Consider the following 111,579-nt stretch of genomic DNA (forward strand, 5'->3'; position numbering starts at 1 on the left):
CGCTGCGCAGTTTCTGTTGCAGTTCGGGGTCGAGGTTCTTGCGCCAGACCATCGGCGACTCGGGAATGTCGGGCGAGGTCCAGACCACACGCAGGTCCTCCTGCTTCACCTGGCCGCTGTTGATCGCGCCGGTGAGGATGCGGTCTGCCACGGCGGCAGCGTCGACCTTGCGGTTGGCCACGGCGAGAATGCTGGCGTCATGGGAGCCGGAGAAGATCACCCGCGAGAACAGCGCCTGCGGGTCATGGCCGGCCTGTTCCAGGCCCGCCTTGGGGAACAGGTGCCCCGACGCCGAGCTTGGGTCGACGAAGGCGAAGGTGTGGCCCTTGAGGTCATCGAGGGTGCGGATTTCGCTGTCCTGGCGGGCGATGATCAGGCTGTGGTAGGCGCTGCTGGCGGTTTTCTTGGTCACGGCCACGGCGAAGGCTTCGGCCCCGGCCACCTGGTTGGCCAGCACGTAGGAGAACGGGCCGAGGTAGGCGACGTCCAGCTTGCCGGCGCGCAGCGCCTCGATCACACCGTTGTAGTCGGTGGCGACGAAGGGTTTCACCGGCATGCCCAGGCGTTGTTGCAGTTGGTCGAGCACCTGCTGGCTGCTCTTGATCATCGCCTGGGAATCCTCTGAGGGGATCAGGCCGACGGTGAGTGATTGCTGGGCGTGCACCGCCGGCGCGAGCAGCAGCGGAACCAGGGCGAGCCGGGCAAAGCAGAACAGACGGGCGAAGGGAGTCATGGGGGTTACCGGAGGGGTTGTGATCGGTAACGCCAAACTAGGGCTGTCATGTGACAGTCACCGCATCAGTTCAATATCGCTTTCCCCAGCCAATCATTCAAAGGATCTATGGATGTCCACGGCCCGCCTGCGCACCTTTCTCGCCGTCGCCCGCCATGCCAGTTTCAGTGCCGGTGCCCGCGCCATCGGCTTGAGCCAGCCGACCGCCACTAACCAGATCCAGGGGTTGGAGCGGGAATTCAACGTCGAGCTGTTCCATCGGCGTGGCCGGCGCATCGAACTGACTGACGTGGGACGGGCACTGCTGCCCATCGCCCAGCAGCTGTCGATGCTCGAGACCGAGGCGTCGGGTTTGCTGAAGGACTCGGGCAAGCTCAATCGCGGGCATTTGAAGATTGGCGCGGTGGGGCCGTTTCATGTGATCGAGATGGTCGACCACTATTGCCGGAAGTACCCGCAGATCGAGGTGTCGATCCGCATCGGCAACTCGGCGTCGGTGCTCGAAGACCTGGAAAACTATGTGATCGATATCGGTGTGCTGGCGGGGTTGCACGACGACCCTAACTTCGTGGCGCACCGTTACGCTCGCCACCCGGTGGTGCTGTTTGCCCATGTCGAGCACCCCCTTGCCCGCCATGACGCAGTGCCGTTGCAGGCTTTGCAAGGCCAGCGCCTGCTACGCCGCGAAAGCGGTTCGACCACGCGACTGGCGCTGGAGCGGGCACTGGAGCGTGCGCAGGTGTCGCCGAAAGTTGCCATGGAAATCGGTAGCCGCGAAGCCTTGCGCGAGGCGGCGATACGCGGGATCGGCATCGGCGCGGTGTCTGAGGCGGAATACATCGCGGACCCGCGGCTCAAGATGATCCGCATCGCCGGGGACCCGGTTCACACTGAAACCTACCTGTATCACCTGGTTGAGCGAAGCAATAACCAGATCGTGAAGTCGTTTCAGGGCTGCTTGAAACCGCAGATGAAATCTTTGCATGAGTGAGCTTGAGTGTTTCCAATAAGCAGACTAATACTTAGGCACTGCCGGAAGAGGGATGGTCATGCAGATTCGATTCGTTGTGGTGCCCGCGGTCCCTCGTCAGAAAGAGGTATTTCCTCGACGCATCGGCTTTCCCAGCGTGCTGGGGGAGGGGTATGACCTGTATGACACGCAAGACAAGGTTCGCTTGAGCCTGAATTTCCCGACGCGTGCTGAGGCGGAATTTGATTGTGCATGCCGCAATGGTTGCCAGGGTGCGGATGAGCAGAGTGTGGTGGGGACTGCTTGAGGTGGAGGCGTTGCGGGAGATGCTGGAGTCGACTTTGATTCAGGTGCAGATGCCGGCTGAGCCCAGGACCTTGCACTAGGGCTTGAGTGATGTGTTGTCTGGGCTGGCCCTATCGCCGGCAAGCCGGCTCCCACAGGGATATTCAGCGACCACGCGCTCGGTGTGGGAGCTGGCTTGCCAGCGATAGGGCCAGCCCAGGCAACGGAACATTCAGGGAGATCGAACAATGACCACAGACGACACCCACGTCACCGTCGGCAAAATCGGCCTGATGGACGAGAAACCCATGATGATCTGGGCTGCTCACTACCTGAGTGCCATGGCCAAGGCACTGATGGATGATGCCGAGTTGGGGATGATGCATTGAGTGATGCGTTGGCTGGGCTGGCCTCTCGCGGATGAATCCGCTCCTACAACGTCCGCGCGGTCTTTGTAGGAGCGGATTCATCCGCGAGAAGCCAGCCCAGCCAATACAAATCCCAAAGCAATTGAACTGCTCCAACCCCACCCATGTCGCATCCTTTAACCCCCGTAAAAAAGGATGTTGGCAATGAAAACCATCACTCGACTGTTCACCGGCCTGGCTTTGGTCGGCGCACTGGGCGCCTCTGCAGCCTGGGCCGATCAGCCCGGCGCCGACTGGACCGTGACCAAGGACCAGGCCGAAGCCACGCTCAAGGGCGCAGGCTACACCCAGATCACCAAGATCGAAGCCGATGACGGCCATTGGGAAGGGGAAGGCATGAAGGCGGACGGCAAACGCTACGAATTCCACGTCGATCCGCACAGTGGCGCCATCACCAAGGATGAGGTGGATAACTGACAGCCCGTCGGGTGCGTGCAGTCTGGCCACAGCCGCACGCACCCAGGGGTAGTTAAACGGTTTGTGCGCGAGGCACCTGTACAGTCGCTTTCTTCAGATCACCGCCCACCTGCTCCTGAACCTTCGACACGATATAAGCCCCGATCGGAATGGCCGAAGTCGCCGCCGGCGAGGGCGCGTTGCAGACATTCACGCTGCGGGCCGTATTGACGAACAGGAAGTCATCGATCAGCTTGCCTTCATTCGATACCGCCTGGGCCCGCACACCGGCCGGGTAGGGCTTGAGGTGTTCCTTGTTCAAGCTCGGGCAGTACTTCTGCACGGTCTTCAGGTAGGCCCCCTTGAACAGCGAGTTCTTCATCTCCACCAGCCCCGGGCGCAGATTGTCGCGCAGCACTTTGCGGATGCCGCGATGCCCGAGCATGCTGCCCAGGTCGCTCAGGGAAATATCGGACTTGCGATAACCCTCGCGTTTCATGGCTAGCACGGCGTTCGGCCCGACGGTGACGGTGCCGTCGATCATCCGCGTCAGGTGCACGCCCAGAAACGGCATGGACGGGTCCGGGATCGGGTAGATCAGGTGGTTGACGATCTGGTTGTGCTCCGGCGGCAGCAGGTAGTACTCGCCCCGGAACGGGCAGATGGTGAAGCTCGGTTGCACACCCAGCATGCGCACGACACGGTCGGCCATAAGGCCCGAGCACGAGACCAGGTAGCGGGTGGTGTAGGTGCCGCGGTCAGTCTTGACGACAATCGAGTCCGCCTGTTCGACCAGGCCGGTGACCTCGGTGTCGAACTGTACTGTGCCGCCTTTCTTCTGGAACTCCCGGCTCATCTGCGCAGTCACGGCGGCATAGTTCACGATGCCGCTGGAGGGCACGAAAATGCCGCCCAGGCCCACGATATTGGGCTCGCGCTCGCGCAGCTCGCCGGCCGACAGCCAGTAACGCTCCAGGCCATTGGCCTCGGTGCGCTCCCACAGGGCGCGCATGCGCTCCATCTCCAGCTCGTTGGTGGCGACCAGTAGCTTGCCGCATTCGTCATAGGGAATGCCGTGTTCATCGCAGAAGCGTTTGGTGGCCTTGTTGCCTTCCAGGCAAAACTTCGCCTTGAGGCTGCCGGGCGTGTAGTAGACGCCGGCGTGGATCACGCCACTGTTATGGCCGGTTTGATGCTGCGCCGGGCCGCTCTCCTTTTCCAGGAGCAGCATGCGTGCGTCCGGGTACTGATCGGCCAGTTGCATCGCCGTCGACATGCCGACGATGCCACCTCCGATGATCACGAAATCGTACATGGGTCTGTTCCTTGCCGATGGCCTCGGCGTGCGAGCGCCGAGGCCATGCGCGCATCAGTTGGAGGTCTGGCCGCGGTGGTGTTCCATTTTCGGGAAGCTGAAGTAGCCACGCTGGCGCATCAGTTCGCGGCGCAGGCCAGGGTGAGCGACGAAGCGGTCACGGCCATGCAGCCAGAACAGGTTGTTGATCAGCAGGAACGAGCCGACTGCCACCGGGATCGACACCTTGCTCGCGCTGTTTTCCAGCGACTCGCCCAGCTGGAACAGCCAGGTACCTTCCTCGTAGTTGTCCGGCTGCACGAACTGGTCGATGTAGCGCATGGTCGGACGGCCGACCGAGTCGGTATCGAACACGGCGTGGAACACGTCCTCGCGGGTGTTCTTGCTCGGCGGTGCAGTCCAGCGCATCACGCGGCGGGCCAGCGGGTGCTTGTAGAAGGTGTCCAGGTCGGCCCAGTCGTCCAGGTGCTGCAGCAGCGAGTTACCGCCTTCCATGTTCTGCTCATCGATCTTCATCATCAGCACGTAGTCGGTGATCTGGTTCACGAAGGTGCCGTCGTTGTGCAGTTCCATCACCCGGTGGGGCTGGCGCAGGTAGCTGTCGGAATTGTCGACGTTCTCGACCACGAAGCGCGCATAGAACTGGCCGCTCATGGCATCGAAGTTGGAACGGCCCAGCAGGTGCGCCACGGCAGTGGAGATCTTCACCATGTCGTCAGCCTGGGCGACGCTGTCCAGGCCCTCGGGCACGACCAGCAGGCCGCCGGTGCTGCGGTCGAGCAGGGTGTTGACGATGACCGGGCGCAGGGTGCCCTGGCAGATGTCGTCTAGGATCTTGCCCACCTGGAAGCGCAGGAACGATTTGTACTCCAGCGCCTGCACGGGCCATTCAGCCACCGCGGCGACGAAGGCGTCGACCGTTTCCTTGGCCAAGCGCAGCTCCAGCAGGCGCTCGGACTGTGGCGTCGATTGCAGGGTGAAGCCGTGCAGCAGGGCAGGCTGCTCGAGTACGGGCATATCGATCTGGGTGATGGCGTTCATGGCGACTCCTGAAATCAAGCGGACGAGGAGGTGGGTTCAAGTGGTGAGGTAAAAATATCGCCGAAACATCAAAATGTCTACATTTTTAAAAAACGTATTCAGAAAATGTTTTTATTCACGATCTGCCCTGCTGGATGGAGTTCGGTATGATGGGGCGCGCTTAGCAAGAGAACCCTCTGGATGGACCTGACCGATCTCGCCGAAACCACCTCCGATGCCGCCTATTCGCGCTTGAAGACCGACATTCTCCGTGGCGCCTACCGCCCCGGAGAAAAGCTGTTGATGAGCGCCTTGAAAGACCGCTACGCCGTCGGCGTGGGGCCAATGCGCGAGGTGCTGGCGCGGTTGGTGGGTGAGCGGCTGGTCAGCGCCATCAACCAGAAGGGCTATCGGGTGGCGACCATGTCGCTGGACGAGATGGTCGATGTCTATAAAGCTCGGGCCCATCTGGAGGCCATGATTGTCGGGCTGGCGGTAGAGAAGGGCGATGAAGCCTGGGAAGCGTCCATCGTGGCCAGCGCGCACACCCTGTCGAAAGTGGTCGAACTGCACACCCCGCAGGAAATGGTCGATGTCTGGGATGCCCGGCACAAGGCGTTCCACAATGCCATTGCCAGTGGCTGCGGCTCCAAGAGCCTGCTACAGGCGCGGGCGTTTCTCCAGGATCAGGCCGAGCGTTACCGGCAGATCTGGCTCAAACGCACCGTGCTGTCCGAAGAAGCCTTGCGCCTCAAGCGCGAAGAGCACGCCGAACTGGTCAGCACCATCCTCGGGCGCGATGCGCAAAAGGCCAGCAAGATGATGCTGGAGCACTTGATGACGCCCGTCCCCATCATCACCCGCATCATCGAACGCGAAGCCGGCATTCTCTAACGTTGCATTCCATTCCTGGCGTGAACCCTCGCGCCTGATTCCCCCCCCCGATGACCTTGATGGCGAGCACCGGATCTGATCCGGCGCTCGCTCGTGTGTGTTCGCGCTGCTTGACTCGTGAAAATTATCATGTATTTTTTCATGAAAAATAAGTCCAATATTTTCACGGCGGTGCCGAGCAATGACGATGCATGAAGAGGTTGAAGCCCTGGCGATCCTCATTCACGACCTGCGCAAGTTCAAGAACCTGACACTGGGCGAGCTGGCCGAACGGGTGGACCGTTCGGTGGGCTTCCTTTCCCAGGTGGAGCGGGGTGTCTCGCGGCCTACCGTGGCAGACCTGACCGCCATCAGCGAAACACTCGGTGTTTCGACGGCGTACTTCTACAACCTGAGCAAGCCTCGCGAAGTCAGCTGGGTGACGCGCCCCCACGAGCGGCGCACCTTGTACCTGGCCTCGGGCATCACCGATGTGCTGGCCTCACCGACCATCGCCGGCGCCTTCTCGATGCTCGACAGCCGCCTCGAACCAGGTGCCTCCAGCGGCGAGCAGTACCTGAGCGACCGTTCGGAGCAGGGCTGTTTCGTGCTCGAAGGCGAACTGACGGTCTGGCTGGACGACGGCGACGCCGTGACCCTGCAGGCCAACGACAGCTTCCAGCTGCAACCCCACGCGCATTTCCGTTACGCCAACCTGACGGACAAGCTCACCCGCGTGCTCTGGGTCTTCAATTGAATTCGTTCACATAACAAGGATAAGAAGATGACTGTCATCTTTCCGGATCTGTTGACTGAAGTACGCGCCTTCCGTGCAGCACACCCAGATGTGCGCTATGTCGACCTGATTGCATTGGATATTCCCGGGCATTTCTATGGCAAGCGCTACCCCATGGACATGCTGGAAAAAGTGGCCGCAGGCACCCCGCTGAAGCTGCCGCAGAACTGCGTGCTGCTGGGCACCCAGGGTGGCCTCTACCCGATTGGCGACTATTGCTTTGCCGACGGTGACCCGGATGCGCCACGGCGCCTGGTGCCGGGCACCTTGAAACCGGTGCGCTGGGAGAAAGAAGTGATCGCGCAGATGCTGATCACCTCGGACGGCACCGCCAAGCCTATCGAGTTCGAACCCCGTGAAGTGCTTGCGCGTGTGATCGAGCGCCTCGCCCGGCGTGGCATCCGCCCGGTGGTGGCCTTCGAGCTGGAGTTCTACCTGTTCGACCGCAAGCTCAAGGATGGCCTGCCGCAGTTCCCACGCGACAGCGCGACCGACGATGAAGACGACCAGCCGAACATGCATATCGAACGGCTGTCGCGCTTCTCATCGGTGCTGCACGAGATGGTCGATGTGGCCAACGAGCAGGGTGTACCGGCGAACGTGATCACGGCGGAACTGGGCCCTGGCCAGTTCGAGATCAACTTCTCCCACAGCGACGACCCGCTGAGTGCGGCGGACTGGTCGGCGCTGTTCTGCCGCAGTACCCGCGGTGTGGCGATGAAACATGGCCACCGCGCAAGCTTCATGAGCAAGCCGTACTTGGATGCCCCGGGCAGTGGCATGCATGTGCATGTGAGCCTGTACGACAACGACGGCAACAACATCCTTGCCGGCCGCGAGCAGCGCAACCTGCGCCATGCGGTGGCGGGGTGCCTGGAGCTGCTGCCGCACTGCATGCCGATCTTCGCCCCCAACCACAACGCCTATCGCCGCTACGGCGCGATGGTCAACGCAGCAAGCCGGGCGAGCTGGGGCTTTGAAGACCGCGATGCGTGCATTCGCATCCCTGAGTCCGACCCGCGCAACCTGCGCATCGAACACCGCCTGGCCGGCGCCGATGCCAACCCGTACCTGGTGCTGGCGGCGATTCTGACCGGGATGGAGCATGGCCTGGATCGCGGCGTCGAGCCGATCGCCCCGTTGAACGACAACCGCCAGAGCGGCATCGACTTCCCCAAGGATGCCCTGAGCGCAGTGGCCGCCATGCGTCACCACCCGGTGGTCAACGAAGGGCTGGGCAGTGAGTTCGTGATGGTCTATTGCGAGAACAAGCGCCAGGAACAACTGGATTTCCTGAATGAAATCAACGCACGCGAATACCGCTGGTTCATGTAATTCGCGCTGCACCCTCTAACAACAAGTTTGACCCTGACTTGCAAGAGTGATTTGCCGGAGGATGGATATGCCACGTGTGCCAGTTATCGGCATTACTGCATGCACCCGCATGATTGAGCAGCATGCAACCCAGACGATCAGTGAGAAGTATGCGCGCGCTGCCGCCAATGCAGCGTGTGGTTTGCCTATCGTGATTCCCAGTCTCGCTGAGTTGATGGACACCGCCGACATACTCGACACGGTGGATGGGCTGATCTTCACCGGTTCGCCGTCCAATATCGAACCGTTCCACTACAACGGCCCGGCCAGCGCGCCGGGTACCCATCACGACCCTCTGCGCGATGCCACCACCTTGCCGCTGATGCGTGCGGCCATCGCGGCAGGTGTGCCGGTGCTCGGCATCTGCCGTGGCTTCCAGGAAATGAACGTGGCGCTGGGTGGCACCCTGCACCAGAAGGTGCACGAAACCGGCGTGTTCATGGACCACCGCGAAGGCAAGGACGAGCCCGTGGCCAAGCAATACGGCCCGCGCCACAAGATGCATATCCAGCCTGGCGGGCTGATGGACCGCATGGGCATTCCGGCGGTCATCGACGTCAATTCCATCCATGGCCAGGGCATCGATGTGCTGGCGCCCGGGCTGCGGGTAGAAGCCATTGCACCCGACGGCCTGGTGGAAGCGATTTCGGTCGAACACGGCAAGGGGTTTGCCCTGGCGGTGCAATGGCACCCGGAGTTCCAAGTCATGGACAACCCGCATTACCTGACGATCTTCCAGTCATTTGGCAAAGCTTGCCGGCATCGCTCGGTATTGCGCCAATTGATGTTGAAGTCGGCCTGAATTTCGGCCGCCCGAATATAAAAAGTTTCCCGCAGTTCGACTGCTTAATTTGATGGAGATAAGTCAATGAGTGATAAGAATTCGCAGACCCTGGCCTGGCAGGCCATGAGCCGTGACCACCACCTGGCACCGTTCAGCGATGTCAAGCAACTGGCCGAGAAAGGCCCACGCATCATCACCTCGGCCAAGGGCGTGTACCTGTGGGACAGCGAAGGTAACAAGATCCTCGACGGCATGGCCGGCCTGTGGTGCGTGGCCGTCGGCTACGGCCGTGATGAACTGGCCGAGGTGGCCAGCAAGCAGATGAAGGAACTGCCGTACTACAACCTGTTCTTCCAGACCGCGCACCCGCCGGCGCTGGAACTGGCCAAGGCGATTGCCGACGTGGCGCCCGAGGGCATGAACCATGTGTTCTTCACCGGCTCCGGCTCCGAAGGCAACGACACCGTGCTGCGCATGGTTCGCCATTACTGGGCGATCAAGGGCAAGAAGGACAAGAAGGTCATCATTGGCCGCATCAACGGCTACCACGGCTCTACCGTGGCGGGCGCGGGCCTGGGCGGCATGAGCGGCATGCACGAGCAGGGCGGTCAGCTGCCGGATATCGTGCACATCCCGCAGCCGTACTGGTTCGGTGAAGGCGGCGACATGACCGAGGCCGAATTCGGCGTGTGGGCGGCGCAGCAACTGGAAGAGAAGATCCTGCAGGTCGGCGTAGACAAGGTCGCCGCCTTCATCGCCGAGCCGATCCAGGGCGCCGGCGGCGTGATCATCCCGCCACAGACCTACTGGCCGAAGGTCAAGGAAATCCTCGCCAAGTACGACATCCTGTTCGTGGCCGACGAAGTGATTTGCGGCTTCGGCCGTACCGGCGAGTGGTTCGGTACCGACTACTACGACCTCAAACCCGACCTGATGACCATCGCCAAGGGCCTCACCTCCGGCTACATCCCCATGGGCGGCGTGATCGTGCGTGACACCGTGGCCCAGGTGATCAGCGAGGGCGGTGACTTCAACCACGGCTTCACCTACTCCGGCCACCCGGTGGCGGCGGCGGTGGGCCTGGAAAACCTGCGTATCCTGCGCGACGAGAAGGTCATCGAGCAGGTTCGCGAAAAGACCGCGCCCTACCTGCAACAGCGCCTGCGCGAGCTGGCCGACCACCCCCTGGTGGGCCAGGTGCGCGGCCTGGGCATGCTCGGCGCAATCGAGCTGGTCAAGGACAAGGCCACCCGCACCCGCTACGAGGGCAAGGGCGTCGGCATGATTTGCCGCCAGCATTGCTTCGACAATGGCCTGATCATGCGCGCCGTGGGTGACACCATGATCATCGCGCCGCCGCTGGTCATCAGCCTCGAAGAGATCGACGAGCTGGTGGAAAAGGCCCGCAAGTGCCTGGACCTGACCTACCAGGCCATCCGCTAAGGGCAAGGCACTTCGGCAGGGCGCCATTGCCTGCCGAAGTGCCTGCGGGGCACGCGCTTGATTTGTGGATTTATTCAGGTATTTTCCATGCCAATCATTCCGCTACCTCTGGCCGCGCCCGATCATGGTTCACGAAGAAATTGAAGAACTGGCAACACTGCTTCGCGACCTGCGCAAGTTCAAAGGCCTGACCCTGGGCGAACTGGCCCAGCGCATCGGCCGTTCGGTGGGTTTTCTCTCCCAGGTCGAACGGGGTGTGTCGCGCCCCACCGTGGCGGACCTGACGGCCATCAGCGAAGCACTCGGTGTCTCGACCGCCTACTTCTACAACCTCGACAAGCCCCGCGACCTCGACTGGGTCACGCGCCCGCATGAGCGGCGCACGCTGCATCTGGCCGGGGGCATCACCGACGTACTGGTATCACCCACCATCACCGGCGGGTTTTCCATGCTGGACAGCCACCTCGAGCCGGGTGCCAGCAGCGGTGAGGAATTTCTCAACGACAGCTCGGAGCAGGGCTGCTTCGTGCTCGAAGGTGAGCTGACCGTGTGGCTGGACGAAGGCGAACCGGTGACCCTGCGTGCCAATGACAGCTTTCAGCTGCAATCTCATGCCAGTTTTCGTTATGCCAACCTCACGGACAAACCCACTCGCGTGCTGTGGGTGTTCAACTAAACCCCACCTTCGCTAATGGTGCTTACGCCGCACCCCTGTGATGAGGAAACCCGCAACGAAGCCCAGGGCTGCGGCAGCCACCAGGATCACGGCGCTGTTGTTCAAGCGCTGCCATCCCACCGGCTGGCGGCTTGTGGACGGGATTGGCGGGCTCTGTGCCAGGCGGGTCACCGCTGACGCCACCCTCTGCGGCTCGAAGGGCGCACTGGCCTCCATTCGGGAGAGCTGCAACGAGGTGCCATCAACCAGCTTCAAGGCCAGGCCTTCGATGGTCCCGGCCACACGCTCCGGGAACACCGGTTCGCCTTGGGCATCCAGGCTGTCGTAGATGAACCGGTTGCCTTCCAGCCACCCCACCGCCGTCAACAGCTCCGGGCCAAGGTAATACTTGCCGTCCTGGAAGAACCCCGGGAACTGGTGGGCGCGCTCGAGGTTCTCCACGCAATAACGTTCGCCCCGTTTCATACCTGTGGCTGAGTCGATCATGGTGCAAGCTCCTTTGTGCAAAACGCCAAGGGGGTATGCAGGGGAAGCCTGCTTGCACCTCAAAGTTCAGCACAACCTGTTCAACGGCTCGCAAGGCTGGCGCCGCTAACGCCAGCTGCCGGAAATAAGCCCCCGTGAGGTCAACACGGCCGGTGATCTTGGCCTAGAGTTAGCGGCACGGCAGATGGCGCAATGAAATTATCCAGCGGCGCCACAACTATTTCCCTCGGCGGGTGTCATTTTCCGAAGCTGGCTTCTTTATCGGAAGCCGAAACGGCCTTTTCAGGAGCGAAGCGCACATGGCAGCACTGCAGAACAGTACGTTGGAAGCGATTGTCGGCAACCAGGCCCAGTTGGTGGGAGACTGGCTTGCGGCGCTGGAGGCTAACGGCGCGACCCGTAATATCCGCGAGCAGGACCTGCGCCAGGAGACCCGCGAATTCCTTCAGCTGGTGGTCGAAGGGCTGCGCGAGGAAAGTGGCAGCGAAGTTGGCGCCGAAGGCTGGGAGCAAACCCGCCGCTTCCTGGAAAAACTGTCCGCCAGCCGTGCCCAGGTCGGCCAGGAATCGCACCAGACCGCCTATTTCATCTTTGCCCTCAAGGGCCCACTGTTCACCCTGCTGCAGGCCCATTACCGCGAGCAGCCTGCGCTTCTGGCCGAGCAACTCTGGGAGATTTCGCAGTTGCTGGATGCCTTCGGCCTGCACACCATCCGCACCTATCAGAAGAACCGCGAGGCAGTCATCAAGCGTCAGCAGGAAGAACTGCTGGAGCTGTCCACCCCGGTGGTCAAACTCTGGGAAGGGGTACTGGCCCTGCCGCTGATCGGCACGCTCGATTCGCAACGCAGCCAGACGGTGATGGAATCGCTGCTGCAGCGCATCGTCGACACCGGCTCCGAGATCGCCATCATCGATATCACCGGGGTGCCTACGGTCGACACCCTGGTGGCCCAGCACCTGCTCAAGACGGTGACCGCCATCCGCCTGATGGGCGCCGATTGCATCATCAGCGGCGTGCGCCCACAGATCGCCCAGACCATCGTGCACCTGGGCCTGGACCTGGGCACGCTGACCACCAAGTCCAACCTGGCCGACGCCCTGAAGCTGGCGCTTGCCCGCCTGGGCACCACGGCTGGCGAGAAGGGGTAAGCGATGGAGCGCATTCCCATTCTGCAAATGGGTGAGTTCCTGTTGGTGACCATCCAGGTCGACATGCACGACCAGCTGGCGCTGCAACTGCAGGACGACCTCACCGACCGCATCGACCACACCTCGGCCCGTGGCGTGCTGATCGACATTTCCGCACTGGACATGGTCGATTCGTTCATCGGCCGGATGATCGCCAGCATCTCCGGCCTGTCGCGCATCATGGACGCCGAAACGGTGCTGGTCGGCATGCAGCCGGCAGTGGCGATCACCCTGGTGGAGCTCGGCCTGACTCTGCCGGGGGTGAGCACCGCGCTCAATGTCGACCGCGGCATGCACCTGCTGCGCCAGCGAGTGGGCCGCCAATGACCATTCGCCAAAGCGGCAGCCAACCGGTGCGCATTGAGCAGGACGTGGTACTGGCCCGCCAACTGGCGCGCAAGGTCGCCAGCGACTGCGGCATGCGCCTGGTCGACCTGACCAAGCTGGTCACGGCCGTCAGTGAACTGGCCCGCAACACCGTCGTGTATGGCGGGGGCGGGGACATGGACTGGGAAGTCATCGAAGAAGCCGGGCGGGTCGGTCTACGCCTGGTGTTTCGCGATGAAGGCCCGGGCATCGCCGACGTCAGGCTGGCCCTCACCGATGGCTGGACCTCGGGCGGCGGCCTGGGCCTGGGGCTGACCGGCGCGCGCCGGCTGGTCGACGAGTTCGAGCTGGACACCGCTCCCGGGCAAGGTACCCGGGTAACGATCACCCGATGGACGTGAACCTGGCCGCGAGCCTGACCCAGGTGTTGCGCCTCGACGATGCCAGCCAGGTCGGGCATGCCCGGCGAGTGGTGCAGAAGCTGGCCGAACAGCACGGCTTCGCCCCCACCGACGCCGGCCGCGCCGCCATCGTCGCCACTGAGCTGTCCAGCAATGTGCTCAAGCACGCCGAACAGGGCGAACTGCATGTGCGGGTGCTCGCCCATGGCGAGCAGTGCGGCATCGAACTGGTGGCGGTGGACCGTGCCAAAGGCTTCGACCTGCCCAGTTGCCTGGTCGACGGTTATTCCACCGGCGGCACCCAAGGCATCGGCCTGGGCGCGGTTAGCCGCCTGGCGCAGGTGTTCGACGTGCATGCCGACGCTGGCGGCGCCGTGGTGCTGGCACGCCTCTACCCGCAAGAGCATCCGGCCCGGGACCTGCGCATCGGCGTGAGCCACCATTCCCTGCATGACGACCCGGCCTGCGGGGATACCTGGCACGTGGCCCTTGGCGAGCAACGCCTGAGCGCATTGGTGATCGACGGTCTGGGGCATGGCGAGGAGGCCGAGCGCGCCGCCAAGGCCGGCGCCCACGCATTTGCCCAAGATCCGTTCCGCGCACCGGAGCAATTGCTGGGCGAACTGCACCACGCCATGGCCGGCACCCGCGGCGGCGCCGTCGCGATTGCCCAATACCAGGGCGTGAGCGACAAACTGGACTTCATCGGCATCGGCAATATCGGCGCCACTCTGGTCGGCGGCGAGCGGCCGCGGGGCTTGGCCTCGCACCCGGGCATCGTCGGCGGGCAATACCGCAAGGGCCAAGTGTTCGACTACGCTCACGTGAAGGGAAATCTGTTGATCATGTTCAGCGACGGCCTGCAGTCCCGTTGGAACCTACAAATCTACCCTGGCCTGGCGCACCGCCACCCGGCGGTGATCGCTGCCGTGTTGCATCGCGACTTCTGCCGAGGGCGGGACGACGTGACGGTGCTGGTCATCGACCTGGAGACCGTGCATGGCTGACTCGATACCCACCAACAACCCCGAGCAGGCCGCGCTCGTGGCCCGCTTGCAGGCCGAAAACCAGGCCCTGCGCGGCGAGTTGGAGGAAACCAACCAAGGGGTGCTGGCGCTCTATGCCGAACTGGATATCCAGGCCGAGCAGCTGCGCCAGGCGTCGGACCTGAAAAGCCGCTTTCTCTCCTACATGAGCCACGAGTTTCGCACCCCGCTGGGCTCGATCCTGAGCATCACCAGCCTGCTCGCCGACGAGGTGGATGGGCCGCTGAGCAAGGAGCAGCAACTGCAGGTGGCCTTCATCAGCACGGCCACGCGCGAGTTGAGCGACATGGTCGACGACCTGCTGGACCTTGCCAAGATCGAGGCCGGGCGCATCACCATCTCGCCGGCCTGGTTCGACATGCTCGACCTGTTCGCCGCCTTGCGCGGGATGTTCCGCCCGATCGTCGACACCGGCTCGGTGGACCTCATCTTCGAAGAGCCCGAGGGGCTGCCGCGCATGTACACCGATGACAAGAAGCTGGCGCAGATCCTGCGCAACTTCATATCCAATGCGCTGAAATTCACCACCCGCGGCGAAGTGCGGGTATCGGCGCAGTTGCACGGCAGCGAGCAAATCCGCTTTGCCGTCAGCGACACCGGCATCGGCATCGCCCCGGAGCTACTGGGCGGGCTGTTCGAAGACTTCGCCCAGCTCGACTCGCCCCTGCAGAAACGCCTGCGCGGGACTGGCCTTGGCTTGTCGCTGTGCAAGCGTTTCGCCGAGCTGCTGGGCGGCGAGGTAGGCGTGGACAGTGCGCCGGGCGTCGGTTCGTCGTTCTTCGTCGTTCTGCCGCTGGCGCTGGCCCAGGAGGGCGCCGATGAACACTGACGCGCGCCTGCTGATCGTCGACGACAACGTCGCCACCCGCTATGCGTTGCACCGCCGTCTGGCCATGCACGGCTACCATGTGCAGGAGGCCGGTACCGGCGGCGAGGGGCTAGCATTGATCCGCAGCGAGCCGTTCGATGCGCTGATCTTGGACGTCAACCTGCCCGACATGAGCGGCTTCGACATCGTGCGGCTGTTGCGTGCGCAGCCGTCGACCGCCTTGCTGCCGGTGATCCACGTGTCGGCGGCGTCGATCCAGACCGGCGACATCATCACCGGGCTCGATGCCGGTGCCGACGCCTACCTGGTGCATCCGGTCGACCCGGATGTGCTGGTGGCCACCCTGCGCACGCTGCTGCGGGTACGTGACACCGAGCGGGCACTGCGCGACAGCGAGGCCAACTTCCAGGAGATCTTCACCAATGTATCGGCACCGATCGCCGTGCTCGGCACCGGGCTCAAGGTGCAGGAGTGCAACCATGCGTTTGCCCGCCTGATCCAGGACAACCGCAACCCCGACGCCCTGCAGGAGTGCTTTGCCGATGGCCAGCAAACCATGCTTGCCGCCTTGCGCCAGCACTTGGTAGACGGCCAGCGCTGGCGAGGCACTCTGGCCATGTGCGTGGGAGGCGTGCCACGCGACACCGAATGGCAGCTTTCGCCCTATCGGGCGCCGGGGTTGTGCCTGGTGTTCGTCGAGGACGTCACCGAGCACCGCCACCGTGAGCGCTCGCACCTGGCCCGCCTGGACGACGCCAACACCCAATTGGCGCGGGAAATGGCCCAGCGTGAACGCACCGAAGCTCAGCTGCTGCAATTGCAGAAGATGGACGCCCTGGGCAGCCTCACAGGCGGCATCGCCCATGATTTCAACAACCTGCTGACCGGCATCATCACCAGCCTGGAGTTGATCCGCAAACGGGTAGAGCAGAACCGTCTGGAGAAGGTGCCCAGCTACGCCGATGCGGCGCTCAGTTCCGCCATGAGCGCCGCCTCGTTGACCCACCGTCTGCTGGCCTTCGCCCGCCAGCAACCCCTGGACACCCGACCGGTGGACATCAACGAGCGAGTGCGGTCGCTGGAAGAGTTGATCACCCGCACCATCGGTGAACGCATCGTGCTGGCGCTGGAACTCTCGAACGAAACGATCATTGCTCTGGTCGACCCAATCCAGCTGGAAAGCGCCGTGCTCAACCTGGTGATCAATGCCCGCGATGCGTTGGGCAAGGGTGGGCATATCTGGGTGAATACAGCGGCCGCGTGGTCACACGGTGATCCCAACCTGCAGGATGGCCCTTACGTTTCGGTAACGGTGCGCGATGATGGCAGCGGCATCGCGCCGGAGCTGCTGGAGAAGGTGTTCGACCCGTTCTTCACCACCAAACCGGTCGGGCAGGGCACGGGGCTGGGGCTGTCGACCATCTACGGTTTCGCCCGCCAGTCGGGCGGGCATGTGGCGATTCGCAGTGTGCCGGGCCAAGGCACCGAGGTCACCTTGATGCTGCCGCGCAGCAGCCAGCAGGAGGTCAGCGAGGTGCGCAGCCCGCAACTCGACCAACGCGGCGCCGGCGAGCATGTGCTGGTGGTCGAGGACATGGCCGCGGTCAGGCTGTCGGTGGCCGAGGTGCTGATCGATGCCGGTTACCGCTGCACCCTGGCGGAGACCATCGAGCAGGCGCTCGACCATTTGCGCGAGGATGTCGGTATCCAACTGCTGCTGACCGATGTCGGGCTGCCCGGCATCAGCGGCCGCGAGCTGGCCGACATGGCCCGCACCTACCGCCCGGGGTTGCCAGTCCTGTTCATGACCGGCTACGCAGAAACGGCGCTGGACCGTCAGGCGTTCCTCGATACCGGGATGGACCTGCTGACCAAACCGTTCCAGATCGGCGAGCTGCTCGACAAGGTGCGGCGCACCCTTGGGCAGGTGCATTGAAAGGCGCTTTCGCCCCAGTCTGACGTAGGTTTCAAGGCGCGGAACGACCGCAATCAGCGTGCAGTCCATACCTAGGGTCTGTATGAAAAGTCTTGAGACGAAGGTCAGGCAAGGCGAAAACAGCCGAGGAAGCGGAGTTTACGGGTTGTAAATGAGCATTCCGAGGCTGTTTTCAACGCAGCATCACCGAGTATCAAGGCTTTTCGTACAGAGCCTAGTCAGGGCATCACTCTCGCGGGGCACTGCGCACATGACCTTCATCGTCTGGTTCGCCATGCTGGGCGCGGTGCTGTTGCTGCTCGCGCTCTCTTCTTCCTATCTGCGCTGGATGCCCGTCACATCCTCGGTGGTATGCCTTGGCCTGGGCATTGCGCTCGGTGGGGCAGGGGTGGGTTTGCTGCACCTGGATCTGGGCAAGGCCAGTGGCTGGATGGAGCATCTGACCGAAGTTGCGGTGTTGTTCTCTTTGTTCTTCAGCGGCCTGAAACTGCGGTTGCCCTTGCGCGACCACCGTTGGCGGATCGCCGTGTGCCTGGCCGGGCCGGTGATGCTGGTGTGCATTGCCGGTGTCAGCCTGGTGCTGCACTACGGCTTGCACATGAGCTGGGGTGTTTCGGTGCTGATCGGGGCGATCCTGGCCCCCACCGACCCTGTGCTGGCCACCCTGGTGCAGGTGGTCGACGCCCGCGACGCCGACCCCGTGCGCTTCAGCCTGTCGGGGGAGGCCGGGCTCAATGACGGCGTGGCGTTTCCCTTCGTCATCCTCGGCTTGCTGTTGCTGCAACCTTCCGGGGAGGCCTGGCTGGCCGACTGGCTGCTCAAGGATGTGCTCTGGGCGGTGACGGCGGGCCTCGTGTGCGGTTACTGGATGGGGCGTGGCCTGGGCAAGCTGACCCTGTACCTGCGCCTGCGCAACGACGACAGCACCGTGTCGCCCAACGACTACCTTGCCCTGGCCTTGATCGCGCTGGCCTACGTGGCCGCAGAGCTGATCCACGGCTACGGCTTCCTGGCCGTGTTCGCGGCGGGGCTGGGGTTGCGCCAGGCGGAAGTGCAAACCTCCAGCAGCCCACAGGAGCCGGCGGCCGAGCATCTGGTGCAACCCGTGGTCGGGCACCAGCATGTCGCGCCGGAGCTGGCGGTGAAGGGGGACGTGAAGGACCTGGACGATTCCCAGATTGCCGCGGGCATCATGCTGGGCGACATGCTTGCGTTCGGCAGCCTGGTCGAGCGGGCCATGGAGGTGTTTCTGGTGACGCTGCTGGGTGTCGTGCTGCTGGAGCATTGGGACTGGCGCGCCGTGATGGTCGCTGGCGCGCTGTTTCTGGTGATCCGGCCCTTGGGCGTCATGCTCGCGCCGCTGCGAGGCCTGCTCAATGCCCCTCAGCGCGGCCTGCTGGGGTGGTTCGGCATTCGCGGCATCGGCAGCTTCTACTACCTGTTCTACGCCGTGAACCATGGCTTGCTGCCTGCCGTTGCGGTCGAGAGCACCAACCTGGTGCTGTCGGTCGTGGCCTTGAGCATCCTGCTGCATGGGCTGAGCGTGCAGCCGTTGCTGGCCCGCTATGAATCGCGCAATGGCAAAGGGTGAGCGGTTACAGCAAGGTGTCGAGGGTTATCGGGAAGTCCCTCACGCGTTTGCCGGTCGCATGGTGGATCGCATTGGCAATCGCAGCCGCGACCCCGACGATACCGATCTCACCCACGCCCTTCGAGCCCAGTTCGTTGACGATGTCGTCGTTTTCTTCAACGAAGATCACTTCGACATCGCCACAGTCGGCATTCACCGGGATGTGATACTCGGCCAGGTTGTGATTGAGGACACGGCCCAGCGCGTGATCGGTCAGCGTCTGCTCGTGCAAGGCCATGCCTCCCCCCCAGACCACGCCGCCCAGAATCTGGCTGTGTGCCGTTTTCGGGTTGACCACTCGCCCGGCAGCGATCGCGCTGACAACGCGGGTGACCCTGATCGTGCCAAGGTCCTCATCGACCTGCACCTCGATGAACACTGCCGAATGGGTCGCCGTGGCGAACGGCTTGCGCCTGGCGCTCGGTTCGGCGTCGATCTGCGCCTCGAACGCCTTCTCGGTGGAGCCTGCCACGATATCCGACAGGGCAAATCGGTGGCTTCCCGCCTGCAGGTAGCCGTCGGCGAACACGACCTGCTCGCGTGGCGATGCCGCCACTTCGGGGTAGGCCTGGCGTGCCTGCTCCAGCACCTGGGCACGCAACACCAGGCACGCCTGGCGCACCGCCGAGCCCACGGACGACACCGTGAAGGAGCCGCCCTGCAGCGGCGCCGTGGGCAGTGAGGAATCGCCCAGTTCAAAGGTGACGTCCTGGACCTTGGCACCGAGGGCGTCGGCCGCGATCTGCGTCATCACGGTGTAGGTGCCGGTACCGATATCGGTGGTCGCGCTGCTGACGGTTACCTGCCCCTGCGCATCGATGCGCGCCTTGGCACTGGCCTTCATCTGCAGCGCTTCCCAGACACCGCCCGCCATGCCCCAGCCGACCAGCTGATTGCCTTTGCGCATGCTGCGCGGCGCAGGGTTGCGGGCGTCCCAGCCGAAATGCGCCGCGCCTTGCGCGTAGCACGCCAGCAGTTCCTTGCTGGAATAGGGTTTGCCGGTGTTGCCGTTGCTGGCCGCAAAGTTGCGCCGGCGAAGTTCCAGCGGATCGATGGCCGCCATGCAGGCCAGTTCGTCCATGGCACATTCCAGGGCAATCATGCCCGACGCAGCACCCGGTGCGCGCATGTCCAGCGGGGTGTACACATCGAGCGGAGCCAGGCGGTAGCTCAGTGCCACGTTGTCGCACGCATAGAGCATGCCGCTCCATTCCACCAGGTGCTCGGTGAAGTCTTCGAAGCGCGAGGTCTGCCCCACGGCATCGTGGGCGATCGCCAGCAATCGCCCGTCGGCATCCGCACCCAGGCGCAGCCGCTGCTGGGTGCGTGGCCGATAGCCGAAGGTGAACATCTGCTGACGGGTCAGGGTCACGCGTACCGAGCGCTGCAGGTGCAACGCCGCCATCACGGCCAGCGGCAACTGATACTGCGGACGCAACCCGGAGCCGAAGGCGCCGCCGACGAATGCCGCCAGGACCCTGATCTGCGCTTTGGGCAGGCCGAACACTTTGTGCAGGTAATCCTGGCAGTTTTGCGTACCTTGGGTCTTGTCGTGAATTTCCAGCGAGCCGTCGGCCTGGTAGAGCACCGTGGAGGCGTGCGGCTCCATCGGGTTGTGATGCTCGTTGGCCGTCAGGTAGGTGGCGTCTATCGTTACCGCTGCGTTGGCGTAGTGCTTGGCAAAATCGCCACGCGGGGGAGGCGTCTTGGCGGGCGCCTGATGGGTCTGGTCGAGTGCACTGAGCAAATCGGTGTCGTGCGCTTCTTCGCCGTATTCGACGGTGATCAACGAGCCCGCATATCTGGCCAGCTCGAGGTTGTCGGCGAGCACCAGGGCCAGTGGTTGTCCGCTGTAGAGAACCCGGTCGTTGAACAAGGGGCGGAAGGCCGCCCCCTTGGCCGAGTCGGCATCTTTGTAGTCGTCGTCATAGCTGGAGATGTGCGGGCGATGTTCATGGTCCAGCACGGCGACTACCCCCGGCACTTTCAGGGCCTGGGAACTGTCGATCCTGAGCACGCGGCCCCGGGCGATGGTGCTGGACACCACGCTGCCATGCAGAAGCCCGGCGTGCGGATGTTCGCCGGCATAGCGTGCCTGGCCGGTCACCTTGGCGACGCCGTCCACACGGTCCAGCGGCATGCCCACCACGCAATGCTTGTCGTTCATGATGTTGCTCCTCTGGCGGCTGCCTCACCCAGCGCACGCACGATTGCCCGCTGCGTAAGCTGCACCTTGAAACCGTTCTGGCTCAGCGGCTGGGCCCCCTGCAGCAGGGCATCTGCCACGCAGGCGAACAAGGCGACAGAAGCCGCCTGGCCCTGCAGGGTCTGCTCCACGGCAGGGTCGCGCCAGGGTTTGTGTGCCACGCCACCGAGCGCCAGGCGTGCAGCCCGGATCACCCCGCCCTGGATGTGCAAGGCGGCCGCGACCGAGACCAGGGCAAACGCATAGGACGCACGGTCGCGAATCTTCAGGTAGCGGTAATGGGTTTCGAATTGCGGCGGCGGCAGCTCGATGGCGGTCACCAGTTCATCCGTGGCCAGTTGAGTGTCTCGCTCCGGGGTGTCGTGGGGCAGGCGATGGAAGTCGGCGAAGGCGATCTGCCGCTTGCCGGCACGGCCCTCGACGTGGATCACCGCCTCGAGCGCCGACAGCGCCACGCACATGTCCGAGGGGTGAGTCGCGACACAGGCCTCGCTGGCGCCCAGAATGGCGTGGATGCGATTGAGCCCGGTGCGTGCCGGGCAGCCGCTGCCGGGTTGGCGCTTGTTGCAGGGCGTGCCGGTGTCGTAGAAGTAGTAGCAACGGGTGCGTTGCAGCAGGTTGCCGCCCACGCTGGCCATATTGCGCAACTGTGGTGAAGCCCCGGCCAGGATGGCTTCGGACAACAGGGGATAGCCTCGTTCGACCAGGGCGTGCCAGGCCAGGTCGGCATTGCTGACCAGCGCGCCGATCAGCAGGCCGCCGTTCGCGGTCGGTTGGATAGCATCAAGTCCAAGCCCGGTGATATCGATCAGGCGCTCGGGGCGAACCACGTTCTCTTTCATCAGGTCGACAAGGTTGGTGCCACCGGCGATGAAGCGTGAAGTGGGGCTTGCCAGGCTCAAGGCTTCGCCCACCGAGGCCGCTTTGTGGTAGCTGAAAGGGGTCATGGGCGTGAGCCTCCTTCACTGTCGGCCTTGGCGCGCGTTGCCGGCAGTGCCGCTTCCACGGCTGCGACGATATTGCTGTAGGCGCCGCAGCGGCACAGGTTACCGCTCATCTGCTCGCGTATGGCATCGCGTGTTGTGGCCCGGCCTTCTTGTGCAAGGCCGATAGCGGAGCAGATCTGCCCTGGGGTGCAGTACCCGCACTGGAAGGCATCGTGAGTGATGAACGCCCGTTGCATGGGGTGGAGCTCGTCGCCGCGTGCCAGCCCTTCGACCGTGACCAGCTCGGCCCCATCGCACATGATGGCCAGGGTCAGGCAGGCGTTTACCCGCCGTCCATCGCGCAACACCGTGCAGGCGCCGCATTGGCCGTGGTCGCAGCCTTTTTTCGTGCCAATCAGATCAAGCTGTTCGCGCAGCAGGTCAAGTAGCGTCGTCCACGGGTGAACGTGCAGGCACCGGGGTTGGCCGTTGAGTGTCAGGCGGATGGCATGCGCTTGGCCGCTTGGGGGGGAGAGTGCGGGCATGGCAGGTCCTCACGGTTTGGGGGTGCACAGTGGTCTGTGTCTATGGGCTGCGACTTGCGGGATTGGGCAAACGTTCAGCCTTTGCGCCGAAACGCAGGTCAGTTCGCCCAGGCGCATTCACTCGTCGGCCACGAGGAACCTTGCGGCACGGGTCGGCTTCACAACCGCATCTACTGCCCGATCAGGATGCAGCCCCATGCTCGACATTGACACCAACGACGTGCCTGTGCAGACCCTGTATTTCCAGGACGACGGCGCGACCCCGAACAGCCGCCTTGCGGTGCTGCTCTACCGGTTGAAGCTGGCCACGTCAGCCGACCCTGCCAGCGCCTTCGAGGCCTTGTTTGCCGCTCACCGCTGGACGCCGCTCTGGCGTGACGGCATTTTCGACTACCACCACTTTCACCCCAATGCCCACGAGGTCCTGGGCATTGCCCGGGGCCGGGCACGGGTGACCCTGGGGGGCGAAGCGGGGCAGACGCTGAGCGTGAACATGGGCGACGTGCTGGTGTTGCCAGCGGGCACCGGGCATCGCTGCGTCGACGCCAGTGATGACTTTCTCGTGGTGGGTGCCTACCCGCAGGGGCAAGAGGATTACGACATCCAGCGGCCAGATGCTGCGGCCCACAAACAGGCGCTGGCGCGTATTGCCGCGGTGCCGCTGCCAGAACAGGACCCGGTCACCGGGGCGCACGGTGCAGTTACAACGCAATGGGCCAATGACCAGCGAGAGCACGAGCATCCGTAGGGTGAACAGTCGCAGGGCGCGGGGCATGCGGGCGAGTTTAGGCGAATCTGGTTAGCGCAGCATTACCTTGAGCCTGGATTCGACAGGCACTTGTGGCGCGAACGCGGAGCGCAAGATCACCCAGAACCTCGCCATGTCGGGGTTGCTCAAGCATGCTTTCGACAAGGCGTCATCACCAACAACCGCAGTGGCGACATCCTCAAGCAGGCGCGCTCACACCTCAATCGTGCCGTCCTTCGCGAGGGGCGGCGTTGGTGAGGAGTGTGCTGGCGCTGGCCGGGTGATTGGCCAGCTGGTCGCTGAGGTCCCAGATTTCGAGCATCTTGCCGTATTCGAAGGCATGCAGAGGGTCGGCCTGCAACCACAGCGCGAAGGCCGCATGGTCTTCAGCGCTGCACCCCTCGTCATGCAGGCGCAGGCACCAACTGGCGGCTTCGGTGATGACAGTGTCGAGTGACTGAGCAGGAGGGCGCGGCTTCATCTTCAGCTACCTGGGTGACCGGACCGCCACAGTAAGCAAGCAATTGCCAAAAAATCGTTAAAAAAACATCATCAAATTCCAAGCTCTGGCCCCAGAGATGACCATTGGCGTGGATGGCTTTATCCTGCACGCCTCTAAGATGCAGGGATTGCCCATGCTTTACGTCGTCATGCTCGGGGGGCGTCACCCGGGCGCCAAGATTGAAGTCCACGATGTGGTGTTCGCCCACGCCGCATCGCTCGAGGCGGCTTACCCGCAATTGCGCAGCGCCTGGTTCGGGGCGGCCAAAGGGTTGCATATCGATTCCTGGCTGGAAGTGCAGGGCGTGGATGGCTATCGCGTTGAACTGCGCCAGGAGCGGCCAGCGGCGGGTGCGCAGCGGTTGTACTTCATCAATCTTGGGGGCTATGAAAAACAGGTGTTCGGGGAAGCCCACCGGTATCTGCTGGTGGTGGCTGCCAACAAGGCCGAGGCCAAGGCATTGGGCAAGAAACGCATGCAGGCGGGTTGGCTGAAGCCGCATACCGATGCCTTGATCGATGTCGACGATTGCCTGGCGATCGACCAGGTTGCAGGCGCTTTCGTGCACCTGCTCGAAGGGGAGCATGCCGATACGGTGGTCAGGAGCGATTACATCCTGCTCTGACGGATGCCCGGTGGGCGGGCTGGCTTCATCGTCGGCAAGCTGGCTCCCACAGGTACAGCGCTAACTTCAAGAGCAGCGCCGTCCCTGTGGGAGCTGGCTTGCCGGCGATGAGGTCGCTAGCCTCTCAACCAAAGGCCGGGTCGTACGCCACGGCGCCTGCAGGTACATCCCCGGCAAATGGCAACGCCATGAAGTACTCCGCCGGCACGCCGGGATAGCTCAACTGCGGGTAGGCCTCGAAGCCGAAGCGCTGGTAATACGCAGGCTCACCCAGCAACACCATCCCTTCGGCCCCGCGCTCGCGCATGCAGGCAATCGCTTCGCGCATCAAGGCCGCCCCCACTCCCTGCCCCTGCCGGTCCGGCGTCACGGCAATCGGCCCGAGGCCAAACCACTCCGTGACCTGCCCCTCGATCCTGACCGGTGAAACACTCACTTGCCCGACCAGCACGCCCTCATCTTCGGCCACCAGGGAGAGCACCAGTGCGCCATGGGCGCGCAGGCGTTCGATGATCAGGTGCTCGGTGGGCGCCTGGCCGGGGGCGTGATGGGGGTGGTCGGTGAAGGCCTGCAGGGTGAGGCGGGCGATGGCGGGGTAGTCGGTGGGTGTTTCGGGGCGAATGAGCATGGCGGCTTCTCGTTGTGGAGCGCGTGACTGATCGGGCCTAGGCCGGCAATCAGTATGCCATGGTGAAGCAGCGCATCCCTGCGCTCGGTCAAACGATCAGAAGCTGTACTTGGCCGTGAGCATCAGGTTGCGCGGCGTGCCCCAAGTGTCGCCGGCATAGTCCACGGAGCCGGCAATGGCGGAATAGTACTTGCGGTCGAACACGTTGTTGGCGTTGAGCTGCAGATCGAGGTGCTGGTTGACCTGGTAGCCGGCCATCAGGTTGGTGATGGCGTAGGAGCCCTGGATCAGGCGGTACTCGCTGCCATCGGCGACGGTGAAGTCGTTGTAGATGCGGCTTTGCCAGGTGACGTTGCCGCCGATGCGGGCTTTTTCCAGCGGGCCCTGCAGGCGGTAGGTGGTCGACAGCTTGAACATGTGCTCAGGGGTGTCGGTGTCGAAACGCTGGTTCTCGTTGGCAGGGTTGGCCGCGTCCTTGAGGGTGTGGACGCGGGCGTAGGTATAGCCGGCGCCGACCTGCCAGTTCGGCGTCAATGCACCTTGCAGCTCCATGTCCACGCCTTGGCTGCGCACTTCACCTGACGCTACGTAGCAGTTGGTCGGGTCGCTGCAGCCGCTCAGGTCGGTTTGCGAGACGGCGCGGTTTTCCTGGTCGATGCGGAACAGTGCGATGCTGCCATTCAGGGCGCCGTCGAAGTATTCCCCTTTGATGCCGATTTCGTAGTTCTTGCCTTCGATCGGCTTGACTGGGCTGCCCGATGCATCCTTGTAGCTCTGTGGGTTGAAGATGTCGCTGTAGCTGACGTAGACCGAGTGGTGCTGGTCCAGGTCGTAGATCAGGCCGGCAAAACGGGTGACGTTGCGGGTGACCTTGTAGTCGGCGGTGGCGCTTTCCTTGTTGTCGTAGTCGTACCAGTCCAGGCGCCCGCCGAGGATCAACTTGAGCGGGTCGGCCAGGCTCAGGCGGGTGGTCAGGTACACGCCTTCCTGGGTGGTGACTTCGCGGGTGTTGCCGGTGTGCACGAAGTCGGGCTTGCCGCCATTGAGCGGCCAGTTGGTGTCATACGGGCTGTAGTTGCGCGTGTCCATGTCGTAGATGCGCTTGCTGGCGCCTACCACCAGTTCGTGCGTGCGGCCGAAAGCTTCGAACGGGCCGCTCAGGAACCCGTCCACGCCAGCTTGGTTTTCCTGGTGTTTGGACTGATAGACGGTGCGCGACAGCGGCGCTTGCAGGCCGGCCCAGCGCGACTGGTAGGAGCCGGTGAACACCGCGTCCTGCTGTGAGTAGTTGGTGTTGACCTGCAGCGCCCAGTCATTGGCCAGGCGATGGCGCACCTCGGCGAACACGGTGTTGATTTCCTGATCCTTGTTCTCCCAGTCGGTGCCGGGGTTGTAGGAGCGCGAGAAGCCCATGTGGTGGCCGTCCAGCGCTGTGGGCATGGCGCCCCAGAAATAGTTGGTCTTGTCCTTCTGGTGGGAGAAGCCGAGGGTCAGGGTCGTGTCGTCGCTGAGGTCCGCCTCGGTCACGGCATAGAACAGGCCGTGGTCTTCTTCCACATCATCGATGAAGCTGTTGGCGTCGCGGTACGAAGCCACCACACGACCACGTACGCTGCCGCTGTCATTCAGCGGGCTGGAAGCGTCGAGCTCGCCGCGGTAGTTGTCCCAGCTGCCGGCGGCACCGGTAAGGGTGACCTTCTGCTCGGCCAGCGGGCGTTTGCGCACCAGGTTGATTGCCGCCGACGGGTTGCCGGAACCTGTGACCAGGCCCGTGGCACCACGCACGATTTCGACGCGGTCGAACATCGCCAGGTTCGGCTGGGCGCCTACAGTCCAGCCCTGGTAACCACTGGGAATGCCGTCGTACATCAGGTTGTCGATGTCGAAACCACGCGCCGAGTAGGTTTGCCGACCCGGGCCGCTGGAATAGTCGAGGTACAGGCCCGGGGTGGCATTGACCACATCGTTGATGCTGGTCATGGCCTGGTCGTCCATGCGCTGGCGGGTGATCACCGTGACGGCCTGTGGCGTTTCGCGCAGGCTCAGTGGCAGCTTGGTGGCGGTGGACATGGAGCCGGTGGTGTACGACGCCGAACCTTCGGTGGTGCTGCCGAGTTGCTGGGAGCTGATTTCGGTGGCACCCAGCTCAAGGGTTGCAGGCTTTTCGTCTTCGGCCAGGGCTGGACTGGCCATTGCCATGCACACTGCCATGGCGAGGAGATTGCGGGCGGGAAGAGGGCGCGTGGGCGCTAGGGACGACGACATGGACGACGGCTTCCTGAACGTTATTGAAATTGCTTATGAGAACGATTGGCAATAAGTCTGTCAGGATTTGTCGCAGCATGTAAGTGTGGTATGCCAAAAAAATCACGAAATTTTCACATGTATGGCCGAGCGCTACTCGGTAGGTAGGATTTTTTTCCCACGCTGAGCCGCGATTTCCAGCGCTTGCCCGTCGCGCTGCTTGCCTTGTCGCGCCAGCCCTTCGAGCTGCGGAATCAGCATGCCTTCCGGCAGGTGTCGCCAGAAACGCCCCGGCATGTGCAGGCGCAAGGCGTCTGGGTTGAGCCGTGCCGGGTTGAAGGTGTGGCGGTAGTAGGTACGCCACAGTTCCGCACCTGGATCATCGGCATTGCGTGCCCAATGCCGCCAATCGTCAGGGCAATGGCGCCGATAGTCGAAAACTTCGCCGTCGAAGCGAATGCCATCCAGGGGCGTCGCGATCAGCCAGCGCTGACGCCCCAGGCGGTCGGCGAAGTGTGCGCTGGCGCTTTGCAGAATGTCGTGGGCGGGCTCGTGATAGGCCACCAGGTCGAGTTGCAGCTGTTCGGCCAGGGCCCCAGGCAGTGGCACGAAACGCACGAAGGCATGCAGGTGGTGCGCTTCGCGGCTGACCTGCTTGATGCGCCGGTGCAGTTCGCTGCCCAGGCGATCACCGGCGAGCATCGCCGTGCGGTCGCCATGGGCCACCCGCCAGAGCACTTCGTACAGCAGGTTCCAGCGCTGCTCGCCGTGGTAGCGGGCGGCCTGTTCCAGCAGGGGCAAGAGCGCCGCGGGCACGGTAGCGCGGAAAGGGCCGGGCCCCTCGGGCGGCGAGGCCGGTACTGCCAACAGGTCATCCATCGGGCCTTGCGACCAGGTCACTGCAGCCGGGTCGATGCCGTGCCCCAGCAGCGTACGGGCCTGGTCACGCCAGGTCTCGAAGCGCTCGCCACAGTCGAGCGCGATCATCCCCACAACCCCATCTGTACTGGGGCCTGGGGCTCGCGCAGGCGGGCGCGCAACAACCCGCTGCGCAGGTCTGCATCGGCCGGGCGGTAGTCGCTGGTGACGATGAAGGGCCTGGCCTTGTCCAGCACGCAACGCAGCTGGATCAGGTCGTCGTAGCGCACGCGCCGTTCGCGGCGCAGTTCCACCAGGCGCTGCACGCTGCGCAGGCCGATACCGGGAATACGCGCCAGCAGCGCCGGCTCGGCGCGGTTCACGTCGAGTGGAAACACCTCGCGGTTGGCCAGTGCCCAGGCCAGCTTGGGGTCGATATCCAGCGCCAGGTTGCTGCCCTGGTTCAGCAGTTCGCCCGCTTTGTAGCCATAGCCCCGCAGCAGGAAATCGGCCTGGTACAGCCGGTGCTCGCGCAGCAGCGGCGGGGCGGCCAGGGGCACGCTGCCGGGGCTGTCGGGGATCGGGCTGAAGGCCGAGTAGTACACGCGCTTGAGGCCGTAGCCCTGGTACAGCGACTCGGCGTTGCGCAGCAGGGTGCTGTCGTCGGTGGTGTCGGCACCGACGATCACCTGGGTACTTTGCCCGGCCGGGGTGAAGCGCGGGGCCTTGGGCTCGTTGGCCACCGCTTGCTGGCCCTGGTGGATCACACCCATGGCCTGGCGGATGGTGTGCGCGTGCTTTTCCGGGGCCAGGCGCTTGAGGCTGGCGTCGGTGGGCAGTTCGATATTGACGCTCAGGCGATCGGCCAGGCGCCCGGCTTCCTCGATCAGCAGCGGGTCGGCATCGGGGATGGTCTTGAGGTGAATGTAGCCACGGAAGTTGTGCACTTCGCGCAGCAGGCGGGCGACGCGGATCAACTGCTCCATGGTGTAGTCGGCCGAGCGGATGATACCCGAGCTCAGGAACAGGCCGCTGATGCAGTTGCGCCGGTAGAAGTCCAGGGTCAGGCGCACCACTTCCTCGGGGGTGAAGCGCGCCCGCGGCACGTTGCTGGAGCGGCGGTTGACGCAGTATTGGCAGTCGTATAGGCAGAAGTTGGTGAGCAGCACCTTGAGCAGCGACACGCAACGGCCGTCCGGGGTGTAGCTGTGGCAGATGCCCATGCCATCGGTGGCGCCCAGGCTGTCGCTGCCGCGCGAGCTGCGCTTGGGGGCGCCGCTGCTGGCGCAGGAGGCGTCGTACTTGGCGGCGTCGGCAAGGATGCCGAGCTTGGCGATGAGTTGCATGGGCTGGTCTCGCGATACTGATTATTCATACAGTATTTTGCGAGGCGGCCGATTGCAAGAGATATGGAGACGGGCGGTGGCCGTGGTATCAAAGCGGCTTGCGCATGAACACCCGGGCAAAACCGTGCGCCTGTGCCCGATGGGTCTGCACGTAGCCGAGCTTCTGGTAGATCTCGATGTTCTCGGTCATGCGTTCATGGGTGTAAAGGCGGATGCCTTGGCAGCCGGCCTGCCGTGAGTACGCTTCGCAAAACTGCATCAAGACCTTGCCCAGGCCCTTGCCTTTGCAGGCAGGCAGTACCGCGATATTGACCAGCAGCATGTCGCTGTCTTCGGGCTGCATCACCAGCACACCCGTAACAGTCGCGGCCTCCACTGCCACGAAAACCTCGTTGTCCTCGACCACTTGCCGGTAGTCATCGAGCATCGGCGCTGGCGGCTTGCCGATCCTGGCGATGTAGGGTTAATAGGCGGCATGGACCAACGCGCTGATGGCATCGACGTCGTCAGCGGTGGCGCGGCGCAGGGCAGGGGCTGTATTCATCAGGGCGACCTCCTGGAAGGGCTCCCGAGCATAAACGCCCGCTGCACCCGGGTCGAGGCGTCTGGCCGATAGGTATGAGCGTGCCTCGCTTCACTCCGGGGATTTCATATCCAAGCGTTTGCCCCCCCGTGATAAAACGCCCCGGCAACCATCAATAACAATGCCCGGCAAGTCGGCCTCACGGCCGCTTGCACGTCAAGGAACACCGATGTCTTCCAACCGCTTGTTTGGCACCTTCTGCCTGAGCAGCTACCTGCTGTCCCTGTCCTACGGCACCACTTTCCTGCTGGCGATGACCTTGCGCGCGCATGGCGCCAGCGAAGCCGATGCCGGCTCGGTCATCTCCACGGCCATGTTCAGTACCTTTGTGGCGGTGATCTTTTCCGGGCATTTGAGCGACCACCTTGGCGCGGCCAGGTCGGTGGCCGTTGGCGCGGTCTTCCTCGCCGCCGCCTGCCTGGGTTTTGCCGCACTGCCAGGGGTGGGCCTGGCCATGATGCTGTTCGGCCTGCTGCTCGGTTTTGGCTGGGGGGTGTTCTACACCCTGGGGCCGATCATCGTGGCCATGCTGATCGAGCCGCAGCGACGGGTAAAATACTTTGCCCTGCTGTCGGGCTGCATGATGACCGGCATCGGCACCGGGCCACTGCTGGGGCGGGTGGCGCAGGCGCTGGGCTACCCGGTGGAGGCGGCCTTCGTGGTCGCGGCCGCGGCCAGTGTGCTCGGGGGGGTTATGTTCTTGTTGCTGGCGCCGCGCATGCAACAGCATCAGCGCGCCGTTGCCGTGTGCCGCATCACCCCGGCGGCGGCGCGTTCGGTGCTGTCGTCCAAGGCTGCTTTCGCCATTCTGATGGTGGGGTTGGGCGGTGCGATCTTCGGTGGACTGTCCAGCTTCCAGACCTCTTACGCCGCGCTCCTGCACCTGGACTATTCGCTGTTCTTCATCGGCTTCATGTCCGCGGTCATCTCGTGCCGCCTGCTGGTCGCGGGCTTCATCGTCAGGCGCGACCCTTATCGGATGGCGTGCCTGCTCACGGCGTTGATCGTGCTGTCGGTGCTGATGTTCATGTATGGGGTGGCGAGCTCCGCCGGCTATTTGCTGGCGGCGATCGTACTGGGGGTCGGTTATGGCCTGACCTATTCGGTGATCAACGGGCTGGCGGCGAACGAAGCGCCTGCCGGCCACACCGCGCAGGCACTGCTGCTGTTCAGCCTGGCCTACTTCATCGGTGTGTTCGGCTTTCCGCTGCTGGCAGGCAAAGTCATCGTTCAGGCTGGCATGGCGTCGCTGCTGCAACTGGTGCTGGTGATTGCTCTGGTGAACTGGTCGATCACCGTGGCGCGGCTGGCATGGCGGCGCAAGCGCGCAGCCGCGGTTGCTTGAGCCCAGGCGTGCACTTGAACAGGGCGCAAATTCCCAAGCGCCCTAGGCTGGTGCGGTTGGACGGCGCGTCAGGGCCAAGCCTGGCGTAATCGTTAGCTTGCGTACGAGTTGGTCCATTACTTGCTATCAATTTGCCATTCGTTGTCGCGTATGGTGAAGATAATGTCGCTTTCAAGCAGTTTCATGCAGTTGTCTTCGAGCGAGAAGCGCTGGCTACCGTGGTGGGGTAAGACTGGGAAATTCAGGATGGGCTGGGCATGCCGGCTCAACCGCTCGGCCTACCCCGAGATCGAGCAAACCTTCGAAGCCATCGCCCAGACGCGCGTACAGTTGCTGCACAACTGGGCCTGTGAGCAGTGGGAACACCTGAGCGAACTGGCCGAGCACATCGCGCCTGGCTTCGCCCATCTGCAGCGTGCGCCGCTGCTGGAGAAGCTGGCACAGGCGCAAGACGTGTCCGAGCTGCTGGTGATCGATGCCAGCGGCACGGTGATCGTCTCGACCTGGCAGCAACGCGGCAACTCGCGTTTCGAGCACAGTGCGGCGTTGGCGCAAGGCTTGAAGGCGCCGTTCCTGCACGGCCCGTTTCGTGACCCGCTGACGCTGCAGATCGGCCCGTCATCGTCGCGCTTTCACGATGAAGTGACCTTGATGTTCTATCAGCCCATCCAGGTTGCCGGCCAGACCCTGGGCTGCCTCTGCGCCCGTGTGCCCAACGACGTGCTGGGCGATCTGATCCAGCGCGAGGCGGGGCATATCTACCCCGAGTCGGGCGACAACTACCTGTTCATGGCGCAATCACGCTTCGACCCGGCGATCCAGCCGGGCACCGCGTTGTCGCGCTCACGTTTCGAAGATGCCACCTTCACCCAGGGCGACAATCTCAAGAGCGGCGTGCCAACACCCTGGGGCGCGGTGCAGATTCAGCGCCACACCGAGCTGGAGCTGCGCTTCACCGACCCTGCCACCCAGCAGCTCCACCCCGGCGTGCGGGAAACCATCCGCCAGGGCGCCAACCTGTTCGTGACCTACCCCGGCTATTCGGACTACCGCCATGTGCCGGTGGTGGGCAAGGGCGTCACCTTCCAGTTACCCGGCTCGCCGGACCGCTGGGGCATGATGTGCGAGGCCGACCTGGAAGAGGTGTACCGCAGGCGTTCGCTCAGCTACGGGCTGATGAAACCCTATTTGGCGACCCTGGCCGGTGCCTTCGGCTGTAATGTCCTGGTGCAGCACTATGCCGGCCTGGGCCAGGGCGCCAACGACGCCATCGCGGCCTTGAGCATGCTTGCTGCCGCCTGGCTGTTCAGCGTGCTTGGCCCACGGCGGCTGGCGGCCAGGTTGAACGGCATGAGCGGTGTGCTGCGCACCATTGCCGAAGGTGAGGGCAACCTGCGCCAGCGCCTGGACCCCCGCACCCTGGCCCGCGACGAAAGCGCTGACATGGCGCGCTGGATCAACAGTTTCATCGACCGCCTGGACGCGGTGGTGGGGCAGGTGGTCAAGGCCAGCCGCACGGTGGGTGCCACCAACCAGATGATGCTCGGGCGCAGCCAGGCCGCGAGCACGACCTCTGCCGAAGTGGCCGATGCGGTGCACCAGATGATGATCATCATGGAAGATCAACTGGGCGAGCTGCAGCAGGCCTCGGTCAGTGCCGAGCAGATGAAGCAGGCCATGGACGAAGTGGTCAGCCGCGCCCGTGAGCAGTACCTGGCAGTGCAGGAGGGCACCCAGTCGATCCGCGACGTGGTGGCGCGTTCCTCCGCCAGCGTGCAGCTGCTCGACAGCAGGATGGCGCAGATCGCCAGCATCAGCGGGCTGATCGGCGACATCACTCAGCAAACCAACCTGCTGGCGCTCAACGCGGCCATCGAGGCTGCCCGCGCTGGTGAACATGGCCGCGGGTTCGCTGTGGTCGCCGCCGAAGTGCGCAGCCTGGCGACGCGCACTGCACTGGCCGCAGAGGACATCAAGCACAGGGTCGAGGGTTTGCAGAGCGAGACCCAGCAGGCCGTGAGCTTCATGCAAGAGGGGGTCAAGGACGTCGATGACAGCCTGCGCCTGGCCGAGGATGCCTCGTCGGAGAATGTGCAGTTGCATCAGGCCGTGGAAAGCATGTTCGCGATCATCCAGCAGCTCAACCAGCGCAGCCTTGCCTATGGCAAGACCATCGAGCAGGTCAACCAGTCCTCCAGCGAGATGCGCCTGACGGCGGGGGTGTTGCAGAGCAGTGCCGAGACGGTGAAGGTCAACGCGGGCAAGTTGCAAAAGCTGGTGGGGCAGTTCGAGGTCAGCAGCGAGCTGTGCTGAAGCCTGTCGCCGATATCCTGGGTTATCATCCGCGCCCCCACCGGAGCAGCCCATGGCCAAAGACATCGACAACCCCTGCGTTTCCCTGTGCCAGCTCAATAGCGAGCTGTGTGTGAGCTGTGGTCGTACCCGCGAGGAAATCCGCAAATGGCGTGGCATGAAGCGCCCGGAGAAGATGGCCACCGTGCAGCGCGCAGCGACGCGGATGAAAGCCATCGCCAAGAAAAATGCCAAGCAGCGCTGAGCGCAACCCTTAGCGCGCCACCATCCCCCGCAACAGCAATTCGATCATCTGCCGCACCTGCAGCGCATGCCCGGCAAAGTCCGGTTGATCCTGGCCGGCCAGGCGCAGGAACTGCAGGTGGCCGTAGTCGTTGATCAGAAACGCCACGTAATCCACATCCAGGTCCGCCCTCAACAGCCCGCGATGCTTGAAGTCGTTCAGCACCCGGGCAATCTCCTGCACCAGCAGGGCGTTGACCTTGCGATACGCCGCCGGCAGGCCACCGCCTGGCTGGCCGATGATCTGCGGCAGCAGCTCGCGCCACAGCGCCGCCGGCAACATGCTGAAGGCATGCTCGACCACTTGCCGTTCCAGTTGGCACAGGGCCTCGACCGGGTCGTCCAGGCGGCCGATGCGTTGGCGGGTGGCGACCATCGCGCGGGCATCGGATTCGCGCAATGTCTCCAGGACGATCTCCTGCTTGCTGTTGAAATAGGCAAACACGGTGGGCGCCGAAACCCCCGCGGCCTTGGCGATCTGTTCGATGGTGGTGGCCTGGTAGCCCTGGCGGGCGAACAAGCCCACCGCCGCCTCACCGATGGCTTGCCGCCGCGCCGTTTTCTGTTGTTCCCGCAATCCACTCATGGTCTGCCTGTGCATTGAACCTAGGTCTGGGCCAAGCATACCGGTTTCTTGAATCGCAATAAAATTTTATTGACTAAAATCTTTTATCGAATAAAGATTTGTGCCGCCGGCGCAGACCGGCTTCTTGCTGCGCTTTTCGAACTGCCCTGTACACAAAAAAAATTCTTACAGGAGCGTCACCATGCGTCATTTCCTAGGCACCTTCGTGCTCGGCAGCCTGTTGGCGCCGTACGCAGCGGCCGACTACCGCTTCACCCTGGGGGACGTCCAGGGCCAGGCAACCTTCGCCGCCGGCGCGGCGAGCGTGGCCGCCCATGGCATCAACTTCGGTGCCGGCCGGGCTGACCTGCGCAATGGGCAACCCCGTGGCACGCAAGCGAACTGGCAGGAGCTTTACCTCAAGCCCGGCATCGCACTGCAGTACGCCTTGAACGATCAGAGCCTGGTCGAATCGGGGTTTTCCCTGGCAGCCAGCCACACCTTTGGCGATGGCGACGCCGGCGGCTATACCCGCGGTGGTGACGGCCAGGTGGCGGTGGAGCAGGCGTTCGTGGGGGCTCGCCAGGGCGACTGGGGCCTGCGCCTGGGTAATCAGGATTACCAGGTCGGCAGCGGCTTCATCGTGATGGACGGCAACCTCGACCTGTTCGGTGAGGGCGACTACTGGCTGGGCCCGCGCAGCGCCTTTCACGATGGCGCGTTGCTGAGCTACCAACACGACAGTTTCGGCGCCCAGGCCTTCAGCCTGGTGGCCAGCGACCGCTACCAGGGCGATTACCGCCTGCAAGGTGGCAACCTCGACTGGCGCGTGGCCGACAGTGCAACCCTGGGGGCACTGGCCATGGCCGTGCAATCGACTGGCCACGGGCGCAGCTTCGACGCACCCCGTGATGGCATGCGCGTCTACAACCTGCGGGCGCTGAACGCACATCTGCCAGGCCTTGCCGACCTCACCCTCGACGCCGAGTACGCCCTGCAACGCGGCCATGGCGACGCCGTGGATTACCACGCCAGTGCCGGTTATGCCCAGGCCAGCTACCGCTTCAGCGCACTGCCGCTGGCCCCGCAACTGGGCTGGAGGCACGCCCGTTTCTCCGGCGACCCCGACCCCAGCGATGCGCAACAGCAAGGCTGGGACCCGTTGGCCAAGGGCTTCACCGGCTGGAGCACCTGGCTGGTGGGCGACATTGTCGGCAATTACCTGCTGTTCAACTCCAATGAGCGGGTCGACCAGTACAGCGCTCGGCTGAACCTGACGCCCACGTTGGGGCTGGGCGCCATCCACTACCGCTTCTCCCTCGACCAGCACAACTACCAGGGCATCGCCGTCGACCAGCGCCGCTTCGCCGACGAAAACACCCTGTACCTGGACTGGGCCCCCACCGAGCGCCTCTATGCCTCGGTGGCCTGCAACTGGGTCAGGCCCATGGCCGCGGCGCGTCAGGTGTTCGGCAACGACACCTTCCGCGCCCTGGAAATGTACCTGACCTACCGCTACTGACCATTAAAGAGAATGACCATGACCTTGCCTGCCGATTAACTGATCCACAATGCCCGCATCTATACCGTCGACGCCCACAAACCCTGGGCCCAGGCCCTGGCAGTGCGCGGCGAGCGCATCGTCCACGTGGGCGACAACGCCTCGGTGCAGGCCTTCGCCGGCCCGCACACCCAGCGCATCGATGCCGGTGGCAAGCTGGTGCTGCCGGGGTTCGTCGAGTCCCATTGGCACTTCAGCACCACGGCCTTTGCCTTCCAGGCCTTCATCAACCATGAAGACCCTGAGCAGATGCTGGCGCTGCTCAAGCGCTACGTCGACGAGCACCCCGATGAAAAAGCCATCACTGGCATGGGCTGGATCCAGGCCCTGGTGCCACCCCACCTGCTGCGCCGAGAAACCCTGGACGCCATCTGCCCGGACAAACCGGTGTGCCTGATGGCCACCGACTACCACACCATGTGGGTCAACTCCAAAGCCCTGGAAATCGCTGGCATCGACCGCGACACGCCGCCGGTGGAGGAGGGCGCCAGCTGGTTCGAGAAAGACCCGGTCACCGGCGAGCCCACCGGTGTGGTGGTTGATGGCGCCGCGTACTTCCTGCTGATGAAGCGCATCAGTGATGCCGGCTACCTGCCCACCGGTATCGATTTGTACCTGCGCTCGATTGCCGTGTGGCAGGAGAAGCTGGTGGCGGCTGGTATCACCACGGTGTTCGACGCCGGCTTCCTCGACCCCAACGGCGACCAGGACTTGCTCTACGAAACCCTGCAGCAGCTCGAGCGCGAAGACCGCCTGAAACTGCGCGTGGTCGGCAGCTACATCTCGCTGGGCGAAGAAGACGACCCGGTGGCCATCCTGCGCAGCATGCGTGAACGCTACCAGTCGCCACTGGTGCGCGCCCAAGCGCTGAAGATGATGCTCGATGGCACCGAAATGAACCACACCGCCTACCTGCTGGAACCCTACTGCGACAAGCCCGACAGCTGTGGTGCCACGGTCATGCCGGTGGAAGTGTTCGAACGCAATGTGCGCGAGGCCGACCGCCATGGCATCGACGTGATGATCCACGCCGTGGGCGATGCCGCCGTGCGCCTGGCGCTGGACGTGATCGAGCGCACCAACGAAGCCAACCCGCCACGCGACCGCCGCCATGTGATCACCCATGCCTTCCTCACCCACCCGGACGACATTCCGCGTTTCCGCCAGGTCGGTGCGCTGGCCAATACCCAGTTGCAGTGGGGCGTGGTCGACGCCTATTCGGAAGCTATTCGCCGCTCCTATGGCGATGCCCGCTGGCGCTCGATGTACAAGTTCCGCAGCTTCGTCGACCAGGGTGTGACCGTGTCCATCGGCATGGATGGCCTGGCCTGCCAGTGCCGTTGCCAGCACCGCCCGGTGGAGCACATCGAGTCGGGCCACACCCGCCAGCTGGCTGGCGAGCCGGACGCGCCGGTGATGCCGGACATCCATGAAAAGCTCAGCATCCCGCAGCTGATCGCCGCCTATACCCTGCACGGCGCCTACCAGTTGCGCCTGGAGCACGAGATCGGTTCGCTGACCGAAGGCAAGCGCGCCGACGTGATCATTCTCGAACGTGACCTGTTCGAGCTGAACAAGCACGACATCGGCAAGACCGAAGTGGCGCTGACCATGATGAACGGCCGTATCGTCCACAACGCCCTCTGACCCCGCCGCGGCCCCTTGCGGGCCGCGTTGCCTGGAATACGCCCCCATGAAAGCTCGCACTGGTCTTGTGACCCGCTCTCTGTTCATTTATATCGCCATTGCGTCCACCATGATCGTCGGCGTCGGCCCGGTGTTTCTCGGCATGCTCGCGCGCAAGTTCGACCTGCCGCTGGAACAGCAGGGCTGGGTACTGTCGATGGAAATGGCCGGCGTCATCGTCGGCACGCTGTTCAGCCCGGCCGCCGAGCGCCGGGTCGGCACCCGCCTGTTGACCCTGGGCGGCGCCTTGCTGGGCCTGGCCGCCAACCTCAGTTGCGTGCAGGCGGAGGGTTTCTCGGGCCTGCTGGCCTGCCGGCTGGTGGCGGGCATCGGCGGCGGCCTGCTGTACAGCAGTGCGCTGACGGCCCTGGGCCGGTTGCCGCAACAGGCGCGCTCCTACGGCGCGATGCTGTTTCTGCAAACCTTGTTGTTCGCGGCATTCGCCGCAGTGCTGCCGGTGATTGCCGAACGCTATGGCCTGAGCATGGCGATCAACGCACTGGCGGCGTGGTTTGGGGTGATCGTGCTGATCTGCCATTGGCTACCGGATGTGCGCGCGGTTTGCCCCGTCGCCACGGAGCAGGTCATCCAGCACGCACCGGGCAGCGGCAAGGTGGGGCTGTACGCGCTGGTCGGCATGCTGTGCCTGCAGATGGGCATCTACTCGGTCTGGGGCTTTCTTGAAAACCTGGCGGTCGAGGGCGGGGTCGACCCGGTGGATGTGGGCTGGGCCCTGGGCCTGGGCTTGCTCGGCGGCTTGCCGGGCTCGGCGTTGCCGAGCCTGTTCGGCCAGCGCCTGTCGAGCAACCTGATGATCGCGCTGGGTTCGTTGGCGGTACTCTGCTCACTGGCCATACTGGCCCGCGGCGTGCACCAGGCCGGGGAGCTGGCGGTGGCGGTGTTCGTGATGAACGTCGGCTGGACGCTGGCGCTCACCTACTACATGGCCACCGTTGCCACCCATGACCCGAGCAAGCGCCTGGCGCCGGCCATCGGTTTTGTCCAGGTGTCCGCTGCTGCCGTGGCGCCCGCGGTGGTGGCGGGGCTGCTGCCGTACTCGGGTGAGCAGGTGATCTACCTGCTGGCGGCAATCGCCATCGTTGGCGGCGGGCTGATGCAGGGCCTGCTGTTGCGGGCGCAGCGAGGGCTGGTTCAGGTGTGAGGGGCTTCTGGTATCGTTGCCGGCGCGCCTGATTACCCTCTAGGAGTTGTCTTATGAAAGCAGCCATCGTCCACGCCTTCGACCAACCCCCACGCTATGGCGAGATCGACCCACCGCAGGCCGCCGCTGGCGAGGTGCTGGTGCGGGTGCGTGCCGCCGCACTCAGCCAGCTGGTGCGGGCCCAGGCCAGCGGCAAGCATTACAGCAGTGGCAAGACCCTGCCGTTGGTCCCCGGTGCCGACGGTGTCGGCCTGCTCGAGGATGGCACCCGAGTGTACTTCGCCTTCCCCCGTGCCCCTATCGGCGCCATGGCCGAAACCGTGGCCGTGGATGCGCGCTGCTGCGTAGCCATCCCGGACGATATCGATGACATCACCGCCGCTGCGATCGCCAACCCGGGGATGTCGTCCTGGTCGGCGCTGCAGGAGCGGGCTGGATTCAGGCCGGGCGAGCGCGTTCTGATCAATGGCGCTGCTGGCGCCTCTGGTCGTCTGGCGATCCAGGTGGCAAAGCACCTTGGCGCCTCGCGTGTCGTGGCGACCGCACGTAATCGTGCAGTGGAAGCAGAACTGCGCAAGTTGGGCGCGGACGATTTCATCTGCCTGGATCAGCCTGCCGAGCAGCTGACTGCGGTGTTGCGCGATGAGTTTCGCGGGCCGGGCGTCGACATCGTGCTGGACTACCTGTGGGGGCAGCCGGCTACCTGCATCCTCGATGCACTGGGTGGCCATGCCAGCCGCGAGGCCGCGCCCCGTGTGCGCTTCGTCAATATTGGCGCGATTGCCGGCGCGACCCTGCCGATGAACCCCAGCGTATTGCGTGGCACGGGGCTTGAGATGCTCGGCAGTGGCCTGGGCAGCGTGTCCAACGAAGGTTTGGTGAACGTGGTCGGGCAATTGCTGAAAGCGATCAAGCCGGCCGGGATGAAGGTCGATGCGCAGGCCGTGCCCTTGAGCGAGGTCGAAGCGGCCTGGCAGCTCAACTCGGCAGAACGCATCGTGTTTGTGTTGTAGCAGGCAAGGCGAGGCCTGTCGGGCGCTCGCCTGATGCAGCCGTCAGGCCAGGGAAGTGGCGGCTTGAGAGGGATCCTCGGCGGGCGCTTCCATCAGCAGGCCCAGGGTGTTGAGGAACAGGTCGGTGCTGAGAATACCCGTGGAAATGGTCGAGAACACAACGTTGCCAGCCGCGTCCTTGATGGTGACCTTTTCCGTCCAGTTGCTGTGATCCATGCTGCGCAGGGCGGCGATCGATATCTGCCTGCCCTGCACCTGCAGGTAATCCCGCGAAAGCACCAACGGCTGCGTCTGCACGTCCAGGAAGTTGCCGCTTACGCGCTTGCGCCACACCTCGGCGTTCTCGATGCAGTTGAAGGTTACCGTGCCGCCGGCTTGCAGGGTGTTCCAAACCTGCGGTTGGCGGGCATTGAGGTAAAGCTCGCGGAACTGGTGCTGGAAGTGGTGGAAGCCTTTGAGCGCTTCAATCACCCGGTTGAACGGCTCGCCTGGGTTACGGCGGTATGCCAGGTTGGTGATCAGGCCGGTGAATGCCGCCTGCCCCGAGCTGAACAGGTACAGGTCTTCGATTTCGGTGAACGGCACGTACGTGCGCTCGCCATGAAGGGTGTGGGCGATGCCGTTTTCATACAGCTCGTAGCTGCCTTTGCGCATCCGGCTGTGCCAGGCGTAGAGGCCCAGCAGGGCCAGTGCGAAGAATACCAACAGGCCGCTGGTGAAATAGGTGAGCGTAGCCGGGTCGGAAAAATTCAGCGTCGTGCCGCGTGAAGAGGTGAGCGAAACAGGCCCGGAAGCGGGGAGTGTCGAGCCCAGGTAAAGCATGAAGCCCGCCAGCGCGATCAGCCCCAGGCTGAAAATCACCATGAAGACCTTGAACGCCTTGCCGTAGCGGAAACTGCCGACCAGTTCACCCGTGGCCGGTGTTTGGGAAGTTGTGTGCTGCATGAGTGGTTGCATCCCTGTCATTGAGTTGGAACAGCGCCATCCAGGCTGGCCTGCCGATCTGCTGACACATTGCCATCAGCCCGGATCGCTATCCTAGAGCCGGGTCGGGTGTTGAAGTTCAATCGGGCTCCCATTTTTTTGCATTTTGCGCGCGACCTCTCACTTTGCCTCCAGGTCGACGTACTGCGTTTGCACCATTGCGTTGGGAGGGGGAGCCTCAGGTCATGGTGCATCCTTCTGCTGCAGGGCATCACGCAGCTGAACCACTTCTGCGAGGGCCAGCGCCTGGGCCGAGTAGCACAACCCGATGCGCCGGCGCAGGTCCAGCTCAGGCAACGGTTCGCTGCGCACGTCGTGGTGGTCGGCGGCCAACGACGCGGGCACGATGGCACTGCCCAGCCCGGCGGCGACCATGTCCAGGGCCAGGGTGAAGGTCTCGGCTTCGGCTACTGGGCTGCTGTCATAGAACGGCAGCAGGCGCTGGTGGCTTTGTTGCGCAGGGCAGGTAATCCAGCGCTTCTGGTCGGCAACCGGCGGCGTCGCCAGCACGAAGGCGTCGCTGTGCAGGGGCAGAAACAGTTCATCCTCGCAGCGCAGTTCTTCGCTGGCCAGGCGCGCCGCGCCCGCACAGCCGGTTACCAGTTGCAGATGCACCGTGGGGCTGATGGTCGCCACGGCCTGTACCAACTGACGCACAACCGCCGCGCCCACATCGCTCTCGATGCCGATCTGCAGCGGCGCCCGTTCCCGGTCGCGTTTGAAACGGGTCAGCAGCCGGCCGGCATCGGCCACCATGCGCTGGGCTTCGGGGTAGAGTGCGCGGGCATCCTCGGTAACCTCGACGCCCCTGGCCTGGCGCACGAACAGCGTAGTGCCCAACGCTTCCTCGAGGGCCTTGATGCTACCGGACAAAGCTGGTTGGCTAAGGTGAATGGCGCGCGCGGCGGCAGTAACGTTGCGTGCTTCGAAGACCGCGATGAAGGCGCGTAGCTGACGATAATCCATGGGTTACCCATAAGTGTTGCCGATGGCTGCCACAAGAATATCCCATTTCTCGCGCCCGAAACCGGCTTCTATACTGCCGCCGGTGATTACCCATAAACATTTTGGATTACAGGACGCTTATCATGACTGCTACCCACAAGCCCCTGGTCGTCATTACCGGTGCCAGCTCCGGTATCGGCCTGGCCACTGCCAGGCTGTTGTCCGGCCGCGGCCACGCGCTGTTGCTGCTGGCCCGTCGTCTGGCGCCGATGCAGCAGCTGCAACTGCCCAACTGCCTGGCGCTGGCGGTCGATATCACCGACCGTGCGGCCGTGCTGGCCGCCGTCGCCGAGGCCGAGGCGCAGTTCGGCCCGGTGGACGCGATCATCAACAATGCCGGCGTCATGCTGCTGGGCAGCTTCGCCACGCAAGACCCGAGCGAGTGGGACCGCATGCTCGACGTCAATGTGCGTGGCTTGCTCAATGGCATCCACGCGGTAGCTGGCGGCATGGTCGCACGCAAGCGCGGCACCATCATCAACGTCAGTTCCGTGGCCGGGCGCAAGTCGTTCCCCAACCATGTCGCCTACGTTGGCACCAAGTTCGCGGTCACCGGTTTGTCCGAGAACCTGCGCGAGGAACTGGCGCCGAGCAATGTGCGGGTGATCACCCTCGAGCCGGGTGCGGTGGATACCGAGCTGCTCAGCCACACCACCGATGACGCCATCAAGGCCGGCTATGACGACTGGAAGCAGGAGATGGGCGGCGTGCTCAGCGCCGAGCAGATCGCCGAAGTGATCGACTTCGCCTACGGCCAGCCGCAGTCGGTGTGCGTGCGTGAGATCGTGGTGTGCGCGACCCGGCAACAGGCGTAACGCACAGAGGCTGGCAAGACCTCAGGTCACCTGCGGGTGGCCTTTTGGCTTGAGGGGTCAATACTTCCCTGTACAGGCAGGCGTGTTGCGGGTTTCGCGCCGCGCGGGAGGTTACTGATGAACAAGCTATCGATAGTGGGTGCCGGGCTGGTGGGCGAGGCGGCGGCGCAGATCATCGCCCGGGAAGAGTTGTGCCATGAACTGGTGATGCTCGATGTGCAGGGCGAGCTGGCCAAGGGCAAGGCGCTGGATGTTTGGCAGGCGGCCATCGAGTCGGGGTCCGATACCCGGGTTGTGGGCGGGGCCGATGCGCAGATGCTGCAAGGTTCCGATCTGGTGGTGATTACTGCCGGTGTGCCGCGCAAACCCGGCCAGTCGCGCCAGGACGTGTTGAGCATCAACCTGCCCATTCTCGACGGCATCCTGGCGGATGTCAGGCGCCATGCGCCGGCTGCGACGCTGCTGGTGGTGTCGAACCCGGTCGATGTGCTGACTTACCGGGCCTGGTCCGTCAGCGGGCTGGGGCGCGACAAGGTGTTCGGCCAGGCCGGGGTGCTGGATACCGCGCGCATGAAGTGCTTCATCGCCGAGGAAACGGGATTTTCCGCTCGCGATATCACCGCCCTGGTGCTGGGCGGGCATGGCGACAGCATGGTGCCGCTGATGCGCTACTGCGCGGTCGGTTCGGTGCCGCTGGCGCACTTCCTGTCCAGCGAGCAGATCGAGCGGATCGTGCAGCGCACCCGCCAGGGTGGCGGCGAGATCCTGGGCTTGAAGAAGGTTGGCAGCGCCTGCGATGCACCCGGTGTGGCGATTGCGCAGATGGTCGATGCCATCGCCCATGGGCGCAACCGCATCTTGCCGACGGTGGCGATCCTGGAGGGCGAATACGGGCGCACGGATATCGCCATGGGTGTGCCTTGCGTGCTGGCGGAGCAGGGTATTGCCCGGGTCATCGAAATGCCTCTGGATGCACAGGAGCAGGCCATGTTCGATCACTCGGCCGACCAGGTGGCGCGTGATATTGCAGAGATGAAGGCGCTATAGGCATCGCCGCAAGCCGACACCCGCTCCTGTGGGAGCCGGCTTGCCGGCGATGAGGCCAACAGGGTCTCAATGCCTTTCTCTGCCCCGTCTATGCTTGATACCTCACCGTGCCAGCCGCTGCGCAAGAGGGGCAAATCATGAGCAAGGTATTCGTGAACATTGGGCTTACCCTCGACGGGTACATGGCGCCGGAAGGCATGAGCATCGAGCATTGGGACAACCCCGAGTACAAAGACTGGGGGGCCAGGTGGGGCGCGCTGATGAGCTGGATTCTCAAACAGCAGTATTTTCGTGAAAACCTCCTGTTCGGCTCCGGAGGCGAAACCGGCGCGGTCAACGACATGCTGCGCCACACCATGGAACGCTCCGGCGCCAACATCATGGGCAAGCGCATGTTCGACGCCGGCGAGCGAAGCTGGCCGGAAGAAGCGCCTTTTCACGCGCCGGTGCTGGTGCTCACCCACGAGAAGCGCGCACCTTGGGTAAGGCCCGGCGGGACGACGTTCCATTTCTTCAACGACGGGCCAGCCAAAGCCCTGGAGAAAGCCCGGGTGCTTGCAGGCGGGCGGGACATTCGCATCTCGGGCGGCGCCGAGGTGATCCAGCAGTACTTGAACCTGAATGCCATCGACGAACTGGAGATCGCCCTGGCCCCGATCCTGTTCGGCAGCGGCAGACGCCTGTTCGAGAACCTGCACGAACCCGCGCCGCAATTTCGCGTCCAGAGGGTCCTCGATACACCCGACGCCACGCACCTGCGCTACGTGCGTGCCTGAACCTTCGATCATCAATCGCAGCCAGTTTCTGGCATCATGCGTCAGCCCTTTTTCGAATGCTGAACGAGCCTGGAACGATGGACCCACATACTTTATTGGCCTTTACCCTGGTTGCCGCGATTGCCATCGCCAGCCCCGGGCCTGCGACATTGATGGCGATCAACAATAGCCTCGCCCATGGCCAAAGCAGCACGATCTGGTCCTCGCTGGGCAATGCCAGTGGCCTGTTCTGCCTATCGGCGGCGGCGATGCTGGGGTTGGGCGCATTGCTTGCCAGCTCCGAATGGCTGTTCAACATGGTCAAGATCGCCGGTGCCGGTTACCTGTTCTACCTGGGCGTCAAGCAGCTGCTCAACAAGCGGCCGTTGCTGGCAGGCAGCATTGAGCAAGGGCAAAGCCGCAGGCCCACCCGTCGCAAGCTGTACCGCTCGGCGTTCTTTACTGCGCTGTCCAACCCCAAGGCGACGCTGTTCTTCACCGCACTGTTTCCGCAGTTCATCGATCAAGGCGCCGCCTTGTTTCCGCAATTCCTGATCCTGACGGCGATTTTCATGCTGCTTTCGGTGTCGTCGTTGAGCCTCTACGCCGCACTCGCTTCACGCGCCAAGGGCATTCTGCAGCGCCCCGAGTGGTCGCGCTGGGTCAGCCGGGGCGTGGGTGTCACCTTCATCGGCTTTGCCGCCGGGATCCTCGCCATGCGCCGGCAGACGGCCTGAATCATGACCGACACTGCAAAACCCAACCGCGCCATCTACGACCTGGACATGCTCCGCGCCGTGGTGATGGTGGCCGACTGCGGCAGCTTCACCACGGCCGCCGCACGCCTGCATTCGACCCAGTCCACGGTCAGCCAGAAGGTTCGTCGCCTGGAAGAAATGGTCGGGCACCAGTTGCTCGACCGCAGCAACCGCGAAGTGCACCCGACGGATGCCGGTGAGACCTTGCTGGGCTATGCGCGGCACCTGCTGGCGGTGAGCAACCAGTTGAGCGAAGCGCTGTCGGGCGGGGTGACGGTCACCGTGCGCATCGGGCTGCCGGACGATTTCGTCGCGGGCAAGACCATGCAGGCGCTGGCGGCCTTCAACCGGCGCAATCCGAAGGTCAAGCTGGAGATCACCGGTGGCCTGAGCCGCGACCTGATGAGCGCCTACGACCGTGGCGAACTGGACCTGGTGCTGGTCAAACAGCGCCGCCACAGCCGTGAAGCCAATGCCTGCCAGCCCGAGCGCATCGAGTGGTTCGACAGCGCCCAGTATCCGTGCTTCGCCCAGGATCCGATCCCGCTGGTGACCTTTCCGCCACGCGGCTTGTACCGCGACGACATGATCAACGCCATCGAGGCCATGGGCCGCAGTTGGCGCATCGGCTTCACCAGTTCCAGCCTGGCGGGCATCCAGGAAGCCGTGGCCAATGGCTTGGGCGTGAGCCTGCTGCCCCTGCGTGTGGTGACGCCGGAACATCGCATATTGGGCGCAAAGGAAGGTTTCAAGCCGATCAAGGTGTTCGAGGCAGCGATCTTCCATGGGCCGACGGCAGACCCCGTGGTCCAGGAACTGGCCGATATCCTGATCGCCATCCTCAAGGCCGAGGCCGAGTAGGAGGCGGGGCCAGACGGCCCCCCGAGGCAGGTATTCAGCGAGGCAGTGCTTCGGCGAACTGCGCAGCTTTCAACTGCAACACCGCAGGCCCGCCCCAGAACGCACCTCGGCGCACGATCACCCGTTCATGCAGCGCTGCGGCCACCGCCGCCGCCGCGTTCGGCGCCTTGAACAGCACGAAGCTCGCTTCGTTGCCGACCTTCAGCCCGTAGCCCTGCTTGCCTATCACCCCGGCACTGGCTTCGGTGGCCATGTGCAACGCCACGCGCAGCTCTTCATCGGTGTTGAAGCCCGAGCGATAGCTGACCAGCATGGCCCGTTGCAACATGTCGCCGTTGCCGTAGGGCCACCAGGCATCCTGGATGTTGTCATTGCCCGTGAACACCCGTACGCCGCCGGCACGCAGGCGCAGCACCGGCGGGAAGGCGTGCTCGCCGGGGGCGTTGGTCATGATCGACACGCCGGCCTTGGCCAGCACCTGGGCCGTGCGGTCGACCACGCTGTCGCTGACGTCGCCCAGGCCGTAGGCATGGCTGACCGCAACCAGGCCCTGCATGCCCAGCGCCTGGGTGCGTGCAGCGATGCGTTCGAGCTGGGCGATGCAGATGTCGCCGGGTTCGTGCAGGTGGATGTCGACCTTCACGCCATGCCGGTCGGCGATGCCGAAGACGATATCGAGCTGTGCGTCGGCGTCGCCGTCCAGGGTGGTCGGGTCGATGCCGCCGACCACCTGGACGCCTTCACGTACTGCGGCTTCCATCACTTGGGCAGTGCCGGGGCAGGTGACCACGCCGGCCTGAGGGAAGGCCACCAACTCGATGTCGACCAGATCCTTGCAGGCTTCACGCGCTTCGAGGATCGCCTGCAGGTTGGTAAGGCCCGTGGTGGCGTCCACGTCCACGTGGCAGCGCATGGCGATGGTGCCGAACGATGCGCACTGGCGAATCAGGGCCTGGGCGCGCTCGACGATGGGCGGGGCACCCGCCAGTTCGCGCTTTTCCACGGCCAGGCGTTCACGCAGGGTGGCCACGGCCTGGTGCGGGTGCCAGCGGTCACCGACGAAGCTCTTGTCCAAGTGAATATGGCCGTCGACGAAGCCTGGCAGCACCAGCAGGCCCTCGAGGTCGATGGTCTCGCGGGCGGCTTGGGCGGCACGTTGCGGGCCGATATGGCTGATGCGCCCGTTCTTCACGGCGATGTACAGCGGCAGGCCATCGGCGTCGATGGCATTGATGAACTCACGGTCGTTCATGAAAGGCCTTCCTGGAGCAGGGCCGGATCGACAGAACGCACGCAGGCGGGTGATGGCCCTTTTGGTTGTGGGTAGCGACACACGGTAGGGAAGAAGCGGGTGCCTCACAAATTAAATATCAGGATCGACCGTAGTGCGTTTATGGATGCACGCAAGCCAACTTCTCCTGCATTAAAAACCCCACTGAAGTCGATTCCGATTTTTAACTTTCCAAGCTTTCCAACAGGGGCCAGGATTGAGCGCGAACACGTTCGAACGTGCTCGATACGGGCCTGCACGCCGTCTGCCACGGCACTTCGGCGCCCGGTCACCCCACACAATAAAAACAACAGCTGTATCGGAGATCTGTTCATGATCAATGATTCCAGGCGACTGCGTGCCGCCCTCATTTTCATTGCCTGCACCTCTTTCATCGTCTGTGGTGTGCAGCCCATCTTCATGGGCTTGCTGACGGAACGGCTCAACCTGTCACTGGACCTGCAAGGCTGGGTGGTGTCGGTCGAGATGATCGGCATGACCCTCGGCACGCTGTTGTGCCCGGTCATGATGAAACGCCATGGCGGGCGCAGCCTGTGCCTGCTGGTCGGCCTGCTGTGCGTGGCCTTGAGCATCGCCACCGCCTTCGCCACCACCCACACCCTGCTGTTGATCGTACGCCTGGCCGCCGGCACCTGCGCCGGGCTGGTCTATGCCTACGCCGTTTGCACGCTGGGCCGCCTGCCCAACCAGGACCGCTCGTTCGGCCTGATGCTGTTGCTGCAGACGCCAGAATACTCGCTGTTTTCCGCGGCATTGCCGCTGCTTGCCGCCCAGAGCGGCGCGGTGACTGCCCTGTGTTCGTTCGGCCTGTGGTACCTGCTGATCTGCGGTGCCAGCCTGGTGCTGCCACGCCGCCCGGCAGTGATGCTGGCCAGCGGTGAGGGCTCACCTGCCCAAGGTGGTTCGGCGCGCACCGGGCGCACGGCGCTGGTCGGCATGCTGTTCATGCAGATCGCCATCTACTGCGTGTGGGGTTTCATCGACCAGTTGGCGCGTGACCAGGGCATCGACGGCGTCGACATCGGCTGGGCGTTCGGCCTGTCGGCGCTGGGCGGCTTGCCGGGGGCAGGGCTGCCGAGCTTGCTGGGCGCGCGGGTCAACCGCCAGTTCATGATCGCCGTGGGCTTGGCGGCGGTGTTCATCTCCATCGCCATGCTCACCGGCCACACCCGCACGCCCACGCAGCTGTGCGTTGCGCTGCTGCTGATCAACTTCGGCTGGGTGCTGTCGCTGTCGTACTACATGGCACTGATCACCACCAACGACCCGACCGGCAAGCTCACGCCCTTGGTCAGCATCACCCTGATGGGGGCGGCGGCGGTGACACCGGCGCTGATTGCCATGCTGGTGGAAGGCTCCAACCAGCAACTGATCTTCGTGCTGGGCACTGCGGCGCTGGTGGTTGCCTTCGCCGTCACCTGCCTGGGGGCAGGGCCGAAGGAAATGCGTGACAAGGCGGCTTGTTGAGCTGTTTCATCCACCACCCTCCAGGCCGGCGCAGCACCCTGTGGGAGCCGCGCTTGCCGGCGATGGGCCGCAAAGCGGCCCCACATTTGCCCGATGGCAAACGTTCCGACTAAGCTGGCGACATTGCGCCGTGAGGATGGATTCGATGTTGCACATACCCTTGGGAATGGGACTGTTACTCGCTGTCGCGTGGGTGGACGCGGCGCCGTTGCAGGTGCCCACACCGGCCGAGCTCAGAACCCAGCTCGACAGCCTCAAACCGGGTCAGTTTCTCTGGTACCCGCAGGTTTCGCCAGTGGGGCCGGTGACTGTGGTGGTCAGCCTCACCGAGCAGCGTGCCTACGTCTATCGCAACGGCATCGCCATCGGCGTCAGTACCGTCAGCAGTGGCAAGGCCGGCCGGGAAACCCCCACCGGGGTGTTCAGCATCCTGCAGAAGAAGGTCGAGCATAAATCCAGCCTCTACAACAGCGCACCCATGCCCTACATGGAGCGGCTGACGTGGGACGGCATTGCCCTGCACGCAGGCCATTTGCCAGGGTACCCGGCCTCGCATGGTTGCGTGCGCCTGCCGATGGAGTTCGCCAAGAAGCTGTATGAAGTCACCGGCTTCAGTTCGACCACCGTCATCGTGTCCGATACCCACAGCGCTCCGGTGGAGGTTTATCACCCTGGCGTGTTGGCGCCCACGGTCAGCGACGGCAAGGCCCAGGGCCCGCTGGTACTGAGCAACCAGCAGTTCTGGAACGACCCGAACCCGACGGCGGGGCCACTGTCGATCCTGATCAGCCGCGCCGACCTGCGTGCCTATGTTTATCGCGGGGGCCAGCTGATCGGCTCGGCGCCCGCGCTGTCGGTTGAAAGCGGTCCGCATCGACGTGGCATGGCGGTGTATTCCCTGCTGCAAAAACCCTCCGCCCTGGCCCTCGATGCCACGCTACCGTTGCGCTGGTCGGTGGTGGGCCTGAGCAACCCGGAGTACGGGGATTCTCCCTATGATCAGCTGGGGCAGTTGACCCTGAACGCGGAATTCCGCCGTCATCTGCGCGCGGCAATGGACGTCGGCACCATGCTGGTGATTACCGACTGGGCGTCCACCCGGGATACCCGCAGCGACGGAAAATTCACGGTAATCAGCACCGAAGACCATGAAGAAGTTAAGCCATTGGTCAAGAAATGATCGGCAAGCCGGCTAGAATCAAGCAAAGTAGTGGCTTTTGGCTTCGTTCAGGCTGTCGCCTGGACGGCGGACCTGCTGCGGATTGCAGGCCGTCTTCAACAGGGTAATCCATGTCGATGTTCGAATCCTTGCGCGGGGCCTTCCGGCTCTCGGCGGCCAGTGTTGGCCTGTTTTTCCTCAGCGCCTGGCATACCGCCCTCGCGCAACCCCTGCCCAGCGCTGCCGAGCTGCAGCAATTGGCCCCGGGCGCCAGCCTTTCGACCCTGGCCCTGGCCCTCACTGCCTATGCCTGCGCCAGCCACAGCGACGAGGGCAAGTTGCTGACCGTGATCGATTACTCCAAGGCATCGCGGGACAAGCGTCTGTGGGTGTTCGACTTGCGCGCCCGAAAACTGTTGTTCGAGGAATGGGTTGCCCATGGCAAGAACAGTGGCGCCGATGTGCCGACAGCCTTCTCCAACACCCCGAACAGCTACCAGTCTTCCATCGGCCTTTACGAAACCGGCCAGACCTACAGCGGCAAGCACGGCCGTTCGCTGCGCCTGCAGGGACTGGAACCGGGGTTCAACGACAACAGCATGTCGCGGGCGATTGTCATGCATGCGGCCGCGTATGCCGACCCCAAGGTCGTTCCCGGCCTCGGTCGCCTGGGGCGCAGTCAAGGCTGTCCTGCCGTGCGCCCGGCCATTGCCGGCAAGCTGATCGATACACTGCAACGCGGCAGCTACGTGTTTGCCTATTACCCGCAGCAAGACTGGCTGAAAAAGTCGCGTTTCCTTGACGCCCAACGCTGTCCGCTGACCCATCAATCGATCGCCAGCAAGTAGGTGCTTGCGTCTGAGGGGGAAATCCCGCATTCCTGCGCACTCGCCGACAAGACGATCGCCGGCAGATCAGCCCGGTAAGGCGGCGCCCTTGGCCTGCTGTTCCAGGTGCAGCTGCAAGCTCGGATCGATCTGCAATGCACTGGCCAGTTCGTCGAGGTAGGCCCGCTCTGCGTCCTGCTGGTCATCCACCAGCATCACGCTGGCCAGGTACATTTCAGCGGCCATGGCCGGGTCCTGAGCCGACTGCGCCACTTGCGCAGCATCCAGTGGCTTGCTGACTTCCTCGTCCAGCCATTGCTGCAGTTGCGGGTCGTCGGTATGACGTTTGATTTCGGCGTAGATCAATGTCTCTTCCTGCTCATCGATGCGGCCGTCAGCCTTGGCTGCGGCAATCAGCGCGCGCAGGATGGCATGGCTGTGATCCTCGGCTTCCGGGCCGGACAACTGATCGACCGTGCGCACCGCCTGCTGAGGGGCTGCCGCCTGGCTACGCTGCCAGGCCTGGTAGGCCTGGAATGCCATCATGCCCAAAGACGCCAGGGCCGCGTAGCGGTTGCCACCCGTGGCGCGCCCTTGGGTATAGCCGCCGGCGCTGCTGCCGCCACCGCCACCCAACAGACCGCCCAGTAGCCCACCCAGCCCACCGCCGCCCCCGGCACTGCCGCCGCCAAGCAGACCGCCCAGCAAGTCGCCCAGGCCGCCTTGCGAAGACAGGCCGCCGCTCCCTTGTTGTGCTTGCGAGCCTTGTCCGGCCCGCAGTAACTGTTCGAGTAGATCACTGGTGTTCATGGCATCGCCCTCGGTCGGTAGCCGTTGCCCAGACAAGCAACGATAGCCCCCTCAAGGCGATCTGCCATGACCGTCTGGCCGTTCGCCCGGTACTCCCGAACGCTCACCCGCCTGATCACGCACAGATCAGAGGGGCGAGGCGGATTGCAGGGGTTGCCCACACTGCCCGTCATGAAGTGAAAAACGGCTGTCGTGGGAAGAGAAGAGGCCAGGGCCATTGCTGCCGTACAGTCGGTGCACAACAAAACCGTGCCCGGAGTCACGAAAGCTGCCATGAGCCGACCAACCCGCACCCGCGAGACCGCTACCCCCACCCAGCGCCCCCCTGCAACTGGCCGCAAGCGTCGCGTGCGCAAGCAGGTCGATCTGCCGGCCAGCACCCCTGAGCAGGAACTGATCGGCACCGCTGCCAACCAGACACTGGCGGGCAACCCACTGGTCAGTGTGCGCCCGGTCGACCTGGCCAGCTCGGCCGGCTACCTGCTCAAGGCCGTGGGCAAGTCGCCGCTCAAGGCGGGTGCGCATGTGGGGGGGTATCTGAAGGCGTTGCGTGGCATCGTCGCAGGCGACTGCAGCATTGCGCCCGACCCCAAGGACAAGCGCTTCGCCGACCCGGCCTGGCAATCCAATGCCTTCCTGCGGGCACTGTTGCAGAGCTACCTGGCCGGCCAGACCGAGCTGTCTCGCTTCATCGAGGCCACCGACCTCGCGCCGCTGGAAAAGAGCCGCGCCCGCTTCGTGGTAGCGCTGTTGGCCGATGCCGTGGCGCCGAGCAACTCACCACTGACCAATCCGGCGGCGCTGCGCAAGCTGGTGGACACCGGTGGCATGAGCCTGGCCAGGGGCCTGCGCCAGTTCGGTGACGACATGCTGAACAACCGCGGCCTGCCGCGGCAGGTCGACAGTGCGCCGTTCAAGGTGGGGGAAAACATCGCCACGGCCAAGGGCGCAGTGGTATTTCGCAACGAGATGTTCGAGTTGCTGCAATTCGCACCCACCACCGAAAACGTTTTCGCCAGGCCCTTGGTGATGTCGCCGCCGCAAATCAACAAGTACTACGCCATCGACCTGTCGCCGGAGAAGAGCTTGATCAAATGGATTCAGGACAGCGGCGTGAGCCTGTTCGTCATCAGTTGGCGCAACCCCACCTGCGAGCATCGCGACTGGGGCCTGGCCGATTATGCGCTGTGCCTGGACCAGGCGGTGGACATAGCGCGCAAGGTGACCGGTAGCGCGGATGTGAACATGTGGGGCTCCTGCTCGGGCGGCATCACCCTGGCGGCCTACCTGGGCTGGCTGGCGGCCCGTGGCGAAGGCCACAAGGTGGCCAATACCAGCTGGGCCGTGTGCGTGCTCGACATGCCCTCGGCGCTGGACGACACCACTCTGGGGCTGTTCACCACCCCATCCGCCTTGCGCGCTGCCAAGGCCAGCTCCCGGCGCAAGGGCGTGCTGAGCGGGCAGGGCATGGCACGCATGTTCGCCTGGATGCGCCCCAACGACCTGATCTGGAACTACTGGGTCAACAATTACCTGCTAGGCAACAAGCCGCCTGCGTTCGACATCCTGGCCTGGAACAACGACACCACGCGGCTACCTGCCCAGCTTCACGCCGACTACCTCGACCTGATCCAGCAAAACCCCTACAGCAACCCGTGTACCCTGGAGATTGCCGGCGAGTCGATCGACATGAGCCAGGTGAACGTGGGTGCCTATGTGGTGGGCGGCACCACTGACCACATCACCCCCTGGCAGGGCTGCTACGGCACCGCCCGGCTGTTTGGCGAGCACACCACCTACGTGCTGTCCAATGCTGGCCACCTGCAGAGCCTGGTGAACCCGCCGGGCAACCCCAAGTCGTTCTATTATGCGGCGCCTGCCGCCGCCCAAGCCCCGGAAACCTGGCTGCAGAACGCCGGAGAGCGCCAGCAGGGCAGCTGGTGGCCGCATTGGCGCGAATGGATCGGGCAGCGCTCGGGCGACAGCCGGGCGGCGCCCAAGAAGCTCGGTTCGCGCAAGTACCCACCGCTCTGCCCGGCACCGGGCACCTATGTGATGGAGCCTTGAGGCCGCCATCTGCCGCGCAAGCCTGGCAGCACGCAGCGCGCTGCGATGACGCCAGGCAATATCGTTATGGCCGGCATCTGAAACTGGTATTACGTCCGCCCGCGCACGGCTGTTTAGCATCGTCGATGTCTTCCTGTCGACGAGAACAACAACGTGAACCTTGGAACGATCATTACCCGAAGTGCCCGCTACTGGCCTGACCGCCTCGCGGTGGTAGACAGCCAGACACGCCTGAGCTACACGGAGCTTGAGCGACGCAGCAACCGCCTGGCGTCGGGGCTGGCCGCAGTGGGCGTGGCCCCTGGTGAGCACGTGGCGATCCTCGCGGCCAACCGCGTGGAGCTGGTGGAGGCGGAGGTGGCGCTGTACAAGGCGGCAATGGTCAAGGTGCCGATCAATGCGCGGCTGTCGCTGGATGAAGTGGTACGGGTGCTGGAAGACTCCTGCAGCGTTGCGTTGATCACCGATGCCAGTTTTGCCGCGGCATTGGCCGAGCGGCGCGCGGCATTACCCTTGCTGCGCCAGGTGATCGTGTTGGAGGGCGAGGGCGGCGACCTGGCCTATGCCGCATTGCTGGCACGCGGCAGCGAAGCACCGCTGGCCTTGGACCCGGCCGACGATGCCCTGGCAGTGCTGCACTACACCTCCGGTAGCTCGGGTGTGCTCAAGGCCGCCATGCTGTCGTTCGGCAACCGCAAGGCGCTTGTCCGCAAAAGCATCGCCAGCCCCACGCGGCGCTCAGGGCCGGACGATGTCATGGCCCATGTCGGGCCCATCACCCATGCCAGCGGCATGCAGGTCATGCCACTGCTGGCAGTGGGCGCCTGCAACTTGCTGCTCGATCGCTACGACGATCACCTGTTGCTCGAGACCATCCAGCGCGAACGGGTGACGCGGCTGTTCCTGGTGCCGGCGATGATCAACCGTCTGGTCAATCATCCCGGTGTCGAGTGTTTCGACCTGTCGAGCCTGAAGCTGGTCATGTACGGCGCTGCGCCGATGGCGCCTGCCCTGGTGAAAAAGGCCATCGAATTGTTCGGGCCGATCCTGGCGCAAGGTTATGGCGCCGGCGAGACCTGCTCGCTGGTCACAGTGCTGACAGAGCAGGACCACCTGGTCGAAGACGGCAATTACCAGCGCCTGGCCTCGTGCGGACGGTGCTATTTCGAAACCGACCTGCGCGTGGTGAACGCAGCGTTCGACGATGTCGCGCCCGGAGAGGTCGGCGAGATCGTGGTCAAGGGGCCGGACATCATGCAGGGCTACTGGCGCGCCCCGGCCCTCACTGCCGAGGTGATGCGTGACGGCTACTACCTCACCGGCGACCTGGCGACGGTCGATGCCCAGGGTTACGTGTTCATCGTCGACCGCAAGAAGGAAATGATCATTTCCGGCGGTTTCAATGTGTACCCCAGCGAAGTGGAACAGGTGATCTACGGCTTCCCCGAAGTGTTCGAGGCTGCGGTGGTCGGCGTGCCCGAACCCTCGACCAGGTTGCGCAGCCCAGTTGCTCCAGGGCATCGGCCTGCAGTTCGCGCGCGGCGCGGTTGTCTGCTTGGGCGAACACCAGGTGCCGGGTAAGCTCCGCTACCCAGCGGTAGTCGCCCTTGGCATAGGCCTCGCGGGCCAGTGCCAGCACCCGCTCGGCACCACCCAGGGCCTGGACGTAATGCGCGCCGGCCGCGCTCGGCGGCAGCGGGTCGAGGGTCGCCGGGTTACCGTCGTAGAAGCCCATGTAGCGTTGATACACCGCCCGCACGTTGTGGCTGAGCGAGCCGTAGTAGTCTCGGCTGTACCATTTGCTGGCGAGCCTGGGCGGCAACGACGTCAGTTCGGCAGCGATTTCGGTGGGGCCGAGGCCGCGGTTGATCAGGCGCAGGGTCTGGCTGTCGATGAAGGCATACAGGTCGCGTTGCTCGGCCAGGTACTCGCGGATCGCTGCACTGCCCCAGGTCGGCCAGTGGTGCTGGGCGAACACCACCTCGGCCTGGCCACCATAGCGCAGCAGCGCCTGGTCCAGGTAATGCGCCCAGACCTTGGCATCGCGCACCTGGGCGCCGCGCAGGGTGAGCACGTTATGCTGCACATGGGTGGCGTTCTCGGCCATGCGCAGGGCTTTGAAGGCGGGTAGCCAGAGGTTCATCTCGGCCGGCGCTTCGGTGCCGGGGGTGAGCTGGAACTCGATGTCGATGCCGTCGATGCGCAGGGTCTCGATCGGTTGCTCGATCAGCCGGGTCGGGGCGATCAGGCTGACCGTGGCATCGGCCGGCACGCCCTTGCCCAGGCCGGCATCCACCTGGCCGCGCGGCCCTCGGGGCAAGGGGGCGCCGTACATGTACTGGGCGCGGCGCTTCATCGCCGGCCCGGCCAGTACGTTCTCACTGATGGCATGCTCGAAGAAGCCTTGCGGCGCGATGACCTCCACCTTGCCGGCCTTGACGTCGGCTTCGTCGATCACCCCGCGCACGCCACCGAAGTGGTCGACGTGGGGGTGGGTGTAGATCACTGCTACCACGGGGCGTTGCGGGCGATGCCGGAAGTACATCGCAAGGCCGGCCCTGGCGGTTTCGACCGACAGCAGCGGGTCCATCACGATCAGGCCGTGTTCGCCTTCGATCAAGGTCATGTTGGCCAGATCCAGCCCGCGTACCTGGTAGATGCCATCGGTGACCTTGAACAGCCCAGCGACAGTATTGAGTTGGGCGATGCGCCACAGGCTCGGGTTGACCGTCGCCGGTGCCTCGCCCTGCAGAAAGGCATAGCGCTGCAGGTCCCAGACGGTCTTGCCATCGGCGTTGACCACGGATTGCTCGACGCTCTCGAGCAGGCCACGGCGGGCATTGTCGAAGTCGGTACGGTCGGCGAATGGCAGGCGCTGCAGCCATTGCTGGTTGCTCTGGCGGGTCAGCACGGTGGCGTCCTTGCCCGGCGGGTCGGCCAGCACGGCAACGGGCAGGGCGAGGGCCAGCAGGCAAGGCAGTGATCGTAGGCGCATGGAGTAGTCCTTGTTGTTCTGAGGCCGATCACTCTAAGGACTGAGGTTGCCGGCCAACCAATACCACTCTTGCATGGTTGGCCATGCCGGGATGCGATGGCTCAACCGGCATGGATATCCATGATGCGCGCAACCAGCCAGGCCAGTGCCGGGTCGTGCTGGCGGTGGGCAAGGTACACCAGCTCCAGCTGGAACGGCTGCAGCGCGAAGGGCAGGTCGAACACCTGCAACGGCAGCAGGCGGGCGAAGTGACGGGCCAGTGCAGTGGGCAGCACTACGCACAGGTCGGAACTGGCTGCCAGGTGCGCGGCCTGGAGGTAGTTCGGCGTGGTGTAGGCGATGCGCCGGGCCAGGCCTTGCTCGCCCAGCCACTGGTCGACCATGCCACGGGTCTGGCCGCCGTGCACCCAGAGATGGCGCATGCCGAGGAAGGTCTGCAGATCGAGGGTGCCATCGACTTGCGGATGGCCCTGGCGTACCGCCACGTGCAGGGTTTCGCTGCGCCAGTGGCGTCGCTCGTAGCGCGCCGGCACTTCGTCGAAGCGGCCCAGCACCAAGTCGAGTTCGCCGCGATCGAGGGCGTCGGCCGGCAGGTTGGGCGCCAGGTGCACGACATCCACGCGCAGGTGGGGTGCCTGGGCTTGCAAGGTGGTCAGCAACCTGGGCATGCAGAGTTGTTCGGCGAAGTCCGTCAGGGCGATGCGCAACTGCCGGTGGCTACGCGCGGGGTCGAAGCTGTCACCTGCGCCGAGGGTCTGCTCGATCTGCTGCAGTGCTGCGCGTATCGGGCCTTCCAGGGCCAGGGCACGTGGGGTCGGGCGCATGCGTCGACCCACCCGTACCAGCAACGGGTCATCGAGCAGGTCACGCAGGCGCGCCAGGGCGTTGCTCACCGTGGGCTGGGTCAGGGCCAGGCGCTCGGCGGCGCGTGACACGTTCTGCTCACGCAACAGCATGTCCAGCACACGTAGCAGGTTGAGGTCGAAGTTGGCGATATTCATGCCGAAAATACATGGGATGGAAAATGAGAATTTCAAAAATAGTAGGCGCCTGACTAGGGTGAGGGCAATGCCTGCAAGCACAGAGGCTCCGCTACTGCCCCTACAAGAACAAAAGGAACACGCACATGCAGCCATTCAGTTTTGCCACCACCCCCCACCTGCTGTGCGAGGTGGGCGCCGCTGTGCGCCTGGCGCAGCTGTGTCAGCAACGCGGTGTGCGCCGCGTGCTCATCGTGAGCGACCCGGGCCTGGTCAGGCTGGGCATGTTCGATGACCTGCTGCCCGGCTTCACCCAGGCGCGCTTGAGTGTGGCGATCTTCAGTGAGGTCAGCGCCGACCCCAGCCACGCCTGTGTGCTGGCGGCCGTCGCCCGCGCCCGGCACATCGGCGCCGAGCTGATCGTCGGCTTTGGTGGCGGCAGCTCCATGGATGTCGCCAAACTGGTGGCCTTGCTGGCACACCCCGACTGTGATCAGACCCTGGAGGCGGTCTACGGCATCGACCAGGCCAAGGGCAGGCGCCTGCCCCTGATCCAGGTGCCGACGACTGCCGGCACCGGCTCGGAAGTCACCCCCATTGCCGTGATCACCACCGGCGACAACGCCAAGATGGCGGTGATCTCGCCGTTGCTGCTGCCGGACCTGGCGCTGCTTGACGCCGAGCGCACGCTGGGCCTGCCACCGGCGATCACCGCCGCCACGGGCATCGACGCCATGGTCCATGCCATCGAAGCCAGCACCAGCCAGTTCAAGCGCAACCCCCTGTCCAGCCTGCTGGCCCGGGAGGCCCTGGCACTGCTGGCCGGCAACCTCGACCAGGCGGTGCACAATGGCGGCAACCTGCAAGCGCGCCAGGCCATGCTGCTGGGCGCCTGCCTGGCCGGCCAGGCGTTCGCCAATGCGCCCGTGGCGGCGGTGCACGCGCTGGCCTACCCGTTGGGGGCGCGTTATCACGTGCCGCATGGGCTGGCCAACGCCCTGGTGCTGCCTCACGTCATGCGTTTCAACCGTCGCGAAGCGTTTGCCGACTATGCGGCGCTGGCGCCGGCACTGCTGGGTGAGCGGCTGGTACCCGGTGCTCCCCATGAGCTTTGCGAGCAGTTTATCGACGAGCTGGAACAGCTGGCGCCGCGCTGCGGCTTGCCCAACCGGCTGCGCGATGTGGGGGTGCCCCGGCACTGTCTGCAGCAACTCGCCGAGGACGCGATGCAACAACAGCGGCTGCTGGTCAACAACCCGCGCAAAGTCAACCTGGCCGATGCCATGGCCCTCTACCAGGCGGCGTTCTGACATGGCCCGGGAGCGGCCGCTACGCGGCGCCTATCGCCACTTCCAGCCGATCAACACGCGCTGGCATGACAACGACCTGTATGGGCATGTGAACAACGTGGTGTATTACGGCTTCTTCGACAGCGCCGTGAACACCTGGCTGATCGAGCAGGCGGGCCTGGATATCCACCGCGACCCGGTGGTGGCCTACGTGGCCAGTTCGGCGTGCGACTATTTTGCCGCTGTTGCCTTTCCGCAACGCATCGAAGTGGGCATTGCAATCGCCCGGCTGGGCAACAGCTCGGTGCGCTACAGCCTGGCCGTGTTCGTCGAGGGCGAGCCCGAAGCGTGCGCGGCCGGCCACTTCACCCACGTCTTCGTCGACCGCCGCGACAACCGCCCGGTCGCCATTCCCACCCGGTTGCGCAGCGCCTTCGAACGCCTGCTGCCGGTGGCCGAGCCATAACGAACCGGCATGGCACTGATCCAAACACGCTATTTGTGACCGTGGTTCAACCTCCTCGATAATCCTGTTACCGACAGCGCCGGCCCTCGCGGCCGGCACGCCCAGCGTTGCATCCCTCAATTCACTCTCGAATACAACAACAAGAGGTTAAGAGTGAGCGCATACCTCCTTATCTGCCGGCGCCGTGCGCCGCTGGCGGCACTGTGCTGCCTGTTCGCCGCTCCCGTGGCTGCCGAGCAATTCGAACTTGGCCCGCTCGAAGGGCGCTTCGACTCGGCGTTGTCGTTTGGCTCCGCCGTCAGCACTGCCAACCCCGACAAGCAGCAACTGCAGTCTGCCAACAGTAACGACGGGCGGCGCAACTACCGATCGGGCGATGTCTTTTCAGCAATCTTCAAAGGGACCCACGACCTTGAGTTGCGACGCGATAACCTCGGCGTGTTCCTGCGTGGCAGCTATTGGTATGACACCGCGCAGCGTGACCACAGCCAGCGCGCTGTCGACATCGACGACCATGGCCGCCAGGTATCGGCCAAGACGGCAGGCGCGGAGCTGCTCGATGCGTTTGTCTATGCCCTGTACGACATCGACGGCGAGCCGGGGTCCGTGCGCCTGGGCAAGCAGGTGGTGAACTGGGGGGAGAGCCTGTTCATACAGGGCAGCCTCAATGTGATCAACCCCTTCAACCAGGCCGCGCTGCGCCGGCCCGGCTCGGAGGTGAAGGACGCGTTGGCGCCGGTCAACCTGTTGTATGTCACCCAGAACCTCAACCAGGCGCTCTCGGTCGATGCCTTCTACCAGCTGGACTGGGAGCAGACCCGGTTGGACAACTGCGCCACGTTCTTTTCCGGCAACGACTTCATGCCCGAAGGTTGCCGCGGCCTGGATGTCGGCGGGCAGATGGTCACCAACCCGGCGGTTGCCCAGGCGTTGCTGCCATTCGATGTGATGTTGACCGAAGAGGGCGTGCGCATACCGCGTGGCGCCGACCAGCACGCACGCAATGGCGGCCAATGGGGCATGTCGCTGCACGGGTACGTGGAAGTGCTGGATACCGAGTTCGGCCTGTTCGCGGCCAACTACCACAGCCGCTCCCCCTACCTGGGCACGGTGAGCAGCCGCTACTACGCCAACACCGGCTTTGCCAGGCAATTATGCGGCAACATCGGTGTGCCCTTGGCCCGCTGCGGCGCCTTCCTGGCCTCCAGCAGTGGCCAGACCCTGGCCGGTGCATTGCGCATGGGTACCTCGCAGTACCTGGCGCAATACCCCGAGGATATCCGCCTGTACGGCATCACCTTTGCCACCACCCTGCGCGGTGGCGCCGCCGTGCAGGGCGAATTGAGCTACCGGCCCAACATGCCGGTGCAGCTCAATGGCAACGATGTGCTGCAGTCGCTGCTCAATGCCCCTGGCCGTAGCCCGCTCAACGCCGAAGGCCTGCGCCCTGCGACCGACAACACGCTGTTCGAGGGCTATCGGCGCAAGGAAGTGACCCAGGCCCAGGTTTCGGCCGTGCAAGCCTTCAGCCAGGTGATGGGCGCCAACCAGCTACTGCTGATGGGGGAGGTGGGCGCCACCTATGTCGGCGGGCTCGAAGGGCGTTTCGGGCCGCGCTATGGCCGCTCTGGTGCCTATGGCAACGGTGAGCTGGCTGACAACAGCATCTGCCTGGAGATCTCGAAAAGCCCCGGCGACTGCAACGGTAAAGGCTTCGTCACAGCGTTTTCATGGGGCTACCGGCTGCGGGCGACCTGGAGCTACAGCAATTTGATCCAGGGCGTGGACATCCGCCCCAACCTGGCCTGGGCCCATGACGTGAAAGGCTTTTCGCCCGCCGACGGTTCGGCCTTCAACGAAGGATCACGCTCGATCAGCGTGGGGGTGGACGCCACGTTGGCCAACACGTATTGGGCCAGCCTGGCCTACACCGATTACCTCGATGGCGATTATGGCACCCGTGGCGACCGCGACTATGTCGCGATCAGCGTGGGCGCCAATTTCTAGAGCAACCCAGGAGCAAGACCATGACCAAACGCAGCATGCAATCTCCACCGGCCAACTTGCCAGGCATTGCCTTGATGCTGGCCGGTGCACTGGCCCCGGGCCTGGCGGTCGGGCAGGGGGTGATGCAAGGGTTTCACCGCCACCGGAGCTGCGGGTGAACCCAGCCAATGCCTTCCAGCCACCGTATCTTCGCTGGTCCATGCGCCACGCCCGCGCCGATGGCGAGGCGAAAGCCAGCGCGCGGGCGGTGGGTTCGACGGCTGCGTTCAGCGCCATGGCCAGTGCGGTGCTGGCTGCCTTGCCGGGTTGAGCGACTGTCTCGGGTCGTATGTGAGTCCTGCCCAGCGCCGGGTTACCGAGTCAATGGCGCTGCCCGCAGTTCAATCCGGGCGAACGTAGCGCTTGCGGTACTCCGCAGGCGTCACACCGATGTGCCGGAAGAACGCACGGCGCAAGGTATCGGCATTGGCAAAGCCGCAGGCGGCCGCCACCTGCTTGGGTGCCTCTCGGCCCGCTTCCAGCCGTGCCCGGGCGGCATTCACCCGGGCCAGTTCCACCCAGGCGGCCGGGGTCATGCCTACATCGTGGTGGAACACGCGGGCGAAATGCCGCGGGCTCAGGCCCACGCGGGCGGCGAGGGCGGCAATGCCATGGTCGTGGGCAGGGTTGGCCGCGATGTAGCGTTGCAGGCTTTGCAAGGCTGAGCGGCCGGCAGGTGAACTGCTGCCTTGGCGGCTGAACTGCAGTTGCCCGCCGGGGCGCTTGAAGTACATCACCAGGTGCCCCGCAACCTGTTTGGCGATGTCACGGCCCAGGTCTTCTTCCACCAGGGCCAACGCCAGGTCCAACCCTGCCGTCACCCCGGCGGCGGTGCGCAGGTTGCCGTCATGCACCTGGATCGCATCGGCGTCGACCTGCACCTCTGGGTAGCGCTCTGCCAGCGGGGCAGCTACCGCCCAGTGGGTGGTCACGCGACGCCCGTCCAGCAGGCCTGCGGCTGCCAGCGCAAAGGCGCCGGTGCACACCGAACCGTAGCGCCGGCAGGTGCCAGCGCGTTGGCGCAGCCACTCGAGAATCCCTGGGCGCAGATACAGGTCGGCAGCTTGTGGCGTGCCCGCTACCAGCAAGGTGTCGATCGCTTGCAGTTCCTCGCCTATCCAGCCATCTGCGAGCAGTCGTGTCCCTGACGAACTCACCAAGGGACCTGGCTCGCAGGCCAGCAACAGCAGGCGGTAAGCCTCATGGCCGACCTGGCGGTTGGCCTCGGCGAAAACATCGAGCGGGCCACAGGCATCGAGCAACTGAACGCCCGGCAGCGCCAGGATGGCGAGGGTGACCGGTGGCTTTGGCATGGCGGCTCGTGGGGTGGCTGGAGGGTTTGAGGGCAAGTCCGTCTGGCACCGACAATGGCAGTATCTGGCGTTTAAAGTCAATTGAGGACATGGCTTCCGGTCAGCAGACTGGTGGCGTCTTCCATCAACCCAGGTACGACCATGTCCACATCCATTGCAGGTATCCAGATCCCTGATAGCGCCATGGCGCGGGAAATCACCGAGCTCGTGCGCGATACGGCTTCGCCGCTGCTCTTTCACCATTCCAGCAGGGTGTTCTATTTTGCCGCCCTGGCCGGCCAGCGCCTGGGCCTGACCTACGACAGCGAACTGCTGTACGCCGGCTGCATGTTCCATGACCTGGGCCTGACCCAGGTGCACAGCAGCGAGTGCTGCCGCTTCGAGGTCGACGGGGCCAATGCGGCACGCGATTTCCTGCAACGCCATGGTATCGACGAGCGCGATGTCGAGCGCGTCTGGACGGCTATCGCGTTGCACACAACGCCCGGCATTCCAGAACATATGCACCCGCTGATCGCGCTGGTGACCGCGGGTGTCGAAACCGATGTGCTGGGCCTGCACCACGAAGGGCTCGGTATTGCACAACGCGATGCCGTGGTGCAGGCGCATCCGCGTGGGGAGCATTTCAAGGAAGCGATCATCCAGGCGTTTTACGAGGGCATCCGGCACAAACCGCAGACCACGTTCGGCAACGTCAAGGCCGATGTGATCGCCGACAAGGAGCCTGGGTTCCTGGCCGGCAATTTCTGCAGTGTGATTCGCCAGTCGTGCTGGGCTGGTTGAGTGGGTGAACCGTTGCATATCCTTGTACAAATAAAGGGTGGAAGTTGTACAAGAAGCTATTCTTGTATAGTAATTCTGTACAAGGATGAGGCACATGGCGCGCATGCTTCGCTGGGTAGCGCTGTGCGCGGTGCTGGTGGCTGCGCCGCTGCTGGCCGGCGACTGGCGCGCTGCGCTGCCATCGGCACAGGCACTGGGCAGTGGCGACTTCACCTGGTTCGGCTTTCGGCTGTATACCGCCCGGCTGTGGGTCGACGGTCATGGGCAAGACTGGGGGCGGCCATTTGCTCTGGAGCTGCTGTACCACCGCTCGCTGTCCCGCGACGACCTGGTACAGGCCAGTTTGGAGGAGATGCGCCGCTTGAATGACGGCAGCCTGAGCCCTCGGCAACTTGCAAGCTGGGCGAAGATCATGGAAGCGGCCTTCACCGACGTGCGCCCCGGCCTGCGCATCGCCGGCTTGTACCTGCCCCAGGCCGGGTGCCGTTTCTATGTGGATGGCAAGCTCACCGCAGAAACGCGCGATGCCACCTTTGCCAAGGCGTTTTTCGCCATCTGGCTGGACCCACGGGCCCGCGACCCTCAACTACGCCTGCGCCTGCTTGGTCAGGCGGCTGACAAAGGACCATGAGCATGAACAAGGCACCTTTGCTGGCGGCCTGCCTGCTGCTTGGCAGCTGCGGCAATGTCGGCGTCGAGCATTACGCCGCTGAGCAACCCAAACTCGACCTGGCGGCGTTCTTTTCGCGCCCGGTCCAGGCTTGGGGAATCTTCCAGAAGCGCTCCGGGGAGGTGGCCAGGCGATTTGATGTGTGTATCGCCAGCCACCGTGAAGGCGAGCGATTGATCCTCGACGAGCGCTTCGTCTACAACGACGGTGAACAGCAGCGACGGGTCTGGACCCTGGTGCCGGACGGCCCCGGCCGCTGGCGCGGCACGGCCGGTGACGTGATAGGTGAGGCCCGCGGTGAAATTGCCGGCAATGCGCTGCGTTGGCGCTACAAACTGGACCTGCCTGTCGATGGGCGGCACTGGCAAATGGACATGGACGACTGGATGTACCTGATGGACGACGACACCCTCATCAACCGCACGAGCATGCGCAAACTGGGTGTGGAAGTCGGCCAGATATCACTGTTCTTCCGCCGGCTGCCGGCGGGTGCATCCTGTAACTGAGCCTGCTCGCGCACGGCGCAATACCGGGAGGCGCTATGCACAGGAAACCATTGCCTACCAAAGTGTGCGCGGTTTGTGGTCTTGCGTTCACCTGGCGCAAGCGTTGGGCGCAATGCTGGGAGCAGGTGCGTTACTGTTCCGAACGTTGCCGCCGTTCACGGCCGCGCAGCGAGGCGCACCAACAGCGGGAAGGCGAGGGCCCAGAGCGGCACCAGCAGCACGCCGGTTGCCAGCGGCCCCAAGGGCAGGGCGACATCGGCCAGCCGTGCTCCGCCCAGATACGCCAGTGGGCCGCCCACTGCCCCAAGCAGTGATCCTCGCCAGAACGGCCGGCCCGCCCAGGCCAGGCTGTGTCGCAAGCCACTGGCCAGCACCAGCCACAACAGCGCCAGCCACAGCGGCAGTGGCCAGGCAGTGAAGGCGAATAGTCCGATCGTGCCCAGCACGCCGTCCAGCAGGCACCCGGCCATGGTGACGCGGCACAGCGCCTTGGCCTCGGCCCGGGGCGACGTGCACCAGCCCACATGCACGGCGAGGCCGATCGGCACCAGCCACAACAGCCAGGGACGCTGTGCGCCCAACACGCATAGCCACCAGCCGGCCTGCAGCCACAGGGCGTTGACGAGCCGCCAGGTGCTGGTGCTCATCACGCTGGCGGTAACGGCGCACGACGTGCCTGGGGCGCTGCCCACAGTAGCTGGGCCACACCGATGGCGCGCTCCTCGAAACCACCCTTGCAGTAACACAAGTAGAACTCCCACAGGCGCTGGAACGCTTCGTCATAACCCAAGGCAGCAAGCACCGGTCGCGCCTGCCGCAGGTTGTCGCGCCAGTGGCCCAGGGTGCGTGCGTAGTCCCCGGCGAAGTCTTCCAGGTGCACCAGGTTGAGCGCGGTCTGCCGGCTGGCGGTTTCGAGCATCACGCTCAGCGAAGGCAGCGCACCGCCCGGGAAGATGTAGCGTTGGATGAAATCCACCGAGCGGCGGGCCTGAGCATAGCGTTGGTCGCGAATGGTGATGGCTTGCAGCAGCATCAGCCCATCGGCCTTGAGCAGCGCAGCACATTGGCGGAAGTAGGCCGGCAGGTAGCGATGGCCCACGGCCTCGATCATCTCGATGGACACCAGCTTGTCGTAAGTACCGCGCAGGTCGCGATAGTCATCGCGCAGGACTGTCACCTGGCCTTCCAGCCCCAGGGCCTGCACCCGCTGCCGGGTATAGGCGTATTGCGCTTCGGACAGCGTGGTGGTGGTGACCCGGCAACCATGCTGGGTGGCCGCATGGATGGCCAGGCTGCCCCAGCCGCAGCCGATCTCCAGCAGATGGTCGCTGGGGCCGAGTTCGAGCTTCCTGCAGATGCACGCCAGCTTGTTCAGCTGAGCCCGCTCCAGGGGCTGGTCGGGGTGCTCGAACTGGGCCGCGGAGTACATCATGGTGGGGTCGAGCAATTGTTCGAACAGGGTATTGCCCAGGTCGTAGTGGGCCAGGATGTTGCGTCGGGCGCCGCCCCGGGTGTTACGGTTGAGCCAGTGCAGCAGGCGCAGGGCAGGGCGCCCCAGGCGCGCCAAGCCGCCCTCGAGGGCATCGAGCACCTCGAGGTTGGCGACGAACAGGCGGGTCACCACGGCCAGGTCCGGGCTGCGCCAGTAGCCATGGATGTAGGCTTCGCCGGCACCGACCGAGCCATTGCCGGCAATCAGGCCCCAGGCCCCGTCATCGAGCACCTCCACCTCGGCCTGCAACGGGCTGGCGGCGTCGCCGAAGCTCCATTGCTGGCCGTGGCTGAGCAGGCGCAGGTGGCCATGACGCAGCTTGCCCAGTTGGGCCAGCACGGCGCCACGTGCCAGCGCACCGAGCCAGGGCCCCAGGCCTGCAGACTTCCTAGCGCTCAGCATCGGGTTGGACATGGTCGGGCTCCTCGCAGGGTTGGCCAAGTACCAGGTCGCCCTGATGCTTGGTGTGGTCATGGATGGGGGTGCGTTTGAGCAGCAGGCGCAAGGCTTGCCAATAGATGGCCGCGACCGTGCGCAGGCTCGTCCACGGGAAGGCCAGGATGTAGCCGTGCAGCGCGCTGCGATCGAGCGGCCTGCGGCGCAGGGCGAGGTCGGCCTCGAATACCTGCTGGCCGCCTTGCCAGTTCTGCATGTGGATGCGCAGGTGTGCCGCGTCCAGGCGCAATTGCAGCCGGTAGTCCATGTCGATGGGCATGAACGGCGAGACGTGAAAGGCCTTGGTCATGCTGAACGGCCTGGTCAGGTCGCCCTGTACCGGGAGCACGTAATGAAAGCGCTCCCGCCAGGGGGTGTTGCGCACCTCTAGCAGGACGGCGGCCAACTGCCCATCGGCGTCATGGCAGAAGTAGAAACTCACGGGGTTGAACGACAAGCCCCAGCAGCGCAGCTGCGTTAGCAGGCGTACCGGCCCGCGAGGCAGATCGCCCGTGGCCCTGGCGACCAAGGTGCGTGCGGCCTGTGCCAGCGGCATGCCTTGGCCAGTCAGGGCCGGCAGGTAGTCAGTCTCGCGCCAGCACAGCGGCGCCAGGCGCCAGCGCCCCAGCCAGCGTGACAAGCCCAGCCACTGGGCTTGCTCGTCCAGGTCCAACTCGAACATGCCGACCCGGTAGCGAAACGCGTGGGCGCGCGGCGTCAGGCGCCGGTGGTGGAGCCAGCCGAGGCACAGGGTGCTGTTCATAGCTGCTCACCGAAGTGGCGTGCCACCTGGAGGGCGCTGACCACGCCGTCTTCGTGGAACCCGTTGCCCCAATAGGCGCCGCAGAAGTAACTGTGCGCCTGCCCCTGTAGCGGCTGTTGCTGCGCTTGCGCCGCAGCAGCGGCGACGCTGTATTGCGGATGGGCATAGCGAAAGCGTGCGAGGATCTGCGCTGGGTCTATCAGTGCCGTCTGGTTCAGGCTGACGCAGAAGGTCACCTCGGCCTTCAGACCCTGCAGGATGTTCATGTTGTAGGTGACGGCGGCCGGGGCCTGGGCGCTGGCGCCGAGGCGATAGTTCCAGCTGGCCCAGGCGTGCCTGCGTTGCGGCAACAGGCGGGTGTCGGTATGCAGCACGACGTCATTGTCGGCGTAGCCGATCGCCCCCAGCACAGCTCGCTCCTCGGTGCTGGGAGCCACCAGCAGCTTCAGGGCCTGATCGCTGTGGCAGGCGAACACCACCTTGTCGAAGCGCTCGCTGCCAGCGTCGCTGAGCATGGCCACACCTGCCTCATCGCGGCTGACCCGCTGCACTTTGCAACCCAGGCGAATGCTGCCGGCGAATGACCGGCAAAGGGGCTCGACATAGCTGCGCGAACCGCCCTCGACCACTCGCCACTGTGGGCGGTCATTCACCGACAGCAGGCCATGGTTGCGGCAGAAGGTCAGGAAAAAGCGCAGCGGGAAGGCGAGCATGTCGGCGCGAGACATCGACCAGATCGCCGACCCCATCGGCACGATGTAGTGGGCGACAAAGCGTTGCCCATAGCCGTGGCGTTCGAGGTAGGCGCCGAGGGTGGTTTCGTGGCTGATGCGCTGGGCGTCCAGGTCGGCGGGCGCCTGGCGGTTGAAGCGCAGGATATCACGCAGCATGCCCCAGAAGCCTGGCGACAGCAGGTTGCTGCGTTGGGCGAACATCGTGTTCAGGCTGTGGCCGTTGTACTCCAGGCCGCTGTGCGGCTCATGCACGGAAAAGCTCATCTCGGTTGGCCGCCAAGCAACCCCGAGCTGCCCCAGCAGGCGGATGAAGTTGGGGTAGGTCCAGTCGTTGAAGACGATGAAGCCGGTGTCGACGGCATAGCGCTGCCCACCCCAGGCCACGTCGACAGTATGGGTATGGCCGCCAATCCACTGCTCGGCTTCGAACACCGTCACCGCGTGCTTGCGCGACAGCAGGTAGGCGCAGGTCAGGCCGGCGATGCCGCTGCCGATGATGGCGATACGCATGGGGGGTCATTCCTGTTCATGGCGGGCCAGGCGTTGCCCCAGGGCCAGGCGCAGGCGCACTGGCAGGGCCGCGAGAAGCCGCAAGACAAAGATGAAAGGGAAGGGGAAGTTGATTTCCAAGGGGCGCCGAGGCAGCCGCTTGGCGATGTGCTCGGCCGCACGCTGCGCAGGCCACAGCTGCGGCATGGGAAAGTCGTTGCGGCGTGTCAGCGGCGTGTCGACGAAACCGGGGCTGACCAGGGTGGTGTCGATGCCTTCATGGTCAAGGTCGATCCGCAGGGACTCCACCAGGTAGCGCACGGCCGCCTTGGATGCGCCGTACGCACCGGCGCGGGGCAGGGCCAGCCAGCTAACCGAGCTGCCCATCACCACCAGGTGCGGCTGCCGGCCGGCGCGCAGCAAGGGCAGGGCGGCTGCGAGGCAATGGCTGAGTGCGAGGACGTTGGTGCGCATTACCCGCTCGATGAGCGCAGGGTCGAAGTGGCCCGGTTCGAGGTACTCGCAGGTGCCCGCGTTGAGGATCACCGTATCCAGTGCGCCCCATGCCAGCTGGATGCGCGTCGCGATGTCCGTTACCTGAGCCGGGTCGTCGAGATCGCCTATGGCCAACAGCGCCTGCCCGGGGAAGCGTTCGACCAGCGCTGTCAGGCGCTCGGCGTCGCGGGCACCCAAGGCCACTTGGTGACCTTGTTCGAGCAGGCGTTGCGCCAGGGCCGCGCCGATACCACTGCTTGCACCGGTCAGCCAGTAGCGGCTCATGCCAGGCGGCCCTTGAGCCAGCGGATGGCACTGCCCATGACGGGAATGTTTTCGTAGAGCAGGGCACCCGCGTCGAAGTAGTCCTGGTGCAGATACACACGTTCTCGCCATTGCAAGTAGCTGCAGCCTTGCAGGTTGACTGGCCGGCCAGCGGCCAGGCGCGGGTGGCGGAACCGCAGGGCCCAGCGTAGATAGCCCTGGCCGGGCGCCACCTCGTCGGCACCGATGAAGGTGTAGCGGATATCCTGGGCGTTGGCGTACAACTGAGCGAAATAGGCCGTCAAAGACGGTAGCCCCTCGACCTGGTGCAGGGGGTCGCGAAAGATGATGTCTTCGCTGTACAGGTTTTGCAGGCTGTCGAGTCGGTCCGCATCAAGGTCGGCAAAGCGTTCGGCGAACTGCTGCAGAAAGGCTGACATGGCGGGCTCCTGGCATGCCTGTACAGCATGATATTTTTGTACAGGTATAGCTGAAGCCTATGCCTAAATTTGTACAAGTCAAAAATCTTGTACAGTTATTTTGTCTCAGATCTGGCCAGTTCGCCCACTTCCATTTCCAGTTCACGCACCTGCGCCGTGAAGCCAGTACCCGGGCGTGCCGGGAAGCGGGTGAGCCTGCTGAAATTTCTCCTGGGCTGGAAAGTCCACCATGGGCTATCTGTCAATGAGGGAACAGCAAGGTGACTGCGACGCGCACGCCCCAGCCTTGGGGCCCGTCGCCTGATCTGTCCAGCCAATACCTCGGGCCTGCCTGGATTGTCAGGGGCTGGCCTGCGATTTTCAGCAGTTGGGTGACTGTCAGGTTGATGGGTACCGACCACTCGCGTGCATGCCAATCATAGGTTGATTCGGAGTTGATACCGTATGTGGTGTGTGTATTGGTGGTGTACGACAGAAAGGGTTGCAGGAAGGTCTGGTCTACTTTTTCCTTCTCATCCGGTGGGCTGCCATCAAGTCCCCAGATGTGGTTGGCGAGTATGCCGCGGGTCCAGCCATTCGATTGTTTGAGCGCCACTGCGGTCGGCCCCAAACCCCATTGCTCGTTACTCAGTAGTTCATCACTGCCGGTTGGAATCAATAAAGCCGGACCAGCGCCAACAATCCAACCACTGTCGGTAGGTTTGCTGGGGGAGAAGAAAAAGCTTTGCGTGATATCCCCTGCACCCGTTTTATCCGCCGCGCCATTCGGGGCCAAGCCATGCTGGTCGATGAAAGGCAAGATGGTGCGGGAAATCAGGTTCCAGTCCTCGTTCAATGTGAACGGCAGCACCGGCTGAATGTTGGTAACACTGTGCATGCCCTCACCGGTTGACCCCATCTTCTGGTCCCAGTTGTACTGCACCGGCAGGCTGTACATGGCAGCCACAGGGTTTAGCGCTGCCTTGGCCAGTTCAGCAGAGTCATCGGCTTGGGCAGTACTGAACTGTATGACAGGCACCATGACTAACAAGCGCATGAGTTGGACTCTTTGCATGTGCTCTTCCTTTTCACGGATATCGAGTGCAAGCGCAACGGAGGTTGCTGACGCCGCCCTGAACGATAGTCGTTATTTGGTTGCTGGGTTGTACCAGGAAAGCAGATCGAAGCCTGCAAGTGGGTAGAGTGGAGTCAGTTGAGCCCGACCATGCTCAAGCCAGCAGCAGTTGCCTTGCTCTCGCCCGATAGCTGTGGGTGAGCCTTCTATTTGACTGCCTGTGTCGTTACAATTCGCAGGTTCCATCAGAACACTCCCCCAATGCGTCGTCTGGCAATAGCGACGACGCCAACCCTGGCGATGTTCCCTACCCAGGGCTTTCACCTCAACTGAGCCAAGGCTCAGTTGAAACGCTTGATAGGCACTGCGGGCTTGAACTGCGGAGTATCTAGCTGACACGCGTGGTACCCCTGCGCTGTCTGCCTTTCGCCCGGCCAACGGAGCCGTGTCCAGAATCGGCAATCCTGCCCCGCACGATCCGTGTGGTCGCCGTTATCAGGCCCTTTCGTGGCTGGGCGTTTCATCAGCTGGACTGAGCTACCAAAAAGGTGGTTCGAGTCAACGCATTTCAAATGCGCTTTCCATGGCGTCAGCACGCTTGGCCACCCCAACCCACGCACTTGCGCCGGCGCCGGGCGAGCCTGCCTTGGGGGGCTGCTGTCCCAGCGCGCACATGTGCGCGTGCAATCGCATGAAACAACCGAATGGATGGAATTCGCTCCCCCTGTGACGCAGGCCTGATCAGGCGGAGTTGAATGAAGTACGCAACAGGAGAAAGCTCATGCCCTTCGTACCTCCCAAGGATCAACACTGCAACGGTGACGATCCGACCACTTCAACGACTGCTGGGCCATGCGTGAAGCCGATGCCAGCACTCGAGCGCAGCAGATTCGGCGGCACGACTCGCCGCCCTGGGCGACCAGGCGACGCTGACGATCCTCCCGTATCTCGCAGTGACCTCAGCAAAGGTCACGACCAATTGGTCGTACATCAGGAGGCGCGCATCAACTGGCGCGTCCTGCTGATTTCGTCAATCGTGATCCTGGTGTTTTCCATTACCACGATGCTCATGCCTGATGCAGCACGCTCGGCCATGAAGCGGACCACCGACTGGATTGCGACGAACCTGGGTTGGTACTACGTGCTGACGATGACCCTGGTCATCGGCTTCGTGCTGTGGGTCGCGTTTTCCAAGGAAGGGGACGTGCGCATCGGCCCTGACCACTCGCGGCCGCAGTACAAGCTAGTGACCTGGGTCGCCATGCTGTTCGCCGCAGGGGTCGGCATAGACATGCTGTTCTATTCGGTCACCGGCCCGGTCGTACAGTACTTGCACCCGCCCAGCGGCGAAGGCGGTACTGCCCAGGCCATGCAGGACGCGGTCATCTGGACCATGTTTCACTATGGCATCGCAGGGTGGGCGATGTATGCCCTGCTAGGTATGGCAATGGGTTACTTCGCCTATCGGTGGGACATGCCGCTGTCGATTCGCGCCGCGCTCTACCCGCTGTTTGGCAAACGCGTGCGTGGCCCCTTGGGTGATGGCATCAGCATCATTGCGCTGGTCGGCACCGTGTTTGGAGTCGCCACGTCGATGGGTATCGGTGTGGTACTGCTGAGTGTTGGTTTCTCGCTGCTATTCGCCCTGGAACAAGGCCTCTCATTACAGATCGCATTGGTGATGGGTGCTGTAGCGCTTACCATCGCGGCCACCACCTCCGGGGTTGACCGAGGCATCCGCTGGATCGCCGAGTTGAACCTTTGGAGCGCCGTGGCGATGATGCTGTACATCCTGATAACAGGGCAGACGGCGTTCTTGTTGAATGCACTGGTGTCGAACATCGGTCAGTTTCTCGTCACCTTTCCGGCGCGCACATTCCAGACGTTTGCCTACGAGCCCGACGGGGCCGGCTGGATGGCGGGGTGGACGTTGTTTTTCTGGGCCTTCTGGCTGGCCTGGGGGCCATTCGTCGGCGTGTTCCTGGCGCGAATCTCGCGAGGTCGCACCTTGCGTGAATTCGTCCTGGCGGCGGTCACTGCGCCGGTGCTGTGCGATTTCATCATTGTCTCGCTGTTCGGCAACAGCGCACTTTTTCAGGTGCTTCAGGGCAACACCGAGTTTGCCACGCTGGCGATGGACAGCCCCGAGCGGGGTTGGTATGCACTGCTTCAGATGTTCCCGGGCTCAATGTTTCTGATTGGTCTGGCAACGCTGTCAGGCTTGCTGTTCTACCTCACCAGCGCCAACTCCGGGGCGATGGTGATGTCGAACTTTTCAGCAACGATTCCCGACCCTTCCCATGACGGCCCGAGCTGGCTGCGGATCTTCTGGGCCTTGCTCACGGCCATGCTCACTGTGGCGATGCTGGTCGCAGGCGGGGTCACGACCATGGAGTATGCAACGCTGATTTTCGCGCTACCGGTGACGGTCATCGCTTATCTGGTGATGGCATCTTTCTACAAGGTATTGCGCATGGAACGTGCCGAGCGTGAAGGGCGGGTGCTGCGACGGCCCTCGATGGCGGCTAGCGGGGGGCATGTTCCGGAGCGCTCGTGGAAGCAACGGCTCGAGCACCTGCGGGCGTATCCATCGCTGCACCAGGTCACCCAGTTCCTCAACCGAACAGTCGGGCCAGCGCTGGACGAGGTCGTCGCTGAATTTCGCCACCAGGGCTATCACGTCACCCGGGAAAGCCTGGTCAATACAAGCGGTATTGGGGAACCGTTGCTGCGGGTATCGATGGACAGATTCCGTGACTTCCATTACCACGTCGCCATCGTCGAGGCGCCTGTGCCCGTGTTCAGTGGCCGCATGACGCGCGAGATCGATGTCTATTACCGTTTGGAGGTGTTCACCCAGACGGGGTCTGGTGGTTATGACTTGATGGGCCTGACCAAACAGCAGGTCATAGATGATGTGCTCAATCGCTATGAGGCCCACTTGGCATTCCTTGTCTTCTCCAGCGAGAACGCCACCGCCTCTGTGCTGACCCCCAGGCAGTCGTAATGCTGTCCTAGGCATCGCGCGCAGCGCTCGATCTAACAGGCATCAAATCAGCGCCCCGGATGTTGGCGGGCGCTGAATTCATCAAACGATGGACGGATCTCTTTCCTGAATGAGCATTGAGATTGATAGCTATGTGTTATCAGTCAGGTATGCACCGCTCAATCCCGCCCTGTCACTTAGCGTTGGACAGGGGGCAGATCACTTCGTCCAATGCCTGTTCAAGGGTGCTGACCGTGCGCTCGATATTGTGCAGTTTTTCAAGCCCGAACAGACCGATCCGGAAGGTCTGGAAGTCGGCCGGTTCGTCACACTGCAACGGCACTCCTGCGGCTATCTGCAGGCCGTGTTCTGCAAATTTCTTACCGTTCTTGATGTCGGCATCATCGGTATAGCTCACCACTACGCCCGGCGCCTGAAAGCCGGCTGCGGCCACGCTTTTGATGCCTTTGCCAGTCAACATGGCGCGCACCCGATCGCCCAGAGCCTGTTGTTCATCGCGGACGTTGTCGAAACCGTAGGCTTGCATCTCGTTCATCACGTCGTTGAAGCGCGCGAGAGCATCGCTGGGCATGGTCGCATGGTAGGCATGTCCGCCTTGTTCGTATGCCTGCATGATCGCAAGCCACTTTTTCAGGTCGCAGGCAAAACTGCTGCTTTGCGTCTGCTCGATGCGCTCGAGCGCCAACGCACTGAGCATCACCAGCGCGCAGCAAGGGGAAGCGCTCCAACCTTTCTGTGGGGCGCTGATCAGCAGGTCGACTGCACACTTCTGCATATCAACCCACAGCGTGCCTGAGGCGATGCAATCCAGCACGAACAGGCCCCCCACTGCATGCACGGCGTCGCCAATGGCTCGCAAATAGTTGTCGGGCAGGATGATGCCGGATGACGTTTCGACGTGGGGGGCGAAGACGATTTGTGGCTTGTGCGCCTCGATGGCCGCCAGCACTTCGTCCAGAGGCGGGGGCGCGTAGGCTGCCTGGCGGCCCGTCTCGACCGGTCGGGCTTTCAGCACCGTGGTAGCGGCCGGGATGTTGCCCATCTCCAGGATCTGGCTCCAGCGATAACTGAACCAACCGTTGCGGATCACCAGGCACTGCTGGCCGGTGGCAAACTGTCGCGCTACCGACTCCATACCGAACGTTCCGCTGCCTGGCACCACTGCAACACCCTGGGCGCTGTAGACCTGTTTCAGGGTCTTGGAAATGTTCTTCATCACGCCTTGAAAGGCCTGCGACATATGATTGAGCGAGCGGTCGGTGTAGACCACCGAGTACTCGACCAGCCCCTCAGGATCAATACTTGGATAGAGCTTCGACATGCGGTGACTCCTTTGGCAGAGATGTCATTGGTATGGACCCTGTCCTATGCCTTGGCAAATGGGCAGATTGATCGGGCCTGTTTGCAGGTATCGAGATAGCCTCTACACCAGCGCTGTACAGATCCGCTCGAAGCCGAGGGAAAGCGCTGGTGATGCCTTGCACCCAATGAAGTCTCAGTTTTCTTGAAGCGTCAACCAGGGCCAACGCGCCCGATAACTGTCGGCCTTGGCCTTGAACAACTCGGGCTGCGGGTTCAACGCGTTCATCCTGAGCAGGTCACGCTGAAGCTCGTCCAGCCCATGGGTGCTGTACAGCTCACCCGTGCCCACATCGATACCCAGGCAGGTTGATCGGATCAGATAGCGATCGATGCCATCCGTGACCTGCTTCAACGCCGGGTAGCCGGCCCCGAATTTCGCCTCATACCACAGGTGCACGCGGGCCTGATTGCGTATCTCAACGTTGACGCCAAGCTGGGCGCAGGCCTGGTGAACGCTAGTGATCATGCGGTCTTCGGCTTCCCACGATAGGTCTTGGTCGAAGTAGGCGATGTCGTAGTCCTTGATGCCCCATTCGGCAGGCTGCCCTGATCGATGGTTCCAGTAGGTCTGGAACAGGCAGCCGGCCACGAGCATGCAATGGGGTATCTGCAACGTGGGCAAGATGGCCAGCAAGGCTCGGTTGATCGAATTCTCGTGGATGATTGCCCGTAAGCGCTCGCTGCTGAGTGCCTGCATCGTCTACCTCCCTGCTGTTGGCTGTGCGCGCTCATGCGCGTGGCGGCTGGGTGCGCTTCCACAGCCGATAGGCGTCGGGCATGCAGACAGCACAGGGTCGATATCCTGCCGCAAGGGCGGAAGGTTCGTCGAGAAAGAACACCCGCTGTTTCACATAGCCACCGCGCGCAATGGCCTGCAAGGCCACACGGCAATCGAGCCTGCCGTAGCGCTTGCCGCCGCGGTGGCCACCCAGGGTGCCGGGCTGGGCGCTCAGCAGGGGCTTGCCGTCGCTGCCCAGCAAAAACCAGATGCGCGGCCCGGCCATAATCAGTGGCCAGACTCGCGCTCGAGCAACTCGCGCTTGCGCTCCACGCCCCAGCGATAGCCGGAGATATCACCGTCGCGGCGTACCACCCGGTGGCAAGGGATCGCCACCGCGATGTGGTTCGCCGCGCAGGCTTGGGCCACGGCCCGCACGGCTTTAGGTGCGCCGATGCGTTCGGCGATGTCGCTGTAGCTCGCCGTCGAGCCCGGTGGGATCTCGCGCAGCGCCTGCCAGACGCGCTCCTGAAACGCGGTACCGCGGATGTCCAGCGGCAGGTTGAGGCCCAGAGAGGGCGCCTCGATGAAGCCCACGATTTGCGCTATCAACGCTTCGAACTGGCGGTCGCCACCGATCAGCTGGGCCTTGGGGAACTGGTCCTGCAGATCGGTCAGCAGGGCGTCCGGGTGCTCGCCCAGAAGGATTGCGCAGATGCCGCGCTGGCTCTGGGCGACCAGGATCGCGCCCAGGGAACACTCGCCGATGGCGAAGCGGATCGTGGTGCCCACGCCGCCATCCCGATAGGCCTTCACACGCATGCCCAGCAGTTGCTCGGAGGCGGCATAGAAGCGGCTGTTGGAATTGAAGCCGGCGCCGTAGATGGCATCCGTCACCGAGGTGTCGGCCTGGCCCAGCTCTTCGCGCAGCTTGCGGGCGCGGGTGGCCGAGGCATAGGCCTTAGGCGTCAGGCCGGTCTCTGCTTTGAACACGCGGTGAAAGTGGAATGCACTGAGGCCCAGATGTGCCGCCAGCTCGTCGAGCGTGGGCGGTGTCGGCGAGCTATCCATCAGGCGGCAAGCCTTGGCCACCAGCGCCGCACGCTGTTCGCTCGCGCGGGTTTGGTCCCGCGAGGCGCGTTGGCTAGGGCGAAAACCTGCCGCCTCGGCCTGCTGCGCATTGGCGAAGAACAGCACGTTTTCGCGCTTGGGGCGGCGGGCCGAAGAGCTGGGGCGGCAGTACACGCCGGTGGTACGCACGGCATACACGAAATGCTCGTCCGCGGCGGCGTCGCGGGCCTGCACGGCGGCCCAGCGTTGTTCATCTGTGCCAAAAGGGGCGCTGGATGGCTTGGGCTGGATCATGACGCAATCTCGCTAAGGTCGAAGTGGAGCCAGTGTAGAAACCGCTGGCAGCGCAAGCACTCCGGTTCTTGCGCTCGAATTCACCTGGTTTGCGGCACCCGCCATAGGTACCAGGCCGCAGTGGTGCGGTAGGGGCTCCACTGCTCGCCGAGCTCGCGCATCTGCCGCGGCGTCGGTGTTTTTTCCAGGCCTTTCAGGCGACGGTAGCCCTCGCGTACGCCAAAGTCGTCGACCGGCAGGATATCTGCGCGTTCCAGGCTGTAGATCAGGAACATCTCTACCGTCCAGCGGCCAACTCCTCGCAAGGTCACCAGGCGCTCGATGAGTTCGCAATCGTTCATCGTTCGGGCGTCGGCCAGCGATGGCACCACCTCATCCAGGCGCGCCTGGGCGATGGCGCGGATGGTCGCCAGCTTGCTCGCGGAAAAACCGCAGGCCCTTTGCAATTCGGCGTCCGTGGCCAGCAAGGACTCAGGGCCCGGAAAAGCCTGGCCCGGGTAGAGCGCGAGAAAACGCCCCAGGATCGCATCCCCGGCCTTGACGTGCAGTTGCTGGTAGGCAATGGCGCGAATCAGCGCCTCGTAGGGTTCACGGGCCGGTTTGGTTTCATGGCGGCAGGGGCCGATGGCGGCGATGTGGCGAGCCCAGTCGTCGTCCAGGCCCTGCAAGAACGTCGCGGCATTTGCATTAGTCACGGCGGGCGCTCCAACAGCCAGCGTTAACAGTGTAGGCTGCAAGCGTATCTCTTTTTTACCGAGCACCCCATGAATCGCCGCAAGAAAATCAAACAGCTGATGCAAGCCCACGCCAAGAAAGCCAGCGCCAAACTAGCCCCGCGCAGCAAGCCCAAGTACATCTGCAAGGCGGACCGCCTGAAAATGGCCGAACAGGCTGCGCTCGAGCCCGCACCCACTGAAGAAGCCTGAAGTGAAGAAGGGCCGGAAACTTCGTGCCTCGCCGCAAGTTCATTGGCCTGAAACCGAGCCCTGCGTTGGGCTCGCTGCCACTACCCGATTTCGGCCAGTCTGTTTTGCCAGGTACAGGTGCTCATCGGCGCGCTTGAGAATGTCGGCGCTGCTCACCGTGACGGCGTCCTTGCAGGCGACACCGATGGAGATCGTCAAGGCACCGACACCGTCAACCGGCGTATCGGCAATACTTTGCCGGATGCGCTCGGCCACCTGAGTGGCGGCTGCCAGGCTGGTATCCGGCAGCAGTAGCACGAATTCCTCGCCGCCAGCGCGGCAGGCGAGGTCGATGGCCCTGGAGGCGTTCTGGATAAGCTGTGCGATCTGTTGCAAGGCCCGATCGCCGGCATCATGGCCATGGACGTCGTTGACCCGTTTGAAATGGTCGATGTCCAGCGCCAGCGCGGCATAGGGCCGGTTGCTCCGATCAAGATCTGACAGCGTTGCATCCATGGCCCGGCGATTGGCAAGGCCGGTCAATGGGTCGCTCAAGGCCACCTGGTTCAACTGGCCCATTTCTTTGTGCATCAGTTGCACGCCTTTGAGCAGCGCGTGGCGAATCGCTCCGGCCTCGGCGTACCAGCCCCGCACAGCCGCCAGGCGTCTGGGCGTTTCCGGGGCAGAAAGATCAGCGGCGATCCTGGCGAGCTGACGCAACGGCCGGGTTATCAGGAAGGTGCCCGCCAGAATCAGCAGCAGGCCCAGCGTGCCGGCCGGCACGATCTTGAGCAGCATCTCGCGCATCAGTTGGCGCAAGGGGGCCAGTGCCTGCTTTTCAGGTTGCTGGGCCACCACCGCCCAATCGGCTTCAGGCACATAGGCATAGCCGGCAAGCATGGGGATGCCCTGGTAATTAGGCGCGGCGAGTTCGCCTGTCTGCCCTTGTAATGCTGCGTTCATCGTCGGGCTGTTGGTGATCACCTGGCCAATCTGCTCGTGGTTGGGGTGATACAGCAAGCGGTGGTTGCTGTCGGCGATGAACGCATAGGTACCGTCGCTGTAGGCGTGATGGCTGATCAGGCCGTGCATGACGCCATGTTGCTGCAGGTGGATCGCCCCCCCGATCACGCCGAGAAACTTCCCGTTGCGGTCCAGGATAGGCCTTGAGATGAATACGATCAGCTGCCCTGTTGCGGACGTGTAGGCCTGGCTGACCATCGGCTGGTGTTCTGCCAGTGCATGCTTGACCTCGCTAGACGTCAGCGTGCTGCCGAGCACGCCGGGTATGTCGGGATGCAGGGCCAGGACCTGGCCCTGGTCATCGAGGATCATCACCACATCGAGTTCTGAATCCTGGGCCTGCAAACGCAAGGCTTCGTCCTTGAGCACGGCCGGTTCGTCGAAGCGGTCGGCCACGCGCAGGCTGCTGAATTGCAGGCGGTTCTGCGCCGAACGCAGGAATTCGCCAATGCTCGAGGCGACCTTGGAGGCGTAGGCGCGGTTCGATGCCAGGGTCGAGCCGATCAGAGCGTCCCGTTGCACGCCGTAGGCGACGGCCAGGCAGATACCGAGCGTGGCCAGCACCGCCAGCAGCACGAAGATCATAGTCAGGCCGCGCAGGCCCAGGAATTGGCGATCAGGCATGTTCGTCCGCCGGGTTCAGAGCGCGTACTGCGCGATGCCATTACCGAACGACCAGTTCTCCTTGCGCACCTCGACCAGGTTGATGAAGACATCTTCCGGGCGTACTCCGGCCTCACGTTCGAGCCCTTGGGCGATGGCCAGGTACAAGGCTTTCTTCTGATCGACGGTACGCCCTTCGCTGAGGGTGATCTGGATGAACACCTGGCCATCGGTGCGCTGGATGCCCAGGTATTGCGGGTCATTCACCAGTTTTTCGCTGTCATGCTCGGTGAGCACCTGGAAGTTGTCGTGTTCGGGCACATTGATGGTTTGGCGCAGCGCACCGTAGACCACCTTGCCGAGGGTTTGCAGGTGAGTGGGGTTGGGCTGGCGTTTGATGTCGATGCGTACCAGTGGCATGTCGGGCTCCTTGAAGGGGGACGATGCGAGGTGCGGGGTTGGCATTGCGACAGTAACGATAGCTGGGTGAAGCAGAACCCTCCAAAAGCTCGCGATTCCTGTGGGAGCCGGCTTGCCGGCGATAGGGCCCGAGCAGACATTCAGCGTGGTCTGCCCCGGCCTCATCGCCGGCAAGCCGGCTCCCACAAGGGATGTGTGTGTAATGTTTAGTTTGCGCGGCAGGGCACACAGGCATAGACCACCAGTTCCACCAGCATCTCTTCCCGGGCCAAACCGGCCACCACCACTGCGGCGCGGTTGGGGTAGGGCGCCTGGAAGTACTGGCCATAAAGGCTGTTGACTGTCGCCAGGTAGCTGCGGTCGGTCACATAGATCAGCACCTGGGTCACATCGTCCAGCGACGCGCCCGCCGCCTCCAGGGTATGGCACAGGTTGTCGAGGGTCTGGCGGGTCTGGGCCTCGATGCCGCCGGCCACCACCTGGCCCTGGGCATCGATGGGGATCTGCGCGGTGTACAGCGTGCCGTTGCCGACGACGGCCCATTCCAGAGGCGCCTTGGAGGCATACAAGTCGGTCTTGATGGCATGTTTCATTGAAAGGTTCCTGACAAGGGGCATTCAGTCGACATCGCTACCACCGCCGGCGCCATGGCGGCGCGAGGCTTCGGTGCTTTCGACCAGGATCTGTTCGGCGAACTGCTTCAACCGCTGCCAGGTCTGCTCGTGCACCTCGAAGCCCTGGTTCAGCGTGGCCAGGTTGGTGGCGGCAGTCGCTGCAGGTTGTGTCGGCTGGCTGAACAGCACCGTGATGCTCTGCTCTGCGCCGGTTTCGGTGTCTTCGCTGTACAAGCCGGGGCAGGTGGCGCCAGCGGCAAACGTTGCCACGTGCCGCTGGCGTGCATCGCCCCATTGGGCCCGCACGTCCAGGCCACGTTCGGCCGCCTGGCTCAGGTAGCCGAGCAACAGCAGGCGGTTATGGCAATGCTGGATACGCAGCACCGCCTGGCCGTCGCGCAGGGCCTTGCCCAGCGCCAGTTCCACCACGGTCGCGGCGCAGCGCAGCACGCTCTGGCCCTGGGCGTCGATCACCAGCAGTGCGCTGTCTTCATGGCTCAGGGTGTAGGGCCGCTCTGCCTCGCTCTGCAGGTAGTCCAGTGCCTTGGCCAACGTGCCCGTGCCGTCCAGCCCCTGCTGGTGCAGCCAGCCGACCAGTTCGGCGGCGTCTTCGCAGTCGCCGACGGCAAAGCCCATGCCCTCGAAGGCCTTGCGGCACATCACCTGGATTTCGTTGAGGGATACGCGCATGTTCAGAAGCCTCCCTGCGGCATGACCGCGAAGTTCCAGTCGTCGTCGAACGGCAGGCCGATCTCACCGACCAGGGGCGCGCCCTGGAACAGCGTGATGCGCACCCAGCGGCTGGATTTGGGGTCGAACTTGCCGGCACCGAAAAACGCCAGTTTGCAGCGCAACAGGTGGATCGGCAGCATGTCCTCGGCCAGCAGGTTGGCGCGGATCTCGCCATAGCCGGTGCGGGCCATGCCTTGCAGGCGGCGGACCGTGCCCTTGAACCCCGGCTGGGCAATCAGGAAGTGCGCCGTCAGCGCATGGGGCTGCGTGCGCAAGTGGGTGATCAGGGCGCTGTGACAGCGCTGGATATTACGCGCAATGCCCAGCTGCATTTCCTTCTCGGCACCTGGCTCGGTGCGGCGCATGCCCAGGCGCGGTTCTTCTTTTTCCGCAGAGCGGTACCAGAAGAAATGCTCGGCCTCGCCCTCGGCGAAGTCGTAGGCCAGGGCCCAGGCGTAATGCTGTTCGATCAGCTCACACAGCTGCCCCAGGGGCATCTGCGCATCCAGTTGGCAGCCTTCGACCACCCCCATCTGCTCGGCCAGCGGCGTGACCTGCTCGGGGTACAGCTCCAGCAGCAGGCTCACCAGCAGTTCCTGGCAACCCACCCCGGCATGGGCTTCGCTCCACGCCTGCAGGCGCTGCCAGAGGCCAGCGTTGCAGGGTTGGCTGTCGAGCCAGGCGGTCAGCCGGGCAAGCTCGGCCAGGGTGTGCTGGTCCTGGTCATGCTGACGCTGATCCTCGGTACAGGTCTGTTCGAGGTGCGCGTGGGCCCTGGAAAGCAGCGAGCGCAGCCGGGCGAGTCGTTCAAGCGTGGGGGCTTGCGCGAGCACCTGGGCCAACGCGGTTTCCCGCGTGGCGATCCAGCGCTCGACCAGTTGCGGGTGGTTGATCAGAAAGGGCGCCATACCCAGCCCGGTGGCATTGCCCACCCCCAGGTAACGCTGCAGCGCAGGCGCCAGCGGCACCGCCCGTTGCGGGGCGAGTGCGCGGGCCATGTGCTCGATCTGCTCGATGCTGAAGTGGCGCAGCAGGTAGACCGTGAACATCTGCGCGCTGAACGGCTGATCGAAGTCCGAGTTGCCTTGCAGGCAGGCGAAGTCGGCGATGCCGAACTTGCCGTTGCCATACACCGCAGTGGTGCGGTAGAGGTAGCCGACCTCGGCGAGCTGGCGCGGGTCGGGCTGGTTGCCCTCGGCCAGTGCCGCCAGGAAGCGGTCGAAATTGCGCAGGCTGCGGTTGGCCCGAGACAGCACCAGCACCCGGGCATCGAAGCGGCCGGCCTCCTGCAGCGGCACATTGCGCTGCAGGTCGGCCAGTTGCGCCTCGTCCACGTCGCCTGCCACCAGCACGAAGGCCACGTCCCACTGGTCGGCGATCACTCGGTCGCTGCGCTTTTCCGGCGGTAGGTAGGCCGAGAAGATCACGCAGTGGTAGTGCGCGTTGGGCGTGTCGATACGGTAGATGGCGGTGCCGAAGCCGTTGCCGTCCAGGTCGAAGCGGCTGCGGCTGATCTGCCAGCGTTGGTTCATCATCCGCCGCATGCTGCTGCGCACGAAGCTCAACGGGCTCTGGAAGTGGCTGCCCAGGCGGGCCAGGTCCATCACCTGGCTGGCCGGGCGCAGCCCGGAGGGTGCGAACGCGGGGTTGCTCATTGTTGTTGTACCTGCATGCATCATGGTTCAGACGCCTTGTTCGCGGGCCATGTGCCGGGCGATGCGCACGGCATCCCACAACGCTGGCAGGATCACCAGCGACACCGGCACCGCGGTGATGACGATAAAGGATTGCAAGGCCGTGACACCGCCCGCGCCGATGGTGATCAGCACCACCGCCGCCAGGCCCATGCCGATGGCCCAGAAGCCGCACAGCCATTTCTTCGGTTTGTCGTTGCTGGACATCGCCAGGGCCACGGTGAAGGCCATGGCGTCGCCGTTGGTGGCCACCGATATGAAACTGAGGAACAGGAACAGCGCGCTGATCAGGCCGCCCAGCGGCAGGTTCTGGGTCACGCCCAGCAGCAGGTCCTCAGGCTGGGTGCCATGGGCGGTGACGATCCCTGGCGTATGCAGCTCCAGGCCGATACCCGTGCCGCCGACCACGGTGAACCAGAACATGGTCACCAGCGGGGCGATGATCGACAACGTCATGATGATCTCGCGAATGGTGCGGCCCCGCGAGATCCGTGCGACGTACAGCGCCACCATGGGGGCGTAGCCGATGAACCAGCCCCAGTAGAACACCGTCCACCAGTCCAGCCATTTCGGGTCGGCGCGGAACAGCGTCATCGGGATGAACTGCTCCACGTGCAGGGCAAAGGCCGCCGGGAAGCCGCCGAGGATGAACAGCGTCGGCCCGCACACCACCATGAACAGCGCCAGGCCGATCATCAGCCACACGTTGATCTCGCTGACGAAACGGATGCCCTTGAGGCCCACCAGGCAGGACACGGTGTACATCGCCGTGACCAGCACGATGGTCAGCGATTGGGTGACGATGCCATTGGGCACCCCCCACACCGCGTGCATCGCGCTGCTGATCTGCAGGCCGAGGAAGCCGATCGGGCCGATGGTGCCGGCGACCACCGCGATGATCGAGGTGGCATCGGCCAGGGTGCCGATCGGCCCCTTCAGCGCTCGTTCGCCGAACAGCGGGTAGAGCAGGGTGCGCGGAGCCAGGGGCAGGCCCTTGTCATAGTGCAGGTGCATCAGCACGATCGCCAGCAGGCTGCCGAGCACCGCCCAGGCGAGGAAGCCCCAGTGCACGAAGGACTGCGCCAGCGCTGCGGTGGCCGCCGCCTCGCTGTGCGGCTGCACACCGACGAACAGTGGCGGTGGGCTGGCGAAGTGCATCAGCGGCTCGGCCGCCGCCCAGAACGCCCCGCCACCGGCGAGCAGTGCGCACATGATCACCGCGATCCAGTTGAAGGTGCTGATGTCCGGGCGCTGGTCGACGCCGCCCAGGCGCACCCGCCCGCAGCGGGAAAAGCCAATCACCAGGCTGACCGCGAAGGTCGCCAGCATCAGCACCTGCCAGTACAGGCCAAAGAACTTGGTCGACCAGGCGAACAGCGTGTTCACCAGCGCCGATACCGCCTCGATATCGACCAGCGCCGCCAGCAGGAACGCTGCCAGGAAACCGCCGCTGATCACGAACAGCGGCCAGTCGATGTCCCGCGCCAGGGGCAGGCCCATGGCCTGGCCTTCAGCCTGCAGGGTGGTTGGGTTTTTCATGAAGCCTCCGGAACCTGCGTTGTTGTTATTGTTGATGCTGTCCGTGCGGGGCTCAGGCTTGCGGCGTGCTGGTGGTTTCCAGCAGGCGCAGCCAGTTCAGCCCCATGATCCTGCGTACATCGTCTTCGGCAAAGCCCCGGGCACGCAGGCCCCGGGCGATGTTGGGGAAGTCGCGGCTGTCGCGGAACCACTGCAGCGGTTCCGGCCAGTTGGCGTTGTCCTTGGAACCTTCGCCGTAGTCCTTGTCCTTGCTCCAGCGGCCGTTGCGCATCCATTCCAGCACCGCCAGCGGTTGTGCCTGGCACAGGTCGGTGCCGATGCCGATGTGCTCCACGCCCATCAGGTCGGCCGTGCGTGCGACCATGTCGCAGAAGCTCTCCAGGCTGCACGCCGAGGCGTCCTTGAGGTGGAAGGGGTAGGTGCTGAAGCCCAGCAGGCCACCGGATTCGGCGATGCCGCGCAGCACTGCGTCGGACTTGTTGCGCTTGGCGGCATGGAAGCTCGACGGGTTGGCATGCGAGACGATCACCGGCCGGCTGGACAGCTCGATGGCCTCCAGGGTGCTGCGCTCGGCGCTGTGGGACATGTCGATCAGCATGCCGACCCGGTTCATCTCGGCGATCACCTGGCGGCCGAAGCGGCTGATGCCGTTGTCCTCGCGCTCGTAGCAACCGCTGGCGAGCAGGCTCTGGTTGTTGTAGGTGAGCTGCATGACGAACACGCCCAGCTGGCGGAATACCTCGACCAGGGCAATGTCGTCCTCGATCGGCGAGCAGTTCTGGAAGCCGAAGAAGATGCCCACCCGGCCTTCCTGCTGGGCCAGGCGGATATCGCCGGCGCTGCGCACCGGGCGAATAAGCTCGGGCCAGGTTTCGAAGCGCCGGTTCCACTCGCCCAGGCGTGACAGGGTTTCGCGGGCGTTCTCGTGGTAGGCGATGGTGGCGTGCACTGCGCTCAGGCCACCGGCCTGCATCTGCTGGAAAATTTCCGGGCTCCAGTTGGAGTACTGCAGGCCGTCGATCATCAGGAGGTCGTTCATGGTGCTCATCCTTCAAGGCCGCAGGTAGGTGGTCTTGACCACGGTGTAGAAGTCACGGGCGTACTGGCCCTGTTCGCGGGGGCCGAAGCTGGAGGCTTTGCGGCCGCCGAACGGTACGTGGTAGTCGGTGCCGGCGGTGGGCAGGTTGACCATCACGCAGCCGGTCTGGGCGCGGCGCTTGAACTCGCTGGCATGGCGCAGGGACTGGGTGATGATGCCGGCGGTAAGGCCGTAGACGGTGTCGTTGAGCGTGGCCAGGGCTTCTTCGAAGCCGCTGACGCGGATCACGCAGGCGATCGGGCCGAACACTTCCTCGCGGTTGATGCGCATGTCGTTGCGGGTACCTGTGAACAGCGCCGGGCGCATGTAGTAGCCGTCGCTGTCCAGTTGCAGGCGCTCGCCGCCTTCGATCAGGGTGGCGCCTTCGGCCTGGGCCAGGCGCAGGTACTCCAGGTTCTGCTCCAGTTGGCGTGCCTCGGCCACCGGGCCGATCTGCACCCCGGCGTGCAGGGCGTGGCCGACCTTGAGCTGGCGCATGCGCAGGCGCAGGGCTTCGACGAAGCGATCGTGGATGCCGTCGCAGACGATCAGCCGCGACGACGCTGTGCACTTCTGCCCGGTGCCGAAGAAGGCGCCGTTGAGTGCGCATTCCACCGCCAGGTCGAGGTCGGCATCGTCCATCACTACCAGGGCGTTCTTGCTGCCCATTTCCAGTTGGCAGCGCACCAGGTTGCCGGCTGTGGCGACCGCCACGTGGCGGCCGGTCTGCAGCGAACCGGTGAAGGTCAGGGCATCGATGTCGGGTGATTGCACCAGGGTTTCGCCGACGCTGGCGCCGCTGCCCATGACCAGGTTGAAGGTGCCGTCCGGCAGGCCCTGGCGGCTGATGATCTCGGTCAGCGCCCAGGCGCTGGCAGGCACCAGGTTGGCCGGCTTGAACACCACGGCGTTGCCGAAGGCCAGTGCCGGGGCGATCTTCCAGGCGGCGGTGGCCATGGGGAAGTTCCACGGGGTGATGATGCCGACCACGCCCACCGGTTCGCGGTGCACCTCGATGTCGATGCCGGGGCGCACGGATGCGGCGGTTTCGCCCAACTGGCGCAGCACTTCGGCGGCGTAGTAGTGGAAGAACTGGCCGCTGCGGTGCACTTCGCCGATGCCTTCGGCCAGCGGTTTGCCTTCTTCACGCGAGAGCAGTTCGCCGAGTTCCGCCTTGCGAGCGATCAGCTCGTCGCCGATGGCCATCAGCACGTGCTGGCGGGCTTCCAGGCCGCTGGCGGCCCATTGCGGTTGTGCGGCGCGAGCGGCCTGGATGGCGTGCAAGGTCTGGTCGGCGCAGGCCTGATGGTATTCGCCGATCAGGTCGCGGGTGTCCGAGGGGCTGTGGTTGGCGACGGTGGCCTGGCCTTCGCACCACTGGCCATCGATGTAGTTCTTGTAGGTGTTGTGTGACATGGATGAAAGCCTCTGTTTGCCTGGCCTTCATCTTGCGAGCAATATGGGTCAAATAAAAATTAATAAAAAAAATGCTTTGATAAGGAACGCTAACCATGTTGCCCGAGTTGAAGATCGCCCAGTTGCGCTACTTCGTCCTGGTCGCCGAACTCAAAAGCTTTCATGCCGCCGCCCGCCAAGCTTGCCGCACCCAGCCCGCGATCTCCCTGGCGGTGCGCGAGCTTGAGCAGAAACTCGACCAGGCGCTGGTCGAAAAGGGTGGGGGCAGGGTGGAGCTGACGCCGTTCGGCGAGCACTGCCTGCCGCTGTTTCGCGGTTTGCTCGAACAGCACGACCGCATCGCCCGCGAAGTGACCCTGCTGGCCCACCATGAAATCGGCCAGGTCAGCATTGCCACCGTGCCTTCGGTGGCCAGCCGCCTGCTGCCCGGGCCACTGGCGCGCTTCGTGGCCGAGCACCCGAACGTGCAGGTCAGCATTCAGGATGCTACCGCCGAACGGGTGCAGCAACTGCTGGCTCAGGGGCAGGTGGATTTCGGCATCAGCAGCCTGTGGCTGGCCGATGAACAGGTCGATTTCGCGCCGATCCTGCACGACCAGGTCGGCGTGGTGTGCCGCGCCGACCACCCGCTGGCGCAGGCCGGCGAGGCCTTGCACTGGTCGCAGCTGAAGGGGCTGGCGATGGTGCGCAACGGCACCTCGCGGCTGCTGGAGGGCAGCGAAGCCGAGACGCTGCTGGCACACAGCCGCTTGTTCGTGTCCAACATGATCTCGCTGATCGCCATGTTGGAGCAGGGTGTGGGAATCAGTACCCTGCCTTACCTGGCGTTTCCCCTGGAAAACGAAAAACTCGCCTTCCTGCCGCTGGCGGCGCCGAAGGTCGAGCGCCAGATCGGCCTACTCACGCGCAGAGGGCGCAGCCTGTCACCGGCGGCGCAGGCCTTGCGGGTGTTCTTGCAGGCGCAAATGGGCCAGCAGGGTCTGGGCTGAGCAGGTCAGCCGTTAGCGGAGCGTCGCTTTTTCTGCCGGTACATGGCGCCGTCGGCATGGCTGAGCAAGGTGTCGGCATCCTGGCCGTCGACCGGGTAGCAGGCAATGCCGATGCTGCAGGACGGCATGGGCAGGCCGCCGCAGTCTTCGTCCAGGGGCGGCGCCATGGCGGCGAGAATCTGCGCGGTCTTCTCGGCAATGGCGCCGGGCGACTCCATCTCGGTGAGCAGCAGGGTGAATTCGTCACCGCCCATGCGCGCCACCGTGTCGTGCTCACCCATGCAGGTCTCCAGGCGCCGGGCCACCGCGCAGAGCACGCGGTCGCCCATGGCATGGCCATGTTCGTCATTGATGGCCTTGAAGTCGTTGATATCGAGAAACAGCAGCGCCAGTGGGCGTTGCCGCTGCAGCGCCCTGTTCAGGCGCTGGTTGAACAGCGAGCGGTTGCTCAGGCGGGTCAGCGGGTCGTGATGGGCGAGAAAACGCAGTTCTTCCTCGGCCTTGGCCTGGGCCGTGACGTTGCGCGCCACGCCGATGCGTGCGCCGACTTCCTCGGACCAGAAGGCTGACCAGAGAATGTGCACGATACCGCCGTCCTTGCGCAGGTAGCGATTGCGGAAATCGCAGTGGGGTTGGCCGTTCATCACCCGGATGATCGAGGCCCGCGTGGCCTCCAGGTCGTCGGGGTGCATGTAATGGGTGATCGGGGGGCCGATCAGTTCCTCGGCCTGGTAGCCAAGCAAGGCTTCGCAGGCGTTGCTGACGAACACGATCGTGTTGTCCCGGTCGACCACGAACACCGTGTCCAGCATCAGGTGGATCAGCTTGGGGTAGAGGGCTTGCAGGTCAACGGCCATGGGCGGGGGAGTCCGATAGCGAGGCTCGGTCGACGGCAGCATACACAGGGCTCGGCCCGCGCCACCAGCGGCTGACAGCAATTTTGTTCGGGGGCCTTCGCTGGGGCAGTGCTGAGGTATCATGCCAAACCTTGTCCCAGAGCCTGCCGTGCCTTTCATGACTGTCTTCTACCTGAAATTTCTCATCACCCCTACGCTGATGCTGGCCATTTCACTGGCGGCCAGGCGCTGGGGCACCAAGATTGGCGGCCTGCTCTCCGGCCTGCCGGTCACCTCGGCCCTGGTGATTCTGTTTCTCAGCCTGGAGCAAGGCGCCGAGTTTGCCCTGCAGGCGGTGCCGGGGGCGTTGGCGGGGCTGGCTGCGGTTCAGGCGACCTACTTGTTCTACTTCCTGGTCACCCGTCGGGTTTCAGCCTTGATCGGTTGCCTGGCAGCGTTGGCGGTGTACGCCGCCTGTGCCTGGCTGATGAGCCGCCTGGGCCTGGTGGCCGCGTCGGTGGCGGTAACGCTGGCGCTGCTCAGCGTGATCATCCTGGTCACCCGGCCAAAGGCAGAAAGTGCCCCGGCCAAGGTCGTGGCGTTGCCACGCTGGGTCATCCCCATGCGTATGCTCACCGCCACCTTGCTGCTGGTGGCGATCACGGCCAGCGCCGAGTGGCTGGGGCCGGTAGCCAGCGGCTTGCTGGCACCGATCCCGGTAATCGCCTGGCCTCTGGCCGTGTTCGCCCATGTTCAGGGCGGGCATCAGGAACTCGGGGCGATCGTGCGGGGCAATGCCATCGGCGCGGTAGGGGTACTGGGCTTCTACCTTGCCGTGAAAGCTTCGATCGAGCAGTGGGGCACGCTGCCGTCGGTTGCCACCGCCGTGGTGTTGGCGGTGGCGGCGACATTCTTGTTGGCGCGCTGGCTGGATAAGCGCTGAGGGCTGTGTCGTCAGGCGCCGGCGGCCCGTGCCGCGCGCCTGGCGGTCACTCAGGCGAAACTGGGCTGCAGCAGCGTGCTGCGCCGGCGTATCAGCACCATCACACAGGCGAACGAGATGAACGCCAGCAGTGAGTAGAACACCGCCAGGGGCCACCACTGGCCTGCTGCCTGGCCGGCGATCAACGTGCCCACCATCGGCGTGGTGCCGCCGATCAGCGCACCGCATGCCTGGTACGCCAGGGAGATGCCCGAATAGCGCTGGTACACCGGGAACACGTTGACGATATAGCCCGCGATCACGGCGTAGAAGGCCGAGGAGAACACCTTGGCCAGTGAGATGCCGAGGATGATCATCGTGTTCTGCCCACTGGATACCAGGCTGAACATCGCATAGGGCACCAGCATGCTGGCGCCGGAGGTCAAGAGCAGGAAGCGGCCGGCACCGACCTTGTCTGCCAGCCACGCCGCGATGGGCTGGTTGATCAGTTGAACGATGGCTACCACCGACAGGCACTCAAGGATCACCGAACTCTTGATGCCCAGGTACTGGGTGGCGTAGGCAATCATGAAGGTATTGGTGAAATAGGCCGAGGCAATGCCGATGCTGCAGGCGCCCATCACCAGCAGTATCAACGGCCAGGCATCGCGAACCACTGCCTTGACCGGCGATCGTGCGGGTTTTTCTTGTTTGGCCAGGGCCTCGAACTCCGGTGACTCATGCACGCCACGGCGGATCACGAAGGCCAGCAGCAACAGCAGCACGCTGCCCAGGAACGGCAGGCGCCAGCCCCAGGCATACAAATCGGCATCCGGCAGTTCGGTGATGAAGCGGAACACCATCAGCGACAGCACCAGGCCCGCTGGGCTGCCGAGCTGGGCGAACGAGGCGTAGAAGCTCTTCTTGCCTTCGGGTGCGTGCTCGCTGGCCAGCAGCACCGCGCCGCCCCATTCGCCACCCACCGCAATGCCCTGCAGGATGCGCAGAGCGACCAGCAGCACCGGTGCCAGCAAGCCGACCTGCTCAAAGGATGGCAGCAGGCCGATGCCCACCGTCGACGCGCCCATCAGCACCAGGGTGATAATCAGCGAATACTTGCGACCGAAGCGGTCGCCCAGGTGGCCGAAGATGACCCCACCCAGCGGCCGGGCGAGAAACCCCACCGCCAGGGTGGCGAACGACGACAAGGTGCCCACCAGTTGGCTGCTGCCAGGGAAGAACACATGGCTGAAGATCAGTGCCGACGCCGTGGCGTAGATATAGAAATCGAACCACTCGATCAGGGTGCCGAGAAACGATCCGGCGGCGGCGCGGATCGGTTGCCGCGCCCGGGTGGGCGACGCAGGGAGTGAGGTGGACATAGGGCTTCCTTTGACTGTTATTGGCATTGTTCAAAAGGCATCAAGCCGGCGTTGTGTCTGCGTCTGTCGCGCTTTGCCAGCGTTGCTGTTCAGCCCGCCAGCGGGCGGTCGACATAGGGTCGGTTGAGCGTTTCCAGCGCCTGGGCAAAGGCCAGCAGCCGTTGCTCGTCGCGATAGCGGCCGACGATTTGCAGCCCCACCGGCAGGCCCTGCTCGCTGAAGCCGCAGGGCAGCGACAGGCACGGGTGGCCGCTGAGGGTGATCAGCGAGCAACTGGTCATCCAGTCGATGTAGGTGTCCATCGGCTGGTCGCCGATCTGCCTGACGTAAGGCTGCTCCACCGGGAACGGCAGAACCTGGCTGACCGGGGCCACGAGAAAATCGTACTGCTCCAACAACGCCTGGGTGTCGCGGAACAGGCGGGCGCGCACGGCTTCGGCGTCGATCACGTCAACGGCAGTGAACTGCCTGGCTTGCTCGATGTTCCACACCACGGTGTCCTTGAGCAGGTGGCGGTGGGTGTCGAGCAGGTGGCGATAACCACTGGCGTAGGTCAGTGCGCGCAGCACCTGGAAGGCGCGGGCGCCGCCGCTGAAGTCCGGCTCGGCCAGCTCCACGCTGCAGCCCAGGTCGGCCAGACGCTGCACGCCGGCCTCGGTCACGGCGCGCACGGCCGGCTCCACGGGCAGGCCGCCCAGGTCCGGGCTGTAGGCGATGCGTGCGCCGCGGAAGTCGCCTTGCAACGCGGCGCTCAGGGGGGACGCAGCGGATTGCAGGGACAATGGATCGCGGCGGTCTTCACCGGCGATCACGCTGAGCAGCAGGGCCACGTCGGCCACGCAGCGGCCCATGGGGCCGGCCACCGTCAATTGGCCGAAGCTGTTGTTGTTGGGCCAGTTGGGCACGCGGCCGATGGAGGGGCGCAGGCCGACGATGTTGCAGAAACTCGCCGGGTTGCGCAGCGAGCCGCCCATGTCGCTACCGTCGGCCAGGGCCACCATGCCTGAGGCCAGGGCCACCGCCGCGCCGCCACTGCTGCCGCCGCAGGTCATGGCCGGGGCGTAGGGGTTGCGGGTGGCGCCGAACACTTCATTGAAGGTCTGCGAGCCGGCACCGAATTCCGGCAGGTTGCTCTTGCCCAGCAGGATCGAGCCGGCTTCCGCCTGGCGGCTGACGATCAGCGAGTCCTGCTTGGGTACATGCTCGGCATACACCTGCGAACCCCAGGTGGTGCGCATGCCGGCGGTGAGGAACGAGTCCTTGTGCGCCACCGGCAAGCCATGCAGCGGGCCGAGTGGGCCGCCCTGGGCCTGGTGGTCATCGGCGGCTGCGGCCTTGGCCAGGGCACCTTCTGCATCGACGGTGACCAGGGCGTTGAGTTGGGGGTTGTGCCGTTCGACTTGGGCCAGGCATGCCTCGGTCAGTTCACGGGCCGACAAATGCCCTGCGCGTATTTCAGCGGCCAGTTCCCAGGCGGGGCGTGTGGCCAGGTTGCAGGAGGGTTGACCGGGCATTCGAATCTCCTTAAAGTATCGCTCTGCAATACTAATTATTGTTTGGTGGTACTATGTATATGCCAGGTCGCGGGGCGCGGTCAAGATGGCCTATGCTTGGCTACCCGAATGGAGGCAAATCGAACGTGAGCGAAAAAGACGCGCGGCAGCAGCATCCGCAGTTCATCGAGACCCTGGAAAAAGGTATCCGCGTGCTGGAGATCTTCCGCGACGGCCAGCCTTCGCTGGGCCTGACCGAGCTGGCCGACGCCTGCGAGATGACCAAGAGCGCGGCCCAACGCTTCACCCATACCTGGTGCGAGCTGGGTTACCTGGCCAAGGACGAACGCTCACGGCGCTACAGCCTGACCCACAAGGCGCTGGAGCTGGGCTTTCTGTACCTCAACGCCTCGCCGCTGATCAGCCGCGCATTGCCCGCGCTCAAGCTGATCCGCGAGCGCTGCAACCTCACCGTCAACCTGTCGGTCCTCAGCGGGCACGACATCGTCTATGTCATGCGCATTCCAGGCCCCAACCAGACCCACGCCGAGATGTTGCCAGGCCGCCGTATGCCAGCCTGGTGTACCTCGGCAGGCCGCGTGCTGCTGGCCGACCTGCCGCCCAGCCGGGTGCAGACGAGCTTGGCGCAGGTGACGCCGGTGGCCTACACCGCGCAGACAGAAGTGGACCGCGAAGTGTTGTTCGAGCGGGTGCAGGAGGCTGGCCGCAACGGCTACGCGCTCACCCGCGACCAGGTACTGGTAGGGCAGGTGGGCATCGCTGCGCCGATTCGCAACGTGCACTTCCAGGTCGTGGCGGCGATCAACATCACCGCCCAGCTCAGTGCCTGGCCGGTGGAGAAGGTGGAACAGGAGCTGGTGCCCCTGCTGATGGAAGTGAGCCAGGCGGTGAGCATCGGCTGAGCCGCTGTATCACTGTGTATCTCGCATCCTGCAAGACCGCTTCGCTTACAAATCCCCCAGCCTCCTGATACGCCCCGGATACAGGCCTGAGGCCAAATGAGCCAGCCCGAACGAACAGCCAGACGGCGACGTTCCCTGGCGCATTTTGCCCTCGCGGCATGACCGTACCCATTCAGGAGCAGCACCATGACCCGTACCCAACGTACCAACAAGACCCGCCTCGGCCTGCTGGGCATCGCTTTGCTCGGTGGCATCAACCTCACCGCGTCTGCCTTCGCGGTCGAGCCACTGCCTCAGGGCTATCAGCTCGCCGCCGCGGAAAAAACCGGCGAGGGCAAATGTGGCGAAGGCAAATGCGGCGCCAGTGGCGCCTCGGCCAAGGCCACCCAGGCCGAGGGCAAGTGCGGTGAAGGCAAGTGCGGCGACGCTTCGTTCGCACGGACCGACAGCGACCATGATGGCCGGGTGTCCCGCACCGAACTGCTGGCGGTCGCCCCAGGCGCCAATGCCGAATTCGACGCGATCGACGCCGATCACGATGGCTACCTCTCCGAGGCCGAGGTGTACCAGTTCCGCAAGCATCAGTTCGATGCCAACGGCAAGCCGTTCCCCAGCGACCTCTACAGCAAGCTGAGCCAGGCCAGGAACTGACGCTCGCCGGCATCCTCCCCGGCGCCATGCCGGGGAGGGCACCTCACCCCAAGGAGCCTGCTCCATGACCACACCTTCCACCCTGCAGGGCGCCGGCCTTGGCCTTCGCCGTGCACTGCTGCCCGAACTGCTGGCCCTGGACACAGGGGCCGTGGATTTTCTCGAATGCGCCCCGGAAAACTGGATCGGTGTCGGTGGTGCCCATGGCCAAGGCCTGGCGCAGCTGGCCGAGCGCTTTACGCTGGCCTGCCACGGCTTGTCGCTTTCGTTGGGCGGCCCGGCACCGCTCGATCACGGCTTTGTGCGGCAGATTCGAGGGTTTCTCGACCGTCATCGGGTGGCGCTGTTCAGCGAACACCTGAGCTACTGCACCGATGACGGCCACCTCTACGACCTGATCCCCATGCCGTTCACCGACGAAGCCGTGCGCCATACCGCCCGACGCATCGGCGAAGTGCAAGACGCCCTGGGCCGGCGTATCGCCGTGGAAAACATTTCCTACTACGCCGCGCCCTATCAGGCGATGAGCGAGATCGACTTTCTCCGCGCGGTGTTGAGCGAAGCAGACTGCGACCTGCTGCTGGACATCAACAACCTGGTGGTCAACGCCTGTAACCACCGTTACGACGCCAGCCGGTTCCTCGTCCAGTTACCGCCTGAACGGGTAGCATGCCTGCACGTGGCCGGGCATTACGACGAAGCACCGGGGCTGAAGATCGACACCCATGGCGCGAGCGTCCAGGCCGATGTCTGGGCCTTGCTTGCCGATGCCTACCAGTACCTGGGACCGCGCCCGACCTTGCTGGAGCGCGACTTCAATCTGCCGCCGCTGCCCGATTTGCTAGAAGAGGTGCAACACATTCGCAACCTGCAAACCCCGGTAAAGGCGCTGCGCCATGGCTGACACCCTGCAAGCACAGTTGTTGTGCATGAGCCGCCATATCCGCGACCCTCAGGCCAACCCGCCGCCGCCAGGGGTAGAGGCACGGCGCCTGGCGGTTTACCGGCAGTTGTTCTTCGGCAACCTGCAGTCGATGCTGGCGGGGAGTTTTCCGGTGTTGAGGGCCTGCCTTGGGCCCGAGCAATGGCGGGCGCTGATCGAAGACTTCTACGCCCATCATCGTTGCCAAACCCCGTTGTTCACCGAATTGGCAGGGGAGTTGGTGGACTATCTGCACGCCCGTGCTGATCCACCGGGCTGGGTGGCGGAACTGGCCCATTACGAGTGGATCGAGACGGTGTTGCTGCTGAGCGACGCGTGCGACCCGGAAGACGAGACCACTGCCGACGTGCTGAATGACGTGCCGATGCTGTCCGGGCTGGCCATCCCGTTGGCCTATGCCTGGCCGGTCAGCCAGATCGGGCCGGGGCGCATCCCACCAGAGGTGCCGCAGGCGCCGACACGGGTGCTGGCTTACCGAGGCGCGGACCTGAAGGTGCACTTCTCGCGTTTGGCGCCATTGGCCCATGCGTTACTGGTGTCGCTGCAAGAGCAGCGCTGCAGCGGGCGTGACCATCTTGCTGCTCTGGCGCAGAGGGCAGGTGTCGAAGAGACGCAGATCGAGCCGCAAGGGCGGGCTTTGTTGAATGCCTTGCGGGCCCAAGGTGTGGTGATTGCGTTGGCGGGGTAGCCAATGTGGTCTGTTGCCCTTACCCCTGAGCAAACTGCCGCAGCTTCTCGCCATCGAGCCGATAGCGAATCCACTCATCCTGTGGCTCGGCCCCCAGCGACTGGTAGAAACCGATGGCCGGTTCATTCCAGTCCAGCACGCTCCACTCCAAGCGCCCACAGCCGTTCTCGACCGCCTCGCGAGCAATGTGCTGCAGCACCCTGCGCCCGGCACCGCCACCGCGTTGCTCGGGGGTGATGTACACGTCTTCCAGGTAGATGCCATTGCGCCCCAGCCAGGTCGAGTAGCTGTAGAAGTACACGGCAAACCCAATTGGCTGCCCATCGCGCTCGCAGATCAGGCTGTGCACCGTGCTGCCTTCCTCGAACAGGGTGCGTTCGATATCGTTGACGCTGGCGATCACTTCATGGCGGGCACGCTCGTACTCGGCCAGCTCGGTGATGAACGCCAGGATCTGCGCGGCGTCGGTGCGTACCGCAGGGCGAATGTTGAGGCTCATGCGTCTGTTCCTTGTGCTTCAGGGTTTAGCGGTACAGTAAGGTGTATCTACATATTTAACTATAACTGTACCGGTCGCAGGGCAGAGCGACTGCGCTAGTGTGACAGCACTTACAAGGATACTGGAATGCCTGCCATGCTTGCCTCTGCCGACCTGCTCACCGCCTTCGTGCTGTTCGCCTTCGTTTCTTCGATCACGCCAGGGCCCAACAACACCATGTTGCTGGCCTCGGGCGTGAATTTCGGCGTGCGCCGCTCGATCCCCCATGCCATGGGCATCAGTATCGGCTTCATGGTCATGGTACTGGCGGTCGGCCTGGGCCTGGGCGAGCTGTTCAAGGCCTGGCCGGTGCTCTACACCGTGCTGCGCTACGTGGGAGCTGCCTATCTGCTGTACCTGGCGTGGAAGATAGCCACGGCCGGGCCGCTCGGGGCCGACTCGCCCAACGCACGCAAGCCGATGGGGTTCTGGGGCGCAGCGGCGTTCCAGTGGGTCAACCCGAAGGCCTGGGTCATGGCGGTGGGCGCCATCACAACCTATACCCCGGCCCAGGGATACGTGACGAACGTGATCGTCATCGCCGCGCTGTTCGCGCTGGTCAACCTGCCCAGTGTCGGCATCTGGGTGATGTTCGGCAGTGCGCTGCGCCGGCTGCTGCAGAACCCGCGCAGGCTGATGCTGTTCAATGTCCTGATGGCCTTGCTGCTGGTGATTTCGCTTTATCCACTGCTCTTTGTAGAATCGGCGCCTTGATAAACCGCCGAGTACAGCAAGCCGATGCAGTTGATTCCCTGGTCCCACGAATGCTCCGAAGGCTTCACCCTGCGCGGCTGGCGCTCCGAGGCCAGCGGCAAGCCGTTGTTGCACTTCCTGCACGGTAACGGCTTCTGCTGCCTGGCCTATCAACCCATGCTGATGGACCTCGCCGAGCATTTCGACCTGTGGCTGTGCGATGCCCAGGGCCATGGTGACAGTGACCACGGCGGTGAGTTTTGCGGCTGGAACCGCACGGCGGCGCTGGCGCTGGAAGCCTTCGAAAGTGGCCGGGGAGCGTACGGCGAGGTGCCGCGTTACGCTCTGGGGCACAGCTTCGGTGGCGTGCTCACCGGGCTGATACTGGCTAGCGCTCCCGACCTGTTTACGCGTGCCGTGCTGCTCGACCCGGTGCTGTTCAGCCGGCGCATGATCGGCGCCATGGGCATTGCTGCACGCCTAGGCCTGCACCGCCGGCATGCACTGGCGCGCAAGGCCGCCACTCGGCGAACCCACTGGCCGGACCGCGAAGCCGCGCTGGCTTCGCTGCAGGGGCGGGGGATTTTCAAGGGTTGGACCGACGCCGCACTGCGTGCCTATATCGAGCATGCGCTGGGCGATTGTGGTGAAGGCGTGGTGCTCAAATGCCGGCCCAGCCGCGAGGCGGACATCTTCAGCTCATTTCCAAAGGCCATGTGGTCGCAGCTCGCAGCCATTCGGGTGCACACGCTGGTGCTGTATGGCCAGCACACCTATCCCTTCGTGCCACGTTCGGTGCTACGGCTGGCGCGCATCAATCCACGGGTGAAGGCCCGTGAGGTGGCCGGTGGGCACTGCTTCATGCAAGAAGACCCGGCCATGGCAGCGCAACAGGTGGTCGACTTCCTGCAAGGCTGAACAACTGTTCCATAGCTGGAACGATCAGTGCTATTTCAGCCGGCTACTGGCAGATTGTGCGCACTGGTAAGGTGAACCCAGCCAAGAGAGGAGACTTCTCATGAAAAAGATCCTGGGTATCCACCGCAGCCCGCACGCCCACTGGGTGGGCGACGGCTTCCCGGTGCGCAGCCTGTTCACCTATGACAACCTGGCCAGCCAGATCAGCCCGTTCCTGCTGCTGGACTACGCCGGCCCCTATGATTTCACCCCGACCAGCGCCCGCCGCGGCGTCGGCCAGCACCCGCATCGCGGCTTCGAGACCGTGACCATCGTCTACCAAGGCGAGCTGGAGCACCGTGACTCCACGGGCGCCGGCGGCTTGATCGGCCCGGGTGATGTGCAGTGGATGACCGCCGCCAACGGCATCATCCATGAAGAATTCCATGCACCGGCCTTCGCCCGCAGCGGCGGCACGCTGGAAATGGTGCAGCTGTGGGTCAACCTGCCGGCCCGCGACAAGCGCGCGGCGGCGGGCTACCAGACGTTGCTGGCCGGGGACATCCCAGTCATTTCGCTGGACGGTGATGCCGGCAGCCTGCGGGTGGTCGCCGGCAGCTACGGTGGGCAGCCGGGGCCTGCGCGTACCTTCACTGCCATGGATGTCTGGGACATGCGCCTCAAGGCCGGGGCCGGCCTGCAACTGCCGGCCGCCGAAGGGCGCAATGCCGCGCTGGTCGTGTTGCGCGGCAAGCTGCGGGTCAATGCCGAGCGTGACGCCGGGCCGGCGAGCCTGGTGCTGCTGGACCGAGCGGGCGAGGGTGTGGCGCTGGAGGTGCTGGAAGACACCAGCGTGCTGCTGCTCAGCGGTGAGCCCATCGATGAGCCCATCGTCGGTTACGGCCCGTTCGTCATGAACAGCCAGGCGGAAATCGCCGAGTCGTTCGACGATTTCCACGCCGGCCGCTTCGGCCAGATGGCATGATGGGCCGATGAGCCCTTTGCACGCGGTACGACGCACGAGTCGCAGCAACGACCAGCACACCCTATGGCTGCGCTACCGTGCGCCGTACCATTGGCCGTCGGCCCTGGCCTTTCTTGCAGCGCGCTGCATCCCAGGCATCGAAACCTTTGACGAAGGCGTGTACCGACGCACCCTGGTGATCGCCGGCCGACACGCTGTGCTGCAAGCCAGGCCTGCCTGCGGGCAACGTCTGTACGTTCGCGTTGACGGCGTACCCAGCGCGGCAATCCCCGGCTTGATCGCGCGCGTGCGCCGCGTCTTCGACCTGGACGCCAATCCCGCGCAGATCGCCCAGGCCTTGATGGCAGATCCCCTATTGGCCAAATTGCTTGCCGCACGCCCCGGCCTGCGCGTGCCGCAGGGGTGGGATGCGTGCGAACAAGCCATGCGCACGGTGCTGGGCCAGCAGATCAGCGTGGCGGGCGCGATGACCCTGGCTAGCCGCCTGGTGGCGCGCCACGGCCAGAAGCTGCGCGTGCAGGGCTATGGTTTGACCCACGTGTTCCCCACGCTCGAAGCGATTGCCTGCGCGCCGCTCGATAACCTCGGTATGCCCCGTTCACGCGCTGCCACGTTGGGTACACTTGCCCGTGCACTGCTCGATCAACCTGGCCTGCTGCGCCCGGGGCAGCCTCTTGAAACCGTCATTGAAAACCTCTGCCGCCTCAGGGGCATCGGCCCCTGGAGTGCCCACTACCTGGCCCTGCGCCAGGTCGGCGCGCAGGATGCATTGCCGTTGGGAGATGTAGCGCTGATCAAGGCATTGCGCCTGCTGGAAGGGGGGGATGCGCAGTTGGGCGAACGTGCTCTGGCCTGGCGACCCTGGCGGGCCTATGCCGCGCAGCATCTGTGGGCCTCGCTGGCGGACCTCAGCCCGACTGCCGCCACTGCACGTCGCTGATGCCGAAGCGCTCGGCCAGGGGTTTGCTCACCTTGCGGACTTTTTCGTGGCTGTAGCGGCCTATGCGGCCAACGCCTGCGTCACAGCTTGCCCAGTGCCAAGCTTCGGCGTTGTCCATCCGGTCCGCACGGATGACGAACGATCTGGGCTTGCCATGGAACTGGTAGTCGATCACGTAGAGCTTGGCATCGATCATCGGGTACCTGGCGTGCTGGGCGCGGTTAGCGGTGGCGGTGAAAGGCTTGAACATCTGGAGCCATGAAGGCGTCGAAAAGTTTGCTCTGGGCAGATCAACGCGACACGAATGGTCTGTTACCGACCGCCTGTCGCCAAGTGCCATCATCGGACCGAACGGTCATGGCCTGCGGCGGTTCTTCCACTAAGGTGCTAGATGATCTCCCGCAGTACCATTGCCCCGGCGCATGGACGGCCGCTTGGGCATGCGCATTATCAATTGGCACCCTGCCTGCCAAAGGCGTACTCAAACACAACAGGCCATCCAGTACAGAGAGGGTCGTACCATGTCGTTGATAGGAGTTTCGATGCTGGAAATGCGGCAAATGATCGAACAGGCCTGCCTCCCTGACCGCTGTGAAGTCAGCTGCACGGATGGCGTCAGCCTGACCATCCGTCTGGGTCAGGGACAGAACCTGGAGGAGGGTGTTGTGCTCACCGGGGTGTCGTTGCAGAACCTCAACAGTTGCCGCGACGTGGTGAATCTGGTCGGACAACTGCACGCACTGCGTTCCAGTCATCCGGCGTCGCTCAGGGCGATCGCCTGAACGACGCCGTGCCCCGGTCAGCCAAGGCTGGCCGGGCGTACGTATTCGGGCATCAGCCCGTTGGTCCAGAACAGGATCATCGACACCAGGATGGTCACCAACAGCAGCAGCCCCACACCCCATACACACGTGGCGAACAGCATCGCCTGCTCCTTGCGCAGGCGCAGGAAGGTCTGCAAGCCGCCATACAGCAATACGGTGGCATAGGCCGACGCAGCCGCCAGGGCGATCAAGGTCAACCAGCGGATCGGCACCAGGCCGAACACCCCTGCGAAGAACCACGGCGTGGCGCAATAAGCGGCGAAGCCAATGCACTGGTTGAGGCTCGGTTGCGCATCGAAGCCGCGTGACATCCATCGAATCATCACCCCCATCAGCATCACGCCCACTACCGTGGTGGCGTACAGCAGCCCTGCCAGTTGTGCCGCGCTCGCCATGCTCAGGCGCACACGTTCTTCGCCGGCCAGGCTCCAGCCGAAGGTGGTGGTACCGACGAACAGGCACAGTGCCGGAATCAGCGCCAATGCCAGCAGGCGCGGCAGGTATTGCTGCGGGTGATCTTCTTCGGCCCGGCGTATCTCGATCCAGGCATCTGAAGGGTGGGTGAAAAGCTTGAGCAACGGACTGTTCATGGCGTTCTCCTGAAGGCAGTGGCCCTCTAGGTATGGAGGTACGCCATTTGCGGCAGGTTCAGCCCGGTTCGCCGCCGTTGATCGGCTTATTGCAGCTCGACCAGCAGGTTGAGGCCACCGTCGCCGCATTTGCCCTGGTCGCGCACGACGCCGTGGTAGCTACGGCCGTCCCAGACAAAGGCAACACTGTGGGCGCGTTCGACCTTGTCCGGCAACGGCGGGCAGATGTGCAGGCGCAGGGCGGGGCGGCCTTGCAGGCTCAGGGCGGCAAGCTGGCATTGACACTCGACGCTCTGGGCCACCGGGCCGAACAGGGTGTCGCGCACGTAATCGAGCTGCACGCAGGTATTGGGTGCGCGGCAGGGCATTTTCATGGCTGCGAGGCGCTTGGGGTCAGGTGTAGGTCGGGCATCGACAGGCTCCTGGCAAGAGAGGCGGTATCTCCTTTTTGAGGGCGTGGAACGGCGGATGTTCAAGTGGATCGACAGGGAATTTTCTGGATCCCATTCGTTAATGCCTCTCATCCCCCCGATTCGGGGAATGGCGCTGGGGAATCCTCCCCAATTCGATTTGCTTTATGCCGCAACGTGCTGAAAAACAACGTTATTTCTATCTGGCATACACCTTGCTGACCTACAGGCAGTCCCTGTGTCCCGGAGGTGCAGTATGTCGACCCCGAAAAAAGGCCCCGTCCTGACATCATTTGTCCTGGCCCTGCTGGGTTGGGAAACGACCAGCGAGGCGGCTGTGCAGTGCCAGCGCACCCTGGTCGCCAACGTTGTGGCACTGGACCAGCCACTGATGTTCAACCGCCTCGGCGCGCAGAACGCCAATGGCATGATGTTCGCGCTGCGCCAGGATGTGGTGGACGCACATAACGTACCGCTGAGCAAAGGAGGGGCCGCCGTTCCCGGCAAAGTCACCCTGCGCCCCGACAAGCGCCCACGGCCCATCGTGCTGCGGGTGGCGGCCGGTGAATGCCTGGTGGTCAACCTGACCAACCTGCTGGCCTACCAGGCCAACCCCAACAAGCACGGCATCGATCACGACGAGAACGAAGTCGAGAACGAAGTCGAGGGTGAGCAAGAGGGTGAGCAAGAAGGTGCAGAAGTCGAGAACGAGGGCGGGGAACACGTTGTTGCCGACGAACAGGTGACCGACCGTCATGTGGGCTTCCAGGTCAATGGCCTGCAAGCGGTCAACAGCATCGGTGACATCGCGGCCAACACCGGGCGCAACGGCAACTTCCTGATCGCACCGGGCAATACCCGCACTTATACCCTCTATGCCGAACGCGAAGGCGCCTTCGCCGCTACCAGCCAGGGCGCGACGTTCGGCGGGCAGGGCGGGGCGGGCAACGTCGCCAACGGCCTGTTCGGCCAGGTCGTGGTGGTTCCCAAGAATGGGCGTACCTACCGCAATACCCTGACCGAGGAAGAAATGCGCCTGGCCAGCACCGCTCGCACGGCCACTGGCCAGCCGGTGATCGACTACGAGGCCCGCTATCCACAGGCCGAGCCGTGGGTCAGCGAAGGCAAGGCGGGCAAACCGATCATCGCCATGGTCGACGGCAACGAGATCCTGAGCAGCGAAACCGATGCCATCGTCATGGGCCCGAACGCAGACGGCAGCTTCCCCCGTTCGACCTACCCGCTGGAAAGCATCAACAAACGCAACCCGGCCTTGCCCAATCGCCTCGAAGCGTTCCGCGACTTCGCCTCGCAATTCGCTGACGAAGTGGCGGCGACCCAGGCATTCCCCGGTTACTGGGCAGACCCGGTGATGGGCCATGTCCTGGAACCCACCCGCGATTCGTTCATGATCAACTACGGCTCTGGCGGCATGGGCGCCGAAGTGGTGGCCAACCGCTTGGGCGTAGGGCCCATGCATGACTGCCTGTCCTGCGCCTACGAGGAGTTCTTCCTCAGTGCGCATACCGTGGGTGACATCGGCACGCTGGTGGATGTGCCTGCCAACGTCGGTCTGGAAAACATCCGCCCCGGCGAAACACCACCGGCCAGCGCCACGGGCGTCAAGGCCAGTATGGCCTTGTACCCAGCAGAGCCAGCCAACGTGCACCACAGCTACATTGGCGACTTCACCAAGTTCCGCAACACCCACAACGGCCACGAGCAGCACATCTTCCACCTGCATGGTCACCAGTGGCTGTTCAACCCCAACGACGACAACTCCGACTACATCGATGCCCAGGGTATCGGGCCGGGTGTCGGCTACACCTATGAAATCGCCAACGGCGGATCGGGCAACCGCAACCGCGTGGCGGGCGATGCTATCTACCACTGCCACTTCTATCCGCATTTCGCCCAAGGCATGTGGGCCATGTGGCGGGTGCATGACGTGTTCGAGGAAGGGACCCGGCTGGAGGTCAGCGGCCAGGGCGAAAATGGCTTCCACAGTACGCCCTTTGCCCTGCGCAGCGGCAAGCCGGCGGTGGGTGCCCGCGCACTGCCGGACGGCGAAATCATTGCAGGCACACCGATTCCGGCCATCGTGCCGTTGCCTGGCAAGGCCATGGCGCCGATGCCGGGCAAAGTCGTGGTGGTGCCAAAACTCTCCGAAGCGCTGGTGGCCGAGCATGGCGACGAAGGCGAGGAGGAGGGCGATGACGAACAGGCTCATGAAACCGTCACACCGAAAGCCGTGGGCTCCCTGGCCTTGGTCGATCGCAGCGAGACCAACCGCAACGCTGACGGCAGCTTGAAAAACCCTGGCTATCCATTCTGGATCGGCGGCATGGAAAGCAGTGTTGGCCAACGTCCGCCAACGCCACCGCTGGACATGCTCGACCCGGCCTTGGCTCGCCAGCTCAAGGACAGCGGCAAAGCCCTGTGGGCCAACCTGGACCCCAACCAGGTCGATGGCTGGGACGGTGGCCTCGGCCGGCACGCGCTGGATGGCGTTTCCGCTGGCGGCGAAGCTGAAACCACCACCACCAAGCTGGACTTCTCCAAAGTGGTACACAAAGCCAAGCCGATCTACCTGCCCGAAGAAGGCACCGATGTCGAGCAGGCCGCCATGCAATACCACGCCAAGGCCGAGCACCCCAGTTATGCCCTGATCCCCGGCAGCCAGCCAGTGGCCAAGGCGTTTCGCACCAACGGTGCGCTGCCCACTGCCGGCGCACCGTTCTACGAACCGTGCATGGATGACAGGGGTAAACGCATGACCCAGACCTCCGGCGTGGGTGAGTTCTTCAGCGGCGAAAGCCTCACCGGCATGAACTTCCGCGGCTCGTCCACGTTCACCGCCGACCGCCCGCGCATCTATAAAGGGGCCAACATCCAGTTCGACGCGGTGTACAACAAAGTCGGCTACCACTTCCCGCAGGCGCGCATCCTCGCCCTGTGGGAAGACGCCTGGCCGGTCATCACCAAGCAGCGGCCGCCAGAGCCCCTGGTGATGCGCATGAACACCTTCGACTGCACCATGTACACACACAGCAACCTGATTCCGTCGTTCTATGAAATGGACGACTACCAGGTGCGCACCCCCACCGATGTGATCGGCCAGCACATTCACTTGCCCAAGTGGGACCTGACCGCTGCCGACGGCTCCGCCAACGGCTGGAACTACGAAGATGGCATCCTCTCTCCCGGCAGCGTGGTGGAGCGCGTGCACGCCATTCGTGCTTACAACGGTTGCAGCGAAGGGGATAGCCGCGACGGCACCGCCGCCTGCCCGAAAGCCAAGCAGCACCCGTACTTCGGCCGCTTCGGCCGGGCCGATTGGCTGGGTGCACGCACGGCCATGCAGCGCTGGTTCGCCGATCCGTTGGTCAACGTGTATAACGTCGACCGTGGCCTGGGCACCATTTTCACCCATGACCACCTTGGCCCATCGACCCACCAGCAACTTGGCTTGTATGCCACCGTGCTGGCTGAACCTGCCGGCTCGACCTGGTACCACGCCGAAACCGGCGAGCAGCTGTACAACCCGTCCATGCGCCAGGACGGCGGGCCGACTTCGTGGCAGGCGGTGATCAAGACCGGTGACCACGATGGTGACGGCAAGAACGACAGTTACCGCGAGTTCTTCCTCGAATACAGCGACTTCCAGCATGCCTACGAGGCGGGCGTGTACGTGGGCGCGGGCCCCGATGGCGTACCCAATGGCCAGTCCTACCCGGCAACCGCCGACAGCTTCCGCTACGCCATCAACCCGCCCGTGCGGCAGAAGGCGTCCAACCTGCTGGAATCGGTGGTCGAGTCGCGCGGTGGCCTGAGCCCTGGCTGCCCGAGCCGACCTTGCCCGCAGGCGATCTCGGTGGATGACCCTGGCATGTTCGTCGTCAACTACCGCAACGAGCCGCTGGCCCTGCGTGTGTTCGACCCGAACAAGGTCGGCCCGGACGGTAAGCGCGGCATGCAGGCCGACGGCCCCGGCGGTGACCTGGGCTATGCCCTGCAGACCCGTACCGACCGTGCCATCCCGGCGATGAACATGGCGCCCTCGGCCATCACCTCGGCCGTTGGCCCCACTGGCGGTACCACGTTGTTCCCACCGAACATCAACGTTGCCGGGAGTGAACCCGGCGATCCGTTCACCCCGCTGCTGCGCACCTATTCCGGCGACAACGTGCGCTTGCGCATGCACGCCGGTGGCCATGAGGAGGAACACAACGTCACCCTGCACGGCGTCAAGTGGCTGCAGAACGGTACCGGTTTCGGCAACAGCTCCAACTCGGGCTGGAAATCGTCGCAGATGATCGGCATCTCCGAGCAGCTGGGCTTCATGGCGCCGGTGTCGATGATCTCCAGCTCCGCGGCCACCAACGGCGATTACCTGTACTCGCTGGACGCAGCCCTGGAAGGCTACTGGAACGGCATCTGGGGCATCATGCGCAACTACACCGCGCAGCGCACCGACCTGTTCGCGCTGCCGAACAACCCGCAACCGGTGGCCATGCGCAATACCGTCAACTTCGACGGCATCTGCCCGAAAACCACCGCCAACCCCAATGGCATTGGCTCGCGCACCACGGTCAAGCGCAGCTACGAGATCGTCGCCGCGCTGGCCAACGATATCCTGGAGAACCGTCACGGCGTCAGCATCAACGACCCCGCTGGCGTCGGCCAGCATGTAGGCGGCCCGCTCAAGGCCAGCGGCGGCACGCTGGTCTTCAACAGCCGCAAGACCAGCATCCCGCAAGTGACAGTGACCGACGAGGAAGACGGTGCCACGTTCACCGTGGGCGGCCACAGTTCGCCGCTGCACGACCCGACCGCCGTGCTCTACGTGCGCAAGGCCGACCTCGATGCCAGCACCGGCAAGCTCAAGGCCGGCGTACCGGTCGAGCCGCTGGTGCTGCGTGCCAATGCCGGGGACTGCATCAGTATCACCCTGGAGAACCGTCTGCCGCTGGTCATGCCTGACCTGCCCAGCACGGCGGTGATGCAGAACGTGGTCAAGCGCAACCGCAACGACAGCGAGGGCTCCACCGCCTTCAACAACAACCTGATGCGGCCGTCCAGCCATGTGGGCCTGCATGCGCAACTGCTGGCCTACGACATCACCAAGTCCGACGGTGTCAACGTCGGTCTGAACCCCGTGCAGACCGTACCGCCACGGGCCGGCACCAGCGGCGCCTACCCCACCAAGGTGTACCAGTACTACGCCGGCCACCTGGAGCGAGAAGGCAAGCCGGTGCTGCAACTGGGCCGCACGGTGGACAACATCAACACCACGGCCATCGAGTTCGGCGGCCTCAACCTGACCCCGGCGGATGTCATCAAGCAGCCGCAGAAGGGGCTGGTCGGCGCCATGAGCATCCTGCCGCAGACTGCGACCTTCACCGAGGACGCCGCCAGCCGTGCGCAGGCCACGGTCAAGGTCAGTGGCCAGCCCGACTACCGCGACTTCGTCACGGTCTGGCAGCGTTCGATGAACATGCGCTGGGCCGATGGCCGTCCTGTCGAAGGCATCGCCACCGAAGGCAACGGCGTGCCGGGCGATCCGAAGGACAACGGCAACATGGCCATGAACTACAAGACCGAGCCGCTGTGGCTGCGCTTCGGCCTGGCACCGGACGCACCGTTCGGCCATGCCGATGGGTTTGGCTTGGCCGATGTGCCCAATGCCCACATGGCTTACAGCAACGCCCTGGCCGGGGGTGATCCACAAACGCCAGTGCTCTGGGCCAAACCTGGGCAGCCTGTGCGCAACCATGTGGTCATGCCCAGCGGCGGTAGTCGCGGCATCACCTACCAGCTCGATGGCCACCTGTGGCCGCTGCACAACTACCAGGCCGAGAAGAACGACCTCGACGGCTACCCGATGAACCTGCCAGGTATCGGCTCGGTGCGTTTCGGCAACAACCCGATGGCCATGTACATCGGCGCCCAGGAGAGCGTACTGCCGGCCGCGCACTTCAGCTTCATGCTGCCCAGCGCCGGGGGAGTCAACGCCGTGCCGGGTGACTACCTGTTCCGCGACTATGCCGCGTACGGCAACCTCTCGGGGCTGTGGGGGATTCTGCGGGTCACCAATGACGCGCCGCCGGCAACGGCCCCGGCGCAGTAAGGAAGAGGGGCGCACGTGCATGAACAACAAGAAAATCCGCTCGGCGTATCTTGGGCTGGCAGTGGGAGTAGGGCTGATCGGCCTGGGCGTGGCGTATGAAAAGCTCTGGTGCGACCCCCGCGAGCTGCTGCAGGAGCCTGCCGACCCTCAGGCCCTGCACCGGCTCAGCCGGGATGGCGTGACTGTGGAGTTCGATGCCCAGCCGATGGCCGGCGGCGAATTGCGCGAAGGCAGTTTCGCCAACATCCGCTTCAAGGTCACCGACCAGAACAGCGGTCAGCCGCTGTCGGGCATGGCGCCGGGGGCGTGGATCGACCCGGCGCAGTCGGCCCCGGTAGAGGCCTCCCGTGAGCAGAGCTGCAAGGCGCGCGTGGCGCTGTTTCTCAAGAGCAGCATCGGCGCCCGGCCACTGCTGGACCTGAACAGCTACTTCCTGCTGGTGCTGAACAAGGACGCCAGCCTCACGGTGATCGACCCGACCGTGTCGGTGGGCGGGGTGACCAGCACCCTGGCACGCATCGACCTCCCTGGCCGCCCCATGGATTGGATAGCCACCAGCGACGACAAGCAGGTGTTCGTGTCGATCCCCGAACGCGGCAAGGTGGCCGTCATCGACACCGAAACCTTCACCCACGTGGCCAGCCTGGATGCCGGTGAGCAACCGCTGCGCGTGGCCTTGCAGCCGGACCAGCACCGGCTATGGGTCGGCAACAACAGCGAAGACCCGGCCAAGGGCGGGGTGACGGTGATCGACGTGCCCAGCCGCAGCACGCTGAAGAGCTTCGCCACCGGCTCCGGGCACCACGAGATCGCCTTCAGCGCCGACTCGCGCTACGCCTTCGTCAGCAACCGCGATGGCGGCACCCTGAGCATCATCGACATCCCCGAAATGCGCCTGGCCAAGACCCTGGAAGTCGGCCCGCATCCGCTGGCGGTGGCCTATTCTGCGCTGTCTCAGGCGGTGTATGTCAGCGATGGCGAAGAGGGCAGCGTGCGCGTCTACGATGCCCGCAGCCACCAGCTACGCCACACGGTGAAGTCCGAGCAGGGCCTGGGGCCGATGCGCTTTAGCAGCGATGGCCGCTACGGCATCGTGCTCAATACCCTGGAAAACCAGGCGCTGGTGATCGATGCCAGTACCGACCAGCTGATCCATCGCATCCCGGTGGCTGCCGAGCCTTACCAGCTGACCTTCACCAAAGGCTATGCCTACGTGCGCGGCCTGGCCTCGTCGAAGGTCAGCATGATCAACCTCAGCAGCCTGGGCGAAGGGCGCCAACCCATCATTCAGAGCTTCGAGGCCGGCCCGGCGGCGCCGCGCCAGGCCGGTGACCTGCCGCTGGCCCAGGGCTTGTCGGTGTCGCGCGACGACAACTCGGTGTTCGTGGTCAACCCAGTGGACAACACCACCTACTTCTATGCCGAAGGCATGAACGCGCCGATGTCCGGCTACAACAACCGCGGCCATCAGGCCCGTGCGGCGCTGGTCATCGACCGCAGCCTGCGCGAGCTGGCCCCAGGGGTGTACGGCTCGACGGTGAAGATGCCGGCAGCCGGCACCTTCGATGTGGCCTTCCTGCTCAACCAGCCACAGATCATCCACTGCTTCAGCACCCAGGTGGCGGCGGCGCCAGACGCCAGCAAGCGCAAGGGTGCGCACGCCGAGTTCATCGGCCTCGACCAGCCGTTGCCACAGCAAAGCGCATTCACCGCCAGGGTGCGTATCGTTGGCGACGATGGCCGCCCCCGCCGGGGCTTGAATGACGTGACCCTGCGCTACTTCCTGGCGCCCTCGTCGATGCCGCACAACCTGCAGCTCGAGGAAGTGGGCGAGGGGGTGTACCAGGCGTCGCTGATGCTGCCTGAGCCCGGTGCCTGGTACCTGCATGTGCAGTCGCCTTCGCTGGGTCGCAAATTCGCCGAAGAGAACTACACCAGCCTGCGGGTATTGCCCGCCGCCGCTGCATCTACCGCTTCCCAGACCGACGTGAGGACTGTGCGATGAACGTCAAGCATCCCTGCAAGCTGCTGGTCCTGAGCCTGGCCCTGGCCAGCAACTTCGCCCTGGCCCACGCCGGCCACGAGCATGGCGGCGCTGCCGAACCGCCGGTGGCGGCCCGCCAGGAAAAGGCCAGCGTGCGTTTTGCCGATGTCTCGCTGCTCAACCAGGACGGCATGCCCGTGCGGTTGGAGAAAGACTTGGTCGGCGAGCGCCTGGTGGTCATGGGTTTCATCTACACCAGCTGCACCACGGTGTGCCCGGTGGTGTCGTCGATCATGGGCAAGGTCCAGCAGCAACTCGGGGCAGGGTGGGCGAGGAAGTCCAACTGGTGTCGATCAGCGTCGACCCGCAGCGTGACGATGCCAAGCGCCTGCAGCAGTACGCCAAGGCCTTCCAGCGCGGCCCCGGCTGGAGCTGGCTGACCGGTTCGCCCTATGCCGTGACTGAAACCCTCAAAGGCCTGGGCAGCTTCAGCGCCGACCTCAGCCAGCATCCGCCATTGATCCTCGTGGGCGACGGGCGCAGCGGCCACTGGACGCGTTACTACGGCTTCACCGACCCGGCGGTGCTGGTCGAGGAAATCAACCGCCTCAGCGCCCGCCGGGTACACGCCAAGAGCACCGCCATCGCCGAACATCAGGAGGTGCAACCATGAGCAGCCACTCCTCGCAACAGGCCGGCATGCGCAGCTTCGACTGGCTGGTGCTGGCCGGTTGCCTGTGGATCATGGCGTCGGTCGCCATGGCCCACGAAGGCCATGCACCCAGCGCCCCCAGCCCGCAGCCGGCGCCGCCGACCATGACCAGCGGTGGTGGCACCCGCGATGCGCAGAGCTGGTTCACCGACACCGTGCTCAAGGACCAGAACGGCCGTGAGCTGCGCTTCTACAGCGATGTGCTCAAGGACCAGGTGGTGATGCTCAACGTGATCTTCACCCACTGCACCGACGCCTGCCCACTGATCACCCGCAAGTTGCGCGAGGTGCGCGAGGCCATGGGGCCGGAGTTGGCCGGCCAGGTGACCTTCGTGTCGATCAGCAGCGACCCGCTCAACGACACCCCGGCGGCGCTCAAGGCGTTTGCCCAGAAGCAGGGCGTGGACAGTGCCAACTGGCTGTTCCTGACCGGTGAC

General features: G+C 64.2%; 104 protein-coding genes and 6 pseudogenes (2 of these 110 running past the window's edge). 62 read left to right on the forward strand and 48 right to left on the reverse strand.

Annotated features, from left to right (window positions below; translation table 11 throughout):
• On the reverse strand, positions 1 to 733 hold the 5' portion of the coding sequence (gene phnD, locus KU43P_RS11440; RefSeq protein ID WP_317663158.1) for a phosphonate ABC transporter substrate-binding protein. Its footprint begins 137 nt before the window's first position; only the first 733 of its 870 coding nucleotides appear in the window; its start codon is at positions 731 to 733; its stop codon lies off the left edge, out of view.
• Positions 734 to 845: 112 nt separating this feature from the next.
• Here phnD and KU43P_RS11445 point away from each other — a divergent pair, with 112 nt between their 5' ends.
• The 4 genes and pseudogenes from KU43P_RS11445 to KU43P_RS11460 all read left to right on the forward strand — a co-directional run bounded on the left by KU43P_RS11445 (position 846) and on the right by KU43P_RS11460 (position 2,833).
• Entirely contained in the window at positions 846 to 1,724 is an 879-nt protein-coding gene (locus tag KU43P_RS11445) for a LysR substrate-binding domain-containing protein (RefSeq protein ID WP_317663160.1), read from the forward strand.
• Positions 1,725 to 1,776: 52 nt separating this feature from the next.
• Positions 1,777 to 2,010, forward strand: a complete 234-nt coding sequence (locus KU43P_RS11450; protein WP_317663162.1) for a hypothetical protein — start codon at positions 1,777 to 1,779, stop codon at positions 2,008 to 2,010.
• Between the two features lie 262 nt (positions 2,011 to 2,272).
• Positions 2,273 to 2,377 (forward strand): annotated as a pseudogene (locus KU43P_RS11455) (DUF3077 domain-containing protein); the annotation flags it as partial.
• A gap of 183 nt (positions 2,378 to 2,560) precedes the next feature.
• The gene (locus tag KU43P_RS11460; protein WP_317663166.1) at positions 2,561 to 2,833 is read left to right on the forward strand and encodes a PepSY domain-containing protein; all 273 of its coding nucleotides are present in this window, start codon (positions 2,561 to 2,563) and stop codon (positions 2,831 to 2,833) included.
• 52 nt (positions 2,834 to 2,885) lie between these two features.
• Here KU43P_RS11460 and lhgO read toward each other — a convergent pair whose 3' ends face one another.
• Entirely contained in the window at positions 2,886 to 4,127 is a 1,242-nt protein-coding gene (gene lhgO / locus KU43P_RS11465) for an L-2-hydroxyglutarate oxidase (protein WP_317663167.1), read from the reverse strand.
• 54 nt (positions 4,128 to 4,181) lie between these two features.
• Positions 4,182 to 5,168 (reverse strand): glutarate dioxygenase GlaH, encoded by a 987-nt coding sequence (gene glaH / locus KU43P_RS11470; protein ID WP_317663169.1) that lies wholly within the window; start codon positions 5,166 to 5,168, stop codon positions 4,182 to 4,184.
• A gap of 180 nt (positions 5,169 to 5,348) precedes the next feature.
• On the opposite strand from glaH, the gene csiR reads away from it, so the two are divergent.
• The 6 genes from csiR (at position 5,349) to KU43P_RS11500 (ending at position 11,093) form a co-directional block, all read left to right on the forward strand.
• The gene (gene csiR, locus KU43P_RS11475) at positions 5,349 to 6,041 is read left to right on the forward strand and encodes a DNA-binding transcriptional regulator CsiR (RefSeq protein WP_317663170.1); all 693 of its coding nucleotides are present in this window, start codon (positions 5,349 to 5,351) and stop codon (positions 6,039 to 6,041) included.
• A gap of 181 nt (positions 6,042 to 6,222) precedes the next feature.
• On the forward strand, positions 6,223 to 6,777 hold the full coding sequence (locus KU43P_RS11480) for an XRE family transcriptional regulator (RefSeq protein ID WP_317663172.1): 555 nt from the start codon (positions 6,223 to 6,225) through the stop codon (positions 6,775 to 6,777).
• A gap of 27 nt (positions 6,778 to 6,804) precedes the next feature.
• Positions 6,805 to 8,151 (forward strand): glutamine synthetase family protein, encoded by a 1,347-nt coding sequence (locus KU43P_RS11485; protein ID WP_317663174.1) that lies wholly within the window; start codon positions 6,805 to 6,807, stop codon positions 8,149 to 8,151.
• A gap of 67 nt (positions 8,152 to 8,218) precedes the next feature.
• On the forward strand, positions 8,219 to 8,992 hold the full coding sequence (locus tag KU43P_RS11490) for a gamma-glutamyl-gamma-aminobutyrate hydrolase family protein (protein WP_317663175.1): 774 nt from the start codon (positions 8,219 to 8,221) through the stop codon (positions 8,990 to 8,992).
• Between the two features lie 66 nt (positions 8,993 to 9,058).
• Positions 9,059 to 10,417: an aspartate aminotransferase family protein gene (locus KU43P_RS11495; protein ID WP_317663176.1), complete on the forward strand. Its 1,359-nt coding sequence runs from the start codon at positions 9,059 to 9,061 to the stop codon at positions 10,415 to 10,417.
• A 121-nt stretch (positions 10,418 to 10,538) separates the two neighbouring features.
• Positions 10,539 to 11,093: an XRE family transcriptional regulator gene (locus tag KU43P_RS11500; RefSeq protein WP_317663784.1), complete on the forward strand. Its 555-nt coding sequence runs from the start codon at positions 10,539 to 10,541 to the stop codon at positions 11,091 to 11,093.
• Between the two features lie 189 nt (positions 11,094 to 11,282).
• On the opposite strand, the pseudogene KU43P_RS11505 reads toward KU43P_RS11500, so the two are convergent.
• A pseudogene (locus tag KU43P_RS11505) lies at positions 11,283 to 11,579 on the reverse strand (short-chain dehydrogenase); the annotation flags it as partial.
• A 299-nt stretch (positions 11,580 to 11,878) separates the two neighbouring features.
• Here KU43P_RS11505 and KU43P_RS11510 point away from each other — a divergent pair.
• The 7 genes from KU43P_RS11510 (at position 11,879) to KU43P_RS11540 (ending at position 18,899) form a co-directional block, all read left to right on the forward strand.
• Positions 11,879 to 12,730 (forward strand): STAS domain-containing protein, encoded by an 852-nt coding sequence (locus tag KU43P_RS11510; RefSeq protein WP_317663178.1) that lies wholly within the window; start codon positions 11,879 to 11,881, stop codon positions 12,728 to 12,730.
• 3 nt (positions 12,731 to 12,733) lie between these two features.
• The gene (locus KU43P_RS11515) at positions 12,734 to 13,096 is read left to right on the forward strand and encodes an STAS domain-containing protein (protein ID WP_317663180.1); all 363 of its coding nucleotides are present in this window, start codon (positions 12,734 to 12,736) and stop codon (positions 13,094 to 13,096) included.
• On the forward strand, positions 13,093 to 13,497 hold the full coding sequence (locus KU43P_RS11520) for an anti-sigma regulatory factor (RefSeq protein WP_317663182.1): 405 nt from the start codon (positions 13,093 to 13,095) through the stop codon (positions 13,495 to 13,497). Before KU43P_RS11515 ends, KU43P_RS11520 begins: the two co-directional genes overlap by 4 nt.
• Positions 13,488 to 14,504: an ATP-binding protein gene (locus tag KU43P_RS11525; protein WP_317663183.1), complete on the forward strand. Its 1,017-nt coding sequence runs from the start codon at positions 13,488 to 13,490 to the stop codon at positions 14,502 to 14,504. The genes KU43P_RS11520 and KU43P_RS11525 overlap by 10 nt, the downstream gene beginning before the upstream one ends.
• Entirely contained in the window at positions 14,497 to 15,372 is an 876-nt protein-coding gene (locus KU43P_RS11530) for a sensor histidine kinase (RefSeq protein WP_317663185.1), read from the forward strand. The genes KU43P_RS11525 and KU43P_RS11530 overlap by 8 nt, the downstream gene beginning before the upstream one ends.
• Positions 15,362 to 17,308, forward strand: a complete 1,947-nt coding sequence (locus KU43P_RS11535; RefSeq protein WP_317663187.1) for a response regulator — start codon at positions 15,362 to 15,364, stop codon at positions 17,306 to 17,308. Before KU43P_RS11530 ends, KU43P_RS11535 begins: the two co-directional genes overlap by 11 nt.
• A 250-nt stretch (positions 17,309 to 17,558) precedes the next feature.
• Positions 17,559 to 18,899 (forward strand): cation:proton antiporter, encoded by a 1,341-nt coding sequence (locus KU43P_RS11540; RefSeq protein ID WP_317663189.1) that lies wholly within the window; start codon positions 17,559 to 17,561, stop codon positions 18,897 to 18,899.
• 4 nt (positions 18,900 to 18,903) lie between these two features.
• Here the strand turns inward: KU43P_RS11540 and KU43P_RS11545 are convergent, their stop codons facing one another.
• Genes KU43P_RS11545 through KU43P_RS11555 form a run of 3 tightly spaced genes read right to left on the reverse strand, consistent with a single transcriptional unit; the run spans position 18,904 to position 22,615 of the window.
• A complete protein-coding gene (locus KU43P_RS11545; RefSeq protein WP_317663190.1) occupies positions 18,904 to 21,105 on the reverse strand; it encodes a xanthine dehydrogenase family protein molybdopterin-binding subunit in 2,202 nt (733 codons plus the stop codon).
• Positions 21,102 to 22,091: an FAD binding domain-containing protein gene (locus KU43P_RS11550; protein ID WP_317663191.1), complete on the reverse strand. Its 990-nt coding sequence runs from the start codon at positions 22,089 to 22,091 to the stop codon at positions 21,102 to 21,104. Before KU43P_RS11550 ends, KU43P_RS11545 begins: the two co-directional genes overlap by 4 nt.
• The gene (locus tag KU43P_RS11555) at positions 22,088 to 22,615 is read right to left on the reverse strand and encodes a (2Fe-2S)-binding protein (protein WP_317663193.1); all 528 of its coding nucleotides are present in this window, start codon (positions 22,613 to 22,615) and stop codon (positions 22,088 to 22,090) included. The genes KU43P_RS11550 and KU43P_RS11555 overlap by 4 nt, the downstream gene beginning before the upstream one ends.
• Positions 22,616 to 22,811: 196 nt before the next feature.
• On the opposite strand from KU43P_RS11555, the gene KU43P_RS11560 reads away from it, so the two are divergent.
• Entirely contained in the window at positions 22,812 to 23,363 is a 552-nt protein-coding gene (locus KU43P_RS11560) for a cupin domain-containing protein (RefSeq protein ID WP_317663194.1), read from the forward strand.
• A 220-nt stretch (positions 23,364 to 23,583) separates the two neighbouring features.
• On the opposite strand, the gene KU43P_RS11565 is transcribed toward KU43P_RS11560, so the two are convergent.
• The gene (locus KU43P_RS11565; RefSeq protein WP_317663196.1) at positions 23,584 to 23,844 is read right to left on the reverse strand and encodes a FecR/PupR family sigma factor regulator; all 261 of its coding nucleotides are present in this window, start codon (positions 23,842 to 23,844) and stop codon (positions 23,584 to 23,586) included.
• A 154-nt stretch (positions 23,845 to 23,998) separates the two neighbouring features.
• Here KU43P_RS11565 and KU43P_RS11570 point away from each other — a divergent pair, with 154 nt between their 5' ends.
• Entirely contained in the window at positions 23,999 to 24,490 is a 492-nt protein-coding gene (locus KU43P_RS11570) for a DUF1543 domain-containing protein (protein WP_317663198.1), read from the forward strand.
• A gap of 124 nt (positions 24,491 to 24,614) precedes the next feature.
• On the opposite strand, the gene KU43P_RS11575 is transcribed toward KU43P_RS11570, so the two are convergent.
• The 5 genes from KU43P_RS11575 to KU43P_RS11595 all read right to left on the reverse strand — a co-directional run bounded on the left by KU43P_RS11575 (position 24,615) and on the right by KU43P_RS11595 (position 29,993).
• Complete coding sequence (locus KU43P_RS11575) at positions 24,615 to 25,118, reverse strand: GNAT family N-acetyltransferase (protein ID WP_317663200.1); 504 nt, start codon at positions 25,116 to 25,118, stop codon at positions 24,615 to 24,617.
• Between the two features lie 96 nt (positions 25,119 to 25,214).
• Positions 25,215 to 27,317 (reverse strand): TonB-dependent siderophore receptor, encoded by a 2,103-nt coding sequence (locus tag KU43P_RS11580; RefSeq protein WP_411567240.1) that lies wholly within the window; start codon positions 27,315 to 27,317, stop codon positions 25,215 to 25,217.
• A gap of 198 nt (positions 27,318 to 27,515) precedes the next feature.
• Positions 27,516 to 28,355, reverse strand: coding sequence for a TIGR03915 family putative DNA repair protein (locus tag KU43P_RS11585; RefSeq protein WP_317663204.1), 840 nt, complete (start codon positions 28,353 to 28,355; stop codon positions 27,516 to 27,518).
• Positions 28,346 to 29,566 (reverse strand): putative DNA modification/repair radical SAM protein, encoded by a 1,221-nt coding sequence (locus KU43P_RS11590; protein WP_317663206.1) that lies wholly within the window; start codon positions 29,564 to 29,566, stop codon positions 28,346 to 28,348. Before KU43P_RS11590 ends, KU43P_RS11585 begins: the two co-directional genes overlap by 10 nt.
• A gap of 88 nt (positions 29,567 to 29,654) precedes the next feature.
• Positions 29,655 to 29,993 (reverse strand): GNAT family N-acetyltransferase, encoded by a 339-nt coding sequence (locus KU43P_RS11595; protein ID WP_317663208.1) that lies wholly within the window; start codon positions 29,991 to 29,993, stop codon positions 29,655 to 29,657.
• 325 nt (positions 29,994 to 30,318) lie between these two features.
• On the opposite strand from KU43P_RS11595, the gene KU43P_RS11600 reads away from it, so the two are divergent.
• The 3 genes from KU43P_RS11600 to KU43P_RS11610 all read left to right on the forward strand — a co-directional run bounded on the left by KU43P_RS11600 (position 30,319) and on the right by KU43P_RS11610 (position 34,051).
• A complete protein-coding gene (locus tag KU43P_RS11600) occupies positions 30,319 to 31,494 on the forward strand; it encodes an MFS transporter (protein WP_317663210.1) in 1,176 nt (391 codons plus the stop codon).
• Positions 31,495 to 31,656: 162 nt separating this feature from the next.
• Positions 31,657 to 33,807, forward strand: a complete 2,151-nt coding sequence (locus KU43P_RS11605; protein ID WP_317663211.1) for a methyl-accepting chemotaxis protein — start codon at positions 31,657 to 31,659, stop codon at positions 33,805 to 33,807.
• A gap of 52 nt (positions 33,808 to 33,859) precedes the next feature.
• Positions 33,860 to 34,051: a DUF1289 domain-containing protein gene (locus KU43P_RS11610; protein ID WP_176511497.1), complete on the forward strand. Its 192-nt coding sequence runs from the start codon at positions 33,860 to 33,862 to the stop codon at positions 34,049 to 34,051.
• Between the two features lie 9 nt (positions 34,052 to 34,060).
• Here KU43P_RS11610 and KU43P_RS11615 read toward each other — a convergent pair whose 3' ends face one another.
• A complete protein-coding gene (locus KU43P_RS11615) occupies positions 34,061 to 34,675 on the reverse strand; it encodes a helix-turn-helix domain-containing protein (RefSeq protein WP_317663213.1) in 615 nt (204 codons plus the stop codon).
• A gap of 181 nt (positions 34,676 to 34,856) precedes the next feature.
• Here KU43P_RS11615 and KU43P_RS11620 point away from each other — a divergent pair, with 181 nt between their 5' ends.
• The 4 genes from KU43P_RS11620 to KU43P_RS11635 are packed head-to-tail and all read left to right on the forward strand — an operon-like array spanning position 34,857 to position 40,076.
• Positions 34,857 to 36,176: a hypothetical protein gene (locus KU43P_RS11620; RefSeq protein ID WP_317663215.1), complete on the forward strand. Its 1,320-nt coding sequence runs from the start codon at positions 34,857 to 34,859 to the stop codon at positions 36,174 to 36,176.
• 39 nt (positions 36,177 to 36,215) lie between these two features.
• Positions 36,216 to 37,862 carry an amidohydrolase gene (locus KU43P_RS11625; RefSeq protein WP_411567253.1) on the forward strand — a complete coding sequence of 549 codons (1,647 nt, stop codon included), beginning with the start codon at positions 36,216 to 36,218 and terminating at the stop codon, positions 37,860 to 37,862.
• Positions 37,863 to 37,908: 46 nt separating this feature from the next.
• Positions 37,909 to 39,063 (forward strand): MFS transporter, encoded by a 1,155-nt coding sequence (locus KU43P_RS11630; protein ID WP_317663219.1) that lies wholly within the window; start codon positions 37,909 to 37,911, stop codon positions 39,061 to 39,063.
• 53 nt (positions 39,064 to 39,116) lie between these two features.
• Positions 39,117 to 40,076 carry a zinc-binding alcohol dehydrogenase family protein gene (locus KU43P_RS11635; protein ID WP_317663221.1) on the forward strand — a complete coding sequence of 320 codons (960 nt, stop codon included), beginning with the start codon at positions 39,117 to 39,119 and terminating at the stop codon, positions 40,074 to 40,076.
• 42 nt (positions 40,077 to 40,118) lie between these two features.
• Here the strand turns inward: KU43P_RS11635 and KU43P_RS11640 are convergent, their stop codons facing one another.
• Complete coding sequence (locus tag KU43P_RS11640) at positions 40,119 to 41,021, reverse strand: hypothetical protein (protein WP_317663223.1); 903 nt, start codon at positions 41,019 to 41,021, stop codon at positions 40,119 to 40,121.
• A 222-nt stretch (positions 41,022 to 41,243) separates the two neighbouring features.
• Positions 41,244 to 42,026: a LysR family transcriptional regulator gene (locus tag KU43P_RS11645; protein WP_317663224.1), complete on the reverse strand. Its 783-nt coding sequence runs from the start codon at positions 42,024 to 42,026 to the stop codon at positions 41,244 to 41,246.
• A 122-nt stretch (positions 42,027 to 42,148) separates the two neighbouring features.
• On the opposite strand from KU43P_RS11645, the gene KU43P_RS11650 reads away from it, so the two are divergent.
• The 5 genes from KU43P_RS11650 to KU43P_RS11670 all read left to right on the forward strand — a co-directional run bounded on the left by KU43P_RS11650 (position 42,149) and on the right by KU43P_RS11670 (position 46,301).
• A complete protein-coding gene (locus tag KU43P_RS11650; RefSeq protein WP_317663226.1) occupies positions 42,149 to 42,880 on the forward strand; it encodes an SDR family oxidoreductase in 732 nt (243 codons plus the stop codon).
• Positions 42,881 to 42,997: 117 nt separating this feature from the next.
• Positions 42,998 to 43,927 (forward strand): malate dehydrogenase, encoded by a 930-nt coding sequence (locus KU43P_RS11655; protein ID WP_317663227.1) that lies wholly within the window; start codon positions 42,998 to 43,000, stop codon positions 43,925 to 43,927.
• A gap of 137 nt (positions 43,928 to 44,064) precedes the next feature.
• Complete coding sequence (locus KU43P_RS11660; RefSeq protein ID WP_317663228.1) at positions 44,065 to 44,703, forward strand: dihydrofolate reductase family protein; 639 nt, start codon at positions 44,065 to 44,067, stop codon at positions 44,701 to 44,703.
• 77 nt (positions 44,704 to 44,780) lie between these two features.
• Positions 44,781 to 45,419 carry a LysE family translocator gene (locus tag KU43P_RS11665; RefSeq protein WP_317663230.1) on the forward strand — a complete coding sequence of 213 codons (639 nt, stop codon included), beginning with the start codon at positions 44,781 to 44,783 and terminating at the stop codon, positions 45,417 to 45,419.
• A gap of 3 nt (positions 45,420 to 45,422) precedes the next feature.
• Entirely contained in the window at positions 45,423 to 46,301 is an 879-nt protein-coding gene (locus tag KU43P_RS11670; protein ID WP_317663232.1) for a LysR substrate-binding domain-containing protein, read from the forward strand.
• A 34-nt stretch (positions 46,302 to 46,335) separates the two neighbouring features.
• On the opposite strand, the gene KU43P_RS11675 is transcribed toward KU43P_RS11670, so the two are convergent.
• Positions 46,336 to 47,553: an amidohydrolase family protein gene (locus KU43P_RS11675; RefSeq protein ID WP_317663234.1), complete on the reverse strand. Its 1,218-nt coding sequence runs from the start codon at positions 47,551 to 47,553 to the stop codon at positions 46,336 to 46,338.
• Positions 47,554 to 47,904: 351 nt separating this feature from the next.
• Here KU43P_RS11675 and KU43P_RS11680 point away from each other — a divergent pair, with 351 nt between their 5' ends.
• From KU43P_RS11680 to KU43P_RS11690, 3 genes are all read left to right on the forward strand, one after another.
• Complete coding sequence (locus KU43P_RS11680; protein ID WP_317663236.1) at positions 47,905 to 49,059, forward strand: MFS transporter; 1,155 nt, start codon at positions 47,905 to 47,907, stop codon at positions 49,057 to 49,059.
• Between the two features lie 145 nt (positions 49,060 to 49,204).
• On the forward strand, positions 49,205 to 50,239 hold the full coding sequence (locus tag KU43P_RS11685; protein ID WP_317663238.1) for a L,D-transpeptidase: 1,035 nt from the start codon (positions 49,205 to 49,207) through the stop codon (positions 50,237 to 50,239).
• Positions 50,240 to 50,349: 110 nt separating this feature from the next.
• Positions 50,350 to 51,066, forward strand: a complete 717-nt coding sequence (locus tag KU43P_RS11690) for a murein L,D-transpeptidase catalytic domain family protein (protein ID WP_317663240.1) — start codon at positions 50,350 to 50,352, stop codon at positions 51,064 to 51,066.
• A 66-nt stretch (positions 51,067 to 51,132) separates the two neighbouring features.
• Here the strand turns inward: KU43P_RS11690 and KU43P_RS11695 are convergent, their stop codons facing one another.
• Entirely contained in the window at positions 51,133 to 51,855 is a 723-nt protein-coding gene (locus KU43P_RS11695) for a tellurite resistance TerB family protein (RefSeq protein WP_317663242.1), read from the reverse strand.
• A 273-nt stretch (positions 51,856 to 52,128) separates the two neighbouring features.
• On the opposite strand from KU43P_RS11695, the gene KU43P_RS11700 reads away from it, so the two are divergent.
• Positions 52,129 to 53,922, forward strand: a complete 1,794-nt coding sequence (locus tag KU43P_RS11700; protein WP_317663243.1) for an alpha/beta fold hydrolase — start codon at positions 52,129 to 52,131, stop codon at positions 53,920 to 53,922.
• 153 nt (positions 53,923 to 54,075) lie between these two features.
• Positions 54,076 to 55,404 (forward strand): annotated as a pseudogene (locus KU43P_RS11705) (AMP-binding protein); the annotation flags it as partial.
• Positions 55,405 to 55,411: 7 nt separating this feature from the next.
• On the opposite strand, the pseudogene KU43P_RS11710 reads toward KU43P_RS11705, so the two are convergent.
• Both KU43P_RS11710 and KU43P_RS11715 read right to left on the reverse strand, forming a co-directional pair.
• Positions 55,412 to 56,917: pseudogene (locus tag KU43P_RS11710) on the reverse strand (alkyl/aryl-sulfatase); the annotation flags it as partial.
• Between the two features lie 101 nt (positions 56,918 to 57,018).
• Positions 57,019 to 57,918 carry a LysR family transcriptional regulator gene (locus KU43P_RS11715; RefSeq protein WP_317663244.1) on the reverse strand — a complete coding sequence of 300 codons (900 nt, stop codon included), beginning with the start codon at positions 57,916 to 57,918 and terminating at the stop codon, positions 57,019 to 57,021.
• Positions 57,919 to 58,043: 125 nt separating this feature from the next.
• Here KU43P_RS11715 and KU43P_RS11720 point away from each other — a divergent pair, with 125 nt between their 5' ends.
• The 5 genes from KU43P_RS11720 (at position 58,044) to KU43P_RS11740 (ending at position 61,969) form a co-directional block, all read left to right on the forward strand.
• The gene (locus KU43P_RS11720) at positions 58,044 to 59,207 is read left to right on the forward strand and encodes an iron-containing alcohol dehydrogenase (protein ID WP_317663247.1); all 1,164 of its coding nucleotides are present in this window, start codon (positions 58,044 to 58,046) and stop codon (positions 59,205 to 59,207) included.
• A 1-nt stretch (position 59,208) separates the two neighbouring features.
• Entirely contained in the window at positions 59,209 to 59,652 is a 444-nt protein-coding gene (locus KU43P_RS11725; protein ID WP_317663249.1) for an acyl-CoA thioesterase, read from the forward strand.
• Positions 59,653 to 59,805: 153 nt separating this feature from the next.
• Complete coding sequence (locus tag KU43P_RS11730) at positions 59,806 to 61,659, forward strand: DUF1302 domain-containing protein (protein ID WP_317663250.1); 1,854 nt, start codon at positions 59,806 to 59,808, stop codon at positions 61,657 to 61,659.
• Positions 61,660 to 61,679: 20 nt separating this feature from the next.
• Positions 61,680 to 61,817, forward strand: coding sequence for a hypothetical protein (locus KU43P_RS11735; RefSeq protein ID WP_317663252.1), 138 nt, complete (start codon positions 61,680 to 61,682; stop codon positions 61,815 to 61,817).
• On the forward strand, positions 61,814 to 61,969 hold the full coding sequence (locus tag KU43P_RS11740) for a hypothetical protein (protein WP_317663254.1): 156 nt from the start codon (positions 61,814 to 61,816) through the stop codon (positions 61,967 to 61,969). Before KU43P_RS11735 ends, KU43P_RS11740 begins: the two co-directional genes overlap by 4 nt.
• Before the next feature lie 70 nt (positions 61,970 to 62,039).
• Here the strand turns inward: KU43P_RS11740 and KU43P_RS11745 are convergent, their stop codons facing one another.
• On the reverse strand, positions 62,040 to 63,011 hold the full coding sequence (locus KU43P_RS11745) for a GlxA family transcriptional regulator (RefSeq protein ID WP_317663256.1): 972 nt from the start codon (positions 63,009 to 63,011) through the stop codon (positions 62,040 to 62,042).
• Positions 63,012 to 63,152: 141 nt separating this feature from the next.
• On the opposite strand from KU43P_RS11745, the gene KU43P_RS11750 reads away from it, so the two are divergent.
• The 4 genes and pseudogenes from KU43P_RS11750 to KU43P_RS27030 form a co-directional block, all read left to right on the forward strand.
• Positions 63,153 to 63,794, forward strand: coding sequence for an HD domain-containing protein (locus KU43P_RS11750; protein WP_317663258.1), 642 nt, complete (start codon positions 63,153 to 63,155; stop codon positions 63,792 to 63,794).
• A 94-nt stretch (positions 63,795 to 63,888) separates the two neighbouring features.
• Complete coding sequence (locus KU43P_RS11755; RefSeq protein ID WP_317663260.1) at positions 63,889 to 64,425, forward strand: chalcone isomerase family protein; 537 nt, start codon at positions 63,889 to 63,891, stop codon at positions 64,423 to 64,425.
• Positions 64,426 to 64,427: 2 nt separating this feature from the next.
• The gene (locus tag KU43P_RS11760) at positions 64,428 to 64,970 is read left to right on the forward strand and encodes a DUF3833 domain-containing protein (RefSeq protein ID WP_317663262.1); all 543 of its coding nucleotides are present in this window, start codon (positions 64,428 to 64,430) and stop codon (positions 64,968 to 64,970) included.
• Positions 64,971 to 65,005: 35 nt separating this feature from the next.
• A pseudogene (locus KU43P_RS27030) lies at positions 65,006 to 65,113 on the forward strand (DUF2256 domain-containing protein); the annotation flags it as partial.
• Between the two features lie 12 nt (positions 65,114 to 65,125).
• Here KU43P_RS27030 and KU43P_RS11770 read toward each other — a convergent pair.
• From KU43P_RS11770 to KU43P_RS11800, 7 genes are all read right to left on the reverse strand, one after another.
• Positions 65,126 to 65,617: a DUF2878 domain-containing protein gene (locus KU43P_RS11770; protein ID WP_317663264.1), complete on the reverse strand. Its 492-nt coding sequence runs from the start codon at positions 65,615 to 65,617 to the stop codon at positions 65,126 to 65,128.
• Entirely contained in the window at positions 65,617 to 66,876 is a 1,260-nt protein-coding gene (locus tag KU43P_RS11775; protein WP_317663266.1) for an SAM-dependent methyltransferase, read from the reverse strand. Before KU43P_RS11775 ends, KU43P_RS11770 begins: the two co-directional genes overlap by 1 nt.
• Positions 66,851 to 67,660, reverse strand: coding sequence for a DUF1365 domain-containing protein (locus KU43P_RS11780; RefSeq protein ID WP_317663268.1), 810 nt, complete (start codon positions 67,658 to 67,660; stop codon positions 66,851 to 66,853). Before KU43P_RS11780 ends, KU43P_RS11775 begins: the two co-directional genes overlap by 26 nt.
• Complete coding sequence (locus tag KU43P_RS11785) at positions 67,657 to 68,904, reverse strand: NAD(P)/FAD-dependent oxidoreductase (RefSeq protein WP_317663270.1); 1,248 nt, start codon at positions 68,902 to 68,904, stop codon at positions 67,657 to 67,659. The genes KU43P_RS11780 and KU43P_RS11785 overlap by 4 nt, the downstream gene beginning before the upstream one ends.
• Positions 68,905 to 68,910: 6 nt before the next feature.
• On the reverse strand, positions 68,911 to 69,663 hold the full coding sequence (locus tag KU43P_RS11790; RefSeq protein WP_317663272.1) for an SDR family NAD(P)-dependent oxidoreductase: 753 nt from the start codon (positions 69,661 to 69,663) through the stop codon (positions 68,911 to 68,913).
• Positions 69,660 to 70,082 carry a nuclear transport factor 2 family protein gene (locus KU43P_RS11795; protein WP_317663274.1) on the reverse strand — a complete coding sequence of 141 codons (423 nt, stop codon included), beginning with the start codon at positions 70,080 to 70,082 and terminating at the stop codon, positions 69,660 to 69,662. The genes KU43P_RS11790 and KU43P_RS11795 overlap by 4 nt, the downstream gene beginning before the upstream one ends.
• 241 nt (positions 70,083 to 70,323) lie before the next feature.
• Complete coding sequence (locus tag KU43P_RS11800) at positions 70,324 to 71,118, reverse strand: transporter (protein ID WP_411567241.1); 795 nt, start codon at positions 71,116 to 71,118, stop codon at positions 70,324 to 70,326.
• A 799-nt stretch (positions 71,119 to 71,917) separates the two neighbouring features.
• Here KU43P_RS11800 and betT point away from each other — a divergent pair.
• A complete protein-coding gene (gene betT, locus KU43P_RS11805) occupies positions 71,918 to 74,143 on the forward strand; it encodes a choline BCCT transporter BetT (RefSeq protein ID WP_317663277.1) in 2,226 nt (741 codons plus the stop codon).
• Between the two features lie 172 nt (positions 74,144 to 74,315).
• Here betT and KU43P_RS11810 read toward each other — a convergent pair whose 3' ends face one another.
• The 5 genes from KU43P_RS11810 to KU43P_RS11830 form a co-directional block, all read right to left on the reverse strand.
• Positions 74,316 to 75,464, reverse strand: a complete 1,149-nt coding sequence (locus KU43P_RS11810) for an aminotransferase class V-fold PLP-dependent enzyme (RefSeq protein WP_317663279.1) — start codon at positions 75,462 to 75,464, stop codon at positions 74,316 to 74,318.
• 174 nt (positions 75,465 to 75,638) lie between these two features.
• Positions 75,639 to 76,202 (reverse strand): nucleotidyltransferase family protein, encoded by a 564-nt coding sequence (locus tag KU43P_RS11815; RefSeq protein ID WP_317663281.1) that lies wholly within the window; start codon positions 76,200 to 76,202, stop codon positions 75,639 to 75,641.
• A 31-nt stretch (positions 76,203 to 76,233) separates the two neighbouring features.
• Positions 76,234 to 76,509 carry a metal-binding protein gene (locus KU43P_RS11820; RefSeq protein ID WP_317663283.1) on the reverse strand — a complete coding sequence of 92 codons (276 nt, stop codon included), beginning with the start codon at positions 76,507 to 76,509 and terminating at the stop codon, positions 76,234 to 76,236.
• A 2-nt stretch (positions 76,510 to 76,511) separates the two neighbouring features.
• Entirely contained in the window at positions 76,512 to 77,588 is a 1,077-nt protein-coding gene (ada, locus tag KU43P_RS11825) for a bifunctional DNA-binding transcriptional regulator/O6-methylguanine-DNA methyltransferase Ada (RefSeq protein WP_317663285.1), read from the reverse strand.
• Between the two features lie 80 nt (positions 77,589 to 77,668).
• Entirely contained in the window at positions 77,669 to 78,283 is a 615-nt protein-coding gene (locus KU43P_RS11830; RefSeq protein ID WP_317663287.1) for a DNA-3-methyladenine glycosylase family protein, read from the reverse strand.
• 69 nt (positions 78,284 to 78,352) lie between these two features.
• On the opposite strand from KU43P_RS11830, the gene KU43P_RS11835 reads away from it, so the two are divergent.
• Complete coding sequence (locus tag KU43P_RS11835) at positions 78,353 to 78,514, forward strand: DUF2986 domain-containing protein (RefSeq protein WP_317663289.1); 162 nt, start codon at positions 78,353 to 78,355, stop codon at positions 78,512 to 78,514.
• Between the two features lie 39 nt (positions 78,515 to 78,553).
• Here the strand turns inward: KU43P_RS11835 and KU43P_RS11840 are convergent, their stop codons facing one another.
• The 8 genes from KU43P_RS11840 to KU43P_RS11875 all read right to left on the reverse strand — a co-directional run bounded on the left by KU43P_RS11840 (position 78,554) and on the right by KU43P_RS11875 (position 87,612).
• Entirely contained in the window at positions 78,554 to 80,140 is a 1,587-nt protein-coding gene (locus KU43P_RS11840) for a sensor domain-containing diguanylate cyclase (protein WP_317663290.1), read from the reverse strand.
• A 15-nt stretch (positions 80,141 to 80,155) separates the two neighbouring features.
• Positions 80,156 to 80,539, reverse strand: coding sequence for a tautomerase family protein (locus tag KU43P_RS11845; RefSeq protein ID WP_317663291.1), 384 nt, complete (start codon positions 80,537 to 80,539; stop codon positions 80,156 to 80,158).
• Between the two features lie 206 nt (positions 80,540 to 80,745).
• The gene (locus KU43P_RS11850; protein ID WP_317663294.1) at positions 80,746 to 81,132 is read right to left on the reverse strand and encodes a RidA family protein; all 387 of its coding nucleotides are present in this window, start codon (positions 81,130 to 81,132) and stop codon (positions 80,746 to 80,748) included.
• 24 nt (positions 81,133 to 81,156) lie between these two features.
• On the reverse strand, positions 81,157 to 81,843 hold the full coding sequence (locus tag KU43P_RS11855) for a DUF3726 domain-containing protein (protein ID WP_317663295.1): 687 nt from the start codon (positions 81,841 to 81,843) through the stop codon (positions 81,157 to 81,159).
• A gap of 2 nt (positions 81,844 to 81,845) precedes the next feature.
• A complete protein-coding gene (locus KU43P_RS11860; RefSeq protein ID WP_317663297.1) occupies positions 81,846 to 83,540 on the reverse strand; it encodes a hypothetical protein in 1,695 nt (564 codons plus the stop codon).
• Positions 83,541 to 83,567: 27 nt separating this feature from the next.
• Positions 83,568 to 85,118, reverse strand: a complete 1,551-nt coding sequence (locus KU43P_RS11865) for a BCCT family transporter (protein ID WP_317663299.1) — start codon at positions 85,116 to 85,118, stop codon at positions 83,568 to 83,570.
• Positions 85,119 to 85,170: 52 nt separating this feature from the next.
• Positions 85,171 to 86,157: a dipeptidase gene (locus tag KU43P_RS11870; RefSeq protein ID WP_317663301.1), complete on the reverse strand. Its 987-nt coding sequence runs from the start codon at positions 86,155 to 86,157 to the stop codon at positions 85,171 to 85,173.
• Positions 86,158 to 86,169: 12 nt separating this feature from the next.
• Positions 86,170 to 87,612 (reverse strand): aldehyde dehydrogenase family protein, encoded by a 1,443-nt coding sequence (locus tag KU43P_RS11875; RefSeq protein ID WP_317663302.1) that lies wholly within the window; start codon positions 87,610 to 87,612, stop codon positions 86,170 to 86,172.
• 95 nt (positions 87,613 to 87,707) lie between these two features.
• On the opposite strand from KU43P_RS11875, the gene KU43P_RS11880 reads away from it, so the two are divergent.
• On the forward strand, positions 87,708 to 88,601 hold the full coding sequence (locus KU43P_RS11880; RefSeq protein ID WP_317663303.1) for a LysR family transcriptional regulator: 894 nt from the start codon (positions 87,708 to 87,710) through the stop codon (positions 88,599 to 88,601).
• A 5-nt stretch (positions 88,602 to 88,606) separates the two neighbouring features.
• Here KU43P_RS11880 and KU43P_RS11885 read toward each other — a convergent pair whose 3' ends face one another.
• On the reverse strand, positions 88,607 to 89,458 hold the full coding sequence (locus KU43P_RS11885) for a sensor domain-containing diguanylate cyclase (RefSeq protein WP_317663304.1): 852 nt from the start codon (positions 89,456 to 89,458) through the stop codon (positions 88,607 to 88,609).
• A gap of 157 nt (positions 89,459 to 89,615) precedes the next feature.
• On the opposite strand from KU43P_RS11885, the gene KU43P_RS11890 reads away from it, so the two are divergent.
• On the forward strand, positions 89,616 to 90,380 hold the full coding sequence (locus KU43P_RS11890; RefSeq protein WP_317663787.1) for a hypothetical protein: 765 nt from the start codon (positions 89,616 to 89,618) through the stop codon (positions 90,378 to 90,380).
• Positions 90,381 to 90,430: 50 nt separating this feature from the next.
• Here the strand turns inward: KU43P_RS11890 and KU43P_RS11895 are convergent, their stop codons facing one another.
• Positions 90,431 to 91,741 carry an MFS transporter gene (locus tag KU43P_RS11895; protein WP_317663305.1) on the reverse strand — a complete coding sequence of 437 codons (1,311 nt, stop codon included), beginning with the start codon at positions 91,739 to 91,741 and terminating at the stop codon, positions 90,431 to 90,433.
• 89 nt (positions 91,742 to 91,830) lie between these two features.
• Positions 91,831 to 93,255, reverse strand: coding sequence for an amidase (locus KU43P_RS11900; RefSeq protein ID WP_317663306.1), 1,425 nt, complete (start codon positions 93,253 to 93,255; stop codon positions 91,831 to 91,833).
• Positions 93,256 to 93,380: 125 nt separating this feature from the next.
• Here KU43P_RS11900 and KU43P_RS11905 point away from each other — a divergent pair, with 125 nt between their 5' ends.
• The 4 genes from KU43P_RS11905 to KU43P_RS11920 all read left to right on the forward strand — a co-directional run bounded on the left by KU43P_RS11905 (position 93,381) and on the right by KU43P_RS11920 (position 96,439).
• Positions 93,381 to 94,157 (forward strand): IclR family transcriptional regulator, encoded by a 777-nt coding sequence (locus tag KU43P_RS11905; protein ID WP_317663307.1) that lies wholly within the window; start codon positions 93,381 to 93,383, stop codon positions 94,155 to 94,157.
• Between the two features lie 186 nt (positions 94,158 to 94,343).
• The gene (locus tag KU43P_RS11910) at positions 94,344 to 94,808 is read left to right on the forward strand and encodes a hypothetical protein (protein WP_317663309.1); all 465 of its coding nucleotides are present in this window, start codon (positions 94,344 to 94,346) and stop codon (positions 94,806 to 94,808) included.
• 64 nt (positions 94,809 to 94,872) lie between these two features.
• Positions 94,873 to 95,712 carry a DUF692 domain-containing protein gene (locus KU43P_RS11915; protein WP_317663311.1) on the forward strand — a complete coding sequence of 280 codons (840 nt, stop codon included), beginning with the start codon at positions 94,873 to 94,875 and terminating at the stop codon, positions 95,710 to 95,712.
• Complete coding sequence (locus tag KU43P_RS11920) at positions 95,705 to 96,439, forward strand: DUF2063 domain-containing protein (RefSeq protein ID WP_317663312.1); 735 nt, start codon at positions 95,705 to 95,707, stop codon at positions 96,437 to 96,439. Before KU43P_RS11915 ends, KU43P_RS11920 begins: the two co-directional genes overlap by 8 nt.
• A 19-nt stretch (positions 96,440 to 96,458) precedes the next feature.
• Here the strand turns inward: KU43P_RS11920 and KU43P_RS11925 are convergent, their stop codons facing one another.
• Positions 96,459 to 96,938, reverse strand: a complete 480-nt coding sequence (locus KU43P_RS11925; RefSeq protein WP_317663314.1) for a GNAT family N-acetyltransferase — start codon at positions 96,936 to 96,938, stop codon at positions 96,459 to 96,461.
• A 126-nt stretch (positions 96,939 to 97,064) separates the two neighbouring features.
• Between KU43P_RS11925 and KU43P_RS11930 the strand changes: the two genes are divergently transcribed.
• The 4 genes from KU43P_RS11930 (at position 97,065) to KU43P_RS11945 (ending at position 100,492) form a co-directional block, all read left to right on the forward strand.
• Positions 97,065 to 97,691: a LysE family translocator gene (locus tag KU43P_RS11930; protein ID WP_317663315.1), complete on the forward strand. Its 627-nt coding sequence runs from the start codon at positions 97,065 to 97,067 to the stop codon at positions 97,689 to 97,691.
• A 24-nt stretch (positions 97,692 to 97,715) separates the two neighbouring features.
• Complete coding sequence (locus KU43P_RS11935; protein ID WP_317663317.1) at positions 97,716 to 98,588, forward strand: alpha/beta fold hydrolase; 873 nt, start codon at positions 97,716 to 97,718, stop codon at positions 98,586 to 98,588.
• Between the two features lie 100 nt (positions 98,589 to 98,688).
• Positions 98,689 to 99,552, forward strand: a complete 864-nt coding sequence (locus tag KU43P_RS11940) for a pirin family protein (RefSeq protein WP_317663318.1) — start codon at positions 98,689 to 98,691, stop codon at positions 99,550 to 99,552.
• Positions 99,553 to 99,559: 7 nt separating this feature from the next.
• Positions 99,560 to 100,492, forward strand: coding sequence for a DNA-3-methyladenine glycosylase family protein (locus KU43P_RS11945; protein WP_317663320.1), 933 nt, complete (start codon positions 99,560 to 99,562; stop codon positions 100,490 to 100,492).
• Here the strand turns inward: KU43P_RS11945 and KU43P_RS11950 are convergent.
• The gene (locus tag KU43P_RS11950; protein WP_317663789.1) at positions 100,461 to 100,688 is read right to left on the reverse strand and encodes a DUF6555 family protein; all 228 of its coding nucleotides are present in this window, start codon (positions 100,686 to 100,688) and stop codon (positions 100,461 to 100,463) included. The genes KU43P_RS11945 and KU43P_RS11950 overlap by 32 nt on opposite strands.
• A 325-nt stretch (positions 100,689 to 101,013) precedes the next feature.
• Between KU43P_RS11950 and KU43P_RS11955 the strand changes: the two genes are divergently transcribed.
• Positions 101,014 to 101,274: a DUF1652 domain-containing protein gene (locus KU43P_RS11955; protein WP_317663322.1), complete on the forward strand. Its 261-nt coding sequence runs from the start codon at positions 101,014 to 101,016 to the stop codon at positions 101,272 to 101,274.
• 17 nt (positions 101,275 to 101,291) lie between these two features.
• On the opposite strand, the gene KU43P_RS11960 is transcribed toward KU43P_RS11955, so the two are convergent.
• On the reverse strand, positions 101,292 to 101,906 hold the full coding sequence (locus tag KU43P_RS11960) for a Yip1 family protein (RefSeq protein ID WP_317663323.1): 615 nt from the start codon (positions 101,904 to 101,906) through the stop codon (positions 101,292 to 101,294).
• A gap of 86 nt (positions 101,907 to 101,992) precedes the next feature.
• Positions 101,993 to 102,280 carry a hypothetical protein gene (locus KU43P_RS11965; RefSeq protein ID WP_317663324.1) on the reverse strand — a complete coding sequence of 96 codons (288 nt, stop codon included), beginning with the start codon at positions 102,278 to 102,280 and terminating at the stop codon, positions 101,993 to 101,995.
• A gap of 292 nt (positions 102,281 to 102,572) precedes the next feature.
• On the opposite strand from KU43P_RS11965, the gene mnxG reads away from it, so the two are divergent.
• From mnxG to KU43P_RS11985, 4 genes and pseudogenes are all read left to right on the forward strand, one after another.
• A complete protein-coding gene (gene mnxG / locus KU43P_RS11970) occupies positions 102,573 to 108,446 on the forward strand; it encodes a manganese-oxidizing multicopper oxidase MnxG (protein ID WP_317663326.1) in 5,874 nt (1,957 codons plus the stop codon).
• A gap of 19 nt (positions 108,447 to 108,465) precedes the next feature.
• A complete protein-coding gene (locus tag KU43P_RS11975) occupies positions 108,466 to 110,451 on the forward strand; it encodes a beta-propeller fold lactonase family protein (protein ID WP_317663327.1) in 1,986 nt (661 codons plus the stop codon).
• Positions 110,448 to 111,103, forward strand: a pseudogene (locus KU43P_RS11980) (SCO family protein). Before KU43P_RS11975 ends, KU43P_RS11980 begins: the two are co-directional and overlap by 4 nt.
• Positions 111,100 to 111,579, forward strand: partial view of an SCO family protein gene (locus KU43P_RS11985; RefSeq protein WP_317663328.1) — the 5' portion only. Its footprint extends 186 nt past the window's final position; 480 of the gene's 666 nt are visible here — the first part of the coding sequence; the start codon lies at positions 111,100 to 111,102; its stop codon lies off the right edge, out of view. The pseudogene KU43P_RS11980 and the gene KU43P_RS11985 overlap by 4 nt, the downstream one beginning before the upstream one ends.

The sequence above is a fragment of the Pseudomonas sp. KU43P genome (assembly GCF_033095865.1).
In the GTDB taxonomy this organism is placed as follows: domain Bacteria; phylum Pseudomonadota; class Gammaproteobacteria; order Pseudomonadales; family Pseudomonadaceae; genus Aquipseudomonas.

Bases quoted from the DNA above. Each gene is read 5' to 3' on its own strand.
- KU43P_RS11445 (WP_317663160.1), top strand. From the start codon at position 846: ATGTCCACGGCCCGCCTGCGCACCTTTCTCGCCGTCGCCCGCCATGCC.
- KU43P_RS11450 (WP_317663162.1), top strand. From the start codon at position 1,777: ATGGTCATGCAGATTCGATTCGTTGTGGTGCCCGCGGTCCCTCGTCAG.
- KU43P_RS11460 (WP_317663166.1), top strand. From the start codon at position 2,561: ATGAAAACCATCACTCGACTGTTCACCGGCCTGGCTTTGGTCGGCGCA.
- lhgO (WP_317663167.1), bottom strand. From the start codon at position 4,127: ATGTACGATTTCGTGATCATCGGAGGTGGCATCGTCGGCATGTCGACG.
- glaH (WP_317663169.1), bottom strand. From the start codon at position 5,168: ATGAACGCCATCACCCAGATCGATATGCCCGTACTCGAGCAGCCTGCC.
- csiR (WP_317663170.1), top strand. From the start codon at position 5,349: ATGGACCTGACCGATCTCGCCGAAACCACCTCCGATGCCGCCTATTCG.
- KU43P_RS11480 (WP_317663172.1), top strand. From the start codon at position 6,223: ATGACGATGCATGAAGAGGTTGAAGCCCTGGCGATCCTCATTCACGAC.
- KU43P_RS11485 (WP_317663174.1), top strand. From the start codon at position 6,805: ATGACTGTCATCTTTCCGGATCTGTTGACTGAAGTACGCGCCTTCCGT.
- KU43P_RS11490 (WP_317663175.1), top strand. From the start codon at position 8,219: ATGCCACGTGTGCCAGTTATCGGCATTACTGCATGCACCCGCATGATT.
- KU43P_RS11495 (WP_317663176.1), top strand. From the start codon at position 9,059: ATGAGTGATAAGAATTCGCAGACCCTGGCCTGGCAGGCCATGAGCCGT.
- KU43P_RS11510 (WP_317663178.1), top strand. From the start codon at position 11,879: ATGGCAGCACTGCAGAACAGTACGTTGGAAGCGATTGTCGGCAACCAG.
- KU43P_RS11515 (WP_317663180.1), top strand. From the start codon at position 12,734: ATGGAGCGCATTCCCATTCTGCAAATGGGTGAGTTCCTGTTGGTGACC.
- KU43P_RS11520 (WP_317663182.1), top strand. From the start codon at position 13,093: ATGACCATTCGCCAAAGCGGCAGCCAACCGGTGCGCATTGAGCAGGAC.
- KU43P_RS11525 (WP_317663183.1), top strand. From the start codon at position 13,488: ATGGACGTGAACCTGGCCGCGAGCCTGACCCAGGTGTTGCGCCTCGAC.
- KU43P_RS11530 (WP_317663185.1), top strand. From the start codon at position 14,497: ATGGCTGACTCGATACCCACCAACAACCCCGAGCAGGCCGCGCTCGTG.
- KU43P_RS11535 (WP_317663187.1), top strand. From the start codon at position 15,362: ATGAACACTGACGCGCGCCTGCTGATCGTCGACGACAACGTCGCCACC.
- KU43P_RS11540 (WP_317663189.1), top strand. From the start codon at position 17,559: ATGACCTTCATCGTCTGGTTCGCCATGCTGGGCGCGGTGCTGTTGCTG.
- KU43P_RS11545 (WP_317663190.1), bottom strand. From the start codon at position 21,105: ATGAACGACAAGCATTGCGTGGTGGGCATGCCGCTGGACCGTGTGGAC.
- KU43P_RS11550 (WP_317663191.1), bottom strand. From the start codon at position 22,091: ATGACCCCTTTCAGCTACCACAAAGCGGCCTCGGTGGGCGAAGCCTTG.
- KU43P_RS11555 (WP_317663193.1), bottom strand. From the start codon at position 22,615: ATGCCCGCACTCTCCCCCCCAAGCGGCCAAGCGCATGCCATCCGCCTG.
- KU43P_RS11560 (WP_317663194.1), top strand. From the start codon at position 22,812: ATGCTCGACATTGACACCAACGACGTGCCTGTGCAGACCCTGTATTTC.
- KU43P_RS11565 (WP_317663196.1), bottom strand. From the start codon at position 23,844: ATGAAGCCGCGCCCTCCTGCTCAGTCACTCGACACTGTCATCACCGAA.
- KU43P_RS11570 (WP_317663198.1), top strand. From the start codon at position 23,999: ATGCTTTACGTCGTCATGCTCGGGGGGCGTCACCCGGGCGCCAAGATT.
- KU43P_RS11575 (WP_317663200.1), bottom strand. From the start codon at position 25,118: ATGCTCATTCGCCCCGAAACACCCACCGACTACCCCGCCATCGCCCGC.
- KU43P_RS11580 (WP_411567240.1), bottom strand. From the start codon at position 27,317: ATGGCAATGGCCAGTCCAGCCCTGGCCGAAGACGAAAAGCCTGCAACC.
- KU43P_RS11590 (WP_317663206.1), bottom strand. From the start codon at position 29,566: ATGCAACTCATCGCCAAGCTCGGCATCCTTGCCGACGCCGCCAAGTAC.
- KU43P_RS11595 (WP_317663208.1), bottom strand. From the start codon at position 29,993: ATGCTCGATGACTACCGGCAAGTGGTCGAGGACAACGAGGTTTTCGTG.
- KU43P_RS11600 (WP_317663210.1), top strand. From the start codon at position 30,319: ATGTCTTCCAACCGCTTGTTTGGCACCTTCTGCCTGAGCAGCTACCTG.
- KU43P_RS11605 (WP_317663211.1), top strand. From the start codon at position 31,657: ATGTCGCTTTCAAGCAGTTTCATGCAGTTGTCTTCGAGCGAGAAGCGC.
- KU43P_RS11610 (WP_176511497.1), top strand. From the start codon at position 33,860: ATGGCCAAAGACATCGACAACCCCTGCGTTTCCCTGTGCCAGCTCAAT.
- KU43P_RS11615 (WP_317663213.1), bottom strand. From the start codon at position 34,675: ATGAGTGGATTGCGGGAACAACAGAAAACGGCGCGGCGGCAAGCCATC.
- KU43P_RS11620 (WP_317663215.1), top strand. From the start codon at position 34,857: ATGCGTCATTTCCTAGGCACCTTCGTGCTCGGCAGCCTGTTGGCGCCG.
- KU43P_RS11630 (WP_317663219.1), top strand. From the start codon at position 37,909: ATGAAAGCTCGCACTGGTCTTGTGACCCGCTCTCTGTTCATTTATATC.
- KU43P_RS11635 (WP_317663221.1), top strand. From the start codon at position 39,117: ATGAAAGCAGCCATCGTCCACGCCTTCGACCAACCCCCACGCTATGGC.
- KU43P_RS11640 (WP_317663223.1), bottom strand. From the start codon at position 41,021: ATGCAGCACACAACTTCCCAAACACCGGCCACGGGTGAACTGGTCGGC.
- KU43P_RS11645 (WP_317663224.1), bottom strand. From the start codon at position 42,026: ATGGATTATCGTCAGCTACGCGCCTTCATCGCGGTCTTCGAAGCACGC.
- KU43P_RS11650 (WP_317663226.1), top strand. From the start codon at position 42,149: ATGACTGCTACCCACAAGCCCCTGGTCGTCATTACCGGTGCCAGCTCC.
- KU43P_RS11655 (WP_317663227.1), top strand. From the start codon at position 42,998: ATGAACAAGCTATCGATAGTGGGTGCCGGGCTGGTGGGCGAGGCGGCG.
- KU43P_RS11660 (WP_317663228.1), top strand. From the start codon at position 44,065: ATGAGCAAGGTATTCGTGAACATTGGGCTTACCCTCGACGGGTACATG.
- KU43P_RS11665 (WP_317663230.1), top strand. From the start codon at position 44,781: ATGGACCCACATACTTTATTGGCCTTTACCCTGGTTGCCGCGATTGCC.
- KU43P_RS11670 (WP_317663232.1), top strand. From the start codon at position 45,423: ATGACCGACACTGCAAAACCCAACCGCGCCATCTACGACCTGGACATG.
- KU43P_RS11675 (WP_317663234.1), bottom strand. From the start codon at position 47,553: ATGAACGACCGTGAGTTCATCAATGCCATCGACGCCGATGGCCTGCCG.
- KU43P_RS11680 (WP_317663236.1), top strand. From the start codon at position 47,905: ATGATCAATGATTCCAGGCGACTGCGTGCCGCCCTCATTTTCATTGCC.
- KU43P_RS11685 (WP_317663238.1), top strand. From the start codon at position 49,205: ATGTTGCACATACCCTTGGGAATGGGACTGTTACTCGCTGTCGCGTGG.
- KU43P_RS11690 (WP_317663240.1), top strand. From the start codon at position 50,350: ATGTCGATGTTCGAATCCTTGCGCGGGGCCTTCCGGCTCTCGGCGGCC.
- KU43P_RS11695 (WP_317663242.1), bottom strand. From the start codon at position 51,855: ATGAACACCAGTGATCTACTCGAACAGTTACTGCGGGCCGGACAAGGC.
- KU43P_RS11700 (WP_317663243.1), top strand. From the start codon at position 52,129: ATGAGCCGACCAACCCGCACCCGCGAGACCGCTACCCCCACCCAGCGC.
- KU43P_RS11715 (WP_317663244.1), bottom strand. From the start codon at position 57,918: ATGAATATCGCCAACTTCGACCTCAACCTGCTACGTGTGCTGGACATG.
- KU43P_RS11720 (WP_317663247.1), top strand. From the start codon at position 58,044: ATGCAGCCATTCAGTTTTGCCACCACCCCCCACCTGCTGTGCGAGGTG.
- KU43P_RS11725 (WP_317663249.1), top strand. From the start codon at position 59,209: ATGGCCCGGGAGCGGCCGCTACGCGGCGCCTATCGCCACTTCCAGCCG.
- KU43P_RS11735 (WP_317663252.1), top strand. From the start codon at position 61,680: ATGACCAAACGCAGCATGCAATCTCCACCGGCCAACTTGCCAGGCATT.
- KU43P_RS11745 (WP_317663256.1), bottom strand. From the start codon at position 63,011: ATGCCAAAGCCACCGGTCACCCTCGCCATCCTGGCGCTGCCGGGCGTT.
- KU43P_RS11750 (WP_317663258.1), top strand. From the start codon at position 63,153: ATGTCCACATCCATTGCAGGTATCCAGATCCCTGATAGCGCCATGGCG.
- KU43P_RS11755 (WP_317663260.1), top strand. From the start codon at position 63,889: ATGGCGCGCATGCTTCGCTGGGTAGCGCTGTGCGCGGTGCTGGTGGCT.
- KU43P_RS11760 (WP_317663262.1), top strand. From the start codon at position 64,428: ATGAACAAGGCACCTTTGCTGGCGGCCTGCCTGCTGCTTGGCAGCTGC.
- KU43P_RS11770 (WP_317663264.1), bottom strand. From the start codon at position 65,617: ATGAGCACCAGCACCTGGCGGCTCGTCAACGCCCTGTGGCTGCAGGCC.
- KU43P_RS11775 (WP_317663266.1), bottom strand. From the start codon at position 66,876: ATGTCCAACCCGATGCTGAGCGCTAGGAAGTCTGCAGGCCTGGGGCCC.
- KU43P_RS11780 (WP_317663268.1), bottom strand. From the start codon at position 67,660: ATGAACAGCACCCTGTGCCTCGGCTGGCTCCACCACCGGCGCCTGACG.
- KU43P_RS11785 (WP_317663270.1), bottom strand. From the start codon at position 68,904: ATGCGTATCGCCATCATCGGCAGCGGCATCGCCGGCCTGACCTGCGCC.
- KU43P_RS11790 (WP_317663272.1), bottom strand. From the start codon at position 69,663: ATGAGCCGCTACTGGCTGACCGGTGCAAGCAGTGGTATCGGCGCGGCC.
- KU43P_RS11795 (WP_317663274.1), bottom strand. From the start codon at position 70,082: ATGTCAGCCTTTCTGCAGCAGTTCGCCGAACGCTTTGCCGACCTTGAT.
- KU43P_RS11800 (WP_411567241.1), bottom strand. From the start codon at position 71,118: ATGCGCTTGTTAGTCATGGTGCCTGTCATACAGTTCAGTACTGCCCAA.
- betT (WP_317663277.1), top strand. From the start codon at position 71,918: ATGCCCTTCGTACCTCCCAAGGATCAACACTGCAACGGTGACGATCCG.
- KU43P_RS11810 (WP_317663279.1), bottom strand. From the start codon at position 75,464: ATGTCGAAGCTCTATCCAAGTATTGATCCTGAGGGGCTGGTCGAGTAC.
- KU43P_RS11815 (WP_317663281.1), bottom strand. From the start codon at position 76,202: ATGCAGGCACTCAGCAGCGAGCGCTTACGGGCAATCATCCACGAGAAT.
- KU43P_RS11820 (WP_317663283.1), bottom strand. From the start codon at position 76,509: ATGGCCGGGCCGCGCATCTGGTTTTTGCTGGGCAGCGACGGCAAGCCC.
- ada (WP_317663285.1), bottom strand. From the start codon at position 77,588: ATGATCCAGCCCAAGCCATCCAGCGCCCCTTTTGGCACAGATGAACAA.
- KU43P_RS11835 (WP_317663289.1), top strand. From the start codon at position 78,353: ATGAATCGCCGCAAGAAAATCAAACAGCTGATGCAAGCCCACGCCAAG.
- KU43P_RS11840 (WP_317663290.1), bottom strand. From the start codon at position 80,140: ATGCCTGATCGCCAATTCCTGGGCCTGCGCGGCCTGACTATGATCTTC.
- KU43P_RS11845 (WP_317663291.1), bottom strand. From the start codon at position 80,539: ATGCCACTGGTACGCATCGACATCAAACGCCAGCCCAACCCCACTCAC.
- KU43P_RS11850 (WP_317663294.1), bottom strand. From the start codon at position 81,132: ATGAAACATGCCATCAAGACCGACTTGTATGCCTCCAAGGCGCCTCTG.
- KU43P_RS11855 (WP_317663295.1), bottom strand. From the start codon at position 81,843: ATGCGCGTATCCCTCAACGAAATCCAGGTGATGTGCCGCAAGGCCTTC.
- KU43P_RS11860 (WP_317663297.1), bottom strand. From the start codon at position 83,540: ATGAGCAACCCCGCGTTCGCACCCTCCGGGCTGCGCCCGGCCAGCCAG.
- KU43P_RS11865 (WP_317663299.1), bottom strand. From the start codon at position 85,118: ATGAAAAACCCAACCACCCTGCAGGCTGAAGGCCAGGCCATGGGCCTG.
- KU43P_RS11870 (WP_317663301.1), bottom strand. From the start codon at position 86,157: ATGAACGACCTCCTGATGATCGACGGCCTGCAGTACTCCAACTGGAGC.
- KU43P_RS11875 (WP_317663302.1), bottom strand. From the start codon at position 87,612: ATGTCACACAACACCTACAAGAACTACATCGATGGCCAGTGGTGCGAA.
- KU43P_RS11880 (WP_317663303.1), top strand. From the start codon at position 87,708: ATGTTGCCCGAGTTGAAGATCGCCCAGTTGCGCTACTTCGTCCTGGTC.
- KU43P_RS11885 (WP_317663304.1), bottom strand. From the start codon at position 89,458: ATGGCCGTTGACCTGCAAGCCCTCTACCCCAAGCTGATCCACCTGATG.
- KU43P_RS11890 (WP_317663787.1), top strand. From the start codon at position 89,616: ATGACTGTCTTCTACCTGAAATTTCTCATCACCCCTACGCTGATGCTG.
- KU43P_RS11895 (WP_317663305.1), bottom strand. From the start codon at position 91,741: ATGTCCACCTCACTCCCTGCGTCGCCCACCCGGGCGCGGCAACCGATC.
- KU43P_RS11900 (WP_317663306.1), bottom strand. From the start codon at position 93,255: ATGCCCGGTCAACCCTCCTGCAACCTGGCCACACGCCCCGCCTGGGAA.
- KU43P_RS11910 (WP_317663309.1), top strand. From the start codon at position 94,344: ATGACCCGTACCCAACGTACCAACAAGACCCGCCTCGGCCTGCTGGGC.
- KU43P_RS11915 (WP_317663311.1), top strand. From the start codon at position 94,873: ATGACCACACCTTCCACCCTGCAGGGCGCCGGCCTTGGCCTTCGCCGT.
- KU43P_RS11920 (WP_317663312.1), top strand. From the start codon at position 95,705: ATGGCTGACACCCTGCAAGCACAGTTGTTGTGCATGAGCCGCCATATC.
- KU43P_RS11925 (WP_317663314.1), bottom strand. From the start codon at position 96,938: ATGAGCCTCAACATTCGCCCTGCGGTACGCACCGACGCCGCGCAGATC.
- KU43P_RS11930 (WP_317663315.1), top strand. From the start codon at position 97,065: ATGCCTGCCATGCTTGCCTCTGCCGACCTGCTCACCGCCTTCGTGCTG.
- KU43P_RS11935 (WP_317663317.1), top strand. From the start codon at position 97,716: ATGCAGTTGATTCCCTGGTCCCACGAATGCTCCGAAGGCTTCACCCTG.
- KU43P_RS11940 (WP_317663318.1), top strand. From the start codon at position 98,689: ATGAAAAAGATCCTGGGTATCCACCGCAGCCCGCACGCCCACTGGGTG.
- KU43P_RS11945 (WP_317663320.1), top strand. From the start codon at position 99,560: ATGAGCCCTTTGCACGCGGTACGACGCACGAGTCGCAGCAACGACCAG.
- KU43P_RS11950 (WP_317663789.1), bottom strand. From the start codon at position 100,688: ATGATCGATGCCAAGCTCTACGTGATCGACTACCAGTTCCATGGCAAG.
- KU43P_RS11955 (WP_317663322.1), top strand. From the start codon at position 101,014: ATGTCGTTGATAGGAGTTTCGATGCTGGAAATGCGGCAAATGATCGAA.
- KU43P_RS11960 (WP_317663323.1), bottom strand. From the start codon at position 101,906: ATGAACAGTCCGTTGCTCAAGCTTTTCACCCACCCTTCAGATGCCTGG.
- KU43P_RS11965 (WP_317663324.1), bottom strand. From the start codon at position 102,280: ATGAAAATGCCCTGCCGCGCACCCAATACCTGCGTGCAGCTCGATTAC.
- mnxG (WP_317663326.1), top strand. From the start codon at position 102,573: ATGTCGACCCCGAAAAAAGGCCCCGTCCTGACATCATTTGTCCTGGCC.
- KU43P_RS11975 (WP_317663327.1), top strand. From the start codon at position 108,466: ATGAACAACAAGAAAATCCGCTCGGCGTATCTTGGGCTGGCAGTGGGA.